Annotated in this window: 90 protein-coding genes and 1 pseudogene; 61 read left to right on the top strand and 30 right to left on the bottom strand. The window is 72.8% G+C overall.

What is annotated here, in order from left to right:
- A partial coding sequence (locus ACZ4XJ_RS30425) for an amino acid adenylation domain-containing protein (protein ID WP_468498041.1) occupies positions 1 to 14,729 on the bottom strand: 14,729 nt, incomplete at its 3' end.
- A gap of 304 nt (positions 14,730 to 15,033) precedes the next feature.
- Between ACZ4XJ_RS30425 and hppD the strand changes: the two genes are divergently transcribed.
- Genes hppD through ACZ4XJ_RS30440 form a run of 3 tightly spaced genes read left to right on the top strand, consistent with a single transcriptional unit; the run spans position 15,034 to position 18,727 of the window.
- A complete protein-coding gene (gene hppD / locus ACZ4XJ_RS30430; protein ID WP_468498042.1) occupies positions 15,034 to 16,122 on the top strand; it encodes a 4-hydroxyphenylpyruvate dioxygenase in 1,089 nt (362 codons plus the stop codon).
- On the top strand, positions 16,119 to 17,363 hold the full coding sequence (locus ACZ4XJ_RS30435) for an alpha-hydroxy acid oxidase (protein ID WP_468498043.1): 1,245 nt from the start codon (positions 16,119 to 16,121) through the stop codon (positions 17,361 to 17,363). The genes hppD and ACZ4XJ_RS30435 overlap by 4 nt, the downstream gene beginning before the upstream one ends.
- Positions 17,360 to 18,727: an aminotransferase-like domain-containing protein gene (locus ACZ4XJ_RS30440; RefSeq protein WP_468498044.1), complete on the top strand. Its 1,368-nt coding sequence runs from the start codon at positions 17,360 to 17,362 to the stop codon at positions 18,725 to 18,727. Before ACZ4XJ_RS30435 ends, ACZ4XJ_RS30440 begins: the two co-directional genes overlap by 4 nt.
- 101 nt (positions 18,728 to 18,828) lie before the next feature.
- On the opposite strand, the gene ACZ4XJ_RS30445 is transcribed toward ACZ4XJ_RS30440, so the two are convergent.
- Both ACZ4XJ_RS30445 and ACZ4XJ_RS30450 read right to left on the bottom strand, forming a co-directional pair.
- On the bottom strand, positions 18,829 to 19,491 hold the full coding sequence (locus ACZ4XJ_RS30445; protein WP_468498094.1) for a response regulator transcription factor: 663 nt from the start codon (positions 19,489 to 19,491) through the stop codon (positions 18,829 to 18,831).
- A gap of 23 nt (positions 19,492 to 19,514) precedes the next feature.
- Entirely contained in the window at positions 19,515 to 21,191 is a 1,677-nt protein-coding gene (locus ACZ4XJ_RS30450) for a sensor histidine kinase (protein ID WP_468498045.1), read from the bottom strand.
- A 134-nt stretch (positions 21,192 to 21,325) separates the two neighbouring features.
- Between ACZ4XJ_RS30450 and ACZ4XJ_RS30455 the strand changes: the two genes are divergently transcribed.
- From ACZ4XJ_RS30455 to ACZ4XJ_RS30475, 5 genes are all read left to right on the top strand, one after another.
- Entirely contained in the window at positions 21,326 to 22,270 is a 945-nt protein-coding gene (locus ACZ4XJ_RS30455; RefSeq protein WP_362878846.1) for an ABC transporter ATP-binding protein, read from the top strand.
- Between the two features lie 5 nt (positions 22,271 to 22,275).
- Positions 22,276 to 23,070, top strand: a complete 795-nt coding sequence (locus ACZ4XJ_RS30460; protein ID WP_362878848.1) for an ABC transporter — start codon at positions 22,276 to 22,278, stop codon at positions 23,068 to 23,070.
- A gap of 219 nt (positions 23,071 to 23,289) precedes the next feature.
- A complete protein-coding gene (locus tag ACZ4XJ_RS30465) occupies positions 23,290 to 24,198 on the top strand; it encodes a prephenate dehydrogenase (RefSeq protein WP_468498046.1) in 909 nt (302 codons plus the stop codon).
- 217 nt (positions 24,199 to 24,415) lie between these two features.
- Positions 24,416 to 25,633, top strand: a complete 1,218-nt coding sequence (locus tag ACZ4XJ_RS30470) for an alpha/beta hydrolase family protein (RefSeq protein WP_468498047.1) — start codon at positions 24,416 to 24,418, stop codon at positions 25,631 to 25,633.
- Positions 25,634 to 25,737: 104 nt separating this feature from the next.
- A complete protein-coding gene (locus ACZ4XJ_RS30475) occupies positions 25,738 to 25,953 on the top strand; it encodes an MbtH family protein (RefSeq protein ID WP_281208670.1) in 216 nt (71 codons plus the stop codon).
- 106 nt (positions 25,954 to 26,059) lie between these two features.
- On the opposite strand, the gene ACZ4XJ_RS30480 is transcribed toward ACZ4XJ_RS30475, so the two are convergent.
- Together ACZ4XJ_RS30480 and ACZ4XJ_RS30485 are read right to left on the bottom strand one after the other, a co-directional pair.
- Positions 26,060 to 27,955 carry an AfsR/SARP family transcriptional regulator gene (locus ACZ4XJ_RS30480; RefSeq protein WP_468498048.1) on the bottom strand — a complete coding sequence of 632 codons (1,896 nt, stop codon included), beginning with the start codon at positions 27,953 to 27,955 and terminating at the stop codon, positions 26,060 to 26,062.
- A 332-nt stretch (positions 27,956 to 28,287) separates the two neighbouring features.
- Positions 28,288 to 30,729 (bottom strand): HAD-IC family P-type ATPase, encoded by a 2,442-nt coding sequence (locus tag ACZ4XJ_RS30485; RefSeq protein ID WP_468498049.1) that lies wholly within the window; start codon positions 30,727 to 30,729, stop codon positions 28,288 to 28,290.
- Positions 30,730 to 31,152: 423 nt separating this feature from the next.
- Between ACZ4XJ_RS30485 and ACZ4XJ_RS30490 the strand changes: the two genes are divergently transcribed.
- The 3 genes from ACZ4XJ_RS30490 to ACZ4XJ_RS30500 all read left to right on the top strand — a co-directional run bounded on the left by ACZ4XJ_RS30490 (position 31,153) and on the right by ACZ4XJ_RS30500 (position 34,155).
- Positions 31,153 to 32,193 carry a class I SAM-dependent methyltransferase gene (locus tag ACZ4XJ_RS30490; protein WP_468498050.1) on the top strand — a complete coding sequence of 347 codons (1,041 nt, stop codon included), beginning with the start codon at positions 31,153 to 31,155 and terminating at the stop codon, positions 32,191 to 32,193.
- A gap of 138 nt (positions 32,194 to 32,331) precedes the next feature.
- Positions 32,332 to 33,555, top strand: a complete 1,224-nt coding sequence (locus ACZ4XJ_RS30495) for a serine hydrolase domain-containing protein (protein ID WP_468498051.1) — start codon at positions 32,332 to 32,334, stop codon at positions 33,553 to 33,555.
- A gap of 87 nt (positions 33,556 to 33,642) precedes the next feature.
- Positions 33,643 to 34,155: a GNAT family N-acetyltransferase gene (locus tag ACZ4XJ_RS30500; protein ID WP_468498052.1), complete on the top strand. Its 513-nt coding sequence runs from the start codon at positions 33,643 to 33,645 to the stop codon at positions 34,153 to 34,155.
- A 19-nt stretch (positions 34,156 to 34,174) separates the two neighbouring features.
- Here ACZ4XJ_RS30500 and ACZ4XJ_RS30505 read toward each other — a convergent pair whose 3' ends face one another.
- Positions 34,175 to 35,854, bottom strand: a complete 1,680-nt coding sequence (locus ACZ4XJ_RS30505) for a bifunctional 3'-5' exonuclease/DNA polymerase (RefSeq protein WP_468498053.1) — start codon at positions 35,852 to 35,854, stop codon at positions 34,175 to 34,177.
- Positions 35,855 to 36,213: 359 nt separating this feature from the next.
- Between ACZ4XJ_RS30505 and ACZ4XJ_RS30510 the strand changes: the two genes are divergently transcribed.
- Positions 36,214 to 37,449, top strand: coding sequence for a DUF2786 domain-containing protein (locus ACZ4XJ_RS30510; protein ID WP_468498054.1), 1,236 nt, complete (start codon positions 36,214 to 36,216; stop codon positions 37,447 to 37,449).
- A gap of 7 nt (positions 37,450 to 37,456) precedes the next feature.
- Here ACZ4XJ_RS30510 and tatA read toward each other — a convergent pair whose 3' ends face one another.
- Positions 37,457 to 37,639, bottom strand: a complete 183-nt coding sequence (tatA, locus tag ACZ4XJ_RS30515; protein ID WP_362878863.1) for a Sec-independent protein translocase subunit TatA — start codon at positions 37,637 to 37,639, stop codon at positions 37,457 to 37,459.
- 147 nt (positions 37,640 to 37,786) lie between these two features.
- Between tatA and ACZ4XJ_RS30520 the strand changes: the two genes are divergently transcribed.
- Positions 37,787 to 39,832: an FUSC family protein gene (locus ACZ4XJ_RS30520; protein ID WP_468498055.1), complete on the top strand. Its 2,046-nt coding sequence runs from the start codon at positions 37,787 to 37,789 to the stop codon at positions 39,830 to 39,832.
- Between the two features lie 107 nt (positions 39,833 to 39,939).
- Positions 39,940 to 40,185 carry a DUF397 domain-containing protein gene (locus ACZ4XJ_RS30525; RefSeq protein WP_356871315.1) on the top strand — a complete coding sequence of 82 codons (246 nt, stop codon included), beginning with the start codon at positions 39,940 to 39,942 and terminating at the stop codon, positions 40,183 to 40,185.
- A gap of 135 nt (positions 40,186 to 40,320) precedes the next feature.
- Here the strand turns inward: ACZ4XJ_RS30525 and ACZ4XJ_RS30530 are convergent, their stop codons facing one another.
- The gene (locus ACZ4XJ_RS30530; RefSeq protein WP_362878866.1) at positions 40,321 to 40,827 is read right to left on the bottom strand and encodes an ATP-binding protein; all 507 of its coding nucleotides are present in this window, start codon (positions 40,825 to 40,827) and stop codon (positions 40,321 to 40,323) included.
- A 356-nt stretch (positions 40,828 to 41,183) separates the two neighbouring features.
- On the opposite strand from ACZ4XJ_RS30530, the gene ACZ4XJ_RS30535 reads away from it, so the two are divergent.
- From ACZ4XJ_RS30535 to ACZ4XJ_RS30565, 7 genes and pseudogenes are all read left to right on the top strand, one after another.
- Positions 41,184 to 42,044 (top strand): helix-turn-helix domain-containing protein, encoded by an 861-nt coding sequence (locus ACZ4XJ_RS30535; protein WP_362878868.1) that lies wholly within the window; start codon positions 41,184 to 41,186, stop codon positions 42,042 to 42,044.
- Between the two features lie 89 nt (positions 42,045 to 42,133).
- Positions 42,134 to 43,591 (top strand): aldehyde dehydrogenase family protein, encoded by a 1,458-nt coding sequence (locus ACZ4XJ_RS30540; protein ID WP_362878869.1) that lies wholly within the window; start codon positions 42,134 to 42,136, stop codon positions 43,589 to 43,591.
- 63 nt (positions 43,592 to 43,654) lie between these two features.
- Positions 43,655 to 45,736, top strand: a complete 2,082-nt coding sequence (gene mrdA, locus ACZ4XJ_RS30545; protein WP_362878871.1) for a penicillin-binding protein 2 — start codon at positions 43,655 to 43,657, stop codon at positions 45,734 to 45,736.
- Positions 45,737 to 45,865: 129 nt separating this feature from the next.
- The gene (locus tag ACZ4XJ_RS30550) at positions 45,866 to 46,378 is read left to right on the top strand and encodes a DinB family protein (protein ID WP_362878873.1); all 513 of its coding nucleotides are present in this window, start codon (positions 45,866 to 45,868) and stop codon (positions 46,376 to 46,378) included.
- Positions 46,379 to 46,414: 36 nt separating this feature from the next.
- Entirely contained in the window at positions 46,415 to 47,056 is a 642-nt protein-coding gene (locus tag ACZ4XJ_RS30555) for a PadR family transcriptional regulator (RefSeq protein ID WP_362878875.1), read from the top strand.
- A 177-nt stretch (positions 47,057 to 47,233) separates the two neighbouring features.
- Positions 47,234 to 47,992 carry a MerR family transcriptional regulator gene (locus ACZ4XJ_RS30560; protein ID WP_362878876.1) on the top strand — a complete coding sequence of 253 codons (759 nt, stop codon included), beginning with the start codon at positions 47,234 to 47,236 and terminating at the stop codon, positions 47,990 to 47,992.
- Between the two features lie 162 nt (positions 47,993 to 48,154).
- Positions 48,155 to 48,823: pseudogene (locus ACZ4XJ_RS30565) on the top strand (DedA family protein); the annotation flags it as partial.
- A 129-nt stretch (positions 48,824 to 48,952) separates the two neighbouring features.
- Here ACZ4XJ_RS30565 and ACZ4XJ_RS30570 read toward each other — a convergent pair.
- Positions 48,953 to 50,599, bottom strand: coding sequence for a threonine/serine exporter family protein (locus ACZ4XJ_RS30570; protein ID WP_468498056.1), 1,647 nt, complete (start codon positions 50,597 to 50,599; stop codon positions 48,953 to 48,955).
- Positions 50,600 to 50,940: 341 nt separating this feature from the next.
- The gene (locus ACZ4XJ_RS30575) at positions 50,941 to 51,435 is read right to left on the bottom strand and encodes an inorganic diphosphatase (RefSeq protein ID WP_008742522.1); all 495 of its coding nucleotides are present in this window, start codon (positions 51,433 to 51,435) and stop codon (positions 50,941 to 50,943) included.
- Between the two features lie 164 nt (positions 51,436 to 51,599).
- Here ACZ4XJ_RS30575 and dacB point away from each other — a divergent pair, with 164 nt between their 5' ends.
- The 6 genes from dacB to folE all read left to right on the top strand — a co-directional run bounded on the left by dacB (position 51,600) and on the right by folE (position 59,157).
- Entirely contained in the window at positions 51,600 to 53,042 is a 1,443-nt protein-coding gene (gene dacB / locus ACZ4XJ_RS30580) for a D-alanyl-D-alanine carboxypeptidase/D-alanyl-D-alanine endopeptidase (protein ID WP_362878881.1), read from the top strand.
- A gap of 38 nt (positions 53,043 to 53,080) precedes the next feature.
- On the top strand, positions 53,081 to 54,238 hold the full coding sequence (locus ACZ4XJ_RS30585; protein WP_468498057.1) for a zinc-dependent metalloprotease: 1,158 nt from the start codon (positions 53,081 to 53,083) through the stop codon (positions 54,236 to 54,238).
- A 264-nt stretch (positions 54,239 to 54,502) separates the two neighbouring features.
- Complete coding sequence (tilS, locus tag ACZ4XJ_RS30590; RefSeq protein ID WP_362878884.1) at positions 54,503 to 55,537, top strand: tRNA lysidine(34) synthetase TilS; 1,035 nt, start codon at positions 54,503 to 54,505, stop codon at positions 55,535 to 55,537.
- A 66-nt stretch (positions 55,538 to 55,603) separates the two neighbouring features.
- Positions 55,604 to 56,164: a hypoxanthine phosphoribosyltransferase gene (hpt, locus tag ACZ4XJ_RS30595; protein ID WP_362878885.1), complete on the top strand. Its 561-nt coding sequence runs from the start codon at positions 55,604 to 55,606 to the stop codon at positions 56,162 to 56,164.
- Positions 56,165 to 56,423: 259 nt separating this feature from the next.
- Positions 56,424 to 58,454 (top strand): ATP-dependent zinc metalloprotease FtsH, encoded by a 2,031-nt coding sequence (gene ftsH / locus ACZ4XJ_RS30600; protein WP_362878887.1) that lies wholly within the window; start codon positions 56,424 to 56,426, stop codon positions 58,452 to 58,454.
- A 94-nt stretch (positions 58,455 to 58,548) separates the two neighbouring features.
- Positions 58,549 to 59,157: a GTP cyclohydrolase I FolE gene (folE, locus tag ACZ4XJ_RS30605; protein WP_362878888.1), complete on the top strand. Its 609-nt coding sequence runs from the start codon at positions 58,549 to 58,551 to the stop codon at positions 59,155 to 59,157.
- A 59-nt stretch (positions 59,158 to 59,216) separates the two neighbouring features.
- Here folE and ACZ4XJ_RS30610 read toward each other — a convergent pair whose 3' ends face one another.
- The 6 genes from ACZ4XJ_RS30610 to ACZ4XJ_RS30635 all read right to left on the bottom strand — a co-directional run bounded on the left by ACZ4XJ_RS30610 (position 59,217) and on the right by ACZ4XJ_RS30635 (position 64,240).
- Positions 59,217 to 59,702, bottom strand: coding sequence for a DUF3180 domain-containing protein (locus tag ACZ4XJ_RS30610; protein ID WP_362878890.1), 486 nt, complete (start codon positions 59,700 to 59,702; stop codon positions 59,217 to 59,219).
- Between the two features lie 46 nt (positions 59,703 to 59,748).
- Positions 59,749 to 60,357 (bottom strand): 2-amino-4-hydroxy-6-hydroxymethyldihydropteridine diphosphokinase, encoded by a 609-nt coding sequence (gene folK / locus ACZ4XJ_RS30615; RefSeq protein ID WP_362878891.1) that lies wholly within the window; start codon positions 60,355 to 60,357, stop codon positions 59,749 to 59,751.
- Complete coding sequence (gene folB, locus ACZ4XJ_RS30620) at positions 60,354 to 60,713, bottom strand: dihydroneopterin aldolase (protein ID WP_351815760.1); 360 nt, start codon at positions 60,711 to 60,713, stop codon at positions 60,354 to 60,356. The genes folK and folB overlap by 4 nt, the downstream gene beginning before the upstream one ends.
- Positions 60,714 to 60,844: 131 nt before the next feature.
- Entirely contained in the window at positions 60,845 to 61,288 is a 444-nt protein-coding gene (locus ACZ4XJ_RS30625; protein ID WP_281209751.1) for a nuclear transport factor 2 family protein, read from the bottom strand.
- 43 nt (positions 61,289 to 61,331) lie between these two features.
- The gene (folP, locus tag ACZ4XJ_RS30630) at positions 61,332 to 62,204 is read right to left on the bottom strand and encodes a dihydropteroate synthase (RefSeq protein WP_468498058.1); all 873 of its coding nucleotides are present in this window, start codon (positions 62,202 to 62,204) and stop codon (positions 61,332 to 61,334) included.
- Between the two features lie 182 nt (positions 62,205 to 62,386).
- Positions 62,387 to 64,240 carry a phosphatidylglycerol lysyltransferase domain-containing protein gene (locus ACZ4XJ_RS30635; protein WP_362878895.1) on the bottom strand — a complete coding sequence of 618 codons (1,854 nt, stop codon included), beginning with the start codon at positions 64,238 to 64,240 and terminating at the stop codon, positions 62,387 to 62,389.
- 152 nt (positions 64,241 to 64,392) lie between these two features.
- Between ACZ4XJ_RS30635 and ACZ4XJ_RS30640 the strand changes: the two genes are divergently transcribed.
- Entirely contained in the window at positions 64,393 to 65,502 is a 1,110-nt protein-coding gene (locus ACZ4XJ_RS30640) for an alpha/beta hydrolase (RefSeq protein ID WP_468498059.1), read from the top strand.
- Between the two features lie 82 nt (positions 65,503 to 65,584).
- Here ACZ4XJ_RS30640 and ACZ4XJ_RS30645 read toward each other — a convergent pair whose 3' ends face one another.
- The gene (locus tag ACZ4XJ_RS30645) at positions 65,585 to 66,550 is read right to left on the bottom strand and encodes an ABC transporter ATP-binding protein (protein ID WP_468498060.1); all 966 of its coding nucleotides are present in this window, start codon (positions 66,548 to 66,550) and stop codon (positions 65,585 to 65,587) included.
- A gap of 166 nt (positions 66,551 to 66,716) precedes the next feature.
- Between ACZ4XJ_RS30645 and ACZ4XJ_RS30650 the strand changes: the two genes are divergently transcribed.
- The 4 genes from ACZ4XJ_RS30650 (at position 66,717) to ACZ4XJ_RS30665 (ending at position 70,478) form a co-directional block, all read left to right on the top strand.
- Positions 66,717 to 67,481, top strand: a complete 765-nt coding sequence (locus ACZ4XJ_RS30650) for an ABC transporter permease (RefSeq protein ID WP_468498061.1) — start codon at positions 66,717 to 66,719, stop codon at positions 67,479 to 67,481.
- Positions 67,482 to 67,485: 4 nt separating this feature from the next.
- Positions 67,486 to 68,157 carry an ABC transporter permease gene (locus tag ACZ4XJ_RS30655; protein ID WP_362878903.1) on the top strand — a complete coding sequence of 224 codons (672 nt, stop codon included), beginning with the start codon at positions 67,486 to 67,488 and terminating at the stop codon, positions 68,155 to 68,157.
- Between the two features lie 63 nt (positions 68,158 to 68,220).
- Positions 68,221 to 69,207: an ABC transporter substrate-binding protein gene (locus ACZ4XJ_RS30660; RefSeq protein ID WP_362878905.1), complete on the top strand. Its 987-nt coding sequence runs from the start codon at positions 68,221 to 68,223 to the stop codon at positions 69,205 to 69,207.
- 98 nt (positions 69,208 to 69,305) lie between these two features.
- Positions 69,306 to 70,478, top strand: a complete 1,173-nt coding sequence (locus ACZ4XJ_RS30665; protein WP_468498062.1) for a collagen-like triple helix repeat-containing protein — start codon at positions 69,306 to 69,308, stop codon at positions 70,476 to 70,478.
- Between the two features lie 10 nt (positions 70,479 to 70,488).
- On the opposite strand, the gene ACZ4XJ_RS30670 is transcribed toward ACZ4XJ_RS30665, so the two are convergent.
- The 4 genes from ACZ4XJ_RS30670 to ACZ4XJ_RS30685 form a co-directional block, all read right to left on the bottom strand.
- Positions 70,489 to 71,763, bottom strand: a complete 1,275-nt coding sequence (locus tag ACZ4XJ_RS30670; RefSeq protein WP_468498063.1) for an alpha/beta hydrolase family protein — start codon at positions 71,761 to 71,763, stop codon at positions 70,489 to 70,491.
- 174 nt (positions 71,764 to 71,937) lie between these two features.
- Positions 71,938 to 72,153, bottom strand: coding sequence for a hypothetical protein (locus tag ACZ4XJ_RS30675; RefSeq protein WP_383992608.1), 216 nt, complete (start codon positions 72,151 to 72,153; stop codon positions 71,938 to 71,940).
- Between the two features lie 84 nt (positions 72,154 to 72,237).
- Complete coding sequence (locus ACZ4XJ_RS30680; RefSeq protein ID WP_468498064.1) at positions 72,238 to 73,089, bottom strand: arylamine N-acetyltransferase family protein; 852 nt, start codon at positions 73,087 to 73,089, stop codon at positions 72,238 to 72,240.
- 61 nt (positions 73,090 to 73,150) lie between these two features.
- Positions 73,151 to 74,293, bottom strand: a complete 1,143-nt coding sequence (locus tag ACZ4XJ_RS30685) for an NADH-quinone oxidoreductase subunit D (RefSeq protein ID WP_388904027.1) — start codon at positions 74,291 to 74,293, stop codon at positions 73,151 to 73,153.
- 31 nt (positions 74,294 to 74,324) lie between these two features.
- Between ACZ4XJ_RS30685 and ACZ4XJ_RS30690 the strand changes: the two genes are divergently transcribed.
- The 9 genes from ACZ4XJ_RS30690 to ACZ4XJ_RS30730 all read left to right on the top strand — a co-directional run bounded on the left by ACZ4XJ_RS30690 (position 74,325) and on the right by ACZ4XJ_RS30730 (position 82,443).
- The gene (locus ACZ4XJ_RS30690; protein WP_468498065.1) at positions 74,325 to 74,816 is read left to right on the top strand and encodes a PH domain-containing protein; all 492 of its coding nucleotides are present in this window, start codon (positions 74,325 to 74,327) and stop codon (positions 74,814 to 74,816) included.
- Entirely contained in the window at positions 74,813 to 76,216 is a 1,404-nt protein-coding gene (locus ACZ4XJ_RS30695; RefSeq protein WP_468498066.1) for a PH domain-containing protein, read from the top strand. The genes ACZ4XJ_RS30690 and ACZ4XJ_RS30695 overlap by 4 nt, the downstream gene beginning before the upstream one ends.
- Before the next feature lie 218 nt (positions 76,217 to 76,434).
- On the top strand, positions 76,435 to 76,767 hold the full coding sequence (locus ACZ4XJ_RS30700; RefSeq protein WP_362878919.1) for a hypothetical protein: 333 nt from the start codon (positions 76,435 to 76,437) through the stop codon (positions 76,765 to 76,767).
- Positions 76,768 to 76,787: 20 nt separating this feature from the next.
- A complete protein-coding gene (locus ACZ4XJ_RS30705; protein ID WP_362878921.1) occupies positions 76,788 to 77,099 on the top strand; it encodes a pore-forming ESAT-6 family protein in 312 nt (103 codons plus the stop codon).
- Between the two features lie 61 nt (positions 77,100 to 77,160).
- Positions 77,161 to 77,541: a DUF6507 family protein gene (locus ACZ4XJ_RS30710; RefSeq protein ID WP_362878923.1), complete on the top strand. Its 381-nt coding sequence runs from the start codon at positions 77,161 to 77,163 to the stop codon at positions 77,539 to 77,541.
- Positions 77,538 to 79,922, top strand: coding sequence for a hypothetical protein (locus ACZ4XJ_RS30715; RefSeq protein ID WP_468498067.1), 2,385 nt, complete (start codon positions 77,538 to 77,540; stop codon positions 79,920 to 79,922). Before ACZ4XJ_RS30710 ends, ACZ4XJ_RS30715 begins: the two co-directional genes overlap by 4 nt.
- A 9-nt stretch (positions 79,923 to 79,931) precedes the next feature.
- Complete coding sequence (locus tag ACZ4XJ_RS30720; RefSeq protein WP_468498068.1) at positions 79,932 to 80,579, top strand: hypothetical protein; 648 nt, start codon at positions 79,932 to 79,934, stop codon at positions 80,577 to 80,579.
- Between the two features lie 118 nt (positions 80,580 to 80,697).
- A complete protein-coding gene (locus tag ACZ4XJ_RS30725) occupies positions 80,698 to 81,651 on the top strand; it encodes a hypothetical protein (protein ID WP_468498069.1) in 954 nt (317 codons plus the stop codon).
- Between the two features lie 33 nt (positions 81,652 to 81,684).
- Positions 81,685 to 82,443 carry a hypothetical protein gene (locus ACZ4XJ_RS30730; RefSeq protein ID WP_468498070.1) on the top strand — a complete coding sequence of 253 codons (759 nt, stop codon included), beginning with the start codon at positions 81,685 to 81,687 and terminating at the stop codon, positions 82,441 to 82,443.
- Between the two features lie 68 nt (positions 82,444 to 82,511).
- Here the strand turns inward: ACZ4XJ_RS30730 and ACZ4XJ_RS30735 are convergent, their stop codons facing one another.
- Positions 82,512 to 82,817, bottom strand: coding sequence for a hypothetical protein (locus ACZ4XJ_RS30735; RefSeq protein ID WP_468498071.1), 306 nt, complete (start codon positions 82,815 to 82,817; stop codon positions 82,512 to 82,514).
- A 236-nt stretch (positions 82,818 to 83,053) separates the two neighbouring features.
- Here ACZ4XJ_RS30735 and ACZ4XJ_RS30740 point away from each other — a divergent pair, with 236 nt between their 5' ends.
- Genes ACZ4XJ_RS30740 through ACZ4XJ_RS30760 form a run of 5 tightly spaced genes read left to right on the top strand, consistent with a single transcriptional unit; the run spans position 83,054 to position 91,414 of the window.
- A complete protein-coding gene (locus ACZ4XJ_RS30740; RefSeq protein WP_383992721.1) occupies positions 83,054 to 83,236 on the top strand; it encodes a hypothetical protein in 183 nt (60 codons plus the stop codon).
- A gap of 13 nt (positions 83,237 to 83,249) precedes the next feature.
- Positions 83,250 to 84,596, top strand: coding sequence for a type VII secretion integral membrane protein EccD (eccD, locus tag ACZ4XJ_RS30745; protein WP_468498072.1), 1,347 nt, complete (start codon positions 83,250 to 83,252; stop codon positions 84,594 to 84,596).
- Positions 84,597 to 84,612: 16 nt separating this feature from the next.
- Positions 84,613 to 85,836, top strand: coding sequence for a hypothetical protein (locus ACZ4XJ_RS30750; RefSeq protein WP_468498073.1), 1,224 nt, complete (start codon positions 84,613 to 84,615; stop codon positions 85,834 to 85,836).
- The gene (eccCa, locus tag ACZ4XJ_RS30755; protein ID WP_468498074.1) at positions 85,833 to 90,005 is read left to right on the top strand and encodes a type VII secretion protein EccCa; all 4,173 of its coding nucleotides are present in this window, start codon (positions 85,833 to 85,835) and stop codon (positions 90,003 to 90,005) included. The genes ACZ4XJ_RS30750 and eccCa overlap by 4 nt, the downstream gene beginning before the upstream one ends.
- A complete protein-coding gene (locus ACZ4XJ_RS30760) occupies positions 90,002 to 91,414 on the top strand; it encodes a DUF6177 family protein (protein WP_468498075.1) in 1,413 nt (470 codons plus the stop codon). The genes eccCa and ACZ4XJ_RS30760 overlap by 4 nt, the downstream gene beginning before the upstream one ends.
- A gap of 32 nt (positions 91,415 to 91,446) precedes the next feature.
- On the opposite strand, the gene ACZ4XJ_RS30765 is transcribed toward ACZ4XJ_RS30760, so the two are convergent.
- Entirely contained in the window at positions 91,447 to 92,115 is a 669-nt protein-coding gene (locus ACZ4XJ_RS30765) for a response regulator transcription factor (protein WP_362878939.1), read from the bottom strand.
- 12 nt (positions 92,116 to 92,127) lie between these two features.
- Positions 92,128 to 93,330 (bottom strand): sensor histidine kinase, encoded by a 1,203-nt coding sequence (locus ACZ4XJ_RS30770; RefSeq protein WP_468498076.1) that lies wholly within the window; start codon positions 93,328 to 93,330, stop codon positions 92,128 to 92,130.
- Between the two features lie 107 nt (positions 93,331 to 93,437).
- On the opposite strand from ACZ4XJ_RS30770, the gene ACZ4XJ_RS30775 reads away from it, so the two are divergent.
- Positions 93,438 to 94,502: an SAM-dependent methyltransferase gene (locus ACZ4XJ_RS30775; RefSeq protein WP_468498077.1), complete on the top strand. Its 1,065-nt coding sequence runs from the start codon at positions 93,438 to 93,440 to the stop codon at positions 94,500 to 94,502.
- Between the two features lie 57 nt (positions 94,503 to 94,559).
- Here the strand turns inward: ACZ4XJ_RS30775 and ACZ4XJ_RS30780 are convergent, their stop codons facing one another.
- The 4 genes from ACZ4XJ_RS30780 to ACZ4XJ_RS30795 all read right to left on the bottom strand — a co-directional run bounded on the left by ACZ4XJ_RS30780 (position 94,560) and on the right by ACZ4XJ_RS30795 (position 99,399).
- On the bottom strand, positions 94,560 to 96,116 hold the full coding sequence (locus ACZ4XJ_RS30780) for a M28 family metallopeptidase (RefSeq protein ID WP_362878944.1): 1,557 nt from the start codon (positions 96,114 to 96,116) through the stop codon (positions 94,560 to 94,562).
- Positions 96,117 to 96,284: 168 nt separating this feature from the next.
- Positions 96,285 to 97,406, bottom strand: coding sequence for a DUF5937 family protein (locus ACZ4XJ_RS30785; protein ID WP_468498078.1), 1,122 nt, complete (start codon positions 97,404 to 97,406; stop codon positions 96,285 to 96,287).
- Positions 97,407 to 97,641: 235 nt separating this feature from the next.
- Positions 97,642 to 98,238, bottom strand: a complete 597-nt coding sequence (locus ACZ4XJ_RS30790) for a hypothetical protein (RefSeq protein WP_468498079.1) — start codon at positions 98,236 to 98,238, stop codon at positions 97,642 to 97,644.
- Positions 98,239 to 98,268: 30 nt separating this feature from the next.
- Positions 98,269 to 99,399, bottom strand: a complete 1,131-nt coding sequence (locus ACZ4XJ_RS30795) for a threonine aldolase family protein (RefSeq protein ID WP_468498080.1) — start codon at positions 99,397 to 99,399, stop codon at positions 98,269 to 98,271.
- Between the two features lie 223 nt (positions 99,400 to 99,622).
- Between ACZ4XJ_RS30795 and ACZ4XJ_RS30800 the strand changes: the two genes are divergently transcribed.
- From ACZ4XJ_RS30800 to ACZ4XJ_RS30855, 12 genes are all read left to right on the top strand, one after another.
- A complete protein-coding gene (locus ACZ4XJ_RS30800) occupies positions 99,623 to 100,615 on the top strand; it encodes a Rossmann-like and DUF2520 domain-containing protein (protein ID WP_468498081.1) in 993 nt (330 codons plus the stop codon).
- Positions 100,612 to 101,607, top strand: a complete 996-nt coding sequence (gene panC / locus ACZ4XJ_RS30805) for a pantoate--beta-alanine ligase (RefSeq protein WP_468498082.1) — start codon at positions 100,612 to 100,614, stop codon at positions 101,605 to 101,607. Before ACZ4XJ_RS30800 ends, panC begins: the two co-directional genes overlap by 4 nt.
- Positions 101,604 to 103,367 carry an L-aspartate oxidase gene (locus tag ACZ4XJ_RS30810; RefSeq protein WP_468498083.1) on the top strand — a complete coding sequence of 588 codons (1,764 nt, stop codon included), beginning with the start codon at positions 101,604 to 101,606 and terminating at the stop codon, positions 103,365 to 103,367. Before panC ends, ACZ4XJ_RS30810 begins: the two co-directional genes overlap by 4 nt.
- 1 nt (position 103,368) lies before the next feature.
- Entirely contained in the window at positions 103,369 to 104,337 is a 969-nt protein-coding gene (gene nadC / locus ACZ4XJ_RS30815; protein ID WP_362878956.1) for a carboxylating nicotinate-nucleotide diphosphorylase, read from the top strand.
- 3 nt (positions 104,338 to 104,340) lie between these two features.
- A complete protein-coding gene (locus ACZ4XJ_RS30820) occupies positions 104,341 to 105,150 on the top strand; it encodes a type III pantothenate kinase (protein ID WP_362878958.1) in 810 nt (269 codons plus the stop codon).
- Positions 105,151 to 105,320: 170 nt separating this feature from the next.
- Positions 105,321 to 105,608 (top strand): hypothetical protein, encoded by a 288-nt coding sequence (locus ACZ4XJ_RS30825; RefSeq protein ID WP_468498084.1) that lies wholly within the window; start codon positions 105,321 to 105,323, stop codon positions 105,606 to 105,608.
- Between the two features lie 91 nt (positions 105,609 to 105,699).
- Entirely contained in the window at positions 105,700 to 105,894 is a 195-nt protein-coding gene (locus ACZ4XJ_RS30830; protein WP_362882123.1) for a DUF397 domain-containing protein, read from the top strand.
- 204 nt (positions 105,895 to 106,098) lie between these two features.
- Positions 106,099 to 106,737, top strand: a complete 639-nt coding sequence (locus tag ACZ4XJ_RS30835; protein WP_468498095.1) for a hypothetical protein — start codon at positions 106,099 to 106,101, stop codon at positions 106,735 to 106,737.
- A gap of 105 nt (positions 106,738 to 106,842) precedes the next feature.
- Positions 106,843 to 107,010 carry a hypothetical protein gene (locus ACZ4XJ_RS30840; RefSeq protein ID WP_362882126.1) on the top strand — a complete coding sequence of 56 codons (168 nt, stop codon included), beginning with the start codon at positions 106,843 to 106,845 and terminating at the stop codon, positions 107,008 to 107,010.
- A 135-nt stretch (positions 107,011 to 107,145) separates the two neighbouring features.
- Complete coding sequence (locus ACZ4XJ_RS30845) at positions 107,146 to 107,613, top strand: BlaI/MecI/CopY family transcriptional regulator (protein WP_362882128.1); 468 nt, start codon at positions 107,146 to 107,148, stop codon at positions 107,611 to 107,613.
- A 9-nt stretch (positions 107,614 to 107,622) separates the two neighbouring features.
- Positions 107,623 to 108,153: an amino-acid N-acetyltransferase gene (locus tag ACZ4XJ_RS30850; RefSeq protein WP_362882130.1), complete on the top strand. Its 531-nt coding sequence runs from the start codon at positions 107,623 to 107,625 to the stop codon at positions 108,151 to 108,153.
- Positions 108,154 to 108,318: 165 nt separating this feature from the next.
- A complete protein-coding gene (locus tag ACZ4XJ_RS30855; protein ID WP_281211103.1) occupies positions 108,319 to 108,654 on the top strand; it encodes a histone-like nucleoid-structuring protein Lsr2 in 336 nt (111 codons plus the stop codon).
- On the opposite strand, the gene ACZ4XJ_RS30860 is transcribed toward ACZ4XJ_RS30855, so the two are convergent.
- Positions 108,636 to 109,295: an SCO3374 family protein gene (locus ACZ4XJ_RS30860; RefSeq protein ID WP_468498085.1), complete on the bottom strand. Its 660-nt coding sequence runs from the start codon at positions 109,293 to 109,295 to the stop codon at positions 108,636 to 108,638. The two genes, ACZ4XJ_RS30855 and ACZ4XJ_RS30860, sit on opposite strands and share 19 nt — an antisense overlap.
- Positions 109,296 to 109,745: 450 nt before the next feature.
- Between ACZ4XJ_RS30860 and ACZ4XJ_RS30865 the strand changes: the two genes are divergently transcribed.
- Together ACZ4XJ_RS30865 and ACZ4XJ_RS30870 are read left to right on the top strand one after the other, a co-directional pair.
- Positions 109,746 to 112,271 (top strand): ATP-dependent Clp protease ATP-binding subunit, encoded by a 2,526-nt coding sequence (locus ACZ4XJ_RS30865; RefSeq protein WP_362882134.1) that lies wholly within the window; start codon positions 109,746 to 109,748, stop codon positions 112,269 to 112,271.
- Positions 112,272 to 113,306: 1,035 nt separating this feature from the next.
- On the top strand, positions 113,307 to 113,927 hold the full coding sequence (locus ACZ4XJ_RS30870) for a M23 family metallopeptidase (RefSeq protein ID WP_362882135.1): 621 nt from the start codon (positions 113,307 to 113,309) through the stop codon (positions 113,925 to 113,927).
- 89 nt (positions 113,928 to 114,016) lie between these two features.
- Here ACZ4XJ_RS30870 and ACZ4XJ_RS30875 read toward each other — a convergent pair whose 3' ends face one another.
- Positions 114,017 to 115,258 (bottom strand): LamG-like jellyroll fold domain-containing protein, encoded by a 1,242-nt coding sequence (locus tag ACZ4XJ_RS30875; RefSeq protein WP_468498086.1) that lies wholly within the window; start codon positions 115,256 to 115,258, stop codon positions 114,017 to 114,019.
- Positions 115,259 to 115,343 lie beyond the last annotated feature (85 nt).

A 115,343-nucleotide genomic window follows, 5' to 3' on the forward strand; every position in this document is an offset into this window, starting at 1 on the left:
GATCCCTGGGTGCGGGTGGTGTAGGCGGTGGTGAGGTCGTGGGCGAGGGGGGTGCGGGACCAGGCGTCGCTGGCGATGTGGTGGATGAGGAGCAGCAGGACGTGTTCCTCGTCCGAGACCTGGAACAGAACTGTCCGCAGCGGGAGTTCATTGCCGAGGTCGAAGCAGTGACCCACGGCCTCCGTCAGTTTTTCGCCCAGCTCGTCCTCATTCACCTGGACGACCGTGAACGGCGTCTCGGCCGCATCGGCAGGCCGGACGATCTGGTGCGGACCGTGCTCCTCGTCCTCGGCGAAGGTGGTGCGCAAGCTCTCGTGGCGGGCGACGACGTCACCGATGGCGAGGCGCAGGGAGCCGACGTCGAGGCGACCGGTGAGACGGAGAGCGGCAGCCGTGTTGTAGGTGGAGCTGGGGCCTTCGAATTGGTGGAGGAACCAGAGGCGCTGTTGGGCGTAGGACAGCGGGATGTGGTCGGGGCGGGGTTGGGCGGTGAGCGGGGTGCGGGCTTGGGTTGCCTGGTCGAGGGTGGCGGCGAGGGCGGCGATGGTGGGGGTCTCGAAGAGCTGCCGGATGGAGAGTTCGGCGCCGAGGGTGGTGCGGATGCGGCTGACCAGACGGGTCGCCAGCAAGGAGTGGCCGCCGAGGTCGAAGAAGCTGTCGTCGATGGTGAGGTGGGGGACGGCCAGCACTTCGGCGTAGAGGGACACGAGGATCTCTTCGCGGGGGCTGCGGGGTGCGCGGCCTGCGGTTGAGCCGGTGTAGGTGGGTGCGGGGAGGGCCTTGCGGTCGAGCTTGCCGTTGGGGGTCAGCGGCAGGGCTTCGAGGGTGACGAAGGCCGAGGGAAGCATGTACTCCGGCAGGCACTCGGCCAGTCCCGCTTGGGCGTCGCTCTCGTTCCAGAGGCTGGGGTCGGGCACGAGGTAGGCGACGAGTCGTTGGTCGCCGGGCTGGTCCTCGCGGAGGAGGACGGCCGTCTGGAGGACGCCGGGCTGGGACGCGATCGCGGATTCGATCTCCCCCAGCTCGATGCGGTGGCCGCGGAGTTTGATCTGGTGGTCGGCGCGGCCGATGAAGAGGAGTTGGCCGTCGTGGGTCCAGCGGGCGATGTCGCCGGTGCGGTACATGCGGCTGCCGGGTGGGCCGTAGGGGTTGGCGGTGAACCGTTCGGCGGTCAACGCGCTGCGGTGGTGGTAGCCGCGGGCGAGTTGGTGGCCGGCGAGGTAGAGCTCGCCGTCGGTGCCGGGGGCTGCGGGTCGGAGGGCGCTGTCGAGGACGTAGGCGCGGGTGTTGGTGAACGGCCGGCCGATCGGGACCGGACCGACGGGCAGACCGCCGGCCGGGATGCGGTATTCGGTGGCGTTGACGGTGTTCTCGGTGGGCCCGTAGGCGTTGATGACCCGGGTGTCCGGGTGGGTGTTCTGCCAGGTGGTGAGTTGATCGCTGTGAAGGGCTTCGCCGCCGAGGATCATGGTGTGGGTGGGGGACACGGTCGCCGGCAGGGTGTTGAGGATGGCGAGGTGGCTGGGTGTGGCCTTGATCAGTGTCGGTTGGTGGGTGCTGTTTTCGAGGCTGGTGAGGTGGACGGTTCCGCCGTTGGTCAATGGGGTCCACAGGGCGGTGACGGTGAGGTCGAAGGCCAGGGGTGAGTGCAGCAGGGTGGCGCCGCTGGTGGCCGGGTAGGCGGTGCGGGCCCGGTGGAGGTAGGTGGCCAGGGCGTGGTGTTCGATGATCACGCCCTTGGGGCGGCCGGTGGAGCCCGAGGTGTAGATCATGTAGGCCGCGTGGCGGGTGGACCACGGGGACCGGCGCTCCTCATCCGTGAGCGGGTCGTCCGCATACGTGGCAAGTACCTCGGCTGCGACGGGTTCCGTGAGGGTCAGCGCGGGTGCGGCGTCGGTGAGGATGTGGGTGATCCGGTCGGTCGGGTAGTCGGGGTCGACGGGCAGGTACGCGGCGCCGGCTTTCAGCACGCCGAGCATGCTGACGATGGCGTCGGTCGTCTTGGGCAGGACGAGGGCCACGAACTGCTCGGGCCGCACGTTCCGGGTGATCAGGTGGCGGGCGACCTGGTTGGCGCGGCCGTCGAGCTCCCCGTACGTAAGGCTGTTGCCGTTCTCGTCCGTGACCGCGATCGCGTCCGGTGTCCGTGCGGCCTGGGCTGCGAAGAGGTCGTGCAGGGGGACGTCGGTGAGCGGGGTGTCGTCGCCGTTCCACTCCACCAGGACCCGTTCGCGGTCGGCCGCGTCGAGGGTGTCGAGTCGGCCCACCGGCTGGTCGCCGTGCGTGGTCAGGGTTTCCAGGACGCGCAGGACCCGCTGCGACAGGGAGCGGGCCAGGCGGCCGTCGCAGACGTCCGCGCGGTAGTCGAGGTGCAGCCGCAGTGCGGCGTCCCTGGTGTGGGCGACCAGGTTCATGGCGAAGTCCGTGCTCTCGGCGGCCGTGAAGCCGTCCATCCGCAGACCGGCGCCGTCGAGGCGGGGGTCCGTGGCGCCCGGGCTCACGGGGTAGTTCTGGAAGACCATGGCGGTGTCGAAGAGGTCGCTGTGGCCGGCCCAGCGTTGGATGTCGGCCAGTCCTGCCCACTGGTGGTCGAGCAGGCGGGCCTGTTCGGCTTGGAGTCGGCGGAAGAACCCGGTGAGGGGCTCGGTGTGGTCCAGGCGGGCGCGGACCGGGAGGGTGTTGATGAACAGGCCGACCATCGACTCGACGCCGGTGAGTTCCGGCGGGCGGCCCGAGACGGTCGCGCCGAAGACGACGTCGTCGCGGCCGGTGGCCTGGGCCAGGGCCAGCGCCCACGCGCCCTGGACGACGGTGTTCATGGTGACGCCATGCGTACGGGCCCACCCGGCCAGCGCGGTACTGGCCGCGGTGTCCAGGCCGAAGGTGACGCTCTCGGGGGCGGACTCCACCGGCCCGGCCCCCGGGGCGATCAGCCCCGGTTCCTCCAGGCCCGACAGGGATTCCGTCCACGCCTCGCGGGCCGCTTCGCGGTCCCGGCCGTCCAGCCAGGTCAGGTAGTCGCGGTACGGGCGCACCCGCGGCAGGGTCGACGCGCCGCCCCCGCCCGCCGCGTACAGGGCGATCAGTTCCTGCCAGATCAGCGGCATCGACCAGCCGTCGACAAGGATGTGGTGGTTCGTCATGACCAGTCGGACCCGGTTCGCGTCCAGCCGGACGATCGTGAACCGCAGCAGCGGCGGGCTCGTCAGGTCGAAGCGGCGGGCGAGGACCTCGGCGGCGGCGCGGTCCGAGGCGCGGGTCCGTTCGTCGGCGGGGAGAGCGGTCAGGTCCAGTTCCTGCCAGTCGAGTTCGGCCTCGGCCGGTACGACCTGCACCCAGGCGCCCGACGGGACCTGACGGAAGCCGGCGCGCAGGTTGTCGTGGCGGCGCAGCAGGTTCTCGGCGGCCGTGCGCAGCCGGGGCGCGTCGAAGGGGCCGCTCAGGTCGAAGGAGATCTGCCCCACGTACACGTCGCGGGTGTCCTCGTCGTACAGGTTGAGGAAGAGGAAGCCCTCCTGGAGGGGAGCGAGCGGCAGGACGTCCCGCAGGCCGGGGACGGCGGCCTCCAGGTGCTCGATCTCGGCCTGGGTGATGCTCGGGTGCGTGACGTCCGACGGGGTGAGGCCGGCGGCGTCCGGGCGGCGGGCCTCCTCGACGAGGCGCCTCAGGGCCGCGAACCAGGTGTCGGCCAGCTCCCGGACGTCCTCGGGCGCCAGTACGGCCGCCGCGTACGTCCACGTCGCCAGCAGCCGGGTACCGGACGGGGTCTCGCGGGCCGAGGCGTTGAGGTCCACCGGGTGGGCCAGGGGCATGGCGCCGTCGATGCCGGCCACGTCCGCCCCGGCGACCGACCAGGCGGCGGCCTCGCCGGCGCCCTGACCGATCTGCCCCAGGTAGTTGAAGCCGAACTCGGGCACCGGTAGGGCGGCGAGCACGGCGCGGCCGGCGGGGTTCAGGTGGCGCAGCAGGCCGTAGCCGAGCCCGTTGCCGGGTACGGAACGGAGCTGCTCCTTGACGGCCTTCAGGGCCGGGACCAGAGCCGGAGCCGGACCGGAGCCCGTCCCGCTGCCGATGGCGCCGCTGCCGACGCCGCTGCTGCCGCTCCCCCCGGCGGCCGGGTCCAGGAGCACCGGGTACATCGAGGTGAACCAGCCCGCCGTGCGGCTGAGTTCCACCCCGGGTACGGCGTCCTCGTGCCGGCCGTGGCTCTCCAGGTCCACCACCACCGGGGCACCCGCCTTCGCGCCCCGCCCGCCCCGCCAGTCGGCGACCGCGACCGCGAACGCGGTCAGCAGCACGTCGTTGATCCCGGCGTTGACGGTGCCGGGCACCCAGGTCAGCAGGGCTTCGGTCGTCTCCGCGTCGAGCTCGGCGGTGACCTGCCCCGCGTCCGCGTGGGTGTCGCGGGTCCGGTCGATCCGGAGGGCCGGGGGCGTGCCGCCGAGGACGGTGCTCCAGTGGTCGAGCTGCGCCTCGGTCCGGGCGTCGAGCGCGAGGTCCGCGAGCGAGCGGGCCCAGTGCCGCCACGGGGTGCCGACGGGGGCGAGGGTGCCGCCCTCGTAGGCGGTGACCAGGTCGGGGAGCACGGTCCGCCAGGTGACCCCGTCGATGACGAGGTGGTTCGCGACGAGGACGAGGAGTCCGTCCCGGTCCGGGCCGCGGTCGATCCAGACGGCCAGCAGCATCCGCCCGGCCGTCGGGTCGAGCCGGGAGCGGGCCTCGCGGGCCCGCGCGGTCACGGCCGCGCGGACCGTCCCGTCGTCGAGACCGGTGGCGTCGTACCGGGTCAGGCAGTTGGCGGCGGTCACGGAACCCGGCTCGGGCACGGTGAGGGTCCAGTCGTCGGCGACCCGCAACCGCAGGGCGTCGTGATGGTCGAGTACGGTCCCCAGCGCACGGCCCAGGGCCTCGAAGTCCAGGCCGGCGGGCGTGTGCAGCACGGCCGACTGGTTGAACGCGGCCCGATCGGAGCCTAGTTCGGCGAACCAGCCCATCATCGGCGTCATCGGCGCTTCCCCGTACGGGGACACCCCGGCCCCCGACACGAGCCGATCGGCGCCCTCGGCGCCTTCCGCGTCCTGTGCGGCCGTCGCCGCCTCGGTGAGCAGCGCCGGCGTCTGGTGTTCGAAGACGTCGCGGACCGACAGGACGAGTCCGGCCGCGCGGGCCCGGCCGACCAGCTGGATGGAGAGGATGCTGTCGCCGCCGAGGTCGAAGAAGCCGTCGTCGGCGCCGACGGACTCCTGGCCCAGGACCTCGGAGAACAGTGCGACCAGCTGGCGCTCGCGCGGGGTGCGCGGGGCGCGGCCCGAGGTCTGCCCGGTGTAGTCGGGGGCGGGCAGCGCCGTGCGGTCCAGCTTCCCGTTGATCGTCAGGGGCAGCGCGTCGAGGGACACGAACGCCGTCGGGATCATGTGGTCGGGCAGGATGCCGCGGAGGTCGGCGCGCAGTCCGCGCACGTCCGGGGCGTGTCCGGGCTCCGGTACGACGTACGCGACGAGCCGCCGGTCGCCCGGGGTGTCCTCGCGGACGATCACGGCCGCCCGGGCGAGTTCGGAGCGTTCGACGATGACCGACTCGATCTCGGCCGGCTCGATCCGCAGCCCGCGGATCTTGACCTGGGTGTCGACGCGTCCCAGGTACTCCAGCTCGCCGCCGGGCAGCCAGCGCACCAGGTCGCCCGTGCGGTACATGCGGGCGCCGGGGGCGCCGTACGGGTCGACCACGAAGCGTTCCGCGGTGAGCGCGGGCCGGCCGTGGTAGCCGCGGGCCAGGTGGGAGCCCGCCGCGTACAGCTCGCCGGGGACGCCGGGGGCCACCGGGCGCAGGGCGGCGTCCAGGACGTAGACGGAGCTGTTGGCGATGGGCGCGCCGATGGGCGGGGTGACGGGCCCGGACAGCGGGCGGCTCATGGTGGAGCAGACGGTGGTCTCGGTCGGGCCGTACGAGTTGAGCAGCGTACGACCGCCGGCGGACCAGCGTTCGACCAGTTCCGGCGGGCTCGTCTCGGCGCCGACGACGAGGGTCGTGACGGTGGGCAGCGCGTCCGCGGGGAGCAGCTTGAGGACGGCCGGGGTCAGGCTGAGGTGGGTGGCGCCGAAGCGGTTCGCCAGCGCGGCCAGCTCCGGTCCGGGGGTGAGGCCGGCCGGCGCGATGATCAGGGTCGCCCCGGTGAGGAGGCCCATGGACAGTTCCCAGAAGGCGGCGTCGAAGCTGGGGGAGAGGTGCTGGAGGACCTTGCTGCCGGGGCCGGTGGCGCAGTCGCCGGTGAAGATGTCGAGGAGTCCGGGGAGTCCGGAGTGGGTGACGACGACGCCCTTGGGTCGGCCGGTGGTGCCGGAGGTGTAGATCATGTACGCCGGGTGGGCGGCGCGGCGCGGGCCGCGTCGTTCCGCGTCGGTGACGTCGTGCGCGGGCAGGGCGGCGATCTCCCGTCCGGTGTCGGGGCCGTCGAGGAGGAGCCGCGGGACGTCCGTGTCGGGCAGGCCGGCGGCGACGGCGGTGGTGGTGACGATCAGGGTCGGGGCGGCGTCCTCGACCAGGTGGGCGATGCGTTCCGCGGGGTAGGCGGGGTCGACCGGTACGTAGGCGGCGCCCGCCTTGAAGCCGGCGAGGGTGGCGGTGACCAGGTCGGCCGAGCGCGGCAGGGCCAGCGCGACGAACTGTTCGGCTCGTACGCCCCGTTCGATGAACCGGCGGGCCAGCCGGTTGGCGCGGGCGTTGAGTTCGCCGTACGTCAGGTCGCCGTCCTCGGACCGGACCGCCAACCGCTGCGGTGCGGCGGCGGCATGGGCCTCGACGTATTCGGCGAAGGTCCGGGGGTCGGTCGGGCGCGGGGTGTCGTTCCATTCGACGAGTACGCGGCGCAGTTCGGCGGCGTCGAGTACGGACGGCTCGCTGATCCGCAGGTCCGGGTCGTGGGTCAGGGTGTCGAGCAGGCGCAGGAAGCGGGCGACGAGGGAGCGGACGCCGGCCTCGTCGAAGAGGTCGGCGCTGAACTCGGCGGCGCCCGCCAGGCCGGCGGGGGAGCCGTCGGCGGCGGGGACCTCGACGAGTTCGAAGGCCAGGTCGACCTTGGCGACGCCACTGTCGACGGTGATCGGTTCCACGGCGAAACCGGCGGCGGACAGCGCGTCGAACGCGCCGCGCCGGGTGGTGTCCAGGCTGAGGAGCACCTGGAACAGGGGGTTGTGGGAGAGGGAGCGGGTCGGGCTGAGCGCGTCGACGAGCCGCTCGAAGGGGAGGTCCTGGTGGGCGTAGGCCGTCAGGTCGGTTTCCCGTACGCGGTCCAGCAGTTCGCGGAACGTGGGGTCGCCCGCGGTGTCGGTGCGCAGGACCAGGGTGTTGACGAAGAAGCCGACGGCCTCGTCGAGGGCGTCGTCGGAGCGGCCCGCGACGGGGGTGCCGATCGGGATGTCGTCGCCCGCGCCCAGCCGGTTCAGCAGGGTGGCCAGGGCCGCTTGGAGGACCATGAACACGCTGGTCCGGGACGTGCGGGCCAGGGACACCAGCCGGTCGTGCAGCTCGGCGGGGACGTTCACCGGGACCCGGCCGCCCCGGTGCGAGGCGACGGCCGGGCGGGGCCGGTCGGTGGGCAGCTCCAGCAGGTCGGGGGCGCCCGCCAGGGCCTGCTTCCAGTGGGCGAGTTGGCGGCCCGCGACACTGGCCGGGTCGGCGGCGTCGCCGAGCCGGTCGCCCTGCCACAGCGCGTAGTCGGCGTACTGGACGGGCAGTGGCGTCCACGCGGGGGCGCGGCCCGCGGCGAGGGCGGTGTAGGCGGTCGCCAGGTCGCGCACCAGCGGACCCAGTGACCAGCCGTCGCCCGCGATGTGGTGGACGGACAGCAGCAGGACGTGTCCGGTCGGGGCGAGTCGGAACAGTTCGGCGCGGACGGGGACGTCACGGGTCAGGTCGAAGCCGTGCCGGCCGGCGCGCGTCAGGTCGGCGTCGAGGCGTTCCTCGGTGGTGTCGGAGACGGGCAGCTCGAACCGGACCGCGTCGGGCGCCAGAATGCTCTGGCGGGCGCCGAGGGCGTCCTCGGTGAAGACCGTCCGCAGGCTCTCGTGGCGGACGATGACGGCCCCGAAGGCGCCGCGCAGCGCCTCCGGGTCGAGCGGGCCGGTCAGCCGCAGCGCGCCGGTGATGTTGTAGGTGGCGGAGGGCCCTTCGAGCCGGTGCAGGAACCACAGCCGCTGCTGCGAGGAGGACAGCGGCAGCCGGTCGGGGCGCGGACCGGCGGTCAGCGGGGTGCGGGCCCGCTCCGCGTCGTCCAGGGTCGCGGCGACCCCGGCGACCGTCGGCGTCTCGAACAACTGCCGCACGGAGAGTTCCACGCCGAGTGCGCCACGGATCCTGCCGGCGAGCCGGGTCGCGAGCAGGGAGTGGCCGCCGAGGTCGAAGAAGCTGTCGTCGATGGTGACCCGGGGGACGGCGAGGACCTCCGCGAAGAGGGACACGAGGATCTCCTCGCGGGGGCCGCGCGGTGCCCGTCCGGCGGTGTGCGCCGTGTAGGAGGGGGCGGGCAGCGCTGCGCCGTCGAGCTTGCCGTTGGGGGTCAGCGGCAGCGCGTCGAGGGTGACGAACGCCGACGGCACCATGTGTTCGGGGAGTTGGGCCGCGGCGTGGTCGTGCAGGGTCCCGGCGGGCGGGGCGGCGCCGTCGGTCACCACGTAGGCGGCGAGCCGCAGGTCACCGGGGGCGTCCTCGCGCAGCCGCACGGCCACGTCGATGACGGCGGGGTGCGCGGCCAACACGGCTTCGATCTCGCCGAGTTCGATGCGGAAGCCGCGGATCTTCACCTGGTGGTCGGCGCGGCCCAGGTAGTCGAGTCCGCCGTCGGCGCGGCGCCTGGCCAGGTCCCCGGTGCGGTACATCCGGGTGCCGTGCTCGCCGAACAGGGCGGCGTACGGGTCGGCGGGGAAGCGGTCCGAGGTGAGGCCGGGCCGGCCGAGGTAGCCGCGGGCCAGGCCCGCGCCCGCCACGTACATCTCGCCGGTGACGCCGGCCGCGGCGGGCCGGAGCCGGCCGTCGAGCACGTAGACGCGCAGGTCGGGGATGTTGACGCCGATGGTGCTCGCGGTCGCGGCCTCGGCGGTGGCACGGTCCACCGGGAAGTGCGACACGTGGACGGTGGTCTCGGTGATCCCGTACATGTTGACGAGCGCCGGGGCGTCGTCCGGGTGCCGTTCGTACCAGTCGCGCAGCCGGGACAGGTCCAGGGCCTCGCCACCGAACACGATCGTGCGCAGCGCCAGGTCCGGGGCGTGCTCGCGGTCGGCGGCGGCCAGTTGGTGGAACGCCGACGGGGTCTGGCTCAGCACGGTGACGCGTTCGCGCTCCAGCAGCCGCAGGAACGCGGCGGGGTCGCGGGCGACGGCGTGCGGGACGACGACGAGCCGGCCGCCGTGCAGCAGCGCTCCCCACAGTTCCCAGACGGAGAAGTCGAAGGCGTAGGAGTGGAAGAGCGTCCACACCTGCTGTTCGTCGAAGTCGAACCAGTGGTCGGTCGTGGAGAAGAGCCGTACGACGTTGTGGTGCGGGACGGCCACGCCCTTGGGGCGGCCGGTGGAGCCCGAGGTGTAGATGACGTACGCGGTGTCGCGCGGGTCCAGCCGCCGGGTCCGTTCCGCCTGGCCGAGGTCGCCGCCCCCGAGGTCGCCGTCCCCGAGGGCGGTGCTCCCGTCCGGGCCGGCGTCCGGGCCGCCGACGACGAGGCGGGGCACGTCGTGGGCGGGCAGTCGGGCCGCGGTGTCCGGGTCGGTGAGCAGGACGGCGGGAGCGGCGTCGGACAGTACGTACGCGAGGCGGTCGGCCGGGTAGTCGGGGTCCAGGGGTACGTAGGCGGCGCCGGCCTTGACCACGGCGAGCAGGGCGGTCACCAGCTCGGCGGAGCGGGGCAGGGCGAGCGCGACCAGGGAGTCCGGGCCGATCCCGCGCGCGGTCAGCAGCCGGGCGAGCCGGTTGGCGCGGGCGTTGAGCTGCGCGTAGGTGAGGGAGGTGTCCTCGAAGGTGAGGGCGGTGCGGTCGGGGAAGCGGGCGGCCTGCCGCTCGAAGAGCTCGGGCAGCGTGACCCCGGCGTTCAGGGCGTCCGGGGCGGCCGGGAAGGCCGTCGGGTCCGGTCGGTTGGCGTCGACCAGCAGCCGGTGCGCCTCGCCCGGAGCCAGTACGTCGACGTCGGCCGGCCGCACCCCGGGGTCCGCGGCGACGGCGGCGAGGAGCCGCAGCAGCCGGTCGGAGAGGGCGCGGGCCGTGTCGGCGTCGAACAGCTCGGTGCTGTACTCCACGGCCAGGCGCAGCCCGGCCGGCGTCCCGTCGGGGTCGCGGCTCTCGTCGAAGGCGAACGCCAGGTCGAACTTGGACAGTCCGGTGTGCAGCGGCACCAGCTCGGTCCGTATCCCCGGCAGTCGGCCCAGCGCGCCGAGGGCGTCCTGCTGGGTGGTGTCGAAGGTCAGCATCACCTGGAACAGCGGGTGGTGGGGCGCCCCGCGGTCCGGGTTGATCGCCTCCACGAGCCGCTCGAAGGGCACGTCCTGGTGGTCGAAGGCGGCGAGGTCGGTCTCGCGGACCCGGCCGAGCAGTTCGCGGAACGTGGGGTTGCCGGAGGTGTCGGTGCGCAGGACGAGGGTGTTGACGAAGAAGCCGACGAGGTCCTCCACCCCGGCATCGGTGCGTCCCGCGATCGTCGAGCCGATCGGTACGTCCTCGCCCGCCCCGAGCCGCGTCAGCAGGGACGCGAGGGCGGCCTGGAGGACCATGAACACGCTGGTGCGCGTCTCGCCGGCCAGGGCGGCCAGCGACCGGTGCAGGTCGGTGGGGACGGACAGGTCCAGGCGGGCCCCCGCGTTGCTGCGGCGGGCCGGGTAGGGCCGGTCGGTGGGCAGTTCGAGGCGTTCGGGCAGCCCGGCCAGGGCCGACCGCCAGTGGGCGAGCTGCCGGCCGCCCTCGCTGTCGGCGTCGTCGGCGTCGCCGAGCAGCTCCCGCTGCCACAGCGTGTGGTCGGCGTACTGGACGGGCAGCGGCGCCCGTTCGGGGGCCGGCGCCCCGCCCGGGCGGGCGGCGTAGGCGGTGCCCAGGTCCCGGGCGAGGGGGGCCAGCGACCAGCCGTCGCCGGCGATGTGGTGGAGCACCAACAGCAGCACGTGTTCGCGCGGGCCCACCGTGAAGAGGGTGGCGCGCAGCGGGGTCTCGCGGGCCAGGTCGAAGGGCCGGCGGGCGGCCCGGGCCAGGTCGGCGTCGAGCCGTTCGGCGTCGGTGGCGGTGACCTCCAGGCGGGCCGCCGCCCGCTCCGGGGACAGGACGACCTGGTGGGGGCCGTGCTCGTCCTCGGCGAAGACGGTCCGCAGGCTCTCGTGCCGGGCGACGACGTCGCCGATCGCGGCGGCGAGGGCGGCCTCGTCCACGGTCCCGGTCAGGCGCAGCGCGGCCGGGATGTTGTAGAGCGGGGAGGGCCCCTCGTACTGGTGCAGGAACCACAGGCGCTGCTGGGCGAAGGACAGCGGCAGCCGCTCGGGCCGCTGCCGGGCGGTGACCGCCGTACGGGTGCGGCCGGCGCCGGTGAGCGCGGCGAGGGCGGCCACGGTCGGGGACTCGAAGACCTGCTGGAGGGACAACTCGGTGCCGAGCGCCGTGCGGACGCGGCTGATCAGGCGGGTGGCGAGCAGGGAGTGCCCGCCGAGTTCGAAGAAGTCGTCGTCGATGCCGGGCGCCTCGACGCCGAGGACCTCCGCGAACAGGGTGCGGAGGATCTCCTCGCGCGGGGTGCGGGGGGCACGCCGGCGCGCGCGGGCCGAGTACGAGGGCGCGGGCAGGGCCTTGCGGTCCAGCTTGCCGTTGGGCGTGACGGGAAGGGAGTCCAGGACGACGAACGCCGAGGGGATCATGTGGTCGGGGAGCCGCTCGCGCAGCGGGCCGCCGAGCGCCCCGGGATCGGGCCGGCCGCCGGCGGCCGGTACGAGGTAGGCGACGAGGCGTTGGTCACCGGGCTGGTCCTCGCGCAGCAGCACCGCGGCCCGGCCGATTCCCGGCAGGCCCAGCAGCACGGATTCGATCTCGCCGAGTTCGATGCGGAAGCCGCGGAGCTTGACCTGGTGGTCGGCGCGGCCGAGGTACTCCAGGTGCCCGCGGTGGTTCCACCGGGCGAGGTCGCCGGTGCGGTACATGCGGGCGCCGGCGGGCCCGTACGGGTCGGCGGTGAAGCGTTCGGCGCTCAGGGCGGGGCGGCCGAGGTAGCCGCGCGCGAGCTGTACGCCGGCGATGTACAGCTCGCCGGGCACGCCGGGCGGCGCCGGCCGCAGCGCGGCGTCCAGGACGTACATCCGGGTGTTCCACACGGGCAGGCCGATGGGCACCCGGCCGTCGTCGGCGGCGCACTGCCAGTAGGTGACGTCGACGGCGGCTTCCGTCGGTCCGTACAGGTTGTGCAGCGGGGTGTCCGTCGAGGCGATGAAACGCGCGGCGAGTTCGGGGGAGAGGGCCTCGCCGCTGCAGAAGACGCGGCGGACCCCGGCGAGGGACGCGGCGGCGGCCGGCTCGCCGAGGAACGCGTCGAGCATCGAGGGCACGAAGTGCAGGGTGGTGATGCCCTCGCGGGCGACGACGTCGCTCAGGTACGCGGGGTCCATGTGCCCGTCGGGCCGGGCGACGACCAGGGTCGCGCCCTCGGTCAGCGGCCAGAAGAACTCCCACACGGACACGTCGAAGCCCGACGGGGTCTTCTGCAGGACCCGGTCGGAGGCGTCGAGGCGGTAGGTGTCCTGCATCCAGGCGAGCCGGTTCACGATGGACTCGTGGGAGACCACCACGCCCTTGGGGCGGCCGGTGGAGCCCGAGGTGTAGATGACGTAGGCGGGGTGCCGGGGGTCGAGGGCCGGGCGGAGCGCCGGGGCGGCGTCCGCGTCGGTGCCGTCGGCGCCGGCCGTCGCGCCGGCCGGCGCGGGGTCGTCCAGCAGCAGCCGGGGGGTGCCGTCGTCGGGCAGCCGGTCCGCGGTCCCCCGTGAGGTCAGCACCAGCATGGCGCCCGCGTCGCCGAGGATGTGCGCGATGCGGTCGGCCGGGTACCCGGGGTCGACGGGGACGTACGCGGCCCCCGACTTCAGTACGGCGAGCAGCGCGACGACCAGCTCGGCGGACCGGGGCAGGGCCACGGCGACGAACTTCTCCGGCCCGGCGCCCCGGGCCGTCAGGGCGCGGGCGAGGCGCTCCGCGCGGGCGTCCAGCTCGGCGTAGTCGTACGAGGTCCCCTCGAAGACGAGGGCCCGCGCCGACGGGGTGCGGGCGGCCTGCGCGGCCAGCAGCTCCGGCAGGGTGGCCGCGGGGACCTCGTGCGCGGTGGCGTTCCAGTCGGACAGGACCCGCCGGCGTTCCTCGTCGCCGAGCAGGACGGTCCGGCCGACGGGCGCCGCCGGATCCGCCGTCAGGTCCGCGAGCAGCGCGACGAACCGCTCCTGGAGGGAGCGGAGTTCCTCGGCCTCGTAGAGCTGGGGGTTGCCCTCGAAGTCGACGCGGATCCCCGACTCCGGGGTGCCCGTCAGGACGAAGTTGAGGTCGGTGGTCGGCCCCGATCCGAGGCTGCGCATCACGCCGGGCGAACCGGCGAAGTCCACGGGCCGGGTGTAGGGCAGGACGTTGACGGTGGGGCCGAGCACGCCCGCGCCCCCGGACACGCCGAGTGCGCGGTTGAGGTCCTCGCCGCGGAAGCGGCCGTGCGCCATCAGGGCGCTCAGTGCGGTGGAGACCTCGGCGATCAGCTCGGTGAACGCGGTGTCGGGGCGGACCGTGAGCCGCAGCGGCAGCTGGTTGGAGACCATGCCGGGCGTGGTGCGGGCGTTGGCGCCGTAGCGGCCGGTCACGGGCACGGACACGACGATGTCCTCGGCGCCCGTCATGCGGTGCAGGAACGCGGCGACGCCGGCGATGACGACCCGCGCCCAGGAGGACTCGTACGCCCCGGCGACCTCGTCGAGGATCCGGGTCCGCTCCGGGGGCAGCCGCAGGCCGACCCGGGTGCCCGCGAGGGCGAGGCGGCTGCTGCGGCCGGTGAGGGAGACCGGGTCGGGGCGGTCGGCGAACAGGCCGGTCCAGTGGGCGCGGTCCCGTTCGTACCGGGCGGAGGCGCGGTAGTTCTCCTCGACGGTGACGAGCTGGTCCATGTCGCCGAACGAGGCGGGCGGCACGGCGGCGCCGCCCAACAGGGCCGCGTAGACGGCGGCGAGCCGCTCGTAGAACAGGGACATGCTGGTGCCGTCGAGGACGATGTGGTGGACGCCCAGGTAGTACATGTGCCGGTCCGGGCCGAGCGTGAACAGGGCGTGGCTGCTCAGTCCGGGCCGGTCCAGGGCCACGGGCGTCGCCCGGTCGGCCTCCATCCGACGGAGCGCCTCGCCCAGCGGGTCCTCGTGCCCGGTGAGGTCGATGTGCGGCAGCCGCACCGGGGTGAGGGGGCTGCCGTCGGCGGCCGTCGGGGCGTCCTCGTCCGCGCGGTCCGCCGGGGCGAGCGGGCAGTGCACCCGGTGGGGGCCGTCCTCGTCGACGAGGAAGCGGGAGCACAGCGTCGCGGTCTCGGCCAGGGTGTGGCGCAGCGCGGCGCCGAGCACGGCGTGGTCGACGGGCCCGCTGATCTCCAGGCTCGACCCGGTCTTGTAGTGGGTGCTCCGCGGATCCATCTGCTGGGCGAGCCACACCTCGTGCTGTGCGCTGGTCAGACCGTGCCGAACGGCAGCGAACTCAGACACTGTCCCTCACATTCGTCCGCCGGAGCACCCGGCCATCGCGTGGTGCGGTGCAATCCAGGAAAAGCAGCTGGAGCATCATTCGATTAATGGGAACTTGGACGCTAACAACCTGCTGACATGCAGGTCAACCGGTTGTTCGGGCTTATCCAGGGGTCTTGAGGATTTGGATATCCGGTAGATAGCCGGGGTATATGGCGGATTTGTAGACTGTCGCTCGAATTCACATCCAATTTTGCCGGCAGAGAATGCCCGAGCCCTTTTCGATCGGGGCCCTTCCGGGCATTCACCCGTTCTTGGAGCCGCCATGCCGCCGAGTGCCATCGCCTACGCCGAGCTGTACGTGTCCGACGACCGGGAGGCCGCGGGCTTCCTCATCGACAGCCTCGGCTTCGCGCCCGTGGCCGTGGCCGGTCCGGCCACCGGGACGCGCGACCGCAGGTCCACCGTGCTGCGCCACGGCTCGGTCACCCTCGTCGTCACCCGTGCCCTGCGACCGGACGGCCCGGTCGCCGCGTACGTGGAGTCGCACGGCGACTCCATCGCCGACCTAGCCTTCACCTGCGCCGACGTGACGGAGACCTTCGACCGGGCCGTGCTCGCCGGCGCGGCCGTCCACCACCGGCCCGAGCCCTCCCGGGTGCGCGGCCAGGGCGGGGAGTACGCCGTCGTCTCCGGCTTCGGGGACCTGCGGCACACCCTGCTGCCCGATTCCGGCGGCCCCGCGGGCCACCTGCCGCCCGACCGGGACTGGGCCCTGCTGCCCGGCGCCGACACCGCGGCCGCCGTCGGCGGCGGCGGCGCCCGGCCCGTCCTCGACCACGTCGCGGTCTGCCTGGAGGCCGGCACCCTGCGCGGCACGGCCGCGTTCTACGAGGCCGCCTTCGGCATGCCGTACTACTCGTCCGAGTACATCCAGGTCGGCGAGCAGGCGATGGACTCCATCGTGGTGCGCAACGAGGGCGGCGGCATCACCTTCACGCTCATCGAGCCCGACGACTCCCGACTGCCCGGCCAGATAGACCGCTTCCTGGCCGCCCACAACGGCGCCGGTGTGCAACACCTGGCCTTCCTCGTGGACGACATCGTCGATTCGGTGCGCACCCTCGGCGGGCAGGGCGTGGAATTCCTGAACACCCCGTCCGCCTACTACGACCTGCTCGCCCGCCGGGTCGACGGCCTCGCCGACCGGATCGCCGAACTGCGCGGGACGAGCGTGCTCGCGGACCGCGACGAATGGGGCTACCTGCTGCAGATCTTCACCCGCTCGCCCTACCCGCGCGGCACGCTCTTCTACGAGTACATCCAGCGCAACGGGGCCCGCGGCTTCGGCAGTTCCAACATCAAGGCGCTGTACGAGGCCGTGGAGAGGGAGCGGGAAGTGGCGGGCCGATGACGGCCGAGGCCCACCCCCGCACCCCGCCCGGGCCGGCCGGTCCCGGGCGGGCGGCGCCCCGCCCCCAACCGCCGCCCCGCCCCCAACCGCCGCCCCGCCCCCAACCGCCGCCCCGCCCCCGCACCCCGGCCCACCCCCGCACCCCGGCCCGGGCCTTCACCCCGGCGGACTTCGCCGCCCAGGCCCGCGCGCAACTGCCGTCCGAGGTATGGGACTTCATAGCCGGTGGGGCGGGCCGGGAGCGGACCCTCGCCGCGAACGAGGCCGTCTTCGACGCGGTGCGGCTGCGCCCCAAGGCGCTGCCCGGCATCGCGGAACCCGACACCTCGGTGGAGGTGCTCGGCTCCCGCTGGGCCGCCCCCGTCGGGATCGCCCCCGTCGCCTACCACGGCCTCGCCCACCCCGACGGGGAGTGCGGTACCGCCGCGGCCGCCGGCCGGCTCGGCGTACCGCTCGTCGTCAGCACGTTCGCCGGGCAGCTGCTGGAAAGCGTCGCCGAGGCGGCCACGGCCCCGCTGTGGCTCCAGCTGTACTGGTTCCGCGAGCCCGGTCTCACCCTGGGGCTCGCCCGCCGCGCCGCGGCCTGCGGCTACCGCGCGCTCGTGCTCACCGTCGACACCCCCTTCACCGGCCGCCGGCTGCGCGACCTGCGCAACGGCTTCGAAGTCCCCGCCCACATCGCCCCGGTGAACCTGGCCGGTTCCGCCGCCGCGGGCGCGGCCACCCCCGGCGCGCACAGCCGGCTGGCCTTCGACCGCGCGCTGGACTGGAGCGCGGTGGCCCGGCTGCGGGAGGAGAGCGGCCTGCCCGTCCTCGCCAAGGGCGTCCTCACCGCCTCCGACGCCGAAGCGGCCGTCGCCGCGGGAGTCGCCGGGATCATCGTCTCCAACCACGGCGGTCGCCAGCTCGACGGCGCCCCCGCCACCCTCGACGCGCTGCCCGAGGTGGTGGCCGCGGTCCGGGGCCGCTGCCCGGTCCTGCTGGACGGCGGCGTCCGCGGCGGGGGCGACGTCCTGGCCGCCCTGGCCCTCGGCGCCCGCGCCGTCCTCGTCGGCCGCCCCGCGCTGTACGCGCTCGCCGCCGGCGGGACCGAAGGCGTCCACCGCATGCTCACCCTGCTGACCGAGGAGTTCGCCGACACCATGGTGCTCACCGGCCACGCCACGACCGACACGATCGACGCGGCCACCGTCGTCCTGCCCGGACCCGGCCGGCCCGCACCGGACAGGAGCCCCGGATGACGACCACCGCCGAGACCGCCCACCCCGAACGGGCCCCGGCACGGGGGCCGGCCCGGGGCGGCGGCCCGGTCCTGCGCCGCACGGCCCTGCACGCCAGCCTGTCCGACCCGACGCTCGACACCATGAACTTCCTCAACGAGGTCACCTCCCGCTACCCGGACGCGATCTCCTTCGCGCCGGGCCGCCCCTACGAGGGCGACTTCGACGTCGCGGCGATCCCCGGCCTCATCGAGACCTACCTCGACCACCTGCGGGGCCTCGGCCACTCCGAGGAACGCATCCGCACCGCCCTGTACCAGTACGGGGAGACGGCCGGGCAGATCCGCGACCTGGTCGCCCGCATGTTGGAGGTGGACGAGGACCTGACCGTGGACCCCGCCGCCGTGGTCGTCACCGTCGGCTGCCAGGAAGCCATCGTGCTCGCCCTGCGCACCCTGTTCCGTGACCCGCGCGACGTGCTCCTCGTCGACAGCCCCTGCTACGTCGGCATCACCGGCGCGGCCGGCCTGCTGGGGATCCCGGTCGTCGCCGTCCCCGGCGGCGACGACGGCATCGGCGGGCAGGCGCTCGAACGCGCCGTACGGGAGATCGAGGCCGGCGGCCGGCGGGCCAGGGCCCTGTACGTGGTGCCCGACTGCTCCAACCCCTCGGGCGTCAGCATGAGCCGGGCGAAGCGTACGGAGCTGCTCGACGCGGCGGCGGAAGCCGACCTCCTCATCCTGGAGGACAACCCGTACGGCGTGTTCAGCACGGTCCGCCACCCCACCCTGAAGTCCCTCGACACCGACCGGCGGGTCCTCTACCTGGGCTCCTTCGCCAAGACCGCCTTCCCCGGCGCCCGCGTCGGGTTCGTGGTCGCCGACCAGCCCGTCGAGGGCGCCGACGGCGGCCCGCCGACGCTGCTGGCCGCCGAACTGGCCAAGGTCAAGAGCATGGTGACGGTGAACACCTCCAGCCTGAGCCAGGCCGCCGTCGCCGGCCTGCTGCTGCGCGGCGGCGGCGGGCTGCGGCGCGCCAACGAGGCCTCGGCCCGCCACTACCGGCGGACCATGGCCCTGCTCCGGGACACCCTGGCCGAGGAACTCCCCTCGGGCGCACCGGAGTCGGCGGGGGTGAGCTGGAACGACCCGCGCGGCGGGTTCTTCCTGACCCTCGACGTGCCGTTCCCGGCGGACGAGGCGGCGCTGCACCGCTCCGCGCAGGAGTACGGGGTGATCTGGACCCCGATGCGCCACTTCCACCTCGACCGCGCCGGCGACCGCCGGATCAGGCTCTCGTGCAGCTACCTGACCACCACCGAGGCCGTCGAAGGAGCCCGCCGGCTGGCCCGCTTCGTCCGGGACACCGGGGCGCGAACCGGCTGAGCGGCAGCGGCGCGGAAGCAAGCGCGGGTGCGGGTGCGGGTGCGGGCGCGGGTGGGCGTGGGCGTGGGCGCGGAAGGCGGGAGCGGCGTGCGGCGGCGGCCCTACCGGGGGCCGCCGTCCTCCACCAGGCCCGCCTTGTAGGCGATGATCGCGGCCTGCACCCGGTTGCGCACGCCCAACTGGGCCAGGATCGCGCTCACGTACGTCTTGATGGTGCCCTCGACCAGGTGGAGGCGTTCGGCGATCTGCGCGTTCGACAGGCCGCCGCCCACCATCCCGAGGACCTCGCGCTCGCGCTGCGTCAGCAGGTCGGTGCGGCCGCCCGGGTCCTCGCCGCGCTGCGCGGGCGCCCGGCGCAGGTCGGTCATCAGCCGGCGGGCGACGAGCGGGGACAGGCAGGAGCCGCCGGCGGCCACCGCCCGCACCCCGGCGATCAGGTCCCGGGGGTCCGAGGCCTTCAGCAGGAACCCGGCCACCCCGACGTCCAGGGCCCGCTCGATGTACTTGTCCTCGCCGAACGTGGTCAGCATGATCACCCCGGTGTCCGGGTTGGTGCCGCGGAGCTCCCCGGCGGCCGTCAGCCCGTCCATCTCGGGCATCCGGATGTCCAACAGGGCGACGTCGGGCCGGTGCTTGCGGGTCAGTTCGACGGCCTCGCGGCCGTCGGAGGCCTCGGCCACCACTTCGATGTCCGGGTCGGTGGTCAGGATGGAACGGACCCCCGCCCGAATGATCATTTCGTCGTCGGCGAGAAGTACGCGCATCGTCCGCTCCTCGGGCTTCGTTGTCACAGACTGTCCTTGGCCACCAGCAGATCATCCCTGAAGCACAACCGGTACATCCGGTTGGTGAGTTGGAGGACGTTGCCGCCCGTCCGGTAGTACTCGCAGGCGGCCCCCGGCGGCACCGGGGGTTCGGAGACGACCGGCGGCGGCTTGCTGATCCGGCGCGCGGGCAGCACCCCCGCCAGTTCCGTGCGCGGCTGGCCCGGCCGGATCCGCGCGTAGTCCCCGGGGTCGAGCGAGGTGAGCGCGGACGTGAAGACGTAGAGTCCGGCCAGCAGGGCGACCAGACCCGCGCCGATCAGTACGGGGATCCGCCCGGCCCGCCGCACGTCGCGCCGCAGCCGGCTGCGGGCCCGGCCGAGGGCCGCCCCCGAGTGGCTGCGGCCGGGCGCCGGCGCCGCGTCCGGGTGCGGGTACGGCTCGGCCCCCTCGAACCCGCCGGCGTTCCCGTCCGCGGCGGGGGGCGGCGCCCCCTGCGGATCCGCGCCCGCCGTCGGGGTGCGGGGCAGCCGCGCCAGTACCTCGAACCCGCCCGATCCGGGTCCCGTCCGCAGCGAGCCGCCGGCCAGCCGGACCCGTTCGTCCAGCCCGATCAGCCCGGAACCGCTGCCCACGGCCGGGGCGGCGGCCGGCCGGTCCGGCAGCTTGTTGAAGACCCACACGACGCACTCGCGGGGGCGGTGGGTGAGCCGTACGGTGATCTGCGCGCCCGGCGCGTGCTTCGTCGCGTTCGTCAGGGCCTCCTGCACCACCCGGTAGGCCGCCCGATCGGCGAGCAGCGCGAGCGGCGGGGCGTCCTCGCCCTCCTCGACGAACCGCACCGCCATCCCGGACCGTTCGAAGCGGCGCACCAGATCGGCTATCGACTCGTCGGAGGGGCTCAGCGGGGAGGGGCTGTCCTCCTCCCGGAGCAGTCCGATCACCTCGTGCAGTTGCTCGGCGGCCCGTGTGCACCGCTCGCGCAGCTGGGTGATCGTCGCCCGGTGTTCCTCGGGGACCCCCCGGGCCAGTTCGAGGGACCCGGACAGCAGGGCCATGACGCTCAGTTCGTGCCCGAGAGAATCATGGATGTCCTCGGCGATCCGCGAGCGTTCCTTGAGCCGGGCCTGCTCGGCGATGTAGCGCTGCTTCCATTCCAGCCGCTCCGCGCGCTCCCATCCGGCGTGCATGAGCGCGGCGCGCCGGCTCCACCAGTAGCCCACCCACCACGGCAGGACGGAGGTCGCGAAGCCCACCATGAGCAGGCTGAGCCAGTCCTTCACCTCCGCGAACCCGGTCGTCACGGCCAGTCCGGCGAGGGCCACGAGGGCGAACGCGGCGTGCGCCCGGGCGGGCGCGGTCAGCCTGCTGCCGGCGAGGAAGCTGAGGACGAGGGCGGCCACGGCGGTCCACACGCTGGTGCCCAGCCAGGGGTAGAGCCCGCTCAGCGAGGCCGCGAGCAGCAGGGACAGCAGCGGGACGGTCCGCTCCACCGCGACCGCGGCGGTGATCATCAGCAGGGCCGCGAGCCAGGGGCCGGGGGCGGAGACGAGCCGGCCGGCCTCCAGCACCGCCGGCGCGAGGAGGACGGCGAGCAGCACCAGGGTGCCGCGCTCGCCGAAGGGGCGGGCCCCGGGGCTTCCGGAGACCCGCGCCGTCAACCGCTCCGTACGCCGCCGAACGGCACGCCATCGCTGCATGCCGGCACGTTACAAGAGGGTCGGCGCCGCGAAGACCTGTCGAAAGTCGTGTGCGTTCGTTGCCGATCGCCAGATGTCCGGGGTCCGCGGAATTCCTAGTCTCCGGGTATGCCCTCGGAAGGAGCCAGCAGGCGATGATCACTTTGGACCGACTCACGAAGCGGTACGGCGACAAGACGGCCGTGTCCGACCTTTCCTTCGAGATCCACCCGGGCAAGGTGACCGGGTTCCTCGGCCCCAACGGCGCGGGCAAGTCGACCACCATGCGGATGATCGTCGGCCTGGACTCGCCGACGACGGGCCGGGCGCTCATCGGCGGCAAGCCGTACGGGGCGCTCGCCCACCCGCTGCGGGAGGTCGGCGCCCTGCTCGACGCCCGCGCCGGCCACCCCGGTCGCTCCGCCTACCACCACCTGCTCGGCATGGCCCGCAGCAACGGGATCCCGGCCTCGCGGGTGAACCAGGTGCTGGAGACCGTAGGCCTCTCCGAGGTCGCCAAGAAGCGGGCCGGCTCCTTCTCGCTCGGCATGGGCCAGCGCCTCGGCATCGCGGCGGCGCTCCTGGGCGACCCCAAGGTGCTGCTGTTCGACGAGCCGGTCAACGGCCTCGACCCCGACGGGGTGCGCTGGGTCCGCGAGCTCATGCGCTCGCTGGCCGCCGAGGGCCGTACGGTCTTCGTCTCCAGCCACCTGATGAGCGAGATGCAGGAGACCGCCGACCACCTCGTGGTCATCGGCCGGGGCAAGGTCATCGCCGACGCCCCCATCGAGGAGGTCATCGCGGGCAGTTCGCTGAACGCGGTGAAGGTGCGCACCACGCGGCCCGACGTGCTGCGCCAGGAGCTGGTCCGCTTCGGGATGAGCGTCGAACCGCAGGACGGCGCGGAGTACGGCGAGTTGATCGTCGTCGGCGGCAGCCTGGAGCAGATCGGCGACGTGGCCTTCGCGAGCCAGGTCCCGGTGCACGAACTCTCCCTGCGCAAGGCCAGCCTGGAGCAGGCCTACATGGAACTCACCGCCGCGAGCGTCGAGTACACCACCCCCGCCGTATCCCTCGCCGCCGACGCCCAGAAGGTGTGATCGACATGACGACAGCAACCGCACCGCAGCTCGTCGGACCCGTCAAGGGCGGAGGTCTGCGCGGGGCCCTGGCCTTCGAGTGGACCAAGCTGTCCAGCGTCCGGGCGACCTGGTGGAACCTCGCCGTCGGCCTGGTCCTGACGGTGGGCTTCGCCGCGATGGTCGGGATGTCGGCCTCGGCCAGCGCCGCCAAGGGGGTCGACGTCGCCTCACCGGCCCCGCACGCCGCCGCCCAGGCGTTCCTGATCTCCCAACTCACCGTCGTGGTGCTGGCGACGCTCGCGCTGACCAGCGAGTACGCCAGCGGTTCCATCCGCACCACGCTGCAGAGCGTGCCGGCCCGCGGCCGGATGCTGCTGTCCAAGACCGGCGTGGTCGTGGCGGTCGTGGCGGTCGCCGGGTTCGTGTTCAGCGTGCTGGCCTCGCTGACCACCGCCGCCCTCATGGGCGAGGACGGCGCCTACACCGGCGGCGACCTGTTCGCGACGGCCCTCGGGGCGTCGGTCTACCTCGGTGCGCTCTCGGTGATGTCCATCGGCATCGGTACCGTCCTGCGCAGCGCGGCGGGCACGATCACCACGCTCATCATGGTCCTGCTGGCCCTGCCGCAGCTGATGACCGTCGTCGGCGCCAAGTGGCTCGAAACGGCCAGCGAGTACATGCCGAGCGTCGCCGGCACCGTCCTGATGACGCAGGACACCTCGCCGTACGGGAGCGGCACCGCGGTGCTGGTCCTGCTGCTCTGGTCCCTCGTCGCGGCCGTCGCCGGCCACGCGGTGCTCCGCCGGCGCGACGCCTGAGGTGCCGGGAGCGGGACCACGGCCCTGCGGGGGCCGCACGCCGAGGGGCGTGCGGCCCCTTTCCCGTGTGTCCGGGAGGGAGCGGCGGGTGGGCGGTCCGCGCCCGGACCGGAGGGCGCGCGGTCCGCGCCGGCCGTCGATAGCCGGGCGATACGCGCCCCATATCCCCTTCCACGACAGTGGTCGACGGTCAGGACCGACGGCTGAGAGGACGCCCCCATGCGCACCGTGGCGATCGTGGGCACCGGCCTCATCGGAGCCTCGGTCGGCCTCGCCCTGCGCAAGCAGGGCGTGACCACGTACCTGATCGACGAGGATCCGGCGGCGGCGCGCGCCGCGGAGGCGCTGGGCGCGGGGCTGGCGCAGCCCGTCCGGGAGCCCGCCGACCTCGCGGTCATCGCGGTCCCGCCCACCCGGGTCGCGACCGCCCTGGCGCAGCACCAACGCCGGGGCACGGCCCGCTTCTACACGGACGTCTCCGGGGTCAAGGTGCGGCTGCACCGGGAGATCGAGGACCTCGGCTGTGACCTGCCGGCCGTGGTGGGCGGGCACCCCATGGTCGGCGGCGGGTGGGCGGGCCCCTGGGCGGCCCGCGCCGACCTCTTCGAGGGGCGCCGCTGGGTGCTCACCCCGAACGAGCTGACCGATAACCTCGCGCTCAACCACGCGCTGGAGCTGGTGGCGCTGTGCGGGGCGGTGTCCGTCGTGCTCGACCCCGAGACCCACGACCGGGTGTTGGCGCTGGTCTCGCACGCCCCGCACCTCATCGCCAGCCTCGCCGCGGCCCGGCTGCTCGACGTGGACGAGGCGGCCATCCGGCTGGCCGGCCAGGACCTGCGGGACATCACCCGCGGCACGGGCGGCGATCCGGAGACCTGGACGGACATCCTTACGGCCAACGCGGGCCCGGTCGCCGACCAGTTGGACCTCTGGGCCGCCGAAGTGCGGTTGCTCGCGCAGGAGCTGCGGGCGGTGGACGGGTCCGCCGAGGGCCTGCGGCCCGTACGGATTCCCGAGCTCCTCCGCTTCGGAGCGGCCGGCCGCGCCCGCATACCCGAGGACCTCGGGGCCCGCGAGGTGGGGAATGCCCCGGAAGGGCCCCTGGTACGGACGGCCCGGACAATGTGAACGCGTTCCGTTTTGTCCCCTGGTGACCGCCCCGACCCTGTCGAACGTACCGGGGGAGTCGCGCGGAACCAGTGGCGAAAGGACCTGCGGGCGGCAGGAATGAATTCTGGCCGGTTTCCCCTCGCCCGGAATGATGAAATAGGAGAACTGCGCTTCCGTTTCCTTTTCCGACTCCTAGCCTGTTCGGTGTTCGGATATCTCAAGGAGATGAACGCCGATGCCGTCGAACAGGTCAGGACATTCACCGCGCTCCTACGCCCTGGCCGCGCTGGTCGCGGCCGTACTGGCCCTCGCGCCGGCCGCCGACACCTCCCGGTCGGGCGCCCCGGCCGCCGAGGCCGGTCGGGCCCGGACCACCGGCCCGCGCCTGCCGGCCCCGACCGGCGGCCTCCCCGTGGGGCAGCGGACCCTGGCCCTGCGCGACGCGTCCCGCGAGGACCCCTGGGAGCCGGGCCGGGCCCGGGAGCTGATGCTCTCCGTCTGGTACCCGGCGCTGCCCTCCGATACCCCGCGCGCGCTCTACGTCACGCCGCGGGAGTCCGGGATGATCCTGCGGCAGCACCGCGTCGAGGGGGTCCCCGAGGACCTGTTGAGCCGGACCGGGGTGCACGCCCGTACGGGGCCGCCGGCGCTGCCCGCCACCGGCGACGGGCTCCCCCTGGTCCTGCTGTCCCCGGGGTTCTCGTTGCCGCGCACGTCCCTGACGGCGCTCGCGGAGGACCTGGCGAGCCGGGGCTGGGCGGTGGCCGCGGTGGACCACGCGTACGAGTCGGCGGCGATCACCTACCCCGACGGCCGGGTGACGGGTTGCTCGGCGTGCCGGCCCGGCGTGCAGGGCCGGACGGTCGCGGCGACCCGGGCGGCGGACCTCTCGTACGTCCGCCGGCGCCTCACCGAAGGAGGTCCGGCGGTGGGGGCCGAGGGCCTCCCGCGGCTGGATCCCGCCCGGGTCGCGGTCGTCGGGCACTCCATCGGCGGCGCCGCCGCCTTCGAGGCGATGCGCCGGGACCCGGCTTTCGTCGCCGGGGTGAACATGGACGGCACCTTCGCACCGTCGGACACGGGCCCGCTGGCGCGGCCGTTCCTGCTGCTGGGCGCGGACCGGCACGGCCGGCCGGGAGCCGATCCCAGTTGGGAGGCCACCTGGCGGCGGCTCACCGGACCGCGCGCGTGGTTCTCGGCCGCCGGGGCGGCGCACACCTCGTTCACCGACTACGCGGCGCTGACCCCGGCGAACGACCCCGCCCCCGCCCTGCCCGCGGCCCGGGCCACCCGCCTCACCCGGGAGCTCGTCGCGGCCTTCCTGGAGGGGCACGTGCGCGCCGGCGCCCCGTACGACGGCGTCCCGCCCGCCGGCCGCCCGCACCCCCGCGCCGACGCCCTGCTGGACGCCGCCCAGGCGCTCCATCCCCAGCTGCGCCGGCACCGTCCGTGAGGGCGAAGCCGGACGGATAACCGACGGAAACGCCGGCTGCCTAGGGTCGTGACGCTGGCCATCCGGCCACACCCGCCATCCGACGTTCCCGGAAGGAATCCGACGTGACCAATCCGTTCGAAGACGCCGACGGCCGCTACCTGGTGCTGGTCAACGACGAGGGACAGCACTCTCTGTGGCCGTCGTTCGTCGACGTGCCGGCCGGATGGACGGCCGCCTTCGGTGAGTCCGACCGGCAGTCCTGCCTGGACTACGTGGAGAAGAACTGGACCGACATGCGCCCCAAGAGCCTGGTCGACGCGATGAGCGCCGAGGGCTGAGCGGGCGGGCCCCCGCGGCCGCCGACATCCGGGTGCGGCCCCTCCGCCGGGGAGGGGCCGCACCCGTACGGCGCCGGGGCCGCCCCCGCCCGTCCACCGGGCGGGGTCAGAACACCAGGTCCGCCGCGCGCGGGGAGGCGGCCCGGGAGTGCACCGCGTGCAGCCGGATCAACTCCTGCCAGCGGTAGGACATCTCGCCCCAGGGGCTGCGCCCCACCGGGTCCAGGAGCTGCGCGTCCACCAGGATCTCGATCAGGTCCTCCGCGTCCGCCGCCCCCGTGGACAGCACCGACGCGGCCTGCGGCACGGTGAACTCGCCGCCGTCCAGCTCGCTCAGCCGCTGGTAGGCACAGGCCGCCTCGGGCTGGAGCTCCGCCACGCTGTCGTCGAGCCGGGCCCGCAGCGAGTCCTCCCCGATGCTCAGCTCGTCCAGGCAGTCGGCGGACTTCTCCAGGCGTCGTACGAGGTCGCTGACGTGCCAGTGCTGCTTGGTCAGCAGTTTGGCCGCGGCCGCCCGCAGCGCGAGCGGCATGTGCCCGCAGAGCTCGCCCAGCCGTCGCACGGCCTCCGGTGACTCCTCGGCCCGGCGGTCGCGCAGCACTCCGGCGAGCAGCTGCCCCGACTCCCCGGCCGACAGCGGTCCGATCCGCAGCACCAGCGCGCTGTGCGCCTGCAACAGCTCGTCCAGGCCGGCGCGCCCCGTGATCAGCACGCAGCTCCCGCCGCCGCCGGGCAGCAGGGGCCGTACCCGGGCGTAGGAGACGGCGTGGTCGAGGACCAGGAGGACCCGCTTGCCCTCCAGCCGGGCCCGGTACATCCGGGCCGCCTCCTCGACGTCCGACGGCAGCGGGCCCGTCGCGCCCAGCCGCCGCAGGAAGCCGTGGAGCACGGCCTCGGTGCCGTCGCGCAGGTCCGCGAAGAGCAGGCCGTCGGGGAAGCGGGCGGCCGACCTGTGGGCCCAGTGGACGGCCAGGCTGGACTTGCCGATGCCGGGGCTGCCGGTGAGGTAGGCGATCGGCGCGTCACCGCGGGCCGCGGCGCTCAGCAGGACGTCGTCCATGACGGAGCGCTCGCGCGCGTGTCCGGTGAAGAGGGGATCGTCCTCGGGCATCCGGGACGCCGGCAGCCGCTCCGGCTTCGCGGGGGCGGCCGGGAAGCCGGGGACGGCGGGATGGGGCAGCTCGTCGCGCAGGATGGAGTCGTGGAGCATCTGCAGTTCCACGCTCAGTTCGAGGCCGATCTCCTCGATGGAATGACGGGTTCCCTCGCGGAAGGTGTTCAGGGCCTCGGCCCGCCGGCCCGCGCGGTATTGGGCGAGCATGAGGTAGAAGCGCAACCGGTCGCGCAACGGATTCGTACTCACCAGTACGCGGAGTTCGCCCAGTAAGGCGTGGTGCTCGCCCAACTGGAGCCGCAGCGCCATGTGCTGCTCCACCGCGAGCAGGCGCTGCTCGTCCAGCCGCGTCGCCTCGCTCTCCACGAATTGCGCGTACACCCCGCCGAGGGCCGGTCCGCGCCAGAGCGACAGGGCCTCGCGCAGTGCTCCCTCCGCCTCGGCGTGCCGTGACGCGGCGGCCCAACCGGCGGACCGGTGGACGAGTTGCTCGAAGCAGAGCGAGTCGAGGGTGTGCCCGCTCAGGCTCAGCATGTATCCGGGCGGGGCGGTGACGATGGTCTCCCGCTCGCAGCCCGCGGCCCGGAAGGCCTTGCGCAGGGCGGCGATGCAGATGGCGACCTGGGTGCGGGCGGTGCTGGGCGGGCGTCCGTCCCAGACCTTCTCGATCAGCGAGTCGAAGGACACGACCCGGTTGGGCGAGAGCAGGAGCACCGAGAGCACGGCCCGCTGGCGCGGTCCGCCGAGCGGCAGGCTCCGTCCGTCCAGCCGTACTTCGAGGGGACCGAGGGTCCGGAACTCCAGTACGGCATCGGGCACCGGCCCGGAGGCGTTTCGGGCCGGCCGTCTACTGCGCTCGAAATCTGCTATTTCCTGCTCTGCTGCCATGGTGTCGTGACCCCCGTCATTGATGACACGCGTGTGAATCTCGTTCGTGGAAAATGGCCGAGGTGGAATATGCCGGATGATCAATGTTCCGCTTCGGCGACCGGGGAGGTCTTGGGGTGCCGCCCCTACCTTCGGTAAGGATACGGAACTGTCGTGCCGTCACCGCTCGACTATCGATAGGGGCGGAGTTGTTTTCGGATCGCGCGGTGGAATTATCCCGTGTTGTCGGCGCTTTATTCCGGTTGTCGAGATGAAAAGGGCGAAAGGGACGCCCGGCGGGTGCCGAACGTCCCTTTCGCGTGGGCGGAACGGGGGATTGCCGCCCGGTGGGCTCAACCGTCGATAAGACGGCGACGACTACGAGCCCACACGAATTCGAGCACCAGGCCGGCGGCGGCCGCGGCGGCCACCGCCGCTCCCGGTGCGGAGGTGCCGACCAGCTCCAGCTGGAAGAACTCCTGGAGGTACGGGACCACCAGTACGACGGCGAACGACGTCGCCATGGTCAGCACCAGCAGGACGCGCCACCAGGTGTACGGGCGGGCCACGATGGCCAGCGCCCACAGCGCCGTCAGGAACAGCGTCAGCGTCGCCGCCGAGGTCTCCGCGGGCAGGTCGTCCGCGTACACCGACCGGGCGTACAGGTACGACACGGACGTGGCGACGGCCGCCAACGCGCCCGCCGGCACGGCGAACCACAGGACCCGGCCCACGAAGTGCGGCCGCGCCCGCTCGGTGTTGGGGGCCAGCGCCAGGAAGAAGGCCGGGATGCCGATGGTCAGCGACCCGATGAGGGTGATGTGCCGCGGCAGGAACGGGTACGGCACCTGGGCGATGACGACGATCAGCGCCATCAGCACCGAGTACATGGTCTTGGTGAGGAACAGGTTGGTGACGCGCTCGATGTTGCCGATGACCCGACGGCCCTCCGCGACCACCGAGGGCAGCGACGCGAAACTGTTGTCGAGCAGCACGATCTGGGCCACGGCCCGCGTCGCGGGGCTGCCGGCGCCCATGGCCACGCCGATGTCGGCGTCCTTGAGGGCGAGCACGTCGTTGACCCCGTCGCCGGTCATCGCCACGGTGTGACCGCGCGACTGCAGCGCGAGCACCATGTCCCGCTTCTGCTGCGGGCCGACCCGGCCGAACACCGAGTGCCTCTCCACGGCGTCGGCGAGCGCCTCGGGGTCGTCGGGCAGGTCACGGGCGTCCACCGGGTCGTCGGCACCCGGCAGGTTCAGGCTCCGGGCGACGGCCCCGACGGACAGCGCGTTGTCGCCCGAGATCACCTTGACCGCGACGCCCTGCTCGGCGAAGTACCGCAGGGTGGCGGGCGCTTCCTCGCGGACGCGCTGCCTGATCACGACGAGCGCGCAGGGGACGGCGCTGTCGGGAACCGCCGACGGATCGTCCTGCAACTCGCCGAGCGGCCGCGAGGACCGGGCCAGCAGCAGTACGCGCAGGCCCTGCGAGCCATGGGAGTCGGCTCCCGCCAGCACCGGGTGCCCGGCCGGCAGCATCGTCTCGGGGGCGCCCAGCAGCCAGGAGTCCTCCTCGCCCGTGGGTCGGGCGAAGGTCGCGCCGCTCCAGCGGCGGGCCGAGGAGAACGGGGCGTTCGCGCGGCGCCGCCACCCCTCGGGCGCCGGATGCGCGTCGATGATGGCCCGCATGCTGGCGTTCGGGCGCTCGTCGGCCGCGCCGAGCGCGCCCAGCACCTCCTCGACGGGCAGGTCGGGCTCCAGGCGGATCACCCGGTCGACGTCCATGGCCGTCTCGGTGAGCGTGCCGGTCTTGTCCAGGCAGACCACGTCCACCCGGGCGAGTCCCTCGATGGCGGGCAGTTCCTGGACCAGCGCCTTGCGCTTGCCCAGGCGGACCACACCCACCGCGAAGGCCAGCGAGGTCAGCAGGACCAGGCCCTCCGGCACCATCGGCACCAGGCCGCCGACCATGCGCCGGATCGCCTCGGGCACGTCGTCGTCGTTCACCATCAGCTGGGTGATGATCAGCGCGATGCCCGCCGGGACGATCGCGTAGGTGACGAACTTCAGGATCCGGTCGATGCCGTTGCGCAGCTCGGAGTTGACCAGGGTGAACCGCCGCGCCTCGTCGGCGAGTTGGGAGGCGTACGCCTCGCGCCCGACCCGGGTGGCGGTGAACGCGCCGGCGCCGGCGACGACGAAGCTGCCCGACATCACCGTGTCGCCGGGTCGCTTGAGGACCGGATCGGCCTCGCCCGTCAGGAGCGACTCGTCGATCTCCAGGCCGTCGGCCGCGAGGACCGTGCCGTCGACGACGACCTTGTCACCCGTTCCCAGCTCGATCGTGTCGTCGATGACGACCTCGGAGGAGCCGATCGTGACCCACCTGCCGTCCCGCCGGACGCGCGGCCGGCTCTCACCGACGATGGCGAGCTGGTCCAGGGTCCGCTTGGCGCGCACCTCCTGGATGATGCCGATCATCGTGTTGGCGAGGATGACCCCGCCGAACAGGCCGTCCTGGACCGGGCCGACGACCATGACGATGCCGAACAGCACCCCGATGATCGCGTTGATGCGGGTGAACAGGTTGGCCCGCACGATCTCGCCGACACTGCGACTCGACTGGGCGGGAACGTCGTTGACCCGGCCGGCGGCGACGCGCTCGGCGACCTCGGCCGTCGTCAGCCCGACGATCTCCCCGGCGCGCGGCGCTCCCTGCGCGGGGACGGCGGCGCCGCCGAAACCGGTGGCGTCGGTACCGGCCCCTTCGAGCCCTTCCAACCGTCTCTTCATCCTCCGGTGCCCTCCGTGCTCGTCACTCCGCGGTGCCGTTCGCCGTGCACCCCGACGGTAGGAGGTCCTCCCCGGTGGTCACCAGGTACTAAGGACGTCCTCGTGAATTGACTTTCGACAGGGTCGGACGCCGCTCGTGGCGGGTCCGGCGGGGCCGTGACGGCCGACGTGCCGGTGCCGTACACCAGCAAGGGCCGATTGTGGGCCTGCCCGGCCTGTGCGCGGCCGGAGTCCGGCTGGAGCGGAACCCGATGCGGGGCCGGACGCGGGCCGGACGCGGGCCGGACGCGGGCCGGAGGCCGGGCGCGGCATCCGGGGTGCGGAAAACCGATGGATACCCAAGGGAAAGAGCCCGCTCCTAGCGTCTGCGGCACATCCGGCCCGGACCTCCCGGGCCACCCCGACGCGGAGGAGCCCCACCCCATGCGGACCACGACGAGCGGATGCCTCGTGCGCGGCGACGACCTCCGCGGCCAGGTCGACGAACTGCACCGACTGCACCCCCGGTTGTACGCGGTGACCGACCCGGTGCGGCTCGCCGCCCAAGAGGCGGAGCCGCGCACCGGCCCCGTACGGCACGACGACTTCGGCGCCGAAGCGGACACGAGCCGGGGCACCGAGTACGTCCAGGCCCAGACGCTCAACCCGTGGGCCCGCGCCACCGGAATCCGCAACCTGCTGGGGTTGGCGGGCACCGCGCGGCCCGCACCCGGCGCGGAGCGTCCGGTGCTCGTCGACCTCCTCGGCGGCGACGGACTCGTCCGCAAGGTGTGCGAGGAGCTGGGCATCGGCGACTTCGACATCCTGACCTGCGACGCCTCCGAGCACATGGTGGAGTCGGCGTGGGCCGCCGGCATGCCGGCCCTGCTCCAGCGCGCCGAGCGGCCGTTGCTGCGGGACGCGTCGGTCGACGCGGTGCTCCTTGCGTACGGCTCGCACCACGTGGACCCCTCGGCACGCCAGGAGCTGACCTCCGAGGCCTTCCGCGTGCTGCGGCCCGGCGGGACGTTCATCCTGCACGACTTCCTCGTCGGCTCGCCCGTCGACGTCTGGTTCGAGCGGGTCACCGACCCCTACTCGGCGACCGGGCACAAGTTCGCGCACTTCACCCGGGAGGAGATCGCGGGCTACCTGGCGCGGGCGGGCTTCGACTCGTACGAGGTGGTGGAGATCGACGATCCGTACACCGCGGTCGGCGACACCCCGGAGGCCGCGGAGATCGAGATCGGCCGCTACCTGCTCAACATGTACGGGCTGGTCAAGGTCTTCGAGGGGCGCACCGAGGAGGAGGCCTACCGGTGGGTGACGGAGACCGCGAAGGCGATCTTCCGGTACCCGGCGCGATCCGACGGGCTGTCCGGCGACAGCGAACTGGTCCGGGAGGAGGCCACCGGCCTGTGGCGCCTGACCATTCCGCGCCGCGCGGTCGTCGGCGTCGGCCGCACCGCCCCCGACGCCGGCTGATCCGGTCGCCGGGTCCGCCCGGATCCTCGGCCCCCACGCCCGCCCGGGCGCCCGGCGCCTCCGGTCGCACCCGTCCGGGGGCCGGGGCTAGCGTGGAGGGACCGGGGGGCCTGGCGTAGTGCGGGCAGGAGGCCGGCCATGAGGACACGACGGTGGCGCGCGGCGGCGGCGGGCGCGTCGGTGGCGGCCCTGATGGTGGTGCCCCTGGGAGTCGGGGCGGGCGTGGGGTACGCCTCGGACGGGCCGGCCCCGCCGGCCGTCGCCGCCGCACCGGCCGCCGACACGTTCCCGCAGCTCACGCCCGCCGTGGCGGCGCAGCTCGACGAGGCGGTGAAGAAGGTGCTCGCGCAGGCCGCGGTGCCCGGGGTGATGGTGGCGCTGTCGGCGCCGGGCAAGGGGGAGTACGTACGCTCCTTCGGGGTCGCCGACAAGGCGACGAAGGCGCCCATGACCACCGACCTGAACATGCGGATCGGCAGCGAGACGAAGACGTTCACGGTGACGGCCCTGCTGCAACTGGTCGACCAGGGCCGGGTCGGACTCGACGACCCCATCGGCACGTACGTCGCCGGGGTGCCCAACGGCGACCGGATCACCCTGCGCGAGCTGGCCGGGATGCGCAGCGGACTGTTCAACTACTCCGAGGATGAGGGCTTCTTCAAGGCCCTGACCACCGATCCCCGACGGCAGTTCACCCCGCAGGAGCTGCTGGGCTACTCGTTCCGGCATCCGGTGGTGTTCCAGCCCGGGGCGCGGTTCCAGTACTGCAACACCAACCTGATCCTGCTCGGGTTGGTGATCGAGAAGGTGACCGGGCGCCCGCTCGCGGAGTACGTCAACCAGGGCGTCGTCGCCGAGGCCGGGCTCAAGCGGACGCTGTTCCCGGTCGGCGCGGAGTTCCCGACCCCGCACGCCCAGGGCTACACCGACCAGACGGCCACGGGCAGGACGGCCAACGCCACCGACTGGAACCCCTCCTGGGGCTGGGCGGCCGGCGCGATGATCTCCGACCTCGCCGACATGCGGAGCTGGGCGAAGACCCTGGCCACGGGAACCCTGTTGACCCCCGCCACCCAGGCCGAGCGGCTGAAGGTGACCCCGGCGGGCGACCTCCCCGACACGGGCTACGGCCTGGGCGTCTTCAACGTCGACGGCTGGATCGGGCACAACGGCTCCCTGCCCGGCTACGAGTCGCTGACCGTGTACCTGCCCGAGGCGCAGGCCACGCTGGTGGTGCTGCTGAACACGGACATCCCGTACCGGGGCGGCGAACCCAGTGCGCTGTTCGGCGAGGCGATCACGCGGATCGTGACCCCCGAGCACCTCTTCCGGTTGCCCGCCCAGCCCGTCACCGCGCACTGACGGCCGGTCCCCGGGCCGGGTGCGCGGTCCCGGGGTCCGCCCGCGCACAATGGGGCCTCCGAACACGGCGGCGACCAGGGAGTTTTCATGCGGGACCAGGCAGCGGCGGAACACCGGGACACGGCGGGCGCCGTCGGCGCGCAGGACGCGGCGGTCGTGCTGCGCGTCGCCGGGGAAGCGGACCTCGACATCGCGGCGGAACTCTTCAGCGGCTACCTCGACTTCTACGAGGTGCCGCCCGCCGACCCCGCCGGCCCGCGCGCGTTCCTCGCGGAGCGGATCGCGAAGGACGAGTCGCTCGTCCTGCTCGCCGAGGTCCCCGGCGCCGGCACGGTCGGCTTCGCGCAGGTCTACCGCGCCTTCTCCTCGCTCACCCTGAGCACCGCCTGGATCCTGAACGACCTGTACGTGGCCCCCGCCGGCCGGCGCACCGGCGCGGGCCGGGCGCTGCTGCGCGAGGTGGTGCGCCGGGCGGCCGAGGCCGGGGTGGCCGGGGTGCAGCTGGAGACGGCGTACGACAACCTGGTCGCGCAGGGGCTGTACGAGTCGGAGGGGTTCGTCCGGGAGGAGTTCCACGTCTACTTCCACGATCTGGGCTGAGCGGTGAAACACTGCGCGCCTACTTCGCGTCGGCGTAGCACTCCACGACCGCCGTGGTGAACGGGAAGCGGACCGGGGTGTCGCCGAAGGTGATCCGGCCCGCCCGGTCACCGGCGGCGCGGATCGCCTCCGCGACCGCCCCGGCCTCCTCGGCGGGGCAGTGCACGATCACCTCGTCGTGCTGGAAGAACACCAGCTCGGCCCGCATCCCGACGGTCGCCTGGCGCAGCGCCGCGAGCAGCAGCAGCGCCCAGTCGGCGGCGCTGCCCTGCACCACGAAGTTACGGGTGAACCGGCCGCGGGCCCGGGTGTTGGTGGAGGCGTAGCTCGGGGTCCAGCCGTCCTCGCGGTCCTGCGGGACCCCGGCCTCGCCGTCGTCGTCGGCCGGTGCGACGGGCGGCGGGCAGGTGCGGCCCAACCAGGTCCGGACGAGCCGGCCCTCCTCGCCGGCGCGGGCCGCGTCGTCGACGTAGGCCACGGCGCGGGGGAAACGGCGGCGCAGTGCCGCCAGGTTCTTCAGGCCGTCGCCGGAGGTCTGGCCGTACACGGCGCCGAGCACGGCCAGCTTGGCCATGTCCCGGTCGCCGGAGAAGCCCTGGCGGGAGATGGCCGTGTAGAGGTCCTCGGGTCGGCCGGCCACCTCCATGAAGGCCGGGTCGCGGGAGATCGCGGCGAGGACGCGCGGCTCCATCTGGTCGGCGTCGGCGACCACGAGCCGCCAGCCGGGATCGGCGACGACGGCCCGCCGGATCACCTTCGGGATCTGCAGCGCCCCGCCGCCGTTGGTCACCCAGCGGCCGGTGAGGGTGCCGCCGGGCACGAACTCGGGGCGGAACCGGCCGTCGTGGACCCAGTCGGCGAGCCAGGACCAGCCGTGCGCGGTGTAGATCCGGTACAGCTTCTTGTAGGCGATGAGCGGCTCCACGGCCGGATGGTCCAGCTCCTGGATCTCCCAGCGGCGGGTGGACTTCAGCTTGATCCCGGCCTCGGCGAACGCCTTGATCACGTCGGCCGGGAGGTCCGGGCGCACCCGGCGCCCGAACGCGGCGGACACCTCGTCGGCGAGCTCGGCCAGTCTGCGGGGCTCGCCGCGCCCGGCGTACCGCTCGCCGAGCAGCTCGGTCAGCAGGGCCCGGTGCACGTCGGCCCGCCAGGGCAGGCCCGCGCCGTGCATCTCGGCGGCGACGAGGAAGGCGGCGGACTCGGCGGCGACGAGCAGCCGCATCCGGTCGGGGTGGGCGGTGGCGGCGAGCCGCCGCTCCTGCTCGGCGTGGACGGCGAGGAGGCCGTCGAGGGAGACCGGGACGGTGGGCCGCGGCTCGAAGAGGGAGTCCTGCGTGCCCGGCTCCGCGGCGCGCTGGGGCGGATCGGGCGGCACGGGGCCGCCGGTGAGCCGGGCCAGGGCGGCGGCCGCCGAACGGGGCTCGCCGATGCGGCCCTCGTGCCCGAGGAGCAGCAGCTCGGCGTCCTCGACGTCGTAGCACCGTTCGACGCGGGCGCCGGCGGCGAGCAGGCGGGGGTAGACGTCGGCCGTGGAACGCCACACCCAGCGGGTGCCGGCGGGCGCGGCCCGGACCGCCTCGGCGGGGTCGCGCACGGCGATCCGCGCCCCGGTCGCGGGGGGCACGGGCGCGGCGTGCCACCAGCCGTCGCCGTGCTCGGACTCGGCGAGGGCCCACCGGCCGGCTTGGTCGCTCACGGGTGCGAGTGTCCCACCCGGGTCCGACAACACCCGCCCCGCCACGACACCCACCCCTTGCCCCGCCCCCACCCCGCCCGGCTGCCGCCGGGGCCGGGCCCGTACCCGCCTCCGGCCCGGCCGGTACCCGACGCGGCCTGCCCCCGCCTCCGGCCCGGCCCGTACCCGACGCGGCCTGCCCCCGGCCCGGCCCGCCTCCGGCCCGGCCCTTCCCGCCCCCGGCCCGGCCCACCCCCGGCCCGGCCCTTCCCGCCCCCGGCCCTTCCCGTCCCGGCCCGCCCGGCGTCCGACCCGGGAGGGCCCCCGCCGCCCCCGGGGCCCGCGCGGGGCGGCGGGGGGGGACATGCCAAGCTGAGGGGGTGAGTGAGTTCGCCGAGACCGTCGACCGTGCCTTTGCCGCCGCCCTCCACGCCCAGGACGACGCGGGCCTGGACACGGGGGCCTCGCTGCTCGCCGCCGCCCCCGGCGGTTGGGGCGGGACCGGGCGGGAGCTGCTGGCGCGCGGGGAGGCGTACGTACGGCAGGCCTGGGAGCGGGGCTGGCAGCCGGCGGACGTGCTGCGGCTGGTGCGGCGCGACCTGGAGGACCTCCACCTGCGCGTCACCGCCGACGTGATCGCCGCCGAGGCACGCCGCTACGCGCGGCTCCCGGAGCGCTGGACCGACGCCGAGGTCTGGTGGACCGGGACCGGCGCCGGCCCGGCGGACGCCGCCGACCGCGCGGGCGACGACGCGTGGGCCGAGCAGCTCGCGCGGCGCGCGAAGGCGGACCGGTTCACGCTGGCCACGGCCGTCCTGGAGGTTTTCCGGCTGCTGATCCGGCTGCCCTCGATCGAACCGGTGGGCCCGCTGCCGGGCGACCCGGTCGACGCCCTCGCGGCGCACGCGCACATCGAGCCGCGCATGCTGGCCCGCATCCGGGCCCTGCTCGCCAAGGCCGAGGCGACCACCTTCCCCGAGGAGGCGGAGGCGCTCAGCGCCAAGGCCCAGGAGCTGATGGCCCGCCACACGGTGGACGAGGCGCTGCTGGCCGTGCGCGGCGGGGCCCCGGCGCAGGTCCCGGGGGCCTGCCGGATCGGGGTCGAGCCGCCGTACGAGGAGGCCAAGGCGGTGCTCCTCGACGCGGTGGCCGGCGCCAACCGCTGCCGGGCGGTGTGGAACAGCGGCTTCGAGTTCTCCACGGTGGTCGGCTTCGAGAGCGACCTGGAGGCCGTGGAACTCCTCCACACCTCCCTGCTGGTGCAGGGCACGGCGGCGATGACCCGCGCGGAGGCCGCGCAGCGCGCCGGCGGACGCAAGCGGACCAAGACCTTCCGACAGTCGTTCCTGCTCGCCTACGCCAGCCGACTCGGCCGCCGGCTCGCCGAGACCGCCGAGCACGCGGCCACCGAGCACGCCGGCACCGAGGCCCCCGACCACCTGCCCGCGCTGGTGGCCCGCGACGTCGCCGTCACCTCACGGGCCGACGAGATGTTCCCCCGCACCACGACCACCCGGCTGCGCGGCGCCACCGACCACGCGGGCTGGGAGGACGGCACGGCCGCCGCCGACGCCGCCCACGTGGGCGGCCGCCGGCGCCGGCTGCCCGGACGCTGACGTCCCCTCACGCCCCGCCACCCGCGCCGGGGCGGTCCTCCGCGCGCAGCTCGCGCGTCTCCGCCTTCAGGATGCGCGCCGAGCGGCCCAGCGACCGGGCCATGTCGGGCAGCTTCTTCGAACCGAACACCAGCAGGCACACCACCAGGACGACGATCAGGTGCCAGGGCTCGACGGCGTTGCGGAGCATGGGTGTGCCACCTCTCGGATGATCCGGACGATCTCTTCGAACATCGGGCCCCATGGAACCGCCCCGCACGACCCCTGACAAATCTGAAGAAGTCCTGAAAACGGGTGGAACGTCGATCCGGACCGCATCGAGGTTACTGTCGGTGCCATGAGCTGGCTCCGGGCCCTGAAGGACACCGCGCGCTCGGGCATGACGGTCACCCGGACCCCACTGGAGCCCCTCGTCGCGCTGCGGGCCGCCGTCGGGCTCGCGCTCGTCATCGCCGCCGGCCTCGCCCTCCTGGGCCCGGGCGCCGCCGTCAGTTCCGCCTTCGGCGCCTTCATGGCCGCCATCGCCACCTTCCAGCAGAGCTGGCGTCCGCGCCCCGTGCTCGCCCTCGCCTCCGGGCTGACCCTGGCCGTCTCCACGTTCGTCGGCTACCTGGTCGGCGCCGCGCAGACCGGCCTGTTCCTGCTGCTGCTCGCCCTGTGGGCCTTCGTCGCGGGCCTGCTGTGGGCCGCCGGCCCCACCGCCGGGATCATCGCCTTCGGCAACGTCGCGATCATGCTGGTCACCGTCACCCTGCCGACCTCCGTCCCGCAGGCCGCCGGGCACGCGGCGATGATCGCCGCGGGCGGGGTGGTGCAGGCGCTGCTGATCGTGCTGTTCCCGATCCGCCGCTGGGGCGCCCACCGCGACGCGCTGGCCGACGCGCTCGCGGCGGAGGCCGACTATGCCCGTCGGCTGCGCCACGACCCCGTGGCCCCCTTCGACCCGGAGCCCCTGATGAAGGCGCGGGCCGCCGCCACCGTCACCGTCCGCCAGGCCCGCCGCCGCCCCGCCGAGCTGCACGGGGCGCGGGGGCTCGCCGAGCGGATCCGTCCCGTGCTGGCCTCGCTCGCCGACCCGGCCGTCGGGGCGCCCGCCGAGGGCCCGGCCCGGGACCGGGTACGGGAGCTGCTCGCCGCCGCGGCCGCCGTACTGGACGCCGCCGCGCGCGCCATCCGCCAGGGGGAGCCCGTCCGGCCGCCCGCACCCGAGCCGGCCGTACTGAAGGCCCCCGACCTGCCGGAACTGCTCGACGGGGCGCCGCTGCGGGCCGCCCGCCGGCTCGCCGCGCTGCTGGACGACGTGCTGGAGACGGCCGAACCGGGCTCCGGGCGCACCGCCGACCCCGGCGAGGCGATGCTGCGGCCCACCCTGCCGCGGATGGTGCCGCACGTGCTGCGGGCCGTACGGGCCGAGCTGCGCCCGGGCTCGCCCGTGCTGCGGCACGCCGTGCGGGTGACGGTCGTGGCCTGCGCCGGGTACCTCATCGGCGGCGCGCTGCCGTTCGGGCACGGCTACTGGGCGCCGATGGCCTCGGTGATGGTCATGCGACCCGACTTCTCCCAGACCTGGTCCCGGGCCGTGGCCCGGTTCGGCGGCACCCTGGTCGGCGTCGGGGTCGCCACCGCGATCGTGCAGCTCGCGCAGCCGGGGATGTACCTGTCGGGGTTCCTCGCGGTGCTCAGCGCGGGCCTGATGTACGTCCTGATGCGCACCGGGTACGCCGTCGCGCAGACCTTCGTCTCCGCGTACGTGGTGTTCCTGCTCGGGATGGGCGGCGTCCGCTGGGACCAGACCGTACCGGACCGCATCGCCCTGACCCTGGTGGGCGGGGTCCTCGCCATGGTCGGCTACGCCCTCTACCCGGCCTGGGAGACGCCGAGGCTGCGCACCCGGCTCGCCGACTGGGTCGCGGCCGTCGGACGGTACGCGGCCGCCGTGCTCGGGCAGTACGCCGACCCGGCCGGGGCCCGCCGCGCCGACGTCCGGGAGGCCCTGCTGGAGACCCGGGACGCCCGCATCGCCTGGCAGGAGGCGCTCGCCCGGGCCGAGGGGGAGCCGGTGCGCCACCGGGGGCTGTCCCGGGCGGCCGCCGACGGGGCGGGCGACGCGGTGGCCGCCTTCGGCCGCAGCGCCATGCTGCTGGAGGCCCACCTCCCGGACCGGGCCCACGCCCCCGTTCCCGGCGCGGCCGAACTGGCCGAGGCCCTGCGCGCGGCGACGGAGGCGGGCGCGCGGGCGGTCCGGGAGCGACGGGTCCCCGACTGGGAGGCGGTCCGGCGACTGCCGGCCGAGTCGAATGCCCCGGAATCGGATGCTCTGCGGGCAGCGGCGGAGCGATTGGTGGATTCCTTGGACGACATCACGGACGCTCTTCGCCCCTGACAGTGATCAATTCGCCACCGCGCGTGCACGTGCATCTGCCCATGCATGCGCTTATGAACACAGCTATGATCCGGTGGAGTTGACATCTGCACTATCGGGGGCTTCCTGTGGACCACGCGTACAACGGGATGGCAGCTGCAGAACTCGCTTCCATGTTTGAGCTGACCTGGCAGAAGAGCCGACACAGCAACTCGCAGGGATCCTGCGTGGAGTTCGCCAGACTGCCCGGCGGCGACGTCGCCATGCGCAATTCGCGCTTCCCGGACGGGCCGGCGCTCGTGTACACGCCGGCCGAGATAGAGGCCCTGCTCCTGGGCGTCAAGGACGGCGAGTTCGATCACTTGATCGGCTGACGGAACAGCGCATCGTTTCACGCCATGCACGTGCACTGGCCGGGACTGATCCAAACGATCAACCCCGGCCAGTGGCCCCGCTTCGTGTCCTGATCACGCGCCCCGCGCACGGGACCCGCCGATCCCCCCCGCGCGTCAGTCCCGGAGCAGGAACAGCGCCCAGACGACCTTGCCGGTCAGCCGGCCCGCGAGCGGGTGCCAGCCCCAGCTGTCGCTGTACGCGTCCACCAGGAACAGCCCCCGACCCGACTCCAGGTCGCAGTTCTCGTCGGTCCGCTCCGGCACGAACGACCCGCCGGGCCGGTCCTCGCTGGGATCCCGTACCGCGCACACCAGGCGGGTGCTCCACCGCATCAGGTGCAGCCGTACCGCGGGCTCCGGCTCGCCGCAGGGGCGGGCGTCGTCGGGCAGGGCGTGGCGCAGCGCGTTGGTGACGAGTTCGGAGACGACCAGGGAGACGTCGTCGAAGCGGTCGTCGAGGTCCCATTGGGACAGCGTGGACCGGGTGAACGTACGCGCGCCGCGCACCGCGTCGAAGCGCGCGGGCAGACCGCACGAGGCGGATCCGGAGACAGCCGTGGGGTCGACCGGGGGCAGCCCCTGCCGTAACGGCTCGAGCATGGTCGATCCATTCGTCCCCATGCGAGGCACTCCCGGGATTCGCGGACGAAGCGGCGGCTCTGTCCATGGAGAACTGCGGGGTGGGTCCCGCGCCGGCGCGAAGAGCACGCAGGTGCGCGGCACCATCGTTCCGAATGCCGAAGCCGGATGCAAGGGCAGATGCACGTGCACGCGCCCGACCCGTCCCTTCCCGTGATGGTTCTTGCGCATTTCTTCCTACGCATACTTACGGACTTCTTTTCCGGGACGCCGAATTCCGTTACAGAACGAGTACGGGCGGATGCGTTTTGGTGGCAGACTGCGGCACCGGGGTGCGGGGGCCCCGCCGAGCACGCGCACACCACGCGCACACCATCGTGACGGGGAGGGCAGGACAAGTGACCGCAGAAGCCAGCGGTTCTGTGGTGCGACGCATCCTCCTGGGCTCTCAGCTCAGGCGACTCCGAGAATCCCGCGGCATCACCCGTGAGGCGGCCGGCTACTCGATCCGCGCATCCGAATCGAAGATCAGCCGCTTGGAGTTGGGAAGGGTGAGCTTCAAGGCCAGGGACGTCGAAGACCTCCTCACGCTGTACGGGGTGACGGACGACGCCGAGCGCGAGTCCCTGCTGGGGCTGGTCCGGGAGGCCAACGCCACCGGCTGGTGGCACAGCTACGGCGACGTGCTCCCCGGGTGGTTCCAGACGTACGTCGGGCTGGAGGGCGCCGCGTCGCTCATCCGGATCTACGAAGTCCAGTTCGTCCACGGGCTGCTGCAGACCGAGGCGTACGCCCACGCCGTCGTCAGCCGGGGCATGCCCGGTGCGAGCGCCGCCGAGATCGATCGCCGCGTGGCGCTGCGCCTGGAACGCCAGAAGGTCCTCGTCTCCGAGAACGCCCCGGTCTTCCACGCCGTGCTCGACGAGGCCGCGCTGCGCCGCCCGTACGGCGACCGCGACGTGATGCGCGGCCAATTGGAACACCTGATCGAGATCAGTCAGCGGCCGAACGTGCAGCTCCAGGTGATGCCGTTCTCCTTCGGCGGCCACGCGGGCGAGAGCGGGGCCTTCACCCTGCTGCGCTTCCCCGAGTCCGATCTCCAGGACATCGTCTATCTGGAACAGCTCACCAGCGCCCTCTACCTGGACAAAGAAGAGGAAGTGGCGCAGTACGCGCGGGCCATGCGCAGGCTCCAGGCCGATTGCCCGGATCCCGACAGCACCCGCGATCTCCTGCGAGGACTGCTCCAACTGTCTTGATCCGCACGTACTATGACGTCTGATCAGTGTATGACGACCGACCGGTCTCCGGTGCAGCGCAAGGGTGCGCGCTCGCAGTAAGGGATGGCATGTCCATATTCACCGACCTTGCTCACCAGTACATAGACGGCGAATGGCTGGCCGGCACCGGTTCGTGGGACATCATCGACGTCAACCCGTACAACGGGGAGAAACTCGCCGCCATCACGGTGGCCACGGTCGAGCAGGTCGACCTGGCCTACCGCGCGGCCGAGCGGGCGCAGAAGGAATGGGCGGCCACCAGCCCGTACGCGAGACGCGCGGTCCTGGAACGCGCCCTGCGGATCACGGAGGAGCGCCAGAAGGAGATCGTCGAGGTGATGATCGACGAGCTCGGCGGGACCCGTCCCAAGGCCGAGTACGAGGTCCACCTCGCGATGGAGTTCCTGCGCGAGGCGGTGCAGCTGGCCATCCGCCCCGAGGGGCGCATCCTCCCCTCGCTGGTGCAGGGCAAGGAGAACCGGGTCCAGCGCCTGCCCGTCGGTGTCGTCGCCGTGATCAGCCCGTTCAACTTCCCGCTGCTGGTGACCCTCAAGTCGGTCGCCCCGGCGCTGGCGCTGGGCAACGCGGTGGTCATCAAGCCGAACCAGAACGCCCCGGTGTCCGGCGGCGGGATCATCGCCAAGATATTCGAGGACGCCGGTCTGCCGGCCGGACTGCTGAACGTCCTGGTCACCGACATCGCCGAGATAGGCGACGCCATCCTCACCCACCCGGTCCCCAAGGTGATCTCCTTCGCCGGGTCCGACCGCACCGGCCGGCACGTGGGAGCCGTCGCCGCCCGCCACTTCAAGCGGACCGTCCTCGAACTGAGCGGCAACAGCGCCCTGGTCGTCCTCGACGACGCGGACCTCGATTACGCCGTCGACGCGGCCGTCTTCAGCCGGTTCGTCTTCCAGGGTCAGGTCTGCATGGCCGCCAACCGGATCCTCGTCGACGCCCGTGTGGCCGAGGAGTTCACCGAGAAGTTCACCGCCCGGGTGCGCGCCCTGAAGACCGGCGATCCGCGCGAGGCCGACACCCACATCGGCCCGCTGATCAACTCCTTCCAGGCCGACGCGCTGACCGCGCTCGTGGACCGGGCCGTGGAATCCGGCGCGCGGGCCCTCGTACGGGGGTCTACGCGCGGCAACCTGGTCGAGCCGACCGTGCTGGCCGGGCTCCCGGAGGATTCCCCGCTGCTGACCCAGGAGATCTTCGGCCCCGTCGCGCTCCTCGTCGTCTTCGACGGCGAGGACGAGGCGGTGCGGCTGGCCAACGCCACCCCGTACGGGCTCAGCGGCGCCGTCCACACCCGCGACGTGGAGCGCGGGGTCCGGTTCGCCGACCGCATCGAGACCGGGATGATCCACGTCAACGACTCGACCATCGGCGACGAGCCCCTCGCCGCTTTCGGCGGGGAGAAGGCCTCGGGCCTGGGCCGGCTGGGCGGAGAGGCCACCGTGGAGGCCTTCACGACCCAGAAGTGGATATCGGTACAGCACGGTCGTACCCGGTTCCCGTTCTAGGTCGGCGGTCGCGGCCCCCTACACTCGGCCGGGCGTACGGCTCGCGTCCGGGGGAGATCAGGGTTGAGCAACATTCCGGAGACCGGCCGGACCCCTCGGGTCCAGAACCGGCTCGTCGTCATCCAGGTGGTCGTCTTCTCGCTGCTCCTCACGCTCGGCGGGCGGCTCTGGTACCTCCAGGTGCGCAATGGCCAGGAGTACACGGACGAGGCGAAGAACAACCACGTCCAGCAGGTGATCCAGCCCGCCGTGCGCGGCTCGATCCTGGACTCGCGCGGCGTTCCGCTCGCCGACAACGCGACGCACCTCGTGGTCTCGGCCAGCCGCACCGAGCTGCTGGCCATGAAGGACAAGGGCAGGTCCGTCCTCACCCGGCTCGCCGGGATCCTGGGCATGGACCCCCAGGAGGTCCTCGACAAGGTCCGGCTCTGCGACTCCGAGACGAAGCAGCCCTGCTGGAACGGGTCCCCGTACCAGCCGATCCCGGTCAGTGACGAGGCCACCACCGAGCAGGCCCTGCAGATCCGCGAGCACCCCGAGGACTTCCCGGGCATCACCGCCGAGGCAACGGCCCTGCGCCGCTACGCCGGACCCGACCAGGCCAACACCTCGCAGGTGCTGGGCTACCTGTCGCCGGTCACCGACGAGGAGATCGTCAAGGCGAAGAAGTCGGACTCCCCGTACCTGCGCTCCGACCAGGTGGGGCGCTCCGGCCTGGAGCGCACGTACGACAAGGAGCTGCGCGGCAAGGCCGGCGTCACCCGCTACGAGGTGGACAACCTGGGCCGGATCCTCGGCCAGGGGCGGACGGACCCGGCGCAGCCCGGCTCGAACATCGTGACCTCGATCGACTCGCGGGTGCAGGCGGTCGCCGAGCGCGAGCTGAACGCCGCGATGATCGAGGCGCGCAAGGGGTACGACCGCAACACCCGCCGCAACTACGAGGCCGACTCGGGTTCCGTCGTGGTGATGGAGACGAAGACCGGCCGGGTGGTCGCGATGGCCTCGAACCCGACGTACGACCCCAACGCCTGGGTGGGCGGCATCTCCGCCAAGGACTACGCGGGCCTCACCGCCAAGGAGTCCAACTACCCGCTGCTGAACCGGGCGATCCAGGCGCAGGCGGCGCCGGGCTCGATCTTCAAGGTGGTCACCTCGGCCGCCGCGGTCAACGCGGGCTACCCGTTCGACCGCCGCTACCCCTGCCCCAGCGCGTACACGGTCGGCAACCAGACCTTCACGAACTTCGAGTCGCAGGGCCACGGCGACATCACCATCGGGCGGGCCCTGGAGGTCTCCTGCGACACCGTCTACTACGCCATCGCCGACCAGGAGTGGAAGAAGGACGGCGGCATCAAGCCGAAGAAGGACCCGAACGACTGGTTCCTCAAGACCGCCCACGATTTCGGCTTGGGCAAGCGCACCGGCATCGACCTGCCCAACGAGGTGCCGGGCCGGATCCCCGACCGGAAGTGGAAGCAGGACTTCTTCACGGCGAACAAGGACGCCTGGTGCCGGGACGGCAAGAAGAACGGCACCTTCGCCGAGAAGATCGCCTACGAGAACTGCCGCCAGGGCAACCAGCTGCGCGAGGGCGACGCCATCAACTACTCGATCGGACAGGGCGACACGCTCGTCACCCCGGTCCAGATGGCCTCCGTCTACGCGGCGATCGCCAACGGCGGCACGATCCACCAGCCGAGCGTCGGCAAGGCGGTCATCAGCGCCGACGGCCGGTCGGTGCGGGAGATCGCGCCGAAGGAGCGGGGCAAGCTGCCGATGGACGCCAGGACCCGCGACGACATCGACGAGGCCCTCGCCGGGGTGGCCACCAACGGCAGCGCCGCCTGGCGCTTCGGCGGCTGGCCGCAGAAGCAGATCCCGATGCACGCCAAGACGGGTACCGCCGAGGTCCAGGGCAAGCAGACCACCTCGTGGTTCGCCTCGTACACGGCGGACTACGCGATCGTCATGACGATCTCCCAGGGCGGCACCGGCTCCGGCGCCTCGGGGCCGGCGGTCCGCAAGATCTACGAGGCCATGTACGGGCTCGACCCGACGGGCAAGCAGGACCTGGCCAAGGCCCTGCTCCCGCAGCCCGCGACCGCGCTGCCGGTGATCCGGCAGGACGAACAGGGCCAGTGACGGGCTGCCCGGGGACGGCTCGGGACCGCTGCGGGACGGCCGCGAGTTGAGGACAGAAGCTGACCGCATGGCTCCGTAGCGTGGTTCTCGTCAGCAGGAGAAGAACCCCACGGAAGTAGGCGGTCGGCCATGGCTCAGGTTTCCACAGAGGTCCCCGGTGACGAGCGCGGGACGCTCCTCGCCTTCGTCGAGGCCCAGCGCGAGGGGCTGCGCGAGGCGGCGCGGGGCCTGACCGAGGAGCAGGCGGCGAGCCGCCCCACGGTCAGCGAGCTGTCGCTGTCCGGGCTGCTCAAGCACGTGGCCGGGTGCGAGCTCGGCTGGCTGCGGATGGCGCAGCAGCGCCAGGTCGAGGGCGGGCCCGACGAGCAGTCCTGGAGCGACGGTTTCCGTCTGGTCGGCGGGGAGTCGATGCCGCAGGTGCTGGCCTTCTGGGACGGGGTCCGGGCGGAGACCGAGGCCTTCATCGCCGCCGTCCCGAGCCTGGACGACACCTTCCCGCTGCCGCCGGCCCCCTGGTTCCCGGAGAACGGCAAGGTCTCGATGCGGTGGATGCTGCTGCACCTGATGGAGGAGTTCGCTCGGCACGCCGGTCACGCGGACATCATCCGCGAGTCCCTGGACGGGACGAAGGCCATGGGGTGAGGCGGGGCGCCCGCCGGGGATGAGTAGCCTGGCCCGATGTCAGCGATTCGGCTCCTCGTCCTCGGTGCGGTCCGCCGGCACGGCCGGGCGCACGGCTACCAGGTGCGCAACGACCTGGAGTACTGGGGCGCCCACGAGTGGTCCAACACCAAGCCCGGCTCGATCTACCACGCGCTCAAGCAGATGGCGAAGCAGGGCGTCCTGCTCGCGCACGAGGTGGCGCCGAGCGCGGCCGGCGGGCCGCCGCGCACCGAGTACGAGGTGACGGAGGCGGGCCGCGAGGAGTACTTCCGGCTGCTGCGCGAGGCCCTTGCGGCCTACGACCAGAAGACGGACGTGCTGTCGGCGGCGATCGGCTTCATGGTCGACCTGCCCCGGGACGAGGTGCTGACCCTGCTGGGCGAACGGCTGGCGAAGCTGGCGGGCTGGCGGTCGGCGGTGACCGAGTACTACACGCCGGAGGGCGGCCCGGGTCAGCTCGGACACATCGGCGAGATCATGCACATGTGGGTCCACTCGTCCGACGCCGAGGCGGAGTGGACCCGGGGGCTGATCGCCCGGATCCAGGAGGGGGCGTACTCCTTCGCGGGCGAGGGCGGCGACCCCTTCGTGGGAGTCCTCGCGGACGGCCAGGAGAACCCCTTCGCGGAGCAGCAGGCTCGGCAAAGTGTCGATTAGTCAACTTTGACTGACGCGGCCGTCGGCGACGGCCACCGCCGTGCGCGACCTGTTCGGGAACCCGGCGGCCCGCCACCGGGGGCTCGGAAAGCAGGCCCGCGCGGCGGACTTGCACCTCACGCGACGTGAGGTCCCACAGTGAGGGGCGTACCCAACCGATCGAAGGAGCGGGAAGCGATGGGCTGGTCCGTGGGTCAGGTCGCCGGGTTCGCCGGAGTGACGGTGCGCACGCTGCACCACTACGACGAGGTCGGGCTGCTCTCCCCGAGCAGCCGCAACGGGGCGGGGCACCGGCGGTACGAGGACGCCGACCTCGACCGGTTGCAGCGGATCCTGTTCTACCGGGAGCTCGGTTTCCCGCTCGACGAGGTCGCGGTCCTGCTGGACGATCCGGATTCGGACCCGGAGGAGCACCTGCGCCGGCAGCACTCCCTGCTGTCCGACCGGATCGCCCGGCTCCAGCAGATGGCCAAGGCCGTTGAGCACGCCATGGAGGCGAAGAAGATGGGCATCAACCTCACGCCCGAGGAGAAGTTCGAGGTCTTCGGGGACTTCGATCCCGACGAGCACACCGAGGAGGCGGAGCGCCGCTGGGGCGGCACCGACGCCTACCGGGAGTCGACCCGCCGCACGGCCTCGTACACCAAGGAGGACTGGCAGCGGATCCAGGCGGCGGCGGCGGACCTCAACGCCCGGTTCGCCGCCCTGTTGGACGCCGGGGCGTCCGCCGGGTCCGAGCCGGCGATGGACCTCGCGGAGGACCACCGGAGCTGGATCAACGGCTCCTACTACTTCTGCACGTACGAGATCCACACCTGCCTCGGTGAGATGTACGTCGCCGACGAACGGTTCGCGGCGTACTACGAAGCCGTCCGTCCGGGTCTGGCCGCTTTCGTCCGGGACGCGATCCTCGCCAACGCGATCCGGAAGGCGTAGCCGCGCGGTCGCCGGGAGTTCGCCGGAGGGCCACCGCACAGTGCGCACACCGCCCCCGCAGGTACCTGGAACCTGGCGGGGGCGGTGTGCGTTCATAATTGGAACCACCGTCATGCCCCGCATCCCCGCTGATCCCCCTCGATCCAGGAGAGCCCGGAACTCGTGTACACGCTTGCGCTCGGCCCTGAGTGGCTGTCCCCGGACTATCTGATCGGGGAGTTCGGCCTGATCGGCATCCTGATCATCGTCTTCGCCGAATCGGGACTGTTCGCGTTCCTGCCCGGTGACTCCCTGCTGTTCACGGCGGGCCTGTTCGTGGCGAGCGGCAACATCAGCCAGCCGCTGTGGATGGTCTGCACGCTGATCGTGCTCGCGGCCGTCATCGGTGACCAGGTGGGCTACCTGATCGGCAAGCACTTCGGGCCGAAGCTCTTCAACCGGCCGAACTCCCGGCTGTTCAAGCGCGAGAACCTCGACGCCGCGCACGACTTCATGGAGAAGCACGGCCCCAAGGCCATCGTGCTCGCCCGCTTCGTGCCGATCATCCGCACCTTCGCGCCGATGGTCGCCGGCGCCGGCGCGATGAAGTACCGCACCTTCCTCACCTACAACATCATCGGCGGCGTCCTGTGGGGCGCGGGCGTCACCACGCTCGGCTACAAGCTCGGCCAGTTCGACGTCATCAAGAACAACATCGAGCCGATCTTCATCGGCATCGTGCTCGTCTCGATCATCCCGGTGATCTTCGAGGTGTTGAAGGCCCGCAGGAACAAGGCCAAGTCCCCCGCCGCCGGTCCCGCGCAGGGCCTGGGCGCCCCCGAGGACCCGCAGCCGCGCGGCCGGCACGCCAAGCGCTGACCGCCCGTACGGACGTACGCGAACGCCCCGGGGACCCGAGCGTCCCCGGGGCGTTCGCATGCCCGCAGCGGGCCGTCGGGGCGCCTCCCGGGGCGACGGGGGTCAGAAGCCGCGGGTGCGCTTCGCCGCCCGGCGCTTCGCGGCGCTCTCCGCGCCCGGGATCCGCATGAACAGACGGGAGGTCTCCGACCCGAGGTTGACCCCGACCGCGATGGCGAGCGCGATGGCGGCGGCGTTGGTGAGGGAGGCGAACCCCGCGTCCAGCCGGTTCTCGGCGATCGACAGCAGCCCGTAGTACGTCGCGGAGCCCGGCAGCAGCGGCCCGATGGCCGCGGTCACGTAGGGCAGGGCCGAGGCGAACCGGTAGCGGGAGAAGAGCTGCCCGAAGAGGCCGACGAGCCCGGCCGCGATGGCCGTGGACGGCACCGGCGGCAGCTCGGCCGCCCGCAGCGCCCCGAAGGTCACCCAGGCGACCCCGCCGTTCAGCGTCACGATCAGGACGGTGGAGCGCTCCTGCTGGAGCAGGATGGCGAAGGTGAACACCAGGACCATCGAGGCCAGGATCTGCAGGATCGGCCGGGAGGGGATCTGGAGGACCTCGTCCGGGTTCGGCTCGGCGCCGAACTGCAGGCCGACGTAGATCACCACGAGCACGCCCACGATGATCCCGATGAAGAGGTACATGACCTCCAGCAGCCGGGCCGAGGCGGTGATGTAGAAGCCGGTCAGGCCGTCCTGCACGGCCGCGACCAGGGCCCGCCCGGGCAGTAGCGCGAACAGCCCACCGGTGATGACCGCGGACGCGCGGACGTCGATCTCGGCGATCTTCAGCGCCACCCCGATCGCGGCCGGCGGCATCGCCGCGACCACGAACTGGTAGAACTCCGGCAGCCCGCGCCCGGCGCAGAACCAGGCCAGCCGGTCACCGAGGACGGCGCCGAGCACGGCGCAGAAGAACACCGTGACCCCACCGCCGACGAGCGTCGAGGCGGCCCCGGCGAGCAGTCCGGCCGCGGCCGTGAGCACCCACCCCGGGTACGGGTGGCGGTTGCGGCGGATCTCGGCGAGGCGGCGGTAGGCCTCCTCCAGGGAGATCTCCACCTCGTGCGCGCTGATGTCGTCCACCAGGCGGAAGACCGCCGCGAGCCGCGTGTAGTCCGTACCGCGCCGGCGCACCGTGCGGTTCGCCGAGACGGGGTCGTCGACCAGGGAGGGCTGGTGGGTGATGGACAGCAGGGTGAAGGTGACCGTGGGTTCGCAGCGGTCGAGGCCGTAGGAGCGGGCGACGGCGAACATGGCCGCCTCGACGTCCTCGGCGCCCTCGCCGCCCGCCAGCAGCAGTTCGCCGATGCGCAGCGTGAGGTCGAGCACGCGGCCCACCGCGGGCCCGCTGTCGCTCTTCTGCACGGGTTCGGCCACCGGGCGGACGTCCACCGGCATGCGCAGCATGACGCGCATCCGGTCCTGCCAGGGCGATTCCTTCATCCGGGAGCCGGGGAACCCGGCGCCCATGCCGGGGGCGTACGCCGGCGGGGAGTGCTGGGCGCTGTAGGTGGCCGGTGCGGCGAAGGCGGAACCCTCGGGCTCGACGGGCAGCGCGGCCAGCCCGTCGGGGACGGTGAACTCCGACGTCGGTTGCTCGTCCTCCGGGTACTCCGACGCGATGCCGCGCGGCGGGGTGAAGGCGCTGCGCGCCTCGTCCGACTTGGGCTTCCGGTCCTCGAACCCGGATCCTTCGGCCTCCGCCACGCGTCCTCCCGTCCTGGCCGGTTCCGGCTCGGACACAAGTATGCGGAATCGTTTCCTCCCCGGCGAAAGCGCACGCCCGTCCGCCGCCGCGACGCCGCCCGCCGGCCGGTCCCGGGCATTTTGCGTCGGCCCTCCGCCGCTCCTGCGCCCGTCCTCCGTCGGCTCTCCGTCGGCTCTCCGCCGGCCGTCCCGGCGCCTGCGGCCGTCCTGCGGCCGTCCTGCGGCGGCGCGCCACCGCGCCCCGGACACGACGAACGGGCGGCACCCCCCGGAAGGGGTACCGCCCGCCGTCATGTCAGCCGGTCGGCGCAAGGCGCCGACACGATCTCACCGAGCGGAGCTCAGTGGTGGCCGCCCTGCGCCTCCAGGCGCTTGTACGAGGCCTCGATCTCGGCCTCGGCCTCGGTGCGGCCGACCCAGTTCGCGCCCTCGACGGACTTGCCGGGCTCCAGGTCCTTGTAGACCTCGAAGAAGTGCTGGATCTCCAGGCGGTCGAACTCGGAGACGTGGTGGATGTCGCGCAGGTGCTCGACACGCGGGTCCGAGGCCGGCACGCACAGCAGCTTGTCGTCGCCGCCCGCCTCGTCCGTCATGCGGAACATGCCGATGGCGCGGCACTTGATGAGGCAACCCGGGAAGGTCGGCTCGTCCAGGATGACCAGGGCGTCCAGCGGGTCGCCGTCCTCGCCGAGGGTGTTCTCGACGAAGCCGTAGTCGGCCGGGTAGCTGGTTGAGGTGAAGAGGCGACGGTCCAGACGGATCCGGCCGGTCTCGTGGTCCACCTCGTACTTGTTCCGCGAACCCTTGGGGATCTCGATGGTGACGTCGAACTCCACGTCCTGCTCCTCCATGATCAGCTTCATTGCTTCGGGACTGCATCCGACTTCGACCGCGCGCGCGTCCGGCCCAGCCTGCGGGGTGGGCTGCCATGCTCGCGGCAAGACGCAGTGGTTAAGTGTCCCTCACGCATAAGTGTGATCGCGAAAGGGGCTGGTCCGAGGTGCCATTGGCCAAGACGTGGCAGCTCATCGCGGGGTCGGCCGTCGCCGGCCTCGCCCTCTCGGCGGTGACGGTGGCATCCGCCGGGCCGTGGGACTCCGGTCAGCGTAAGGCCGAGCGGGACAGGGCCGCCTCCTGGAGCCGTTCGGGTGGCGCAGATCACGTCGCCGGGCCGGGCCTGCCCGAGCCCGCGGCCAGCGCCCCCGGCGTCCTCCCCGGCATCGGCGGGGCCGCCCCGGCCGGCGACCGCCCGGCCGCCGCCCCCGGCGGCGGGTCCGGGGCGCTGGCCGGGGTGCTCGGGCCGCTGCTCGCCGACCGCGCGCTCGGCACCGTCCGCAGCGCCTCGGTGATCGACACCGCGACGGGCCGCGTGCTGTACGAGTCCGCCCCCGGCGAGGCCATGACCCCGGCCTCCACCGTCAAGATCGCCACGGCGGTGGCCGCGCTGTCCGCCCTCGGCCCCGAGCACCGGATCCGGACCGCGGTGACCCCCGGAGCCGGCCCCGGGCAGATCGTCCTCGTCGGCGGCGGCGACCCCTCGCTCACCGCGCGGAAGAAGAGCCCCGCCGGATCCGGCGGCAGCCTCGTCGCGCTCGCCGCGGACACCGCCCAGGCCCTCAAGGCCGCCGGCACCGACACCGTCGCCCTCGGCTTCGACGATTCCCTGTGGACCGGGCCCGTCCGCCACCCGATCGGCCGCAACGACAACATCGCCCCCGTCACCGCCCTCACGGCCGACGAGGGCCGCCCCGACGACTCCGTCTCCGGACCCGTCGAACGCTCCGACGACCCCTCCGGGGACACCGCCCGCGCCTTCGCCGGCCTGCTGCGCGAACGCGGCATCAACGTCACCGGCGAACCCGCCCGCGTCACGGCCCCCGCCGGTGGGCGGCAGCTGGCCGCCACCCACTCCACCCCGGTCGCCGGCCTCGTCGAACGGATGCTGACCAACAGCGACAACGACATCGCCGAAGCCCTCGCCCGCCACACCGCCGTCGCCGCCGGCGCGCCCACCGGCTTCGAGGGCGCCGAGAAGGCCGTCTCCGACGAGCTGGCCGCCCTCGGCCTCGACGTGAGCGGCTCCCGCTTCGCCGACGGCAGCGGCCTCAACCGCGCCGACAAGGTCAGCACCCGCCTCCTGACGGGACTCCTCGCCAAGGCCGCCGACCCCCGACACCCCGAACTGAGACCGGCCCTCACCGGCCTTCCCGTCGCCGGATTCACCGGCACGCTGCGCTCCCGCAACGCCGGAACCTCACCGGCCGCGGGCCTGCTGCGGGCCAAGACCGGCACCCTGACCGGCGTGAACTCCCTGGCCGGCACCGCCGTCGACCCCTCCGGCCGACTGCTGGCCTTCGCCTTCCTCACCGCGGGCGCCCCGGACGGGCCGGCCGCCGAGAAGGGCCTCGACAAGCTCGCCGCCGCGGTGGCCACCACCCCGTAGGGGGTCCGCTCCGGCGCGGGTCCACGTACGGTTTACGCATGACGAGCACCGGTGGAGCGGAGATGGTCGACTGGAACCTCGCGGTGGCGACCGCGACCCGGCTCGTGCGGCCGGGTCCCGAGGTCAGCCGCGACGAGGCCCGGGCCGTGGTGGCGGAACTGCGCCGGCACGCCAGGACCTCCGAACAGCACGTGCGCGACTTCACCCGGATGATGGAGGGCCTGCCCGACGGCGGGGCCGCCGTCCCCGACACGCCCGTCCTGGTCGTCGACCGGGCCGGATGGATCAAGGCCAACGTCGCCGGCTTCCGCGAACTGCTCGGCCCGCTGCTCGGCAAGATGCAGGAACGTCGCGGCGCCGGCCCCGGCGGCGCCGTCCTCGGAGCGGTCGGCGGCAAGGTCACCGGCGTCGAACTGGGCATGCTGCTGAGCTTCCTGGCCTCCCGGGTCCTCGGCCAGTACGAGACCTTCGCGCCCGGCGGCCTCGACCTGCCGGGCTCCGCCGCGACCGGCGGCCGGCTGCTCCTCGTCGCCCCCAACATCGTGCACGTCGAGCGCGAGCTGGAGGTGAACCCGCACGACTTCCGGCTGTGGGTCTGCCTGCACGAGGAGACGCACCGTACCCAGTTCACGGCCGTTCCGTGGCTGCGCGCCCACCTGGAGGGCGAAATCCAGACGTTCCTCGGCGCCACCGAAATGGACCCCTCCACCGTCCTGGAACGGCTGCGCGAAGCGGTCCAGTCCTTCGCCGGCGCCCGCCCCGATGCCGAAACCGGCGAGGAGGGCCGCTCGCTCGTCGAGCTGGTGCAGACCCCCGAGCAGCGCGAGGTGCTGGGCCGGCTCACCGCGGTGATGTCCCTGCTGGAGGGCCACGCCGACTTCGTCATGGACGGCGTCGGCCCCGAGGTCGTCCCCTCCGTCGCCGAGATCCGGGAGAAGTTCCAGCAGCGCCGGGCCAGTGGCGCGGGCCGCCTCGACGCCGCCCTGCGCAAGGTCCTCGGGCTCGACGCCAAGCTGCGCCAGTACCGCGACGGCGAGCGGTTCGTCCGCGCCGTCGTCGGCCAGGTCGGCATGGACGGCTTCAACCGCGTGTGGACCTCGCCGAACACGCTGCCCACGAAGGCGGAGATCGCCAAGCCCGCCGACTGGGTGGCCCGGGTGCACGGCAGGGGGAGCGAGAGGGGCGAAGGAAGGTGACACACGGGGCGTGAAGATGTCCCACTGGGGGAAGCAGCGTCACCCGTCCGAGGGACCGTAGGCCGTGGAAGGGCGTGCGATGCTCGGGGAACGGCTCGGTTCTGTCACCATCGACGCACTCTGAGTGACAACCCGCGACATCCGGGGTTTCCTCCGCGGCCTTCCCGCCGCGGACCTCCGGACAGCGGGCCGGGCACCACCGAGCAGCACCCCTCGCACCACCCAACGCCTCCGAGCATCCGAACTCCACGAAGGGCACCGGACATGGGTCCCCATCCTGCGGTCGCGGCGATACGCCTGGCGGTCCGCCGCGTACTCCACGACGTCCTCACCGACCTCACCGACCGTCCCGCCGACCGTCGCACCCCGGACGGCGCCGCGCCACTCGTCCTCGTCGCCTGCTCCGGCGGCGCCGACTCCATGGCCCTCGCCTCCGCCCTCGCCTTCGAAGCCCCCAAGCTCGGCGTCCGGGCCGGTGGCATCACCGTCGACCACGGCCTCCAGGCCGGCTCCGACCTGCGCGCCGCCGAGGTCGTCACCCGCATGACCGCGCTCCGCCTCGACCCGGTGGAGTCCGTCGCCGTGCGCGTCGGCCGTGACGGCGGACCCGAGGCCGCCGCCCGCGACGCCCGGTACTCGGCGCTCGACGAGGCCGCCGACCGGCTCGGCGCCGCCGCCGTGCTGCTCGGCCACACCCGCGACGACCAAGCCGAAACCGTCCTGCTGGGCCTCGCCCGCGGCTCCGGGATCCGCTCGTTGTCCGGCATGGCGGAGGTCTCGGGAGGACCGGGCCGCACCAGGCGCTACCGCCGCCCCTTCCTCCAGATCGACCGGCAGACCGCCCGCAAGGCCTGCATGGTCCAGTCCCTCCCCGTCTGGGACGACCCGCACAACATCGACCCCGCCTACACCCGCTCCCGGCTGCGCCACGAGGGACTGCCCGCCCTCGAAAAGGCGCTCGGCAAGGGAGTCGTCGAGGCGCTCGCCCGCACCGCGCAGCTCTCCCGGGACGACGCCGACGCCCTGGACGCCTGGGCCGCCGACGCGGAGGGCGGCGTACGCGACGCGGACGGCCGCCTGGAGTGCGCGAAGCTGTACGCCCTGCCCCCCGCCGTCAGGCGCCGCGTGCTGCGCAGGGCCGTCGTCGCGGCCGGATCCCCCGCCGGTTCCCTGTTCGCCCGCCACATCGAGGAAGTCGACCGCCTCATCACCGGTTGGCGCGGTCAGGGCGCCATCAACCTGCCCGGCCGCGTCGAGGCCCAGCGGCAGGGTGGCAGACTTGTCATTCGGCAGGGCTGATTGGCGCTCGAAACACGGCTGAGTCCTCCGGGGGCACCCCCGGAGCCCCGGCCGACAACGAAAGTGATGCGGGTGGACGAGAAGGACATGGGCAGCGACCTCCAGTCGGTGCTCATCACCAAGGAAGAGATCGACGCGAAGCTGGCCGAGCTGGCCGCGAAGATCGACGCGGAGTACGCGGGCAAGGACCTGCTCATCGTCGGCGTGCTCAAGGGCGCGGTGATGGTGATGGCGGACCTGGCGCGTGCCTTGTCCACCCCGCTCACCATGGACTGGATGGCGGTGTCGTCCTACGGCGCCGGGACCCAGTCCTCCGGCGTGGTGCGGATCCTCAAGGACCTGGACACCGACATCAAGGACAAGCACGTCCTGATCGTCGAGGACATCATCGACTCCGGTCTGACGCTGTCCTGGCTGCTGTCGAACCTGGGCTCGCGCCAGCCGGCCTCCCTGGAGGTCGTCACGCTGCTGCGCAAGCCCGACGCCGCGAAGGTCGCGATCGAGGTCAAGTGGGTCGGCTTCGACATCCCGAACGAGTTCGTCGTCGGCTACGGCCTCGACTACGCGGAGAAGTACCGCAACCTGCCGTTCGTCGGCACGCTCGCCCCGCACGTCTACGGCGGCTGACGCGCCCGCCCCGGCGACGTCCGGCGCGGTCACGCGCGGGCCGTCTCCCGCGGTCGCGGAGGGCGCTCCCGACAAGACCGCGGGGAAACCTGGGGAACCTCGGGGCGATTCCCGCCGTTGGAGCATGGGAAGGCGGGTCTGTCAGCCGTCCCACGAGGCCGCGGGTGACAATACAGGGGTACATTCCGAAGAACAGTCTTTACTCAGAGCAGCATTTACCTACGGGCAGGAGGGACGGGGTGCCTAGCGCCCCGTATGGATGGACGTGAAGCGATACTTCCGTGGGCCGGTCATGTGGATCGTGCTGGCCGTCCTCGCCGTGGTCGTGTTGATGAACGTCGTCGGCTCCGGCGGCGGCTACAAGTCGGTGGAGACCAGCGAGGTCATCAAGGCGATCAACAGTGGCCAGGTGGACAGCGCCAAGCTGACCACCGGCGACAGCCAGATGATCAAGATCGAGCTCAAGAAGGACCAGAAGCTCGGCAACAACGACGGCACCAAGTTCCAGGCCAACTACATCGGGGATCAGGGCGTTCAGCTCGCCCAGAACCTCCAGACCAAGTACGAAGCCGGTCAGATCCCGGACGGCTACTCCGTCACTCCGGACAAGACCAGCCCGTTCCTGAGCGTGCTGCTCTCGCTCCTGCCCTTCGTCCTCATCGTCGTGGTCTTCCTGTTCCTGATGAACCAGATGCAGGGCGGCGGCTCCCGGGTCATGAACTTCGGGAAGTCCAAGGCCAAGCTCATCACCAAGGACACCCCGAAGACGACGTTCGCCGATGTCGCGGGTTCGGACGAGGCCGTCGAGGAACTCCACGAGATCAAGGAGTTCCTCCAGGAGCCGGCGAAGTTCCAGGCCGTCGGCGCCAAGATCCCCAAGGGCGTGCTGCTGTACGGCCCGCCCGGCACCGGCAAGACCCTGCTGGCGCGCGCCGTCGCGGGCGAGGCCGGTGTGCCCTTCTACTCGATCTCCGGTTCCGACTTCGTCGAGATGTTCGTCGGTGTCGGTGCCTCGCGTGTCCGTGACCTGTTCGAGCAGGCCAAGGCCAACGCGCCGGCGATCGTCTTCGTCGACGAGATCGACGCCGTCGGCCGGCACCGCGGTGCGGGTCTCGGCGGCGGTCACGACGAGCGCGAGCAGACCCTCAACCAGCTGCTGGTCGAGATGGACGGATTCGACGTCAAGGGCGGGGTCATCCTGATCGCCGCCACGAACCGTCCCGACATCCTCGACCCGGCACTGCTGCGCCCGGGCCGTTTCGACCGGCAGATCGCGGTCGACCGCCCGGACATGCAGGGCCGTCTGGAGATCCTGAAGGTTCACCAGAAGGGCAAGCCGGTCGCTCCGGACGTCGACCTGGGCGCGGTGGCCCGGCGCACGCCCGGCTTCACCGGTGCCGATCTGTCCAACGTCCTGAACGAGGCGGCCCTGCTGACCGCCCGTTCGGACAAGAAGCTGATCGACAACCACGCCCTGGACGAGGCGATCGACCGCGTCGTGGCGGGCCCGCAGAAGCGGACCCGGATCATGTCGGACCGGGAAAAGAAGATCACCGCGTACCACGAGGGCGGCCACGCCCTGGTCGCGGCGGCTTCCCCGAACTCCGACCCGGTCCACAAGATCACGATCCTGTCCCGCGGTCGGGCCCTGGGTTACACCATGGTCCTGCCCGACGAGGACAAGTACTCGACCACGCGCAACGAGATGCTCGACCAGCTGGCGTACATGCTGGGCGGGCGCGCGGCCGAGGAGCTGGTCTTCCACGACCCGACGACGGGCGCGGCGAACGACATCGAGAAGGCCACGGCCACGGCGCGAGCCATGGTCACGCAGTACGGCATGACCGAGCGTCTCGGCGCGATCAAGTTCGGCGGCGACAACACCGAGCCGTTCCTGGGCCGCGACATGTCGCACCCCCGGGACTACTCGGAGGAGGTCGCGGCGCTGGTCGACGAAGAGGTCAAGAAGCTCATCGAGACCGCGCACAACGAGGCCTGGGAGATCCTGGTCGAGAACCGGGACGTCCTGGACAACCTGGTCCTCGCGCTGCTGGAGAAGGAGACGCTGAACAAGGAGCAGATCGCCGAGGTCTTCTCGACGATCGTGAAGCGTCCGGCCCGTCCCGCGTGGACCGGCTCCTCCCGCCGCACCCCTTCCACCCGTCCGCCGGTGCTCTCTCCCAAGGAGCTCCAGCTGACGAACGCCGCCAACGGCATCTCGGCGGCTTCGCCGGCCGTGTCGGTGGAGAAGGACCCGGAGCCCTCCCCGGAGGAGCGTCCGGAGGCCTGATCAGGCCCCGAATGGATGCCGCGCCCCCCAGGTCCTAGCCTGGGGGGCGCGGCACTTTCACGTGGCCGTGTGCGCACAGAGGAACGAGGATGAGATGACCGACCCAGTGACCCTGACCGGTGGCGAGGGCACGATCGGCGAGTTCGACGAGAAGCGCGCCGAGGCGGCCGTCCGGGAGCTCCTGATCGCGGTCGGCGAGGACCCCGACCGCGAGGGCCTGCTGGAAACCCCGGCGCGGGTCGCGCGGGCGTACCGGGAGATCCTGGCGGGGCTGCGGCAGAGCCCTGAGGAAGTCCTGACGACGACCTTCGACATCGGCCACGACGAGATGGTCCTGGTCAAGGACATCGAGATCGTTTCGCTCTGTGAGCACCACCTGCTGCCGTTCCACGGCGTGGCCCACGTCGGCTACATCCCCGCGGAGTCCGGCAAGATCACCGGTCTGTCCAAGCTGGCCCGGCTGGTGGACGTCTTCGCCCGCCGCCCGCAGGTGCAGGAACGTCTCACCACTCAGATAGCCGACTCGCTGATGAGCATCCTCGAAGCGCGCGGCGCCATCGTCGTCATCGAGGCCGAGCACATGTGCATGTCGGTGCGGGGCATCCGCAAGCCGGGCGCCAAGACCCTCACCTCGGCCGTGCGCGGCCAGCTCCGTGATCCCGCGACCCGCAGCGAGGCGATGAGCCTGATCGTGGCGCGCTGAGCGTGCCCCCGGGGCGGCCACGGCGGTGAGGTGACCCTCCCGGCCGCCCCCGCGGCGTTTCAGGCCGTTGCCGGGGCCTTGCCGGGGTCCTCGTCCTCCGGGAGCCTCAGGACGTGCTCCAGGAACAGGGCGGCCGCGATGACGGCGGCGCCCGCGATGACGGAGCCGCCCGCGTACCAGGCCTGGTCGCGGCGGGCGGGCACGTCGAGGGCGTCGGTCAGCAGGAACACCCCGACCCCGCCGTACATGCCGGCGACCAGGGCCGCGACGAGCGCGCTGGCCTGCCCGAAGACCACGGCGCGGGCCGCCATCAGCGGCTCCACGCCCTTGGCCCCCGGGCGGCGCTCGCGCTGGGCCTTGAGCCGGGAGCGCATCGACAGGGCCGTGGCGAACAGGACGGCCGCGATGACGGCCAGCACGATCGGGGCGGCCAGCGGCACGCCCGGCAGGCTTCCGTACGCGTTCCACAGCCGGGCGCCCGCCCAGGACAGAATGCCGGCGATCACGAAGATGCCCGCCAGGACCGCCGGCCTCAGTTGCTTCACTTGCCCGTTCCCCACTCTCAGCCAGTAGCAGTGAACAGGCTAACGACTACTCCGGGAGGCGGAGTTCCAGGTCGGGGCGTGCCGTGACCCCGGTCAGGCCGATTCCGGCCAGCAGGGCGGCGACCCCGCCGATCCCGGGGAGCTGCGCCTCGGGGTCGATGTCGTGCCACGGGGCGAGCACGAAGGCCCGCTCGTGGGCCCGGGGGTGCGGGAGGGTGAGGACGGGGTCGTCGGAGACCACGTCGGCGTAGGAGACGATGTCGACGTCGATGGTGCGGGGCCCCCAGCGCTCCTCGCGGACGCGGTCGAAGGCCTCCTCGATGGCCTGGCCGCGCTCCAGCAGCGAGGACGGCGGCAGGGTGGTCTTCACCGCGATGACCGCGTTGAAGTACGAGGGCTGCGAGCCGGGCTCGACGCCCCACGGCTCGGTCTCGTAGACGGGGGAGACAGCCTTGACCCGCAGGCCCGGGGTGTCACCGAGGGCGTCGATGGCGCCCTGGAGGGTCTCCAGCCGGTTGCCGAGGTTCGCGCCGAGCGCGACGACGGCCCATTTCGGGTTGGACAGCGTCACGTCCGCGGCGTCGACGGCTTCGACGACGGATGCGGGTACGGGCTGGACGGTGGGATCGCTCTGGGCGGTCAGTCCGTTGTTCATGCGCGGCTCCGGGTGATCGTGATGGTCACGTCGTCGAAGGGGACGGTGATGGGTGCGTCCGGCTTGTGGACGACGACCTCCACCTGTGCCACCGCTTCGTGCTTGAGGCACTGCTGTGCGATCCGCTCGGCGAGGGTTTCGATCAGGTCGACGGGCTCGCCCCGGACCACGTCGACGACCTCCTCGGCCACCACCCCGTAGTGCACGGTCTTGGCCAGGTCGTCCCCGGCCGCGGCCGGGCGGGTGTCGAGGTGCAGTACGAGGTCGACGATGAAGGTCTGGCCCTCTTCGCGCTCCCGGGGGAAGACGCCGTGGTGCCCGCGAGCCTTGAGGCCGCGCAGCGCGACACGATCCACGCGAATCACTCCTGCTTTCGTAGGTGCTTCCGGTCCCGGGACTCCCCGGGGCCATGGGCCTACGCCGAGTGCGGTCGGCGTCGTCCGCCTTCGAATTTACCCGCGACGGAGCCCGGCCCCCGCCCTTGGGGTCAGTCGGTGCCCTCTTCTTCCTCGTCATCGGAGTCCGTGAGCACCGGAGAACCGTGGTGGGACCAGAGGAGCCAGCCCTGTGGTGTGCGACGGAACACATTGGTGGCGACGACCAGCTGACCCACCAGCGGGCCCAGCTCGCCGCCGTCCTCGGCGGGTCCGCCGCTCAGGATGTTCTCCGTGCACGTGACGAGCGCGGTGTCACCTATCAGCGCCACTTTGGTGTCGGTGAGGAAGAACTGGATGTACTCGGTGTGGGACATGATCAGCGCGTACGAGCGCAGCACCTCGCCCCGGCCCGAGAGCACCGGCCAGCCCGGGTGGACGCAGGAGATCTCGTCGTCGAGCCAGAGCGCCGACAGCGCGTCGAAGTCCCCCCGCTCCATGGCCTCGTAGAAGGCCGCGTTGGCCTCTTCGACCGCTTCGATGTCGGTACGGCTCACCGTGCCCCTTCCCTGTACGGCCGGCGGAGGTCCCTCCGGCGGATCACAGTGCCCCTTCCACGGCGCGGGCCACCCGAACCGCGTCCGCGCTGGCCCGTACCTCGTGCACCCGCACGGCCCACGCGCCCTGGTGGGCGGCGATGGCCGAGACGGCGGCCGTGGCGGCGTCCCGTTCGCGGGCCGGCGGCGGGGCGGTGTCCGCGGCGCCGGCCAGGACCCGCCCGAGGAAACGCTTCCGCGAGGCGGCGACCAGCAGCGGGAAGCCGAGCGCGCGCAGCTCGGGCAGGCGCGCGACGAGGGCCAGGTCGTGCTCGGCGTTCTTCGCGAATCCGAGGCCGGGGTCGACGACGATCCGCTCGGGGGCGATGCCGCCGGACACGACGGCGTCGATGCGGGCGCGCAGTTCGGCGGTGACCTCGCCGAGGACGTCCTCGTAGACGGCGAGGCTGTTCATGCCCTCGCTGAAGCCGCGCCAGTGCATGACCACGAAGGGCACCTCGGCGGCGGCGACGGCCGGGATCATGCCGGGGTCGGCGAGTCCGCCGCTGACGTCGTTGACCAGGACGGCGCCCGCTTCGACGGCCCGGGCGGCGACGGCCGCGCGCATGGTGTCGACGGAGACGGCGACGCCCTCGGAGGCGAGGCCGCGCACCACGGGGACGACCCGGCGCAGCTCCTCCTCCTCGTCGACGCGGGAGGCGCCGGGGCGGGTGGACTCACCGCCGACGTCCACGAGGTCGGCGCCCTGAACGACGAGGTCCAGGCCGCGCTTGACGGCCGCGGTGGTGTCGAACCAGCGGCCGCCGTCGGAGAAGGAGTCCGGGGTGACGTTGACGACGCCCATGACCCCGCAGCGGTCCCAGTCGGGCAGCCCCGTCACCCGGCCCCTGGCGGCGGCTCCGCGGTTGTTGTTCATGGGTCCCAGGGTAGAGCCCGCGCCCCGGGCCTTCCCGCCACGGGAGCCGGGGGCCGTGCCCCGCCCGGCTCGGGCGGGCCGCGGCCCAATGGGGAGGCTCCGGGGCGCCGCTCCGGCGGGGCACGGCGAAGGGCCCGGCGGTGCCGCCGGGCCCTTCGGTGCGTACCGCGCCCGGTCGGGCGTCAGGCGGGCTGGACCTCGCGTTCCGCCTGGGCCGGGACCTTGGCGGAAGGCTGCTCGTGCGCGCAGGTGCGGACGGGCTTGGGACGGCGGCGGGCCGCGAACAGCCGGGGCAGGGCCAACGTCACGAAGCCCTCGGCCTGCATCGCGGCGAAGCCGATGCGGGGCAGGTCGCGGGTCTGCCGGAAGACGACGAAGCGGGGCTCCCAGCGGGGGCGGAACTTCGCGTTGAACTTGTAGAGCGACTCGATCTGGAACCAGCGGGAGAGGAAGACCAGCAGCCCGCGCCACATGCGCAGGACCGGGCCGGCGCCGATCTTCTCGCCCCGGGCCAGGGCCGAGCGGAACATCGCGAAGTTCAGCGAGACCTTCTCGATCCGCAGCGCGGGAGCGGCCTCCAGGGAGGCGACGATCAGCAGCTCGTTCATGCCGGGGTCGGCGGCGCGGTCGCGGCGCATCAGCTCCAGCGACATGCCGTCCTTGCCCCACGGTACGAAGTGCAGGACGGCCTTCAGGTCGCCGAAGGGGCTGGTGTCGCCCTCCTCGACGCGGTGGGCGGTGGCGATGTAGCAGTCGCCGTCGCCCGGGTCGCCGACCCGGCCCAGCGCCATGGAGAAGCCGCGCTCGGTGTCGGTGCCGCGCCACGCCTCGGCGGCGCCGCGCACCTGCTCCAGCTCGACCTCGGTCAGCTCGCTGACCCGACGGACCTTGGTGGTGTAGCCGTTGCGCTCGATGCGCTTGACCATCTGGCGGACGTTGCGCATGGCGCGACCCGCGAGGGAGAAGTCTTTGACGTCGACGATCGCCTCGTCGCCCAGCTCCAGGGCGTCCAAGCCCGTCTCGCGGGTCCAGACCTCGCCGCCGGTCTCGCTGCACCCCATGACGGCGGGGGTCCACGAGTGGGCCTTGGCCTCCTCCATGAACCGCTCGATGGCGCCGGGCCAGGCCTCGACGTCGCCGATGGGGTCGCCGGAGGCGAGCATCACGCCGGAGACGACCCGGTAGGTGACGGCGGCCTTGCCGCTGGGGGAGAAGACGACGGCCTTGTCGCGGCGCAGCGCGAAGTGGCCGAGGGAGTCGCGGCCGCCGTGCTTGGCGAGCAGCTCGCGCAGCTGCGTCTCGTCGGCGGGGGTGAGCCGCGCGGCCGGGTGCTCGGGGCGGAAGGCGAGGTAGATGGTGGTGAGGGCGGTCAGCATGCCGAGGGCGCCGAGCGAGTAGCCGACGGTCCAGGACACCCGACCGGCGTAGTCGACGGGACCTTCGAAGCCGAAGAGCCCGTAGACGACGTGGGTGATCTGCTCGTACAGGCTCGGCCGGCCGACGACCTTGCCCGGGTGCACGTTGACGATGACCAGGCCGAGTCCGATGGAACCGGCGCTCATCAGGACGAAGTTCGCGAGCGCCTTCCAGCGGCTGCGCGGGTCCGGCAGTGCCTTGAACTCACTTTGGTGGCGCAGCAGCAGTGCGAGGAGCACCGCGGCGATGATCACGCCGATGATCGAGTGCCGGTACGTGAACTGCGCGACCGCGCCCGCGGGCAGCAGGACGACGGAGGCCCGCCAGGCCCGCCGCTTGTGCCGCTTGAGGCCGTGGGCGAGCAGCAGCAGCAGCACGCCCGCGCTGATGGACATGGCCGCGGCGAAGGGGCCCAGCGAACCGGGCAGCACTTCGGTGACCGCGTGGATCCGGCTGTGCCGGAAGCGGGGGAAGACCCCCGCCGCGATGTCCAGAAGGCCGACGATCATGACGGCCGTACCTACGAGACCGGGCACCGACTCCGGCCGTGGACCACGGAGGATTCGGCGGACCCTGCTCGGAACCTGTCCCGACTTATCGCCATCTATCCTGCTAGACATCGCTTCCCGTTGCTCCGCGAGAGATCATGTGGCCGAAGGCCGCGACAGCCTCCGGTGTGTGGTGCGTCCATTAGGACGACGTCGACAGGGAGCGGGTTCACTCTTCCGTCGGAAATTTCCAGTCCTGCCATCAGAAAGTCGACTGACTGCTCATGGGTCTCACCAGTAATACGGTTCTGGCGTTGGCCGTCGTCGCCGGGGTGCTGCTGTTCGCGGCCACGGTCTGGTTCTGGCCGAAGCTCTCGGGCCGCAGCTGGCGTTCGGTCGCCGGCCGGATCGGTCTGCTCCTCGCGACCCAGCTGGCGCTGTTCTCGGCGATCGGGCTCGCGGCCAACAAGTCGTTCCTGTTCTACGGGTCCTGGGCCGACCTGTTCGGCCAGGAGACGTCCATCGGCAAGGTCGTCGACCACTCGATGAGCAGCAAGGACATCAAGGTCGTCGACAAGCAGAAGTTGGACGTGCCGGGCGGTTCGAAGCCCCAGGTCGGTGGTCAGATCCTGAAGGTTGCCATAACCGGGCAGAAGTCGAAGATAACGAGTCCCGGCTACGTGTGGCTCCCGCCCGAGTACTTCCAGCCACAGCACAAGGACCAGAACTTTCCCGCGTCGATCGTGCTGACCGGCTACCCGGGCACCGCCGAGAACCTGATCAAGGGCCTCGACTACCCGATGAAGGCCTTCAGCCTGTCGAAGGCGGGCAAGATGAAGCCGATGATCCTGGTCATGATGCGGCCGACCATCGCGCCGCCGCGCGACACCGAGTGCGTGGACATACCCGGTGGACCGCAGACCGAGACGTTCTTCGCGCAGGACCTGCCCAAGGCCATCCAGGAGACCTTCCGGGTCGGTGACAAGCCGCAGAACATGGGCTTCATCGGTAATTCCACGGGTGGTTACTGCGCGCTGAAGATCGCCGCGCACTACCCGCAGACCTTCGGTGCCGCCGCCGGTCTGTCCGCCTACTACGACGCCCCGAACGACCCGACGACCGGTGACCTGTTCCAGGGCGACGAGAAGCTGAAGAAGCGCGCGGACGTGCTGCACACGATGGCGGGAAAGAAGCCGGCCGGAACCTCGTTCCTCGTCACCAGCAGCGAGAAGGGCGAGCCGAACCTCGGCGACACCCGCAAGTTCATCAAGCTGGTCAAGGGCCCGGACCGGGTCTCCTCGATCATCCTCGACAGCGGCGGCCACAACTTCAACACGTGGCGCCGCGAGATCCCGCCGATGCTCACGTGGGTGAGCGGACGCATCCAGGCCTGAGGCCGGTGAGCGGACACGACGGGGGCCCGGCCGGGGGACGGCCGGGCCCCCGCGTCGTATCCGGGGCGGGGGGCCCCGGCCGTCATTCCGCTTCGTGCACCCGGGATGCGCGCAGGGCTTGGTGGACGGCCTCCGGGGTGAGTACGCCGACCAGCGCGCCGGAGTCCGGATCGGTGACGCCGAGCCGCCCCGAGTCCTCCTGGAGCAGGGCGGACAGCGCCTCGCGCAGGGAGGCCCCGAGCGGCACCGAAGCGGTCGGGGCCGCGCCGTCCACGGAGGCCAGGGCGGCCTCCCCGACGGGGGTGACGGCGAGCCGGCGCAGCCCCCGGTCGGAGCCGACGAAGGAGGCCACGTACGGGGTGGCGGGGGCGGCGAGGACGGCGGCCGGGCGATCGAACTGCTCGATGGTGCCCGCTCCGTACACGGCGATCCGGTCGCCGAGCCGGATGGCCTCGTCCAGGTCGTGGGTGACGAGCAGGATCGTCTTGCGGACCGTTCGCTGGAGCGTCAGGAACTCGTTCTGGAGCCGCTCGCGCACCACCGGGTCCACCGCGCCGAACGGTTCGTCCATCAGCAGCACCGGCGGATCGGCGGCCAGCGCGCGGGCCACGCCGACGCGCTGGCGCTGTCCGCCGGACAACTGCTCCGGGTAGCGGTCCCCGTGGACGGACGGGTCCAGTCCGACGAGTTCGAGGAGTTCGGCGGCGCGGGCGCGGGCCTTGGCCTTGGGGGTGCCGATCAGTTGCGGGACCGTCGCCGTGTTCTCCAGCACCGTCTTGTGCGGGAAGAGGCCGACCTGCTGGATGACGTACCCGATGCGGCGGCGCAGCTCGACCGGATCGGCGGCGGCGATGTCCTCGCCGCCGAGCAGGATCCGGCCGGACGTCGGCTCGATCAGCCGGTTCACCATCTTCATGGTGGTCGTCTTGCCGCAGCCGGACGGGCCCACGAGGGTGACCAGCTCGCCCTCCGCGACCTCGAAGGACAGGTCCTCCACGGCCGTCGTCCCGTCGGGGTAGCGCTTGGTCACGTGCTCGAATCGGATCACCCGACCATCCTCGCGCACCCGACCCGCTGTTTCGCGAAGCGATCGTCAGAAGAGTGTTGCGGGACTGCGAAGCTTTCCGGCCATTGTGGGTGACGGGGGTTATGGTCGCTGCTGGATTGTCGACCGGTTCTCGGGACATACGTTCGGTGAGGGGGGTGAGGGGCGGATGGCCGACCAGAGCTGTCTCGTGGCGAACGACTGGCTGTGCTGGGAGTACGTCACCTCCCGCTCGCAGGAGCTCACCGACGCCACCGTCGAGCACGTCTGGATCACCGTCGCCTCGGTCCTGATCGGCCTCGCCGTGTCCGTGCCGCTGGCCCTGCTGGCCCGTCGCGGCCGGCACTGGGCGGCGCCCGTGCTCGGCCTGACCACCCTCCTCTACACGATCCCCTCCCTCGCCATGTTCTCGCTGCTGCTGCCGCTCTTCGGGCTCTCGGCGGCGCTCGTGGTGACCGGCCTCGTGCTGTACTCGCTGACCATCCTGGTCCGCAACGTGATCGCCGGCCTGGAAGCCGTCCCCGCGGACGTACGGGAAGCCGCGCGCGGCATGGGCTACGGCCCGGCCCGCCTGCTGTGGCAGGTGGAACTGCCGCTGGCGCTGCCCGCCCTGCTCGCCGGGGTGCGGATCGCGACCGTCTCGACGGTGGCGCTGACCACCGTCGGTTCGATCGTCGGCAAGGGCGGACTGGGCAACCTGATCGCGCCCGCCGTCAACAGCTCCTTCAAGGCACAGGTGCTCACCGCCTCCGTGCTGTGCGTGCTGCTCGCGCTGGTCGCGGACCTGCTGCTGCTCGGCGTACAGCGGCTGCTGACGCCGTGGACGCGGGCCGGCCGCACCACCCGTACCTCCCGTGCCTCCCGCATCTCCGGCGGCTCCCGGGGCTCCCGTACCGGCGGGTCCGCCCAGCCGGCGTCCGTGAAGGGGGCCTGAGGCCGTGGGCGTGCTGACAGGAGCCTGGGACTGGCTGGCCGACGGGGCCAACTGGGCCGGGGAGAACGGCGTCTGGCACCGGCTCGGCGAACACGTCTACGTCAGCGGCATCGCCCTCGCCGTCGCCTGCGCGGTGGCCCTGCCCGTCGGCCTGTGGCTCGGTCACATCGGCAAGGGCGGCGCCCTCGCCGTGAACGTCTCCAACGTCGGGCGGGCCATCCCCGTCTTCGCGGTGCTGGCCCTGTTCATGGTGTCGCCGCTGCGCAGCGCCGGATACCTGCCCACCATCGTCGCGCTGGTCCTCTTCGCGATCCCGCCGCTGCTCACCAACGCCTACGTCGGCATGCGCGAGGTGGACCGGTCGGTGGTCGAGGCCGCCCGCGGCATGGGCATGTCCGGCCGGCAGCTGTTCCTGCGGGTGGAACTGCCCCTCGCACGGGACCTGGTGATGACGGGCCTGCGCTCGGGCGCCGTCCAGGTCATCGCCACCGCCACCATCGCCGCGATGGTCGGCCAGGGCGGCCTGGGCCGGATCATCACCGCCGGCTTCAACACGTACGACACGGCGCAGGTCGTCGCGGGCGCCGTCCTGGTCGCCCTGCTGGCCCTGCTGGTGGAGGGCGGGTTGATCGCCGCCGACCGGCTGCTGCTGCGCCGCCCGGCGGTCTCCCGCTGATCCGACCGTGCCGGTGCGCGGCACACCCCTGTCCGTTCGAACGTTTCCCCTGAAGGAGCTTTGATGATCAAGTCCACGCGCATCCTCGGCGCGACCCTGGGCGCGGTGGCCCTGACCGTTTCGCTCACCGCGTGCGGCGGCGACAGCCTGGAGAAGACCAAGGACGGCGACTCCTCCGCCGCGTCCTCCTCCGCGGGCGGGGCCAAGGGGAAGCTGGTCATCGGCGCGGCCGGGTTCACCGAGTCCAACGTGCTGGCCGAGCTGTACGCCCAGCTGCTGAAGGACGCCGGCTACGGCACCTCGATCACCACGGTCAACAACCGCGAGCTGTACGAGCCGTCGCTGGAGAAGGGCGAGATCGACGTCGTCCCCGAGTACGCGGCCACCCTCGCGGAGTTCCTGAACGCCAAGGTGAACGGCTCCGCCGCGCCGAAGGACAAGCCGGTCGCCTCCAGCGACGCGACCGCCACGGTCGCGGCCCTGGAGAAGCTCGCGGCGCCGCTGGGCCTCAAGGCCCTGCCGGCCGGCGAGGCGGTCGACCAGAACGCCTTCGCGGTCACCAAGGAATTCGCGCAGAAGAACAACCTGAAGAGCCTCTCCGACCTCGGCAGGTCCGGAATCAAGGTGAAGATCGCGGCAGGTGACGAATGCGCCGTCCGCCCGTTCTGCGCGCCCGGGTTGGAGAAGACGTACGGCATCTCCGTCGCCGGCATCGACCCCAAGGGCGTCGGCACCCCGCAGGCCAAGCAGGCCGTCAAGGACGGCGTCGACCAGCTGGTGTTGACCACCACCACCGACGCCACCCTCGACAACTACGGGCTGGTCCTGCTGGAGGACGACAAGAAGCTCCAGAACGCGGACAACATCCTGCCGGTCGTCAACGCCAAGGACGCGGGCTCCCCGGAGGTCGCCGAAGCGCTCGGCAAGCTCACGAAGGCGCTCACCACCGCCGACCTCGTCGAGCTGAACCGGAAGGTGGACGCGGAGCGGGCGAAGCCGGCGGACGTCGCGAAGGCCTACCTGGAGTCCAAGGGACTCCTCAAGAAGTAACAGTTACCTCGTTGAGGGGAAATTGTGGGGCAGCCGCCCGGCAAGAGTTTGCCGGGCGGGTATCCCACCGGCCGCCCACGCCCTGTAAATTCCTGGCCATGCCCCGTGGACGCCACCGCAATCCCGAGCCCCTGCACCGACTCCTCACGCCGACGGCCGTCGCCGGGGTTTCCGTCGCCAGCGCCGGCGCGGCCTGGCTCCTCGCGGAACCGCTCGCGCTGCGCCTGCTCGTGGCGCTCACCGCGGTCGCCGGTGTCGGCGGCGCCGTCCTCATGCGCTCCTGGGACCGGGCGGCCGGCCGCCGGGTCGCCGAACTGGCCCGCGAGCGGGTCAAGGACGAGTGGAAGACCGAGGAGCGGATAGCCGAGCTCGAATCCGATCTGGAGGAGGCGCGCGCCCTGCGCGCCAAGCTCGACACCAAACTCCGCGCCAAGCGCGTCGAACTGGCGGGCCTGCGCGGCGAACACGCCGCGCTGCTGCGCCGGTACGCCACCGCCGAGACCGAGCGCGCCGGCGCGCTGGAGAAGCGCCGACTGCTGGCGATCGAGGCCGCGACGGCCCCGGCCGGCGAGACCAAGCAGCTCCCGGCGGTGTCCGAGGAGCGCACCGGCAGCGGCGCGCCCACCCCGGTCGGCTACGCCCGCGCCCACGCGGCGATGACCGCGCTGGTCCGCCGCGCGGAGCCGGGGCCGTCGGGGCCGGCCGGCCCGTCGGGTCCTGCCGGGCCGTCGGGTCCTGCCGGACCGTCCGGGTCCGCCGACGCGGCCGGGTCAGCGGCTTCCGCCCCTTCGGCCGGTTCCGCCGGTTCCGCCGGGTCCGCCGGGGGCAGGGCGCTCACGGCCGGCGTCGCACAGGTCGCCGAGGGCCACTCCCGTCCGGCCGCCTCCCCGGCGCCGACCCCGGCGCCGACCCGGGCGCCGGCATCGGCGGCGGTCCCGCTCCCGGCGCGCAGGCCGGCCGCGACGATGGCCCCGTACGCGGCCCAGCGCCGCTCCGCCTCGCGCGTCGAGGGCGGCTTCGACTTCTTCGGCACCAAGAACGCCGAACAGGCCCGCGCCGTCATCGAGTCCGTACAGAACGAGGACCTGGCCGACGTGGTCGGCGCCGAGGCGCTCGCCGCGCACAAGGCGGAGTCCGTACGCGCCGACGCGGGCCCGGAGTTCAAGCCGGTCACCGCCGAACAGCGGGCGCTGGGCCAGGTCATCGACCTGACGGCCCATGACGAGACCGAGCCGATCGACGTGGTCCAGCTGCGTACGGCGATCTCTTAGGGCGCACCGCTCAGTTCGTACCGCGGAGCGAGTCGAACCAGCGGACGGTCTGCGGGGCCGAGCGGATCGCCGTGACGGTGTGGTCGGCGTCGGCGCCCTGGTCGACGAGCTTCGCGCGGACCCCGTGGCGGGCCAGGTCCCGGGCGCAGGAACGGGCGTTGGCGATCGGCACGTCGGTGTCGGCGGAGCCCGCGTAGAGGCGTACGGGTACGGCCGGCTTCCAGTCGCAGAAGCCGTCGTTGGCGTCGAGGACCGCACGCAGGGCCCCGCGCGGGTCGCGGACGTTCTCGGCCCACTCCGGGGTGAGCAGCTCCTGCGGGGTCGCGGGCAACGCCGCCGCGATCTCCTCCGGCCGGTGGTTCCCGTCGAACAGGTCCTCCACGGTCCGCGCCCAGGGGGCCCGGAAGACCTCGGAGGGGTCCTCGTAGAGCGGGTGGAGCCGGTTCTGCGCGGTGAGGAAGTAGGAGAGGTAGAAGACGGCGGTGGCCGGGGCGACGCTGCCGTCCGCGATGCCGGGCATCTCGGCGCCCAGCAGGTCGTGCGGACCCGCGATCGGGGCGAGGGCGCGCAGCCGGAAGCCGTCGCGGCCGCGGGAGAGTTCGCGGCCCAGCGCCATGGCCACCTGGCCGCCCTGGGAGAAGCCGGTGGCGTACACGTCCCGGGTGACGGGACGGCCCAGCCGGTCCGCGGCCGTGCGGGAGGCCTTCAGCATGTCGAGGGACGCCGTGACGGACGAGCGGGTGTCCATGTACGGGTGGCTGCCGGGGCCGCCGCCCAGACCCAGGTAGTCCGGGGCGGCGACGGCGCGGCCCGCGGAGGCGTGCAGGTACGGGATGAGCCGGTTGTAGCCGGTGGCGCCGGACGGGGCCTGGTCGCGGGTGGGAACGGTTCCGTGGTGGTCGGCGACCAGGTCGAGGCGGTGCGGGCCGCCGCGCGGCAGGACGAGGAGCCCGGTGGCGGTCGTGGCGCGGCCCCGGGGGTCGACGGTGGCGTAGGTGAGCCGGTAGGCGTCGACGCCGTGCCGGACGGGGCCGGCGTCCATCCCGGAGCCGGTGAGTTCGGCGGTGACCTGCTCGCGGTCGAGGCCGCCGAGCGGGACGACGGAGATCAGGGTGCCGCGCGCGGCGGCCCGCTCGGCGCCGGCGGTGCCGCGCTCGGCCCCGGTGGGGGCGGCGAGGGCGGCCGGGGCGGCGAGGCCGCCGAGCACGGCGGCGAGCACCGCGGCCGCCGCGCCGCGCCTGAGCCACTGCTTGCGGGTCCGGGGTCCCGTGTGCGTCGTTGTCATGTCCCGAACGCTAGGCGCGGGGCGCGGGTCGGTGACATCCCGTCACCACCCCTGCGGAGCCGGGGGAAAGCCCCCCACCGGGGGTGGGGGCCGCGGCGGCGGGACGGGCGGCGGCGTGCGGGGCGGCCACGGGCTCGGGCGCGGGTCCGGTCGCCGGGGGCGACCCGGCGCGCCTCAGAACAGCGGCAGTTGGCCCGGGTGGGGGCCCAGGACCAGCCCGTCCAGGGTCGGCGCCGACGCGCCGAGCACCACACGGGCGCGGGAACCGGGGCAGGACACCAGGCCGGCCCGGGCCCGGCCGGCGGGAGGGTCGTGGCGGGCGATCCGGCCGGCCGTCACGGCGCAGTCGCGGCCGCAGGCGGGGCAGGCCCGCCGGGGGGAGTGGGACATGCCCCCAGTCTGCCCTGCCCCGCCGACACCGGAACCGCCGACCGGACCCGCCCTCCCGGGGCGGTGAGCCGTCCGCTGCGGGCCTCAGCCTCGGCGGCTCGCCGACCGGGCTTCGTGGGACAGGGTGACGCGGGTCCACAGGACGGCGCGGTCCGACGGGGTGACGTCGTCCAGCGCGCGGCCGAAGACCGAGGCGACCACGTCGAAGTACTCCTCGGACGTGGTCAGTTCCCGCTCCGACACCGGCTTGCCCGGCTCGACGCGGCTCAGGACCCGGCCGCGCAGCGCGTCGACGCCGTGCTCGTCGCGCCGCAGCAGCGCGCAGGTCCGGACGAAACCGGAGTCCTGCGACGTCGACAGGCGGACGTGCTCCGCCTCGAAGTCGGCCGTCGTGGCCGGGGCCCGCAGGAAGTTCATCACCGGGGCGGAGGAGCCGTCGTTGAGGTACGTCCAGCCCGGCTCCGCGTCCGGCGCGGACTCCTCCAGGCGGTAGGTGGTGCCGCCCCGCTCGTGCGCGCCGGCGCGCAGCGGCAGCGGCTCGTACGGCCCGTCGCCGAGGCCGGTCTCGACGAGGTACTCCTGCCCGTCCACCCGTACGGTCAGCGCCAGGTGGTCGCCGCTGACGTCGCGCCGATGGGCCTCGGTCCGGTGCATGACGCCCCCGACGTGGCGGGTCACCTCGTACCCGAGGGTCTCCAGGAGCAGCGCGAAGGCGCCGTTGAGGTGGAGGCAGTAGCCGCCGCGTCCGGCCGCGATGCGGCGGGCCGACAGCTCGGGGTCGATGCCGGGCGGCCGGCCGAGCTGGATGTCGAGGTTCTCGTACGGAACGCGCTCCAGGTGGGCGCGTTGCAGGGCGAACAGCCCTGCCGCGGAAGGGGTACCGGGGTCGGTGATGCCGAGTCGCCGCAGGTAGCCGGCGCGTATGCCAGAGGTCATGGCCGCACGATAGGACGCGGACGCGCCCCGGCACGCTGTTCGTCGGACGATCACGCGCCGATCACTTGTCGATGTCGCCGACGACGAAGAACAGCGAACCGAGGATCGACACCATGTCCGCGACGAGCTGCCCCGGCAGCAGCACGGCCAGCGCCTGGATGTTGTTGAAGGACGCGCTGCGCAGCTTCAACCGGTACGGGGTCTTCTCGCCCTTGGAGACCAGGTAGTAGCCGTTGATGCCGAGCGGGTTCTCGGTCCACGCGTACGTCGCGCCCTCGGGCGCCTTCAGCACCTTGGGCAGCCGCTGGTTGATCGGCCCCGGCGCCAGCTCGGCCATCCGGTCCAGGCAGGCCACCGCCAGGTCCAGGGCGTTGTGCGTCTGGTCGAGCAGCACCTCGAAGCGGGCCAGGCAGTCGCCCTCGGTGCGGGTGACCACCTTCAGGACGTCCTGGAGGTCCCCGTACGCCAGGTACGGCTCGTCGCGGCGCAGGTCGAAGTCGACGCCGGAGGCGCGGGCGATCGGCCCGGACACCCCGTACGCGTGCACCGACTCGGCCGACAGGACGCCGACGCCGCGGGTGCGGCCGCGGAAGATCTCGTTGCCGTGGACGAGCTTGTCGTAGACGTCCATCCGGGTCCGGACGTCGGCGATGGCCGCGCGGGCCCGACCGAGCCAGCCGGCGGGGAGGTCCTCCTTGAGGCCGCCGACGCGGTTGAACATGTAGTGCATGCGCCCGCCGGAGATCTCCTCCATCACCGCCTGGAGTTCCTCGCGCTCCCGGAACGCGTGGAAGATCGGGGTGATCCCGCCGAGTTCGAGGGGGTACGACCCGAGGAACATCAGGTGGTTCAGGACCCGGTTCAGCTCGGCGAGGAGCGTACGCATCCACACCGCGCGCTCGGGGACCTCCATGCCGAGCATCCGCTCGACGGCCATGACCACGCCCAGCTCGTTGGAGAACGCGGACAGCCAGTCGTGGCGGTTCGCGAGCATGACGATCTGGCGGTAGTCGCGGGCCTCGAAGAGCTTCTCGGCGCCGCGGTGCATGTACCCGACCACCGGTTCGGCGCTGACGATCCGCTCGCCGTCCAGGACGAGCCGCAGGCGCAGCACACCGTGCGTGGAGGGGTGCTGCGGTCCGATGTTGAGCACCATGTCGGTGCTCTCCGCCGCTCCGCCGATGCCGACCGTGGTCTCCGTCATGGCGGCATTGTCTCAGCCCTACGCTGGGGGCATGGAAACCGGGACGCAGGGTGAGACGGCCCCGCCCGAATGGGTGGGGCTGCCGGGCGGGCTCCTCTCCATGCGGCGGCTGCTGCTGGTGATCTGGACGCTGCTCCTCACGGTGGCCACGAGCGTGCCGCTGGGCCTGCTCGTCGGACCCGGGTGGGCCCTGCTCGGGGTGACCTGGCTCGCAATGCTCGCCTGGGGCTGGGTGATGCTCGGGCGGAACTGGCGGTCCTGGCGGTACGCCGAGCGGGCGGACGACCTGCTGATCAGCCGGGGCGTGCTGTGGCGGGAGCAGACCGTGGTCCCGTACGGGCGGATGCAGCTCGTCGAGGTGACCTCGGGGCCGCTGGAGCGCCGCTTCGGCCTGTCCTCCGTCCAGCTGCACACGGCCGCCGCGGCGACGGACGCCAAGATCCCGGGGCTGGTGCCGGCCGAGGCCGAGCGGCTGCGGGACCGGCTGACGGAACTCGGCGAGGCAAGGTCGGCGGGTCTGTGAGCACGCCGACGGACGAGCCGGGGACGGCGGGGACCGGAGGGACGGCGGGGGCCGGAAGGACCGGGGCGGCGGCGGGGGAGGTGGGCGCGACCGGCCCGGGCGGCGCCGGCGTCGTCGAGCGGCGGTTGCACTTCCTGACCCCGCTGCGCCGCGCCTGGGTGCCGATCGCCGCGACCATCGGCGTCATCGCGCAGCAGGGCGAACAGGCCCGGGAATGGGTGACCGACCTGTCCCAGGGGCTGCGCGTGCTGTCCCTGGTCGGTCTGCTCCTCGTCTTCGGCGTGTACGGGTTCCTCAGCTGGTGGTTCACCCACTACGCCGTCACCGACACCGAGCTGCGCATCCGCACCGGCCTCGTCTTCCGCCGCACCGCCCACATCCGGCTCGACCGGATCCAGGCGATCGACGTCACGCGCCCGCTGCTGGCCCGCGTCGCCGGCGTCGCGAAGCTGCGGCTCGACGTCATCGGCACCGACGCCAAGGACGAGCTGGCCTTCCTCGCCGAGCCGGACGCCGTCGCGCTGCGCGCCGAACTGCTCGCCCGGGCCGCCGGGTTCGCCCCCGCCGAAGCCGTCTCCGTCGGTCAGGCCCCCGAACGGGAGCTGCTGCGCGTACCCGTGGCGCAGCTCGTGGTGTCCATGCTGCTCAGTCTCGGCGTGTGGGCCGCGGTCGTCGGCGGGCTCGTCGGTCCGGCGCTCGTGTGGTGGTTCAGCGGGAGCTTCTGGGTGACGGTGGCCACCCTGGTCCCGATGGTCGGCGCGGTCTGGACCGGCAGCCTCGGCCGGCTGTTCACCGAGTACGACTGGACCGTCGCCGAGTCCCCCGACGGGCTGCGCCTCGACCACGGACTGCTGGACCGGGCCCACGAGACGGTCCCGCCGGGGCGCGTGCAGACCGTACGGGTCATCGAACCGTTGCTGTGGCGCCGGCGCGGCTGGGTCCGGGTGGAGCTGGCCGTGGCGGGCTCCAAGAACGGGATCCTGGTCCCGGTGGCCACCCGTGAGGCCGCCCACGCCGTGATCGCCCGGGTGCTGCCGGGCGCGGACCTGGGGGCCCTCGTCTTCACCCCCTCCCCGAGCACGGGCTCGCGGTGGGTGGTGCCGGTGTGGTGGAAGGGGTACGGGCTGGCCGTGTCGGCGGAGCTTTTCGCGGCCCGGCGCGGGCGCCTGTGCCGACGTACGGAGATCGTTCCGCATGCGAAGGTGCAGAGCGTACGCCGTTCCCAGGGCCCCTGGTCCCGCGCCCGCGGGGTCGCTGACCTGCACGTGGACACCGGCGCGAACGAGACCGTCACCGCCCGCCTGCGCGCCTCGGCGGAGGCCTCCGCCCTCCTCGACGCCCAGGCCGTCCGCTCCCGCACCTCCCGCGCGGCGGCCCGCCCGGACCGCTGGATGACCTGACGGTCGGTCGGTCGGACGGGCGCGTGGCGGTACCGGTGGCCGTACGCGCCCGTGTACGCGTAGCCGTACGCACACGGGGTGTTCAGCCGACGCGAATCGGCCGGGAGGCATTTTCGGCCAGAGGTTCCGGCCGGATGAAACCGTGTTTGTGTTCGCAACGTCCCTTCGGTAGACAGGGATCTACGCAAGTGACGGAACGACACGTCAGGGGTGGGTGGATGAAGTTCGACATGGGTGGCACCACGCTGTCCGACCTGGGCAAGGCCACGGGAGGATCCAGCGAGGACCTCGGCACGCTGATCAAGCTGCTGGTGGCCGCGGCGGACCCGCTGGAGGGCAAGTTCAACGGGGCGGGCCGGGTCGCGTTCGATTCGTTCAAGCAGCGGTCGGACGCGATCACGACCGAGCTGAACGCCTCGCTGCGCGCGATCCTCGGCGGTCAGGCCGGCATGGACACCTCGTTCACCACGGGCGCCACCGAGCAGGGGGACAACGCCCACCAGAACATGGGCACCGCGAACTTCGACGCCGCCCGCTTCGGCGCGCGCTGAGCCCCGGGAGACTCGACGACATGGGACAGAACCAGGACCGCACCTCGTACGACACCGGTGCCTCCGTGGAGGTGCAGGGCGGGCTGGCCGGGATCATCGGTCAACTGGAGCGGGTGCTCGGCGACCGCGAGACGGCGGTGAAGGCGGCGATGGCCGAGTTCACGGCCGACGGCGTCTCGGACGAGTACCACGGCAAGGAAGCCCGCTGGAACAAGGCGGCGAACGAGGTGCGCAACATCATCCGCCTCGTGCGCACCACGCTGGAGCAGAACGACGCGACGGCGCAGGCGACGCTGCAGAAGGCCAAGGCGGCCGTGGACGGGATCGGCTAGCCGCTCGGCGCGGGACGCGGGTACGCGGGACGCACGGAATTCGGGGAAACGGGGGTAGGCCATGGACTGGGACATCAAACCGTCCGGCGTACAAGGGGTCGTGAACAGGACGGTCACGGCCGCCGGCGGCTTCCAGACGGCCGGCAAGTCGCTGCAGACGGCGTTGCCGGACGCGGCGAAGCACGCGGGAACCATCTCGGGCGGCGGGTCCACGGCCGGTGAGGGCGGCGGCCTCGGTGTGATCGCCGCCGCGCTGGGCGGCCTCATGGACGCCCACGACCAGCGCCTCAAGTACATCGGAGCCCGTACGTCGGCCTCCGTCAACGGGGCGATCGCGGCGACGACGGCGTACGTCCAGGGCAACCTGGAGCAGGCGGCCAACGCCCAGCGCGAGGCGCTGAAGGAGCCGAAGATCGACCTGCCGGGGGCGGGTCAGAAGTGACGGATCACGTACCGATCAATCCGTGCACGATCCCGCAGTTCACGGGTGATCTGGCGGCGTTGGAGTCGGACCGGGCGAAGTTGGATTCGGCGGCGGGGACGTTCCGTGATGCCGGGTCGAACGTGGATTCCGCGTTCCAGGGGTTGTCGGCGTTCTACACGGCGCCGGAGGCGGCGCAGTTGTTCGCGACGACGAAGCCGGTGAAGACGGACAGTGATTTCTTCGCCGATCAGTTGGAGTCGGCGGCGAAGGCGTTGGGCGAGTACGTCACCGAGGCGCGGCCGATCGTGGCGCGGTTGAAGGAGCTCCAGGCGAAGGCGACGACCTTCACGGGGAAGATCGCCGGGGACGAGCACTGGAAGGACGACGGGGACAAGATCGATGAGAACAACGATCTGATCCACGACGTCAACGCGGCGGTGTCGGCGTTCTGGGCGGCGGAGCGGACCTGTGCGAACAAGATCCGTGGGTTGTACTGTGCGCCGCCGTTGACGACCGATGACGGCAGTCACGGCGCGAACATGTACGGGTACAAGGGTGAGGACCTCAACAACGCGCAGGACCTGCCGTGGGGTTCGCAGTTGGAGGAGACCCACCGGGCGTGGGAGATCGGGTACTGGGTCAAGTCGTTCGTGTGGGACGGGCTGATCGTCGACGGTGTGTGGGGCACGATCAAGGGCCTCGGCACGCTCGTCGGCTTCGGTGGCCTGGATGCGATGGGCCAGGCCTGGACGGGCCTGGCGAAGCTCGCCACGGGTCTGGTGATCACGGCGATCCCGGGGGCGAACGTCGCGTTCTGGATGGCCGATGACAAGGACATGCCGGGGTGGCTCAAGGATTCGCGGACCGCGATGAAGGAGACCGGCAAGGCGCTGGTCGCGTGGGACGAGTGGGGCAAGAACCCGGCCCGGGCGGCGGGTGCGGTGACGTTCAACGTGCTGACGACGGTGTTCACCGGTGGCGCGGGCGCGGTGGCGAAGACGGGCAGCGTCGCCAAGGTGATCTCCGCGGCGGGCAAGGCCGGCCGACTGATCGACCCGATCACGTACATCGGCAAGGCCGGCTCGTTGGCGAAGCTGAAGGTCGGCGATCTGTTCGCGAACTTCGGCAAGGTGGACGGGGCCTTCCCGAAGATCGACGACGTGGTCTGGAAGGACCTCCCGAAGGCCGAGGCTCCCGGGGGCGTCACTTTTCCGCACCCGGACGACACGGTCCGCCTCCTCGACGACCCGCTGGGTCGCCCGCAGTACTACGACAGGACCACCCACCAGCTCCTGGACCACAAGGGCGTCCCGAAGCAGGACCTCACCTCGGTCCCGAAGGGCCCCGACCACCCCTTGTCGGAGGTCCCGGTCCGCCAGGAGGTCCCGGTCGGCGTGGGCGCCCACACCCCGGGCGGAGTCACGAGCCACACCCCCGGTGGAGCGGCGACGCACACCCCGGGCGGCATGACGAGCCACACGCCGGGCGGCGTCGCGGACAACACGGCCCACAACAGCCACACCGACCCCACCACCCCGACGGGCGGCCACACGGACACCACCCCGACGGGCGGCGCCGGCCACGGCGACGGCCCGTCCACGGGCGGCGGGCACTCGGACACCCCGTCCGGCGGTGGCCACGACGGCCCCGCAACGGGTGGCGGCCACGACGGCCCCGGCGGAGGCGATCACGGCAATGGTCCGGGTGGTGGCGGGGGTCATGAGACTCCGGGAGGCGGCAGCCCCGAACAGCCGCCGGTCCGCCTGGAAGGCGACAAGCTCACTCAGCAGCCCAGCGGCAAGATGCCCGCCGAGCGGGAGGCGGACGTCACCGAGGCCCTCAGCAAGTCGAAGGTGCCGCCGGGGGACCAGGCCCGCATGCTCACGCAGTTGCGGAAGTCGGAGTACGGCGCGGCCGTCGCCGACCACATCGCCAGTGGGAAGTTCGCCGACATTCCCAACTACAAGGAACTGATATTCCAGGTCAAGCAGCCCGGAATGATGCCCGCGGTGCACCAGGCGTTGGAACACGCGGCGGAACTCCAGTCCAAGAACATCGATCACATCGCATTCGAGTTGAAGATCCCCGAGCGGGGGCTCGACCTCGATGTGCTGACCAGGACCCCCGATGGGCGGATCGAGTACGGGGCCCAGCTCAAGGACGTCCAGAGCGTCAAGGGCATCAAATCGGCGGTGAAGGGAATCGCGGAAAAGCAGTTGGCGGGTGGTGGCGTGGACGTGAAGGCGGCCATTCTCGACGTTCACGATGTGAAGGGTGCGCTGACGGAAAGGGACCTGGCCACCGTGCAGCGGGCGGCGGACCGTACCAATGCCTCCTTCGAGCTACGCTTCAACGACGGTTCGATCACCATCTATCCGACCAACGCCATCAACCCCTGAGGAACTTTCATGTCGATTCTGATGCGCGCGCCGAGGGAGAGCGGCTCGTGGTTCTGGGATCTCGATGAGGTGGCGGAGCCGGGACTGGATTCCGCACTCCGGACGGCCGCGCGGATGTCTGCCGTCCTCGCCTCCCACAAGCTGCTCCTGGACGCGGTCGCGCTGCGATGGAGCTGGTTCGAGGTGGGAAAGGGCGGGCTCGGGATCCACAGTGAGCTGAGCCTCGTCGGGCGTTCCCTCCACGACGAGAAGCTGGCCGACGAGATGCGCGGCTGCCGGCCGGTGGCGCACCCCGGGGCGGAGATGACGGCGTTCACCGTCCTGGGATCCGGTGTCTGGCTCGATGCCGAGGGAACGGAGCACAAGGAGGACCGACTGGTCGAGCTCCTCGTGTCGCCGGACTCGATCGGCCCGTCGGCCGAACTGTCGGTGCACCACGACGTGTGGGCCACGTGTGATTTTCGCGGAACCCCCCAAGCGGCCGTCCACGCGCACAATGCGCCGCGTCTCGCTGCGGCGCTGAGGGAACTGGACGAGACGTTGGGAGTCGAGGGCGAGCCGGGTGAACCGACGTACTTCGGCCGGTCGGAGGCGTACGGGCTCGCGGCCGCCGAGATCCTCGACGGACGCGGTCCCGACCTGACCGACCTCATGTGACGGGAACGACAGGATCGTTCGCGGGGGTGATCCGCATGCGGAAGCGAGGGTTTTCCTGATCGCCGGCACACCCGTCGCGCGATGGTCGTGGGGAGAGCCGGGCCGGGAGATCGATCCGGTGCGCGAGGCGGTCCGCAGGTTCCTGGTCGCGCTCAGCGTGCTGAACCGGCACCGCCTCGGCACCCCGCACGGCGGGGTGGTGGCGGTGGAGGTCCCCGAGATGGGCTGCCGGAGCATCCTCCTCCGCGCCGATCTCCCCTTCCGCACCGCGGTTTCCGAGCCGGGGCCGCCGGTCGCCGAGGCGTTGATGAAGCAGATCGCGGATCGCCTCGCGCCCGGTGAGGTGGGCAGCGTGAACCTGTACGCCGCGTGTGACGGCATCGTGGAGACGGGAACCGGCGACGCCGAGGCGGTGGAGGGGCTCTTCGAGCTCACCGCGGCGGTGTCCGAGGGGTACTTCAACGTGGGCTTGACGGCCTTCTCCGACGCCTGGATGCCGTTCGACCTGCGGGGACGGGCGCAGGAGGCCGTGTGCGCGGTAAACAGGCCCCGCTTGGCTTCGGCCCTGGCGGAGATCGCCGCGGAACTGGATGTGGAGATCGACCCCGAGGACGCCACCTGGTTCGGCTTTCCGACGGAATCGGGCATCGAGAACCACTACGAGGACGACGGTTCCGCGTCCGACGTGTGGGGAAGCTTCGAGATCCCCTACCGCAACCGCGTCTTCCAGAAGACTCCGGAGTGCAGGGCGGGGTACGGGCGGCAGGCGTCCGGGCCCGTGAGGTACGTCCCGGTTGCGGGAGCACGTGAGGTGCTCGGGTTCTTGTGGGCGTCGGACGCGGAGGCGGCCGCGAGCTTCGAGCCGCGTGAGGCGGCGGACCTGGACGCCTACCGGGCCGGGCTGGTCTGGCTGGACCGGCTGCAGGCGGCGTACGACCGGGGACTGTCTCCCGCTGCCGCGCTCGTCGAACTCGGACGGCTTCCCGGCGATCCCGTGGCCGGGCGGCCCGTGGCGAGTTCGGCGGCCGAAACGGACGCGTTCGAGGCACTGGCGCTGTTGGCGCTCGAGTAGGAGCGCCCAGGCCGTGAAGGGAGAGGAGTTCGAGTGACCGACCGAGCGGCTCGCGTCGTACTGGATCGTCTGCGGGCGGTGGAGTGGGCGGGCGAGTGGGACTTCGCGTTCGGCCACGTCAAGTCGCGTCGCGTGCTGTTCCGTGAATACCTGAGGCGGGCGGCGGTGTGGTCCCGGGCCCACGGCGGCGAGGGCAGCTGGTTGCTCTCCGACGTCACCCCGTACGTGGGTCCCGGCTTCCGGCTCTCCCCGGCAGTGGCGGGGGAGCTCCCGGAATTCTTGCGCCGTCCGGTCGACGGTGAAGTGCGCAGTACCTGTTCGGGGGCGGTGCGGCTGGCGGAACTCCGGGGGCGGAGGCCGGAGGCCTTCGCCGGCCTTCCCGACCTCTACGAGCCGTTGCTCCTGTTCTGGGAGCGGGGCGGCGAGTTCGCCCGGGACGATGCCGGCTTCATCGACCTGACGGGTGTGCTGATCCGCCCCGGCCCGCTGGAGGCCTGCGCGGGCAATCCGCCCGTGACCGACCTGAGCGACATCGTCCTCGACGCGCTCGACGGGGACGGACGGGTCACGTACTACACCTCGGCGGATGGCCGGAGGCCGCTGCTGCGGCGGTGCGTACTGCGGGACGTGCGGACGGACCAGTCCCTCGGGCGCGCTCTCCGGTGGGAGCCGACGGATCTGATTCCCGCCTCGGACGAGGCGGTGCGGGGCGCCGGGCTCGTCACGGTCGATGAGCTGGAGGCCGCCCGGCTCATCGGGCAGGAGCACGCGGCGGCGCAGCCCATGCCGTGATCACCTCCGAGCCGTGGGCGCGTGGTTCCGGAAGGCCCTGCCGGACGGGCCGGTCGGGGTCGGGTCCGTCAGCCGGGCGGCATCGGGGCCCGGTCGCCGGTGCCGGTGAAGAGGTAGGCGTACAGGGCGCGGAGGTAGGCGTGCAGGGTTTCCGCGTCCGGGATCTCGATGTTGGTCAGGCGCTCGTACGCGTCGACGCCGCGGCCCTCGCGAAGGAAGTCGTCGAAGCCGCGGCGGACGGATTCCGCGTACGCCGGGGAGAAGGAGTGCAGGGTGCCGCGCATGTCCCAGTCGGTGTCGTAGCCCCGCTCCAGGTCGAGGTGGGCGTACACGAAGTTCTTGAAGTGCCGGTCGAGGGCGTCGGGGTCGATCACATGCGGTCCGTCAGGTCGGGGCGGGTTGGGGTCGCTGGGGCGGAAGCCTAATCGCGGGACGAGGAGTCCCGTACGGGTGTTCGGGTGTCCTCGGGGTGGAAGGTCGGGCTCCGGGCGGGTTTCGCGGGGGAGCGGCGGCGTACTAGCGTCGGGGGCCGACAGGGAGGGGGAGCGTCGTGGCGGCACAGGACTACGACAGTCAGTTGCTGGAGTCGGTCGCGGTGCGGCGCCGGCGGATGCGGGACGCCGTGTTGTTCGGGGCCCAGCGCGGGCGGCGGATGGCCGACGAGCGGATCGGCAAGGCGGTCGCCGGGTTGGTCATCGCGGCCGTGCTGTGCGCCGGCTGCGTCGGTTGGTCGTTCGTCTCGCACCGGCTGATGGGCAAGACCGGTACCCCGGGACAGGTCAGCACTCGGTGATAGGTTCGAATACGTGGTGAGTACGGGGACGACGAGCGGTACGGCATTGAGTCGGGTCACCCTGGTCGGTGAGCGGCGGCGGATGGATCTCGTACTGCCCTCCCAGGAACCCGTCGGGCGGCTCCTGCCCGATGTCATACGACTGTTGGACGACCGGGTGGCGGCGCAGCCGATGCTGCGCCACCTGGTGACCGGCGACGGGTCGGTGCTCGAACACGACACCTCCCTCGCCGACGCGGGCGTCACCGACGGGGCCGTGCTGCGGCTCGTGCGGGTGCAGGACTCGCCGTCCGCGCCCGTGGTGCACGACGTCACCGACGAGGCGGCCGCGGATCTCGACGTTCGGTCCTGGCGCTGGCGGGCGTCGGCGCGGCGGGTCACCGCCGGAGCCGCGCTCGTCGGGTGGGTGCTGCTCGCCGGCTGGTTCGCGCGGCGGGAGTTCGCGCCGGGCGCGGTGGCCGGGGCGCTGCTCGCGGCCGCCGGGGCGTGCGCGGTGGTCGGGGCGCTGTCGGGCCGGTTGAAACAGTCCGGGCTCGCCGCGGCGCTGCTCGCCACGGCCGGTGCGACCGGTGTGCTCGGGGCGTGGACCATGGGCGACGCCCAGCACTGGGGCGGCATGGGCCGGCTCGCCGCCGTGGCGGGCGCCCTCGCCGTGGGGCTCGCGCTGCTGGGGTGGTTCACCTCGCTCGGGCGGGGCGGGTTCGTCGGGGCGGTGGCCGTCGCCGGCCTGACCGTGCTGTGGGAGGCGGTGGCCGTGTTCCAGGGCGACGCGGCCCGTACCGGGGCGGTGCTCGCCGTGGCTTCGGTGGTGCTGCTCGGGTTGTTGCCGCGCCTCGCGCTGGGCGCGGCCGGACTGACCGGGCTCGACGACCAGCGGGCCCTCGGCGTCTCCGTCAGCCGGTACAAGGTCGCCACGGCCCTCGGCGCCACCCACCGGGGCCTGGTGCTGGCCACCCTCGCCACCGCCGCCTCGGCGGCCGCGGCCGGGGTGCTCGCGCTGCGGGACCCCGACGTGTGGACGGTGTCGCTGGCCGTGGCCGTCGCCGCCGTGCTCTGGCTGCGAGCGCGGGCGTTCCCGCTCGTCGCGGAGGTCGTGGCGCTGCTCCTGGCCGGGGCCGCCGTTGCCGTGGCCGCGCTGCTGGTGTGGGCCGGGCGGGCCGGCGCCGCCGGACCCCTGGCCACGCTGCTGGGCTTCGCCCTGATCGCGCTCGGGGTCCTGGCCGTGCAGCCGCCCGAGCACGTACGGGTCAGGCTGCGGCGAATCGGGGACACCGCCGAGTCCGTCGGCGTCATCGTGCTGTTCCCGCTGCTCATCGGGGTGTTCGGCGTGTACGGGCGGCTGCTCGGCACCTTCGCGTAGGGGTTGCTTCACAGACATGGCAGACACAGCAGGCACATCAGGCACGACGGGCACATCAGGCACGGCGGGCACGGCGGGCACCTCAGGTACGCCGGGCACGGCGGGCACCTCAGGCACGGACCGGCGCGACGACTGGCAGGCCGGGGTCCTGGGCGAGCTGACCGGGACTCCCGTGGCGGCCCCCGTGCCGGCCCCCGAGGCCGCCCCCGTACCGCAGCGGCCCCGGCCGACGCGGCAGGCGCACCCGTCGGCCCCCGCCCCCGCCCCCGCCCCCCGTCCGGCCGCGCCCCGCCCCGCGCCCCGCGCAGCGCCCGAGACCGTGCCCGTCGCCGGTTCCGAGCCCGCCGCGGGCCGGCCCCGGCACGGTGACCCGTTGGTGCGGCGCACCCTGCGGATCCTGCGCGGCGCGCTGGGTTCCTCCGTGGCCCGGGCCGTGGCCGCCGAGACGGAACTGGCGACCCGGGTGCAGCAGCCCGTCACCACCGGCCGCCACATCGTCGTCACGAGCATCCGCGGCGGGTCCGGCAAGACCACCGTCACCGCCCTGCTCAGCCGCACCTACAACCACTTCCGCCACGACCCGGTGCTGACCCTGGAGGCCGACGCCGCCCTCGGTACCCTCCCCGTCCGGCTCGGTGTCCGGTCCCTGCGCTGGACCTGCGGCGACCTCGCGCAGATCGTCCGCCCGTCCATGCAACTCACCGACGTCACCGGCTACCTCGTGCCGCTCGCCGACGGCGGCTGGCTGCTGCCCGGCAGCCAGGGCCGCATCGGGGCGCAGGTCGACGTCGCCACCTACCGGACCGTCATGGTCGCGCTGCGCCGCTACTTCGGCGTCACCGTCGTCGACTGCGAGACCCTGCCCGGCGAAGTGGCCCGTACCGCCCTGGACACCGCGCACGCCCGCGTCCTGACCACCCCCGCCACCACCGAGGGCATCGTCTCCACCCACGCCGTCCTCGACTGGCTCGGCTCCCTGCCGGTGCCCGTCCTGCCGCGCACCGTCGTCGTCCTCACCGCGCAGTCCCCGCACCCGGCCGTGGACCTGGCCAAGGCCGCCGAGGCCCTGCGCGCGACGGGCGCGGGGGTCGTCGTCCTGCCGTACGACCGCCACCTCGCCTCCGGCGGCGCCGTCCGCACCGAACTCCTCGGCGCCGCCACCCGGGAGGCCGCCGTCCGGCTCGCGGCCGAAGTCCTCCAGCGGGCCGTCGCGCTCCCGGCGGCCGGGGCCGGCCGGTGACGCAGCACCTGGTCCATCGGCCCGCCCGGGGCACCCTGCCCCCCGCCCCCGCCGAACCCCGCACCGTCGAAGCTCCGCCCAACCTCCCCGAGGGCAAGATCGGCAGCCCGGCCACCGCGCTGCTGCCGATGGCCGGCGTCATGGGCTCGGTCGTCATGATGACCGTCGTCCGCAACAGCCAGTTCGCCGCCATCGGCGCGATCGTGCTCGTCATCGCCCTGCTGGGCGCCGTCGCCCTGTTCTGGTCCCAGCGCGGCAAGGCCCAACGCACCCGGCGCGCCCAGCGCGAGCGCTACCTGGAGTACCTGGAGGAACAGCGCGAGGAACTCGGTGCCCGCGAAAGGCGACTGCGCGAGGAGGCCCGCCGCCTCAACCCGCCGCCGGAGGCCCTGTACGACCTCGTACGCGATCCCGCCCGGCTGTGGGAGCGGCGCCGCGCCGACCCCGACTTCCTGCGGCCGCGCCTGGGCACCGGAGCCGTCGCTGTCCAGAACCTCGGCCTCGCCCCGGGCGCGGGCGGGGTACTGGCCCCGCCCGACCGGTTCATGTTGAACGAGGCCGGCGCGCTGATGTCCCGCTTCGAGCGGGCCGGCGACTTCCCGCTGACCGTCCCCCTCGACCGGGCCGGGAACGTCAGCATCGTCGGCGACCGCGAAGGCGTCCTGCGCGTCGCCCGCGCCCTGCTCGTGCACACCGCCGTCCTGCACGCCCCCGACGACGTCGCCATCGCCCTCGGCGTCCCCGGCGACCGCCTCGCCGCCGACTGGGACTGGGTCAAGTGGCTGCCCCACGTCCTCGATCCGCAGGAACTCGACGGTCCCGTCCCGGCCCGGCGGATCGCGCCCGGCCTGCCGGGACTCGCCGACGTCCTCGGGGCGGACCTGCGCCGCCGGGCCTCCTACGCCGCCGAGGTCCGCCGCGGCCTGTCCGACCGGGGCGCGCTGCGGCTCGCCGGCCGGCTCCTCGTCGTCAGCGACGAGTACGGCGAGAACGCCGTCGAACTGCCCCGCCCGGACAGTGCGGTGGGCCTGACCGACATGAACACCACCGTGCTCCACCTGCTCGCCGAGCAGGTCCACGAGCCCGACGAGGTGACGATACGGATCACCGTCGAAGGTTCCCGCGTCACCGTCCGCGACCTGCGCACCCCGCACGACCCCGCCGCCGAGGGCCTCACCGACCCGCTCGCCCCCGCCACCGCCGAGGGCCTCGCCCGGATGCTCGCCCCGCTGCGACTGTCCGCGGAGTCCGTCGCCGAGGGCACCCCCGTCTCCGGCCCCGTCGACTTCATGGGCCTGCTCGGCATCAGCGACCCGGCCGCCCTCGACGTGGAGCGCCTGTGGGCCCCGCGCGGCGAACGGGACTTCCTGCGCGTGCCCATCGGCATCGACGACCGGCACGGACCCGTCCTGCTGGACCTCAAGGAGTCCTCGCAGCTCGGCATGGGCCCGCACGGGCTGTGCGTCGGCGCCACCGGCTCCGGCAAGAGCGAGTTGCTCCGTACGCTCGTCCTCGCGCTGGTCGCCACCCACTCGCCCGAGGACCTCGCCATGGTCCTCGTCGACTACAAGGGCGGCGCGACCTTCGCCCCCTTCGCAGAGCTCCCGCACGTCGCCGGGGTCATCACCAACCTGGAGAACCAGGCCGGGCTCGTCGAACGCGTCCACACCAGCCTCGCCGGCGAGGTCAAGCGCCGCCAGCAGGTCCTCAAGGCCGCCGGGAACGTCGCCGACATCGGCCACTACGCCGTCCTGCGCGCTGAGAAGCCCGCCTTGGAGCCGCTGCCGCACCTGTTCGTCGTCATCGACGAGTTCGGCGAACTCCTCACCGCCAAGCCCGACTTCATCGACCTGTTCCTGTCGATCGGCCGCATCGGCCGGTCCATCGGCGTGCACCTGCTGCTGTCCAGCCAACGCATCGAGGGCGGCAAGCTCAAGGGCCTCGACACCTACCTGTCGTACCGCCTCGGCCTGCGCACCTTCTCCGCCGACGAATCGCGCACCGTCCTGGACACCACGGACGCCTTCATGCTGCCGCCGCTGCCCGGCTTCGGCTACCTCAAGGTGGACACCTCCACCTACACCCGTTTCAAGGCCGGCTATGTCTCCGGCCGCCACCGCGGCCCGACCGCCGAACGGGGCGGCGACGAGCGGGGCCCCCTCGCCCTGGCCTACCCCACCTTCAACACCCTGCGCGACACGAGCGCCGCCCCCGCCGACGGCGAGGAGCAGCCCGCCGCGACCGTCCGGGAGACCGGCCCCAGCGTGCTGTCCGTCATCGTCGACCAACTCGCCTCGGCCGCGCCGCCCGTGCGGCGCATCTGGCTGCCGCCGCTGCCCGACGCGATCTCCCTCGACGCCGCCGCCGGACCGCTGTCCGTCACGGGCGGCGGCCTGCGCCTGGGCGCCGACGAAGAACGCCGGCCGCTGCGCGTCCCGCTCGGCGTCCTCGACGACCCCGCCCGGCAGTGGCGCGGACCGTGGGAACTGGACCTGACCGTGGCCGGCGGCCACACCGCCGTCACCGGCGGCCCGCAGTCCGGCAAGACCACCCTGCTGCGCACCCTCGCGCTCTCCCTGGCCCTCACGCACACCCCGCAGCAGGTCGGCGTCTACGGACTCGACCTGGCCGGCGGCGGCCTCGCCGCGCTCGCCGGGCTCCCGCACGTCGGCGGGATCGCCGGGCGCGCCGACCGCGAACGGGCCGCCCGTACGGTCGCCGAGGTGCGCGGCATGCTGTCCGCCCGTGAGGAGTTGTTCCGGGCGCACTCCATCGACTCCGTCGACCAACTGCGCCGGCTGCGCTCCCGGGGCGCCCTGCCCGAGCTCACCTCCACCGACATCGTGCTGATCGTCGACGGGTACGGGGCCCTGCGCGAGGAGTTCGACGAACTCGACGACGCCGTCACCGACCTCCTCAAGCGCGGCGGCGGCTACGGCATCCACGTCGTCGCCGGGATGCTCCGCTGGAACGACGTCCGCATCGCCAACCAGTCCCTGTTCGGCGGGCGCGTCGAACTCCGCCTCGGCGACCCCTCCGACTCGGCCATCGACCGCAAGCTGTCCGAGACCCTGTCCCCGGACACCCCCGGCCGGGTCCTCACGGACGGCAAGCTGTTCGCGCAGGTCGCCCTGCCCCGCATCGACTCCCGGACCGGGAACACCGACCTGGCCGCCGCCCTGGAGGAGGCCGCGGGCACCGTCCGCGCCACCTGGCACGGCGACCTCGCCTCCCCGGTGAGGGTCCTGCCCGCGCGGCTGCCCGCCGAGCGGCTGCCGTCCCCGCAGGACGAGCCGTACCGGATCCCCATCGGCGTGGACCAGGACGTCCTCGCGCCGGTCCTGCTCGACCTCTTCGAGCAGGACCAGCACCTGCTGGTGCTCGGCGACAACGAGTGCGGCAAGACGAACCTGCTCTCCCTGATCGCCCGCCAACTCATCGCCCGCTACGGGGAGGACGAGCTGGTCTTCGCCGTCTACGACCCGCGGCGCGGCCTGCGCGGAGTGGTGCCCGAGCCCTACCGGGGCGGGTACGCGCACAACGCGAAGATCGCGTTCGCGCTGTCGGCGGGCATCGCCAAGGAACTCGACAAGCGGCTCCCGGAGGACGGCCTCGACCCGGACGCCGAACCGGGCGCGGGCCCCGGTTTCACGGGTCCGCGCATCGTCGTCCTCGTCGACGACTACGACATCCTGACCACCGCGGGGCAGCAACCCCTCCAGGCGTTCGTGCCCTACCTGCCGTCCGCCCAGGACATCGGGCTGCACTTCGTGCTGGCCCGCCGCGTCGCCGGCTCCTCCCGGGCCCTGTACGAACCGCTGATGACGACCCTGCGCGAATCGGGCACCGCCGCGCTGGTGATGAGCGGCGAACGCTCCGAGGGACAGCTGTTCCCGCAGCTGTACGCGAGCGCGCGGCCCCCGGGCCGGGGCACGTTCGTCCGGCGCGGCCGACCCCACCAGATCGTGCAGACCGCGCTGAGCGGCGCACCCGCGACCGCCGCCGGGCCCAGCGCTCCCGGGCCGTCCGTCCCCGCGCCGTCCTCCGCCGCGCCGTCCGTCCCCGCGCCGTCCGTCCCCGCGCCGTCCGTCCCCGCGCCGTCCGTCCCCGCGCCGTCCGCCACCGCGCCGGCCGAGCGGGTTCCCCACGCCGACCAGGAAGCACCGTGACCAAGGACGTCATCGCCCTCACCCCGGCCATGCCCGACACCACCGCGATGCTGGTGGCCCTCGCGGCGGGCGGCGCCGACCTCGACGTCTCGCCCGCCGGGGACGGCGCCGTCATCCAGCTCCTCGGAGCGGGCGGCCGACCGCTGGTCTCGGTGGAGGCCCCGGTCCTCGTCCAGGTCCCCGGGGAGACCGAACGCCTCCTCGGGACGCCCTCCGCGACGCCCGTCTGGTGGACGGAGACCCGCGCCTCCACCGCCGTCCCCGAGGCGGTCGCCCTCGCCGGGGCGGTCGCCGGCCGGCTCGCCGAGGTGCTCGGCGGCGCCGTCTGGCCCGAGGGCGCCGGCCGGGTCGGCGGCGTGGAGGTCGCCTCCGCGGCCTCGGCGGCGCCCGCGTCCGTCGGCGCGCTGCCCACCGTGGACGTGGTCACCGAGTCCACCGCCGTCGTCCTCGCGGACCGGCCCGTGGTCCCGTTGACGGCCTGGCTGTCGGACGTCCTGCGGACCACCGCCGCGTACGGCGCGGCCCTGCACGTCGTCACGCCCCCCCACTGCCGGCTCAGCCTGCCCCTGCGGAGCGCGTTGACCGGCGCCCCCAACCGGTGGGTCGTGCAGGACCCCGGCGGCGGCTACTACGACGGTCTGTCCGGCGCGGTCCTCGGCTGGCGGGACGGCACCTTCGCCCCGACCCGCGACGGAGCCGGGCAGGCCCGCCCCGCCGAAGCCTTCACCCGGCCCGACGCATCCGGCGAACGCCGCCTGACCGTGTCGTTCCGTACGGAGCACCCCGCCGAGCGGGAACTGACACTGGGGCGCTCGCTGGAGGCCGCCTGGCGGATCCTGACCGGGGAACCGCCCGCCGGCTGGGGCACCGCCGAGCCGGTCAACCTGCCCTGGTCCCCCCGGCTGCTCACCGACCTGGCGCGCGCCCGGGTTCCCGAGCCGACGCTGATCACCGTCGTCGGCCGGCCGGAGCGGCCCGCGCTGGCGACCGTACGGGTGACCCGGACGGCCGGCGGGGTGGAGGAGGACGTCACCCTGTCCCTGGGCTACGGCCCGACGGAGGAGCCGCCGCCGGCCGCGCTGCCCGCGCTGGCGGAGGAGCTCGTGGCCCGGCACGGACTGATCAGCATGCTCGTCTCGGCCGGCCCGGGCCGCCGGGACCTCGGCGTGGCCCCGCGGGTCGCGCCGCCGCCGCTGCCCCTGTCGTTCACCCTGGGCGGGGCCGGAGTCGCCGAGACCGGCCTGACCTTCGCCCGACGCCCCCCGCTGGCCCTGAAACCCGTGCAGGTCGGCCCGGCCCGCCGGCCCGGGCTGCACTACCCCCTCGGCGACGGCACCGACCCGACCGGCTGGGACACCCTGGGCATCCTGCTGGCCCACCTGCGCACCTCGGTCCCCACCGCCGGGTAGCGGGTCGGCGCCGGCAGCCCGGTGCCGGCCCGCTACATGCCGCCCGCGCGGACCAGGCCCGTCTCGTACGCCAGGACCACGACTTGGACCCGGTCGCGCAGGCTCAGCTTCGTCAGGATGCGGCCCACGTGCGTCTTCACCGTCGCCTCCGACAGGACCAGCCGGGCCGCGATCTCGCCGTTCGACAGGCCCTGGGCGACCAGCAGCATGACCTCGCGCTCGCGCTCCGTCAGCCGCTCGACGTCCTTGTTCTTCGGCTCGTTCGTCGTCGTCGGCAGCATCGGGGCGAACCGGTCCAGCAGCCGCCGGGTCGTCGACGGCGCCACGACCGCGTCCCCGCTGTGCACGGAACGGATCGCGGCCAGCAGCTCCCCGGGCGGAACGTCCTTCAGCATGAACCCGCTCGCCCCCGCCTTGAGCCCCGAGAAGGCGTACTCGTCCAGGTCGAAGGTGGTCAGGATGATGACCTTCGGGTGCTCCTGCGGCTCGCAGATCCGCCGGGTCGCCTCGACCCCGTCGAGCCTCGGCATGCGCACGTCCATCAGCACCACGTCGACCTTCGTCGCCCGCAGCACCTCCAACGCCTCCAGGCCGTCCCCCGCCTCGGCGACGACCTCCATGTCCGGCTGGGCGGCGAGCACCATCCGGAAGCCGGTGCGCAGCAGCACCTGGTCGTCGACCAGCATCACTCGGATGGACATCGGTGAATACCTCTACCTCTTCTTGAGCGGGAGCAAAGCACTGATGCGGAAGCCTCCGCCGGGCCGCGGTCCCGCGTCCAGGGTTCCTCCGACCATACCGATGCGCTCCCGCATGCCGATCAGACCGTGTCCGGCGCCGTCCGCGCCGCCGTCCTCGTACAACTCGTGTGCCGCGCCCCGGCCGTCGTCCTCGACGAGCAGGCCCAGCCCGTCGTCGAAGTAGACCAGCCGGACGCTCGCCCCGGCCTCGGGGCCGCCGTGCTTGCGCGTGTTCGTCAGCGCCTCCTGCACGATCCGGTACGCGGTCAGCTCGACCCCGCTCGGCAGCTTCCGCGGCGTGCCCTCGACGACGAAGTCCACCGTCAGTCCGGACGCCCGTACCTGCTCGACCAGCACCTCGATCTGCTCGACGTCCGGCTGCGGCACGTAGTCCTCGGAGTCCTGCGGCTCCCCGGTGCGCAGCACGCCCAGCAGGCGGCGCATCTCGGCGAGGGCCTGGCGGCCCGTCCCGGAGATGGTCTGGAGGGCCTCCTTGGCCTGCTCCGGGGCCACGTCCATGACGTACGCGGCGCCGTCGGCCTGGACCACCATGACCGACACGTTGTGCGCGACGACGTCGTGCAGCTCGCGGGCGATGCGGGCGCGCTCGGCGGCCACCGCCACCTTCGCCTGCGCCTCGCGCTCCTTCTCCAGCCGCTGGTTGCGCTCCACGAGCTGGGCGTAATAGGCCCGCCGGGTGCGCAGCGAGTCTCCCGTCACCCAGGCCAGGGCGAACGGCACGATCACCATCAGCGCGAAGGTGACGCTCTGCGTGAAGCTGAGCCCCTTGTCCACGCCGAACCGCACGAAGTACACGGGGGAGGCCAGCAGCCCGACGCCCAGGGCGGCGCGCGAGACCCAGCGCGGCACGTCCCCGGCGGCGACCGTGAACAGCACGACCAGCATCGCGACGTCGCAGACCTGCGCCTCGATGCCGAAGGCCAGCTGCCAGACGCCCGCGCCGACCGTGGTCCAGAACATGGCCTGCGTCCACTTGCGGCGCAGCGCCAGGGCGGTCGTCAGCGCCAGCACGACGGGCACCGTGGCCAGGCGCAGCGGCGTGCTCGTCTCGGGGTTCTCCACCACGGCGATCATCGAGATCCCGAAGAAGAGGACAGCCCAGAAGCTGTCGACGCCCGTCGGGTGTCTGCGGATCAAATCGTAGAGGCGCTGCACGTCACCCAGAGTAGGGAAAGGAGATAGGTGCTGGAGTCAACCACAGGAGCGATCCCTCTGACGGGGGCGTACTCCGCAAGGTGGAGGGTGAGCCTAACCTTCGTGTGATGAGCGCTCTGGACGACACCCCCGGGCCGGTCCGCTGGCGGCCGGCGACCGAGACCGCGCTGTACGGCCCGGACGGGTTCTACGTACGCCCGGGCGGGCCCGGCCCCGCCGGTCACTTCCGTACCTCCGTGCACGCCTCCCCGCTGTACGCGCGGGCCGTGGCCCGACTGCTGTGCGCCGTGGACGCCGAACTCGGCCGGCCGGAGCGGCTCGACCTGGTGGACGTGGGGGCGGGCCGCGGCGAGTTGCTGACCGGCGTCCTCGCGGCCCTGCCGGCCGCGACGGCCGCGCGGGTGCGCCCGTACGCCGTGGAACGCGCGGCGGCGCCGGACCCGGCCGCCCCGGGCGGGCCGGACCGGCGGATCCGGTGGGTCGCCGAGCCGCCGGCGGGGACGACCGGGCTGCTCTTCGCGAACGAGTGGCTGGACAACGTACCGCTGGACGTCGCGCAGGACGGCCGGTACGTGCTGGTCGCCACGGACGGTACGGAGAGCCCGGGCGGCCCGCTCGACGCGGCGGACCGGGCCTGGCTGGATCGGTGGTGGCCGACGGGTTCACGCACCGGACGGGCCGAGATCGGCCTGCCCCGGGACCAGGCCTGGGCGGCGGCCGTCGCCACCCTGGACCGGGGCCTGGCGGTGGCCGTGGACTACTGCCACACCCGCGAGGCCCGCCCCCCGTACGGCACCCTGACCGGCTTCCGGGCGGGCCGCGAGGTGGCCCCCGTCCCGGACGGCGGCTGCGACGTCACCGCGCACGTCGCGCTCGACGCCTGCGCGGGGCCGGGCGCGACCCTGCTCACCCAGCGCGAGGCGCTGACCGCCCTCGGCGTCTCGGGCGGCCGCCCGCCACTGGCCCTGGCCTCCACCGACCCGGCGGCGTACGTCCGGGCCCTGTCGGCGGCGGGCGAGGCGGCGGAACTCACCGCCCGCGGCGGCCTCGGCGACTTCGGCTGGCTGATCCAGCCGGTCGGCGTACCGCCCTGGCCGGGCGGGGCGGGGGGCGGGGTGGGCTTCGGGTCGGCCGACGGGGCCGGGGACGCGGCAGGGGCCGGGACCCCCTGACGGGAATCCCGGCCCCTGGTCACCGGGCGCCCTCGCGGGCGCTCGGCGATCTCGTCGTTACTTGGTGACCTCGTGCCCGTGGCCCTCGTGCAGGCCGCCGCCACTGCCCGTGCCCGGGGTGGTCGGCTGCGAGACGACCGGCTGCGACAGCGGGGCCAGGTCGTGGGCGTAGTGGCCGACCGCGTTCGCGATGACGTCGACGTTGATGTCGAGCGCCTTCTGGTCGATGTTCGTGATGTCGTCACCCTTGCCGTGGTAGTTCACGTCGTAGGCGACACCCGCCTGACCACCGAACTTCGCGGCCTGCTCCGGCGACTTGATGCCCTCGGCGCCGGTGAACGTACCGCCCGACGGGATGCCGACCTCGATGAACGGGCCGTAGTCCGAGCGGCCCGAGAAGTCCGTGCCCTCGTGCGGGATGTTCTTGGAGTCGAGGAAGTCGGTGATCCCCTTCTCCAGCTGCGCCGAGCCCGCCGGGCCGGGGCCCGCGCCCGTCGCGTCCGAGTCGTCGCCGTCGTAGACGAAGTAGGCGGCGTTCGGCGAACCGATCATGTCGAAGTTCAGGTACAGCTTGATCTGCTTCTTCTGCTCCTCGGTGAGGGAGGCGACGTACGCCTCGGAGCCGAGCAGGCCGTACTCCTCCGCCGACCACCAACCGAACTTGACCTTGTTCTTGATCTTCGTCTGCTGGCTCGCCAGGCGCTGCGCGACCTGGAGGATGCCGGCCGAACCGGAGCCGTTGTCGTTGATGCCGGGACCGGCCGCGACCGAGTCCAGGTGGGCGCCGAGGAAGACGGTGTTGTTCTCGTCGCCGCCCTTCGTCTCGGCGATCACGTTGTACGTCTTGCGGTTCTCGCGCAGCTCACGGATGTCGAGGGTCACCTCGACCGGCCCGGCCGCCACGTCCGCGGCCAGCTTCTCGCCGTCGGCCTTCGTGATGCCGCCGGTCGGGACCTTCCCCGCGTTCGCGTCGCCGAGGGTGCCGTTGAGGGCGCCGTCGGTGTTGTTGTAGATGATGGTGCCGACCGCGCCCGCGGCCGCCGCGTTCTCCTGCTTCACCGCGAAGGTGCAGCCGCCGCGCTGGACGAGCGCGATCCGGCCCGTGAAGGCACCCGCCGCGAAGTCGCCGGGCTCACAGCCGTTCGTCCCGTCGGCGTCCACCGGGGCCACCGCGACCTGCGCGGTCACGCCCTCCTCCGGGCCGCTCGCCGTGTACGTCATCAAGTGGATCGGGATGTCGCGGCCGTTGTCGCCGTTCACCGAGAGCTTCTCGGCGATCGCCTCGACGTAGACGAAGTCGAACTCGTTCTTCGTGACCTTGTAACCGGCGCCCTTCAGCACGGCCTCGACGTACTGCGCCGACTGCACGTGCCCCTTGGAACCAGCGACCCGATTGCCCTTGTTGTAATCCGCGATCGACTGGAACACCTTCAGGTGGTTGTTGGCGCCTTTCCCGGTCGCCTCCTTGACCAGCTTCTTGGCCAGCGCGTCACCCCGGGCGGCATCGCTCTGCGGACTTCCGGTGGCACCGGCGGGTCCGGCGAGCAACAGCGGGGAGACGAGGGCCGCGGCCGCCAGTGCGGCGGTGGCTGCGGCTATACGGCGAGAGGGCATGAAGGTCCTTTCACAGCAGGTGCGCATCGCACGGTGCGTGGGGGAGTGGTGGACGCACGTTAGGCAGCAACAGGCCGTTCTCGCCAGAGTTTTCACTGCTTCCGGTTTGTGAAATCCGTATATCGGTGCGTCTGCACCGGAGGAATCCGGTCAACGTCCGCAGAAAGGTCAACGAAGAATGCCCTCGATGAAATCGGAACCTATCCGCGCGACCACGGACAGATCCAACTGATGCTGCACATAGCGCCCTTGGCGCCACGTACGCAACAATCCGGCCTTCTTCAGGACCGTCAGGTGCCGGGACACCTCCGGTGCCGATATGCCGTACACCGTCGCCAACTCGCTCGTCGTGTACGGGGCCCGCGCCAAACTGCGGCACAGCCGCATCCGCATCGGATGGGCCAACGCCTCCATGCGCCGCTGGAGCAACTCCACCGAGCCCGGCGAGGAAGCCGGTTGCGGGGAATCCAGCGGATAGTGGACCACCGGACGCCAACCCGGCGCGTGCAGCACCAGCAGGTGCGGCCAGCCGAAATCGGTCGGTACGAAGACCAGCCCGGCCCCGATCCGCGGATCCGTGGCGGTGGCCTGGCCGTGCACCATCTTGTCGGCGGTTATCGTCCGCTGCTCCTTGTCGACGCTCAACGCCGTCGACACCTCCCGCAGCGCCGCCGGCAGGCCCTTGCGGCGCAGCACCTCCGCCTTGTGCCGGGCGTCCGCGCTCTGCCGGGGACCGATCCGCCGCCAGGTCTCGGCGAAGAACGCCTCGTCGCAGTCCTCCAACAGCCGCCGCAACCAGATCCGTACGCCGGCCGTGTCGTCCATCAGCCGCAGCGAGAACGCCAACTGCCGCGGCCCGCGCGCCGCCGCCGTGTCCAGGGCTTTCGCCCGGGCCGCCGGATCACGCAGCGGGGACGGGCCGCCGCCCTCGTTGTAGAGGGCCGGCCGGCAGTGTTCCAGGGCGGCCATCACGAACCGCTCGTCGTCCATCCGGTCGAGGACGTCGAGCTCCTCGGCCAGCGTCGCGGCCGGCAGGCCGGCGCCGGGGACGCCGGCGAAGGCCATGAAGATGTCGGAGAACGAACCGCGCCACATGAAGTCGGCTTCCAACAGCCGGTCGGCCAGGCAGGAATCGAGGGAGGCGGTCGTGGCCGCCGTCCAGGAGTTCAGCCCCGGGTGGTGGGCGGGCTGCGAGAGCGCGTGCAGGGCCATGCAGAGCTCGGCGAGCGGGGACGGCGCGAAGCCGATCCGTTCCGCGGGTAGTCCGGCGATGTCGATGGTGACGCTCACCGCCCCATTCTGTCCCGACCGACCGCGCCGGCGCGGCCCGGGGTGCCCTCCCCGACACCGCCGTCCGAGCGACCCGTACGAGGACTCCGCCGCAGGTGGGAGGCATCGATTGACGCGAACCGTCAATCGAACGGCAGCCTGCCGCCGAGGGGGTGAGGAGGGCGGATCCACTGGGGCGCGGCGGCGGGCGGTGCGGCGCGGGGAGGCGGGGATGTGGGGAGGCGGCGCGGGGTGCTCAGATCCCGTGGCCGAGGCCCGTCGTGGGGTCGTGGTGGATCAGGGTGGGCAGGTCCGGGTGGTACCGGGCCGTTTCGCCCGTGAGCAGCACGCGGTGTCCGCAGGCCGTGCCGACCTCGGTCAGGAAGCGCAGTACGGCCGCCACGCCGGCGGCGTCGACGACGTCGTCGGGCCACAGGGAGAACTCGATCTCCTCCTCGTCGTGGGGCAGGGCGAAGAACCACACGGCGTCGAACCGGGCCCGGAAGGCGAAGTTCGTTCCCTCGCCCTCCGGTTCGTCCCACTGGACGCGGAAGAGGTCGGCCACGGCGGGCCGCAGCGGATCGAGTTGGTCGTACGGGTGCTCCACCTCGGTCTCGTCGGCCACGGACCGCAGGTGGTCGAGGACCGCGACCCACTCGGCGCGGCCCACGTCGAGGACCCGGACGTCCCGCAGGCTGCCGTCGATGTGGAAGGCGTCGCACATCCACGGCTCGGGAAGGCACCGCGCACGCGCCTCGTACCCGTGAACGCGGCGGCACCCGGCGTGCGTCGCGTCCCGGCCCTCGGGCTCGGGCCCCGCCCCGACCCCCGCCCCCGTCCCCACGTCCCCCATCCCGGAAGCGTACGTCCGCCCCCACCGCCCCTACACCCCCTCCACCCGCTCCACGAACCCCGCCACCGCCTCCCGGACGTCCTGCGGGGTCCAGGTCAGGCCCGGGGCGGTGACTTCGAGTTCGGTCATCGCGAGGCCCGGCGGGCCGTCGGGGGACCAGCGGCGGAAGAGGACCGTGCCCGTGTCCTCCGCGAGGCGCAGGCCCGCTTCCGTGAGGCGGTCCGCCTCGTAGGGGAGCCACACCTGGAACTGGTGGGTGTGCGGCACCTCCGGGTTGACCCGGAACCAGGGCAGGCCGGCCTCCGCGAAGCCCTCCCGCATGGCTTCGGCGACCATCCGGGCCCCGGCGACGTACGACGGCAGGCGGGGCAGTTCTTCGGCCAGGCCGGCCAGGGCCGACAGGGCCTGGGGGAACTGGCGGAAGATCTGGCCCCCGTACCGGTGGCGCCAGATCCGGGTCTCCTCGACGAAGGCCCGGGAGCCCGCCAGGGCGGCGCCGCTCAGGCCGCCGAGGGACTTGTAGAAGGAGACGTACACGGAGTCGGCGAGCGCCGCGATCTCCGGCAGCGGGCGGCCGAAGTGGACGGTGGTCTCCCACAGCCGGGCCCCGTCGAAGTGGACGACCGCGTCCCGCTCCCGGGCGGCGTCGACCAGCTCCGTCAGCTCCTCCCAGGCGGGCAGCAGGAACCCGGCGTCGCGCAGGGGCAGCTCCAGCATCAGGGTGCCGAAGGGCTCCGGGTGCTCGCGGACCTCGGCGGCGATGGGCTGGCGGGCCTCCGCCACCGGGTGGACGGTGCGCAGCCCGGAGACGACGGACAGGGCGCCGCCCTCCCAGCGCTCCGGGTGGCTCATGGGGTGCAGGGCGACGACCGGGCTGCCGGTGCGGCCCGCCCAGCAGCGCAGCGCGATCTGCTGGGCCATCGTTCCGGAGGGGAAGAACGCGGCGTCCTCGGTGCCGAGCAGGTCGGCGACGCGGCGTTCCAGGTCGGCGACGACGCCGTCTCCGTACAGGTCGGCCGGCGCGTCCATGTCGTACGGGGCCTCGGCGAGCCCCGCCAGCAGTTCGCCGAGCGTGGGCTCCAGCAAGCTGTGCGAGAGGGTCCGCTCGGCCCCCCGCCAGGCCGCCACCAGCCGCTTCACGCGTTCCGCGTCGTCAGTCATGCCCCTGATCATCGCCGATCGCGCCGCCCGCCCCGAGCCCTTTGAGCCCCCCACCCGCAACCCACCCGCAAACCCACCCGCACCGCACCCGCCCCCACCCGCCGCTCGGCCCGGCCCCCGGCCCCGCCCCCCCTCGCCGCCGATCGCCCCCGCCCCCCAGGGGCTAGCATGGCGGCGTATCGTCCGGTACCCCCCGCGGACTGGAACGGAAGGCTTTCCCCGCGTGAACGCACCCCATCAGACGGAGTCCCGGGATCCGTCCGACCGCCCCGCCCGACTCGCCGTCGGCGTCGTCGGCGCCGGTCGTGTCGGTCCCGCCCTGGCCCGGGCCCTCCAGCAGGCCGGGCACCGTCCCGTCGCCGTGTCCGCCGTCTCGGACGCCTCCGTACGCCGCGCGGAGCGGATGCTGCCCGACGTACCGGTCGTGCCGCCCGCGCAGGTGCTGGCGCGGGCCGACCTGGTCCTGCTGACCGTCCCGGACGACACCCTGCCCGGCCTCGTCGAGGGGCTCGCCGAGACCGGCGCGGTCCGGCCCGGCCAGCTCCTCGTGCACACCTCCGGCCGGTACGGGACCTCCGTGCTGGACCCGGCCCGCCGGGCGGGCGCCCTGCCGCTGGCCCTGCACCCCGCGATGACCTTCACCGGCACCGAGGTCGACGTGCAGCGGCTGGCGGGCTGCTCCTTCGGCGTGACCGCCCCCGACGAGCTGCGGCTCGCCGCGGAGGCCCTGGTCATCGAGATGGGCGGGGAGCCCGAGTGGATCGCGGAGGGCGACCGTCCGCTGTACCACGCGGCCCTCGCCCTCGGCGCGAACCACCTGGTCACCCTGGTCGCCCAGTCCATGGAGCTGCTCAGCAAGGCGGGCGTCGAACACCCCGACCGGATGCTCGGCCCGCTGCTCGGCGCCGCGCTGGACAACGCGCTGCGCTCCGGTGACGCCGCCCTCACCGGGCCCGTCGCCCGGGGAGACGCCGGGACCGTCGCCGCGCACGTCTCGGAGCTGCGCAAGCACGCCCCGGCCACCGTCGCCGGCTACCTGGCGATGGCCCGCACCACCGCCGACCGGGCCCTGGCCCACGGACTGCTCAAGCCCGAGCTCGCCGAGGACCTGCTGGGCGTCCTCGCGGACACGGACACCGGCGCCGGCCCCGGCACGGGACCCGGCCCGGACGCCGGCCCCGGGGACGCCGCCGAACCGGAGGGTGGCGAGCGATGACCGGCCCGCTCCTGCTGAACACCGCCGCCGAGCTCGACGCGCTCCCCCGCAGCGGCCGCCGCGCCGTCGTCATGACCATGGGCGCCCTGCACGAGGGCCACGCCACGCTGATCCGGACCGCCCGCGCGGAAGCCGGCCCCGGGGGGCAGGTCGTGGTGACCGTCTTCGTGAACCCGCTCCAGTTCGGCGCGAACGAGGACCTCGACCGCTACCCCCGCACCCTCGACGCCGACCTCGCGCTCTGCGGAGCGGCCGGCGCGGACGCCGTCTTCGCGCCCGCCGTCGACGAGGTCTACCCGGGCGGCGCCCCGCAGGTCCGGGTGGCGGCCGGACCCATGGGGGAGCGCCTCGAAGGGGCCACCCGCCCCGGCCACTTCGACGGCATGCTCACCGTCGTCGCGAAGCTGCTCCACCTCACCCGCCCCGACCTGGCCCTCTTCGGCCAGAAGGACGCCCAGCAACTGGCCCTGATCCGGCGCATGGTGACCGACCTGAACTTCCCCGTCGAGGTGGCGGGCGTACCGACCGTCCGCGAGGACGACGGTCTCGCGCTGTCCTCCCGCAACCGCTACCTCTCGGCCGAGGAGCGGCGTACGGCCCTGGCCCTGTCCCGGGCCCTGTTCGCGGGCCGCGACCGGCTCGCCGCCCAGGCCGCGTTGCGCGCCCGCGCCGAGGCCGCCCCGGCGAGCGACGAGCGGGCGACGGCCCTGGCCCGGCTCGGCGAGATCCGTGCCTCCGCCGACGCGCACGCCGTGTCGGCGGCCGGTTCCGGGCTGCCGGACGCCGTACGGGCGGCGGCCCGCCACATCCTGGAGGAGGCGGGCCGGCACGAGCCGCCGCTGGTGCTGGACTACCTGGCGCTGGTGGACCCCCGGGACTTCGCCGACGTCGACCACGGCTTCACCGGACGGGCCGTGCTGGCCGTCGCGGCGAAGGTCGGCACGACCCGGCTGATCGACAACATTCCATTGGAATTCGGAGCACACGCGTGAGCACCACAGGTAGAGGCCCCACGGCCGGCAACGGCACGGGCAGCGGCACCGGAACCGGCATACGACTGCACGCCCCGGCGCCCGGCTGGGCCGTCGAAGCGGACGTCGTGGTCGTCGGATCCGGTGTCGCGGGGCTCACCGCGGCGCTGCGCTGCGCCGCCGGGGGCCGCCGTACGGTCGTGGTCACCAAGGCACGGCTCGACGACGGCTCCACCCGCTGGGCGCAGGGCGGCATCGCCGCGGCGCTCGGCGACGGCGACACCCCCGAGCAGCACCTGGACGACACCCTGGTGGCGGGCGCCGGCCTGTGCGACGAGGCGGCCGTGCGGCTCCTGGTCACCGAGGGCCCCGACGCGGTGCGCCGGCTGATCGCGACCGGGGCCGTCTTCGACACCTCGGCGGAGACCGGCGAGATAGAGCTGACCCGGGAGGGCGGCCACCACCGGCGCCGCATCGCGCACGCGGGCGGCGACGCCACCGGCGCCGAGATCTCCCGGGCCCTGGTCGAGGCGGTCCACGCGGCCGGCATCCGGACCGTGGAGAACGCGCTGGTCCTGGACCTGCTCCAGGACGCCGAGGGCCGTACGGCCGGCGTCACCCTGCACGTGATGGGCGAGGGCCAGCACGACGGCGTCGGCGCCGTCCACGCACCGGCCGTGATCCTCGCGACCGGCGGCATGGGCCAGGTCTTCTCCGCCACCACCAACCCGTCGGTGTCCACCGGCGACGGCGTCGCCCTCGCCCTGCGCGCGGGCGCCGAGGTCTCCGACCTCGAATTCGTGCAGTTCCACCCCACGGTGCTGTTCCTCGGCGCGGACGCCGAGGGCCAGCAGCCCCTGGTGTCGGAGGCCGTGCGCGGCGAGGGCGCCCACCTCGTCGACGCCGACGGCGTGCGCTTCATGCTCGGGCAGCACGAGCTGGCCGAGCTGGCGCCGCGCGACATCGTCGCCAAGGGCATCATGCGCCGCATGCAGGAGCAGGGCGCGCGGCACATGTACCTCGACGCCCGGCACTTCGGCGCCGAGATGTGGGAGCAGCGCTTCCCGACGATCCTGGCCGCCTGCCGCTCCCACGGCATCGACCCGGTGACCGAGTCGATCCCGGTCGCGCCGGCCGCCCACTACGCCTCCGGCGGCGTACGCACGGACCTGCAGGGCCGCACCACCGTCCCCGGCCTGTACGCGTGCGGCGAGGTGGCCTGCACGGGTGTGCACGGCGCGAACCGGCTGGCCTCGAACTCCCTCCTGGAGGGGCTGGTCTTCGCCGAGCGGATCGCCGACGACATCGTCGCCCGCACGCCGTCCGGCAGCCGCCCCGAGACCCCGGCGCCCGCCACCGGCCCCCTCCAGCCGGCCGAGGCGCGCCACGAGATCCAGCGGATCATGACGAACGGCGCGGGCGTGCTGCGTTCCGCCGGCTCGCTGGCCGAGGCCGCCGAGGCCCTGGAAACCCTGTACGCGAGGGCGCTGGGCGAGCTGGAGAGCCACGGCAAGACGGCCGTCCCGGGGGTGGAGACCTGGGAGGCGACCAACCTGCTGTGCGTGGCGCGGGTCCTGGTCGCCGCCGCCCAGCGGCGCGCGGAGACCCGCGGCTGCCACTGGCGCGAGGACCACCCGGACCGCGACGACGCCGACTGGCGCCGCCACCTCGTGGTGCGACTGTCGGCGACGGAGAAGCGCGCCCTGGTCGTCACCCCCACCGACTCCGCGGACCTCCCGTCCGTCGACGTCCCCCTCAACCCCGAAAGCCTGGAGCAGTGACGTGAGCACCCCCGAACTTCCCCTGATCGACCAGAACGAAGGCGGCTGCGGCGACGACTGCGGCTGCGGCGAGGGCGAGGAGTCCGGCCTGGACCCGGCGCTGGCGCAGCTGCTGGAGGACGCGGGCCTGGACCCGATCGAGGTCGAGGACATCGCGCACATGGCGCTGTCGGAGGACCTGGACGGCGGCGTCGACGTCACCACCGTCGCCACCGTCCCCGAAGAGGCCGAGGCCATCGCCGACTTCGTGGCCCGCGAGGACGGCGTCGTGGCGGGTCTGCGCATCGCGGAGGCCGTGTTCTCCGTCGTCTGCACGGAGTCCTTCGAGGTCGAACGGCACGCCGAGGACGGCGACCGGGTCGCGAAGGGCGAGGTGCTGCTGTCCGTGCGCGCCCGCACCCGGGACCTGCTGACCGCCGAGCGCAGCGCCCTGAACATCCTGTGCCGGCTGTCGGGCATCGCGACGGCCACCCGCCGCTGGGCGGACGTCCTGGAGGGCACCGACGCGAAGGTCCGCGACACCCGCAAGACCACGCCGGGCCTGCGCTCCCTGGAGAAGTACGCGGTGCGCTGCGGCGGCGGCGTCAACCACCGCATGTCGCTGTCGGACGCGGCACTGGTCAAGGACAACCACGTGATCGCCGCCGGCGGCATCGCGCAGGCCTTCAAGGCCGTCCGCGAGGCCTTCCCGGAGGTGCCGGTCGAGGTCGAGGCCGACACGATGGACCAGGTCCGCGAGGTCGTGGACGCCGGCGCCGACCTGATCCTGCTGGACAACTTCACCGTCGAGCGGACGAAGGAGGCCGTCGCCTTCGTCGCCGGCCGCGCCACCCTGGAGTCCTCGGGTCGGCTCACCCTGGAGACCGCCCGCGATTACGCGGAGACCGGTGTGGACTACCTGGCGGTCGGCGGCCTGACGCACTCCTCGCCGATCCTGGACATCGGGCTCGACCTGCGCGCGGCGGTGTAAGCGGTGCTCCTCACCATCGACGTGGGCAACACCCACACGGTCCTGGGCCTGTTCGACGGTGACGAGATCGTCGAGCACTGGCGCATCTCGACCGACCCGCGCAGGACGGCCGACGAACTGGCCGTCCTGATGCAGGGCCTGATGGGGATGCACCCGATGCTCGGCACCGAGCTGGGCGACGGCATCCACGGCATCGCGATCTGCGCGACCGTGCCGTCCGTCCTGCACGAGTTGCGCGAGGTCACCCGCCGCTACTACGGCGACGTCCCGGCGGTGTTGGTGGAGCCCGGTACGAAGACGGGCGTGCCGATCCTGATGGACAACCCGAAGGAGGTCGGCGCGGACCGCATCGTGAACGCGGTCGCCGCCGCCGAGTTGTACGGGGGTCCGGCGATCGTCGTCGACTTCGGTACGGCGACCACCTTCGACGCGGTGTCCGCGAAGGGCGAGTACGTGGGCGGGGTGATCTCCCCCGGCATCGAGATCTCGATGGAGGCGCTCGGCGTGCGCGGGGCGCAGCTGCGCAAGATCGAGCTGGCCCGGCCGCGGAACGTGATCGGCAAGTCCACGGTCGAGGCGATGCAGTCGGGCGTGGTCTACGGGTTCGCGGGCCAGGTCGACGGGATCGTCGCCCGGATGTCCAAGGAGCTCGCGGGCCCGACCGGCGACCCGGACGACGTGCGCGTCATCGCCACGGGCGGGCTCGCCCCGATCGTCCTCGGCGAGTCCTCGGCGATCGACGACCACGAGCCGTGGTTGACGCTGATCGGCCTGCGGCTGGTGTACGAGCGCAACGCGCCCAAGTTCGCCTGACGCGGACGCCCCGCGTCCGCGCCGACGGCCCCCGCCCCGCCCGGGCGGGGGCCGTCGCGCGTCACGGATGCTCCGCACCCGCCGACGGGTCCCAGGCGCAGGCAACGCCCTCCGCACCGAGGCGGCCGCGCACGGCCTCGCCGCCTCCCGGGACGCCCGTACCGTCCCGCGTGTCCCGGCGCCCGAACGCGTCGCGGCCCGGCCGGCCGTCGCCCCGGGCGACCCCGGACCGCGCCAATCTGCTCGGGATCAGCCTGGGCGCGCTGATCACCGAGGTCGAGCGCGCCTGCTTCGACAGTGAGGGCCGGTCGGTGGAAACCGCCGACCTGGTCGTCCCGGACTCCCGTCACGAGATCGCGTACGCCTTCCCGTGGAATGACGGCCGGGGCCGGCTCTCGCATTCCGCGCCGACCCGCGGCGCGGCCCTCCGTACGGCGTTGGTAATTTTTGCGCTGTGATTTTGGCGGAAATGGCCGGAGTGCGACGCGAGCGGGGATAGCGTGCCGGTCGAGAACCCCACGAACCCTCGTCCACGGCGGAGGAGACACCATGACCGAGAACGCCGCCCGGCCTGCCTGGCAGAAGTCGACCTATTGCGGAGACGGGGAAGCCTGCGTCTACGTCGCGGCCGCCCCGGGGAGGCTCGTACGGGTAGCGGACCGGGCCGACCCGGCGCACCTCGTGATGGCCACCACCCACGCCGCCTGGGCCGATTTCCTGCACTCGGTGAAGACCACCGACTGAGGACGCCCCGGACCGGACCGGACTTGGACGGCAGCGGGACCGGGACGGCAGCGGACGGAGAACGGCTCGGGAGCGGGCCCAGGACGGACCGCGGGCCGCCCCGCCGCGGTTCCCGCCGCGCCGGAATTCCCCACCCTGGGGGGATTTTGTCCGATTAGCGCGTATCTTCGGCGCATGCCCACGCCCTACGGATCCCGCGGCGGCATGGCGTTCGGCGCCGCCGAACTGCACGTGCTCAGGCGCCTCCTCGCCCACGCCCTCCAGCCCTCCTCGGCCCCCCTGACGGCCGCCGAGGTACAGGACTGCCTGCGCCTCGCGGCGTCGGTGGACGACGCGGTCGCGGAGGCGGGCCGGCTCAGAGCCTTCCTGCTGGCCGATCTGGCCCGCTACCGGGACGCCCTCCCCGGCAGCCTCCCCGGCTACCTGGAGCTGCTCCAGGACGCCCTGGCCGCCGGGTACGAGCCGGTCCCCGACGACCTCGCGGCCCTGCGCGCGCTGCGCGGCAACCCCGTCGCGGCCGCGGTCCTCGCCCGGGCCCGGACCGTCGCGGAGCGCTCCGTACGCCGCCGCCTGTCGGCCGCCGCGCCCGCACCCCGCACCCGCCTGCTGGCCCTGGCCGGCGGCCGCGACGGGGCCCGCCCCGCCGGCGCCCCGGCCGAGGGGCGGCCGCGCTCCGCCGGCGCCCCCGCGTCCGGGCAGCCGCAGCCGAAGCCGACCCCGGACCGCAAGCCCGAGGAGCCGCACCCCGGGCAGCCGGCCCGGCCCGTCCCGACGCCCGGCGAGGTCTTCCCGCCGCGCCGCAAGCCCACCCCGCCCCCGGCGGCCGGACGCGCCGTCGGCTGATGCCGTGACCGGTGCGGGGTCGTCGCCCGCCGCCCCGCGACGCGCCCCGCCGGACACCGCCACCCGGCACACCTCCGCGGCCACGGCACTGGCTACGCTGGGGGCATGGACTACGTATCCGCGCTCGTGCCCCCCGTCGTGATGGCCGCGTTCTTCATCGCTCTCGTCGTGACGATCGTGAAGAGCCAGGGCGGTGCCAACAAGAACAAGGAAGACGCCGCCGTCGACGCCGTGATCGCCCGCGCCGAGGCCGCCCAGCAGCCGCAGAAGTAGCACCGCGCCCAACGGCGCGACCGGCGGCGCGAGCGGCCGCGGCGGGCGCCCCGATCGCGGTTGCCGAACCGGTTGGTCGCGCGTTGCCCGACGAATGGTCGGGCAATTCGGTCGATTCCGCACTATCGTGCTGGTGTGCCTCGCCCCTTGGGAGAACTCGAAGACGCCGTCATGACGCGGGTGTGGCAGTGGAACCGCCCGGTCACCGTTCGCGAAGTACTGGAAGACCTCCAGCAGGAACGGTCCATCGCGTACACCACGGTCATGACGGTTATGGACAATCTCCATCAGAAGGGCTGGGTCCGCCGGGAAGCCGAAGGCCGCGCCTATCGATATACGGCGGTCTCCACCCGCGCCGCCTACTCGGCCGCACTGATGAACGAAGCCTGGTCGACCAGTGACAGCCCGGCCGCCGCGCTCGTCGCCTTCTTCGGCATGATGTCCCAGGAACAGCGCGAAGCCCTCCGCGACGCCATGCGCGTGGTTCAGCACGACGATCCCGGCACTCCCGCCGATCCCGAGCCCGCACCCGCGGAACCCGAGCCCGCACCCGCCGATCCCGAAGGGGAGTCCGGCGCGCACGAACCCGAGCCGGGGCGATAGCGTCCGGGTATGGGAGAGCTTTCCACCGCAGACGCGAAAACAGTGACCATCCGCCGCGCGCGCACCCGTGATGTTCCGGCGTTGCGCCACCTGCTCGACCAGTACGTGCAGCAGCGGATCCTCCTCGACAAAGCCCCCGTGGTCCTTTACGAGGACATCCAGGAGTTCTGGGTCGCGGAACGCGACGACGACGGCCAGGTCGTGGGGTGCGGGGCTCTCCACGTCATGTGGGAAGACCTCGCGGAAGTACGCACACTCGCCGTCGACCGCGAGTTGAAGGGCGTCGGCGTAGGACATCAGGTGCTCGCCAAGTTGTTGGAGACGGCCCGTCGGCTCGGGGTGAGCCGGGTATTCTGCCTGACCTTCGAAGTGGACTTCTTCACGAAGCACGGCTTCGTCGAGATCGGCGAGACCCCGGTCGAGACCGATGTCTACATGGAGCTCCTGCGTTCCTATGACGAGGGTGTCGCCGAGTTCCTCGGTCTCGAACGAGTGAAGCCGAACACCTTGGGCAACAGTCGGATGCTTCTCCACCTGTGAACGATCACAGCGGCTTTTTCAGGGCCCTGCCGCCCTGTGGCCTATGTCCGAATCGCGCACGTTTCCCGCCTTGTTGAGCTCCTGAACCTCTCACCGGGGGTTTGTGTTTTCCTGGCAAAAGCGGTTTCCTTTCCGCGTACTGCATTTTCGATGAAAGGAAATCCGGTGGCACAGAAGGTTCAGGTCCTTCTTGTCGACGACCTCGACGGTGGCGAGGCGGACGAGACCGTGACGTTCGCTCTGGATGGCAAGACCTACGAGATCGACCTCACCACCGCCAACGCTGAAAAGCTCCGCGGGCTGCTCGACCCGTACGCCAAGAGCGGCCGCCGCACCGGCGGACGCGCGTCCGCCGGCCGTACGAAGGGCCGCGCCGCGGCTTCGTCCGGCAGCCCGGACACCGCCGAGATCCGCGCGTGGGCGAAGGCCCAGGGTCTCAGCGTGAACGATCGGGGCCGCGTTCCGGCCGAGATCCGAGAGGCCTACGAAGCCAGGGGCTGAGGCGTACGCCGCCACAGGCGGGCGCGGTGGCATTCCGTCGCCGCCGCGGCCACCAGTCGTACGAGACCGGGACCGGAGCTCCGTCCGGAACCGGTGCCCCGCCCGGGAGCGGGCAGGGACGGCAGCGATGCCTCGCACCCCAGCTCGGGGGGCCGCAGCCACACGGCGGCCCCCCGAGGGCTTTGCGGCCGGCCCGGCGGCACGGGAGCGGTCATCCTGCCCCCGACGCCCACGGCGACGAGGTCGAGGGGCACCCCGCCCCACTCCAGCCAGTCGAGCAGCCCCTCCAGCTCCTCGGCGGAGCCCGGAGCGACCAGGAAGCGCATCCTGCGCCCCACCAACGCCACCGGACCGGTGGGGACGGGCCTGCGCAGCACCTCGGCCCCGGCATCCGCCGGCAGCTCCAGCACGTCGAACCGGACCCCGGTCACGAGTTGTGCGGGAGACCCGCCGGCGAGCTTCCAGCCGAGGACGCCCTCGTACCAGTGGGACCACGGGGCGCGCACGTCCCGCTCGCGCGGGACACGGGGCGGCGGCACCACGACGGAGCCGACGGAGCCGACGGAGCCGACGGAACCGGCGGGACCGGTCGGGCCGACGGGGCCGGCGGAACTGACGGAGCTCGCGGAGCTGACGGCCATGCCGGAGCAACTGCGCGGAACGCTCCGGGGTTACGCAGTGCGGCGGAAACAATGCGGAACGTAAACATCCGCAGAGTGGAGTCCCACATTCGGGACACGAGCGTGTTCGCCCGTAGCGGAGGGAACGGTGCCCACCGGCATGGAGTGTCCGTCCTTACGGGTAAGACATTCCTAGTGGATCGGGGCGACACGCTGATTTGGGCGGCTTCCGTTCGCCATCGGCGTACACGTGTGACGGGTATCTGCCTGGCCTGCGGGAACATCGTCTCGCAGGATCGGGTTGGAGCAGTAGTCGGCTCTTACGGCCGGTTTTCCTCACCGATGTGGGGGTGAGCCGTGGACGGATGTCGGCAGTTGGAATGAGCTGTCCCGCCTCACGGGACTAGCATGCGGAAGGACAGGGCGGGGACCGACCCCGAACTGCCCGACCGCTCTGAGGAGCGATAAACGATGTTCGAGAGGTTCACCGACCGCGCGCGGCGGGTTGTCGTCCTGGCTCAGGAAGAAGCCCGGATGCTCAACCACAACTACATCGGCACCGAGCACATCCTCCTGGGCTTGATCCACGAGGGTGAGGGTGTCGCCGCTAAGGCCCTGGAGAGCCTCGGGATTTCGCTCGAGGCTGTTCGCCAGCAGGTTGAGGAGATCATCGGTCAGGGGCAGCAGGCCCCGTCCGGCCACATCCCCTTCACCCCGCGGGCGAAGAAGGTCCTGGAGCTTTCGCTCCGCGAGGCCCTCCAGCTCGGCCACAACTACATCGGCACCGAGCACATCCTGCTCGGCCTGATCCGCGAGGGCGAGGGCGTCGCCGCCCAGGTCCTCGTGAAGCTGGGAGCCGATCTCAACAGGGTCCGGCAGCAGGTCATCCAGCTGCTTTCCGGCTACACCGGAGGCGGCAAGGAGTCGGCCACGGCAGGCGGCCCGGCCGAGGGCACCCCCTCGACCTCGCTCGTCCTCGACCAGTTCGGCCGCAACCTCACGCAGGCCGCTCGCGAATCCAAGCTCGACCCGGTCATCGGGCGCGAGAAGGAGATCGAGCGGGTCATGCAGGTGCTGTCCCGCCGGACGAAGAACAACCCGGTCCTCATCGGCGAGCCCGGTGTCGGCAAGACCGCCGTCGTCGAGGGCCTGGCCCAGGCGATCGTCAAGGGCGAGGTGCCCGAGACCCTCAAGGACAAGCACCTCTACACCCTGGACCTGGGTGCGCTGGTGGCGGGCTCCCGCTACCGCGGTGACTTCGAGGAGCGCCTGAAGAAGGTCCTCAAGGAGATCCGCACCCGCGGCGACATCATCCTGTTCATCGACGAGCTCCACACCCTCGTGGGTGCGGGCGCCGCCGAGGGCGCGATCGACGCCGCGAGCATCCTGAAGCCCATGCTGGCCCGTGGTGAGCTCCAGACCATCGGCGCCACCACGCTCGACGAGTACCGCAAGCACCTCGAGAAGGACGCGGCCCTCGAGCGCCGCTTCCAGCCGATCCAGGTGGCGGAGCCTTCCCTCCCCCACACGATCGAGATCCTCAAGGGCCTGCGCGACCGTTACGAGGCCCACCACCGCGTCTCCATCACGGACGAGGCCCTCGTCCAGGCGGCGACGCTGGCGGACCGGTACATCTCGGACCGCTTCCTGCCGGACAAGGCGATCGACCTGATCGACGAGGCCGGCTCCCGGATGCGCATCCGTCGGATGACCGCGCCGCCGGACCTCCGCGAGTTCGACGAGAAGATCGCGGGCGTGCGCCGCGACAAGGAGTCGGCCATCGACTCCCAGGACTTCGAGAAGGCGGCTTCGCTCCGTGATTCGGAGAAGCAGCTGCTCGCCGCGAAGGCCAAGCGCGAGAAGGAATGGAAGGCCGGCGACATGGACGTCGTCGCCGAGGTCGACGGTGAGCTCATCGCCGAAGTCCTCGCGACCGCGACCGGCATTCCCGTCTTCAAGCTCACGGAGGAGGAGTCCTCCCGCCTCCTGCGCATGGAGGACGAGCTCCACCGTCGCGTCATCGGCCAGAAGGACGCCATCAAGGCGCTCTCCCAGGCCATCCGCCGTACCCGTGCGGGTCTGAAGGACCCGAAGCGTCCCGGTGGCTCGTTCATCTTCGCCGGCCCGTCCGGTGTCGGTAAGACCGAGCTCTCCAAGACGCTCGCCGAATTCCTCTTCGGCGACGAGGACGCGCTGATCTCCCTCGACATGTCGGAGTTCAGCGAGAAGCACACGGTTTCGCGTCTCTTCGGTTCGCCCCCCGGCTACGTGGGCTACGAAGAGGGCGGCCAGCTGACCGAGAAGGTCCGCCGGAAGCCGTTCTCCGTCGTCCTCTTCGACGAGGTCGAGAAGGCGCACCCGGATATCTTCAATTCCCTTCTCCAGATCCTGGAGGACGGTCGTCTGACCGACTCCCAGGGCCGGGTCGTGGACTTCAAGAACACGGTCATCATCATGACGACCAACCTGGGTACGCGGGACATCTCGAAGGGCTTCAACCTGGGCTTCGCCGCCCAGGGCGACGTCAAGACCGGTTACGACCGGATGAAGGCGAAGGTCAACGAAGAGCTCAAGCAGCACTTCCGGCCCGAGTTCCTCAACCGCGTCGACGACACGGTCGTCTTCCACCAGCTCACGCAGGAAGACATCATCCAGATCGTCGACCTGATGATCGCCAAGGTGGACGAGCGCCTCAAGGACCGCGACATGGGCATCGAGCTCAGCGGTGAGGCGAAGATGCTCCTGGCCAAGCGCGGCTACGACCCGGTCATGGGTGCGCGCCCGCTGCGCCGGACCATTCAGCGCGAGATCGAGGACCTGCTGTCGGAGAAGATCCTCTTCGGCGAGCTGCGTCCCGGTCACATCGTGGTCGTCGGCGTGGAGGGTGAGGGCGAGGCAGCCAAGTTCACCTTCCGCGGCGAGGAGAAGTCGGCGCTGCCCGACCTCCCCCCGATCGAGGCGACGGGCTCGGGCCCGGACCTCACCAAGGGTGTGTAGGCGCTAGCCGCTGGTTGGCAGGAAAAGGGGCGGCCCCGGGACTTCACAGTCCCGGGGCCGCCCCTTTTCCGCTGCGCCTGCGGTGCCCGGCCCCCGGTCCGGCCCGGGCCCCGGGTTCCGGACCGGGTCTCTGGGGCGCCCCGGGGGCCGGGCCCCGCGTCCCCGGGCGGGCCGGGGGCCCGGGACGGCCGGTGCGGGGGGCCGAGCTCCAGGGGGCCGGTGCTGGGGACGGGTGGGAGCGGCGCCTTCGGGCGGGAGTACGGGGCTTCCAGGCTTCGGGAGGGCGTACGGGGGTCCGCCCAACCCCCGCGCCCCGGGGATGGGGCGTGGGCGCCTTCGGGGCAGGAGTACGGGGCCTCCAGGCCTGGGGGAGGTGTACGGGGCCCGTCCGCCCCTTGGCCCCGGGGGACGGCGGGTGACGGCCGGGGCGGGGCCTCCGGAGCCTGCCCGGTCCGGGCTCTGCGCCCCGGCGCTGCCCCCACCTGTGCGCCGGCCTCCAGCTCCAGCCCCCGGCCCCCGGCCTCCAGGCACCCGGCCCCCAGCACCCGGCCCCCAGCACCCAGCACCCAGCCCGCCGCCCCCCGGGCTTCGGGCGGGGTGGGAGGGGAACGCGGTTCGTGCCCCGCCCCGTACCGTCTCGTGCTGCCCCCGGTCCCCGCCTCGGGGAATGCGGGGGCCGGGGGTGGGCAGAGGGGGTGGATGGGGCGTGGGGGAAAGGGTGTTGGTTGGGGTGACCCGGGTCTCAGTGGGGGGTGGGGGCCGGTGACAAGCCGCACAGAACAAATCGGACCTACTAGGACCTCTCGTAGATTTTGACGTCCCTTTTATCCACCTCCAGGCCCAGCCTGGGGGGCGTCAACAGGAAGCTCGTCCTCCGGTTCGCTACGAGTCCGGGTAGTAACGGGGACGTTTGGGGAAGTCCGGGGACCCGGGTTACCAAGGTTGAGCAAGCCCGGCACCGACGGCTTCACGCCGCAGCGCCGGGTCCTTTCTTGCCCGATCCACTTCCTTGTCCCCGGCCCCGGAGGTCTCCGCATGTCCGCGAACCGCGTCAGCACCCGTCGTACCCGTATCGCCGTCGTCGCCACCGGACTCGGTGCGGTGTTGGCTCTCGGGGCCGGAGCGAACGCGGCCTTCGCCGACACCGCGCCGGCCGCCGCCGGTACCGCCGAACTGGTCGCCGTCCAGGCCCAGGCGCAGGCCAAGGCCGCCACCAAGGCCGCCGGTGGCAAGAACTCCACCTGGAAGAAGCCGGTCAAGCGCTACACGCTCTCCGCGACCTACGGCAAGGGCGGCAGCATGTGGTCGCACAAGCACTCCGGCCAGGACTTCGCCGTTCCCGTCGGCACCCCGGTGTCCGCCGCCGCCGCCGGCACCGTCGTCAAGGCCGGCCCGAACGGTGGCGGCGACGGCCCCGCCTACGGCAACGCCATCGTCATCAAGCACGCGAACAACAAGTACTCGCAGTACGCCCACCTGTCGAAGATCCAGGTCAGGATCGGCCAGAAGGTCGGCGCCGACCAGCGGATCGCGCTGTCCGGCAACACCGGCAACTCCAGCGGCCCGCACCTGCACTTCGAGATCCGCACCACCCCGAACTACGGCTCGGCCATCAACCCGGTGGCCTTCCTGCGCAACGCCGGCGTCAGCCTCTAAGGGATCCGCCGAGCGATCCCCGGGGGATCGCCGACGCCGCGCCCGCCCCTGGGGCCGTACGGCTCCGGGGGGCGCATGCCGGCAGGGGATCAGATCAGCCACGAATGCGTCGGCTTGGTCTTCTTGTCGAGCTTGTTGTTCTTCAGCCCCGTGATCTGCTCCTGGCCCAGGGCCTGGCCGAAGACCCGGATGTGGTCGAGCGGCCCGTCCCACGCCGCGCTCCAGATCCCGTGGTGGCGCGCCCGGCCCAGCTGGAGCGGCCCGGGGCCCGCCCAGATGCCCGAGACCTGCGCCTGGCCGACCATCCTGTCGTCCACCCAGAGCGCGATCGTCTTCTTCTCCGCGTCGTACGTGCCCGTCAGCAGGGCCCAGTTCCGGACCGTCTCGACGTTGTCCGCCACGACCTGCTGCGCCGTCGCCGCCTGGCCCTTGTCGCCGGTCTGCACGCGGAACACCCAGGCCTTCTTGCCGTTGACGACCTCGAAGCCCAGCTCGAACGAGTACGAGACCCCGTCGCCCTGGCTCACCGCCATCCGGGAGCCGGTCTCGGCCACGTTGTAGGCGCGGGTCGAGACGGTGAAGCTCTTCGTGACGTCCACGGCCGCCTCGGCGCCCTGGGCGTACGAGTCGTCCGTGCCCTTGAACCTGACCTCGGTCCGCTTGGAGAGTTCCCCCAGCGAGGCGCCGGGGCCCAGGGCGATGCCCATCCGACCGTTGCGGTCGCGCAGCAGGTTCGGCTCGCCCGCCACGGTGGGGGAGTCGTCCTCCGGGGCCTTCGACTCGGGGGGCTCCGAGGACTGCTCCGAAGGGCTGGGCGAGCCCGAGCCGGAGGCCGCCGTCGTCGGCGTGCCGGAGGGCTCCCCGGAATCCTTGAGCAGGAAGAACGCCGTGCCCGCGGCGACCAGCACCACGGCCAGCGATCCGATCCCGACGGTCAACAGCCGCCGCTTGCGCCGCTGCGCCTCGCTGCGGTCGGCCATCGCCTGCCAGTCCGGCTGCGGCGCGGACGGGGCGAAGGACTCCGGCGCGGGTGCCGACCCCGGTCCCGACCCCGGTCCGAACGGCTCCGCCGGCCCGAACGGTTCCGCGGGCGCGAACGGTTCCGCCGGCGGGAACACCCCCAGGGGCCGACCCGGCCGCGGTTGCCCCGGCGGGGGCTCCTGCTGGTACGGATTCGGCTGCGCGGGCCCCGGTGCGCCGGCTCCCGGCTGCCCCGCGCCCGGCCGGCCGGCGTACCCGTCGGGTATCCCCTGCGGGAATCCGTAGCCACCGCCGCTCCCGGCGGCGGGGTCGGGCTGGGGGCTGTGCGGGCGATCCGTACCGTCAGTCATGGCACGGATGCTAAAACATCGCGGCGACCGAACGAACGGCCGACGGTTCCGATACGGTCGCGATCCGCCCGCCCCCGCCCGGGCC

Source organism: Streptomyces sp. NPDC029836 (assembly GCF_055574495.1).

Coding starts and splice junctions, on each gene's coding strand:
- hppD (WP_468498042.1), top strand. CDS start 15,034: ATGCCGCCGAGTGCCATCGCCTACGCCGAGCTGTACGTGTCCGACGAC.
- ACZ4XJ_RS30435 (WP_468498043.1), top strand. CDS start 16,119: ATGACGGCCGAGGCCCACCCCCGCACCCCGCCCGGGCCGGCCGGTCCC.
- ACZ4XJ_RS30440 (WP_468498044.1), top strand. CDS start 17,360: ATGACGACCACCGCCGAGACCGCCCACCCCGAACGGGCCCCGGCACGG.
- ACZ4XJ_RS30445 (WP_468498094.1), bottom strand. CDS start 19,491: ATGCGCGTACTTCTCGCCGACGACGAAATGATCATTCGGGCGGGGGTC.
- ACZ4XJ_RS30450 (WP_468498045.1), bottom strand. CDS start 21,191: ATGCAGCGATGGCGTGCCGTTCGGCGGCGTACGGAGCGGTTGACGGCG.
- ACZ4XJ_RS30455 (WP_362878846.1), top strand. CDS start 21,326: ATGATCACTTTGGACCGACTCACGAAGCGGTACGGCGACAAGACGGCC.
- ACZ4XJ_RS30460 (WP_362878848.1), top strand. CDS start 22,276: ATGACGACAGCAACCGCACCGCAGCTCGTCGGACCCGTCAAGGGCGGA.
- ACZ4XJ_RS30465 (WP_468498046.1), top strand. CDS start 23,290: ATGCGCACCGTGGCGATCGTGGGCACCGGCCTCATCGGAGCCTCGGTC.
- ACZ4XJ_RS30470 (WP_468498047.1), top strand. CDS start 24,416: ATGCCGTCGAACAGGTCAGGACATTCACCGCGCTCCTACGCCCTGGCC.
- ACZ4XJ_RS30480 (WP_468498048.1), bottom strand. CDS start 27,955: ATGGCAGCAGAGCAGGAAATAGCAGATTTCGAGCGCAGTAGACGGCCG.
- ACZ4XJ_RS30485 (WP_468498049.1), bottom strand. CDS start 30,729: ATGAAGAGACGGTTGGAAGGGCTCGAAGGGGCCGGTACCGACGCCACC.
- ACZ4XJ_RS30490 (WP_468498050.1), top strand. CDS start 31,153: ATGCGGACCACGACGAGCGGATGCCTCGTGCGCGGCGACGACCTCCGC.
- ACZ4XJ_RS30495 (WP_468498051.1), top strand. CDS start 32,332: ATGAGGACACGACGGTGGCGCGCGGCGGCGGCGGGCGCGTCGGTGGCG.
- ACZ4XJ_RS30500 (WP_468498052.1), top strand. CDS start 33,643: ATGCGGGACCAGGCAGCGGCGGAACACCGGGACACGGCGGGCGCCGTC.
- tatA (WP_362878863.1), bottom strand. CDS start 37,639: ATGCTCCGCAACGCCGTCGAGCCCTGGCACCTGATCGTCGTCCTGGTG.
- ACZ4XJ_RS30520 (WP_468498055.1), top strand. CDS start 37,787: ATGAGCTGGCTCCGGGCCCTGAAGGACACCGCGCGCTCGGGCATGACG.
- ACZ4XJ_RS30530 (WP_362878866.1), bottom strand. CDS start 40,827: ATGGGGACGAATGGATCGACCATGCTCGAGCCGTTACGGCAGGGGCTG.
- ACZ4XJ_RS30540 (WP_362878869.1), top strand. CDS start 42,134: ATGTCCATATTCACCGACCTTGCTCACCAGTACATAGACGGCGAATGG.
- ACZ4XJ_RS30550 (WP_362878873.1), top strand. CDS start 45,866: ATGGCTCAGGTTTCCACAGAGGTCCCCGGTGACGAGCGCGGGACGCTC.
- ACZ4XJ_RS30555 (WP_362878875.1), top strand. CDS start 46,415: ATGTCAGCGATTCGGCTCCTCGTCCTCGGTGCGGTCCGCCGGCACGGC.
- ACZ4XJ_RS30560 (WP_362878876.1), top strand. CDS start 47,234: ATGGGCTGGTCCGTGGGTCAGGTCGCCGGGTTCGCCGGAGTGACGGTG.
- ACZ4XJ_RS30585 (WP_468498057.1), top strand. CDS start 53,081: ATGACGAGCACCGGTGGAGCGGAGATGGTCGACTGGAACCTCGCGGTG.
- tilS (WP_362878884.1), top strand. CDS start 54,503: ATGGGTCCCCATCCTGCGGTCGCGGCGATACGCCTGGCGGTCCGCCGC.
- hpt (WP_362878885.1), top strand. CDS start 55,604: ATGCGGGTGGACGAGAAGGACATGGGCAGCGACCTCCAGTCGGTGCTC.
- ftsH (WP_362878887.1), top strand. CDS start 56,424: ATGGACGTGAAGCGATACTTCCGTGGGCCGGTCATGTGGATCGTGCTG.
- folE (WP_362878888.1), top strand. CDS start 58,549: ATGACCGACCCAGTGACCCTGACCGGTGGCGAGGGCACGATCGGCGAG.
- folK (WP_362878891.1), bottom strand. CDS start 60,357: ATGAACAACGGACTGACCGCCCAGAGCGATCCCACCGTCCAGCCCGTA.
- folP (WP_468498058.1), bottom strand. CDS start 62,204: ATGAACAACAACCGCGGAGCCGCCGCCAGGGGCCGGGTGACGGGGCTG.
- ACZ4XJ_RS30635 (WP_362878895.1), bottom strand. CDS start 64,240: ATGTCTAGCAGGATAGATGGCGATAAGTCGGGACAGGTTCCGAGCAGG.
- ACZ4XJ_RS30640 (WP_468498059.1), top strand. CDS start 64,393: ATGGGTCTCACCAGTAATACGGTTCTGGCGTTGGCCGTCGTCGCCGGG.
- ACZ4XJ_RS30650 (WP_468498061.1), top strand. CDS start 66,717: ATGGCCGACCAGAGCTGTCTCGTGGCGAACGACTGGCTGTGCTGGGAG.
- ACZ4XJ_RS30660 (WP_362878905.1), top strand. CDS start 68,221: ATGATCAAGTCCACGCGCATCCTCGGCGCGACCCTGGGCGCGGTGGCC.
- ACZ4XJ_RS30665 (WP_468498062.1), top strand. CDS start 69,306: ATGCCCCGTGGACGCCACCGCAATCCCGAGCCCCTGCACCGACTCCTC.
- ACZ4XJ_RS30670 (WP_468498063.1), bottom strand. CDS start 71,763: ATGACAACGACGCACACGGGACCCCGGACCCGCAAGCAGTGGCTCAGG.
- ACZ4XJ_RS30675 (WP_383992608.1), bottom strand. CDS start 72,153: ATGTCCCACTCCCCCCGGCGGGCCTGCCCCGCCTGCGGCCGCGACTGC.
- ACZ4XJ_RS30680 (WP_468498064.1), bottom strand. CDS start 73,089: ATGACCTCTGGCATACGCGCCGGCTACCTGCGGCGACTCGGCATCACC.
- ACZ4XJ_RS30685 (WP_388904027.1), bottom strand. CDS start 74,293: ATGACGGAGACCACGGTCGGCATCGGCGGAGCGGCGGAGAGCACCGAC.
- ACZ4XJ_RS30690 (WP_468498065.1), top strand. CDS start 74,325: ATGGAAACCGGGACGCAGGGTGAGACGGCCCCGCCCGAATGGGTGGGG.
- ACZ4XJ_RS30700 (WP_362878919.1), top strand. CDS start 76,435: ATGAAGTTCGACATGGGTGGCACCACGCTGTCCGACCTGGGCAAGGCC.
- ACZ4XJ_RS30705 (WP_362878921.1), top strand. CDS start 76,788: ATGGGACAGAACCAGGACCGCACCTCGTACGACACCGGTGCCTCCGTG.
- ACZ4XJ_RS30710 (WP_362878923.1), top strand. CDS start 77,161: ATGGACTGGGACATCAAACCGTCCGGCGTACAAGGGGTCGTGAACAGG.
- ACZ4XJ_RS30720 (WP_468498068.1), top strand. CDS start 79,932: ATGTCGATTCTGATGCGCGCGCCGAGGGAGAGCGGCTCGTGGTTCTGG.
- ACZ4XJ_RS30740 (WP_383992721.1), top strand. CDS start 83,054: ATGCGGGACGCCGTGTTGTTCGGGGCCCAGCGCGGGCGGCGGATGGCC.
- ACZ4XJ_RS30750 (WP_468498073.1), top strand. CDS start 84,613: ATGGCAGACACAGCAGGCACATCAGGCACGACGGGCACATCAGGCACG.
- ACZ4XJ_RS30765 (WP_362878939.1), bottom strand. CDS start 92,115: ATGTCCATCCGAGTGATGCTGGTCGACGACCAGGTGCTGCTGCGCACC.
- ACZ4XJ_RS30775 (WP_468498077.1), top strand. CDS start 93,438: ATGAGCGCTCTGGACGACACCCCCGGGCCGGTCCGCTGGCGGCCGGCG.
- ACZ4XJ_RS30780 (WP_362878944.1), bottom strand. CDS start 96,116: ATGCCCTCTCGCCGTATAGCCGCAGCCACCGCCGCACTGGCGGCCGCG.
- ACZ4XJ_RS30790 (WP_468498079.1), bottom strand. CDS start 98,238: ATGGGGGACGTGGGGACGGGGGCGGGGGTCGGGGCGGGGCCCGAGCCC.
- ACZ4XJ_RS30795 (WP_468498080.1), bottom strand. CDS start 99,399: ATGACTGACGACGCGGAACGCGTGAAGCGGCTGGTGGCGGCCTGGCGG.
- panC (WP_468498082.1), top strand. CDS start 100,612: ATGACCGGCCCGCTCCTGCTGAACACCGCCGCCGAGCTCGACGCGCTC.
- ACZ4XJ_RS30830 (WP_362882123.1), top strand. CDS start 105,700: ATGACCGAGAACGCCGCCCGGCCTGCCTGGCAGAAGTCGACCTATTGC.
- ACZ4XJ_RS30835 (WP_468498095.1), top strand. CDS start 106,099: ATGGCGTTCGGCGCCGCCGAACTGCACGTGCTCAGGCGCCTCCTCGCC.
- ACZ4XJ_RS30840 (WP_362882126.1), top strand. CDS start 106,843: ATGGACTACGTATCCGCGCTCGTGCCCCCCGTCGTGATGGCCGCGTTC.
- ACZ4XJ_RS30850 (WP_362882130.1), top strand. CDS start 107,623: ATGGGAGAGCTTTCCACCGCAGACGCGAAAACAGTGACCATCCGCCGC.
- ACZ4XJ_RS30860 (WP_468498085.1), bottom strand. CDS start 109,295: ATGGCCGTCAGCTCCGCGAGCTCCGTCAGTTCCGCCGGCCCCGTCGGC.
- ACZ4XJ_RS30865 (WP_362882134.1), top strand. CDS start 109,746: ATGTTCGAGAGGTTCACCGACCGCGCGCGGCGGGTTGTCGTCCTGGCT.
- ACZ4XJ_RS30870 (WP_362882135.1), top strand. CDS start 113,307: ATGTCCGCGAACCGCGTCAGCACCCGTCGTACCCGTATCGCCGTCGTC.
- ACZ4XJ_RS30875 (WP_468498086.1), bottom strand. CDS start 115,258: ATGACTGACGGTACGGATCGCCCGCACAGCCCCCAGCCCGACCCCGCC.